General features: G+C 39.5%; 138 protein-coding genes and 1 pseudogene (2 of these 139 only partly in view). 21 read left to right on the plus strand and 118 right to left on the minus strand.

Features of this window, described 5'->3' with window-relative positions; genetic code table 11:
- From ACWODM_RS00305 to ACWODM_RS00420, 24 genes are all read right to left on the minus strand, one after another.
- Positions 1-297: the start of an Ig-like domain-containing protein gene (locus ACWODM_RS00305; RefSeq protein WP_455319358.1), read on the minus strand. 426 nt of this gene lie to the left of the window's left edge; only the first 297 of its 723 coding nucleotides appear in the window; it begins with the start codon at positions 295-297; its stop codon lies off the left edge, out of view.
- Between the two features lie 77 nt (positions 298-374).
- Entirely contained in the window at positions 375-824 is a 450-nt protein-coding gene (locus ACWODM_RS00310) for a phage tail tube protein (RefSeq protein WP_455319359.1), read from the minus strand.
- A gap of 14 nt (positions 825-838) precedes the next feature.
- Entirely contained in the window at positions 839-1,207 is a 369-nt protein-coding gene (locus ACWODM_RS00315) for a hypothetical protein (protein WP_455319360.1), read from the minus strand.
- On the minus strand, positions 1,204-1,728 hold the full coding sequence (locus tag ACWODM_RS00320) for an HK97 gp10 family phage protein (RefSeq protein WP_455319361.1): 525 nt from the start codon (positions 1,726-1,728) through the stop codon (positions 1,204-1,206). Before ACWODM_RS00320 ends, ACWODM_RS00315 begins: the two co-directional genes overlap by 4 nt.
- A 25-nt stretch (positions 1,729-1,753) precedes the next feature.
- Positions 1,754-2,086 (minus strand): hypothetical protein, encoded by a 333-nt coding sequence (locus ACWODM_RS00325; protein ID WP_455319362.1) that lies wholly within the window; start codon positions 2,084-2,086, stop codon positions 1,754-1,756.
- Positions 2,083-2,415, minus strand: coding sequence for a phage head-tail connector protein (locus ACWODM_RS00330; protein ID WP_455319363.1), 333 nt, complete (start codon positions 2,413-2,415; stop codon positions 2,083-2,085). The genes ACWODM_RS00325 and ACWODM_RS00330 overlap by 4 nt, the downstream gene beginning before the upstream one ends.
- A 71-nt stretch (positions 2,416-2,486) precedes the next feature.
- Positions 2,487-3,569 carry a major capsid protein gene (locus ACWODM_RS00335; protein WP_455319364.1) on the minus strand — a complete coding sequence of 361 codons (1,083 nt, stop codon included), beginning with the start codon at positions 3,567-3,569 and terminating at the stop codon, positions 2,487-2,489.
- Positions 3,570-3,581: 12 nt separating this feature from the next.
- Positions 3,582-3,965, minus strand: coding sequence for a hypothetical protein (locus ACWODM_RS00340; RefSeq protein ID WP_455319365.1), 384 nt, complete (start codon positions 3,963-3,965; stop codon positions 3,582-3,584).
- Between the two features lie 17 nt (positions 3,966-3,982).
- Positions 3,983-4,597, minus strand: coding sequence for a DUF4355 domain-containing protein (locus ACWODM_RS00345; RefSeq protein ID WP_455319366.1), 615 nt, complete (start codon positions 4,595-4,597; stop codon positions 3,983-3,985).
- A 176-nt stretch (positions 4,598-4,773) separates the two neighbouring features.
- Complete coding sequence (locus ACWODM_RS00350; RefSeq protein WP_455319367.1) at positions 4,774-4,896, minus strand: hypothetical protein; 123 nt, start codon at positions 4,894-4,896, stop codon at positions 4,774-4,776.
- Entirely contained in the window at positions 4,896-5,078 is a 183-nt protein-coding gene (locus tag ACWODM_RS00355) for a hypothetical protein (RefSeq protein WP_455319368.1), read from the minus strand. The genes ACWODM_RS00350 and ACWODM_RS00355 overlap by 1 nt, the downstream gene beginning before the upstream one ends.
- A 49-nt stretch (positions 5,079-5,127) precedes the next feature.
- Entirely contained in the window at positions 5,128-5,343 is a 216-nt protein-coding gene (locus ACWODM_RS00360) for a hypothetical protein (RefSeq protein ID WP_455319369.1), read from the minus strand.
- Positions 5,344-5,406: 63 nt separating this feature from the next.
- Positions 5,407-5,580 carry a hypothetical protein gene (locus ACWODM_RS00365; protein WP_455319370.1) on the minus strand — a complete coding sequence of 58 codons (174 nt, stop codon included), beginning with the start codon at positions 5,578-5,580 and terminating at the stop codon, positions 5,407-5,409.
- Complete coding sequence (locus tag ACWODM_RS00370) at positions 5,577-7,256, minus strand: minor capsid protein (RefSeq protein WP_455319371.1); 1,680 nt, start codon at positions 7,254-7,256, stop codon at positions 5,577-5,579. Before ACWODM_RS00370 ends, ACWODM_RS00365 begins: the two co-directional genes overlap by 4 nt.
- Before the next feature lie 12 nt (positions 7,257-7,268).
- Entirely contained in the window at positions 7,269-7,550 is a 282-nt protein-coding gene (locus tag ACWODM_RS00375) for a hypothetical protein (RefSeq protein WP_455319372.1), read from the minus strand.
- Positions 7,547-7,840, minus strand: coding sequence for a ribosomal-processing cysteine protease Prp (locus ACWODM_RS00380; RefSeq protein ID WP_455319373.1), 294 nt, complete (start codon positions 7,838-7,840; stop codon positions 7,547-7,549). Before ACWODM_RS00380 ends, ACWODM_RS00375 begins: the two co-directional genes overlap by 4 nt.
- Positions 7,833-8,090, minus strand: a complete 258-nt coding sequence (locus ACWODM_RS00385) for a hypothetical protein (protein ID WP_455319374.1) — start codon at positions 8,088-8,090, stop codon at positions 7,833-7,835. Before ACWODM_RS00385 ends, ACWODM_RS00380 begins: the two co-directional genes overlap by 8 nt.
- Positions 8,068-9,498 (minus strand): phage portal protein, encoded by a 1,431-nt coding sequence (locus ACWODM_RS00390; RefSeq protein ID WP_455319375.1) that lies wholly within the window; start codon positions 9,496-9,498, stop codon positions 8,068-8,070. Before ACWODM_RS00390 ends, ACWODM_RS00385 begins: the two co-directional genes overlap by 23 nt.
- Positions 9,499-9,512: 14 nt before the next feature.
- On the minus strand, positions 9,513-10,805 hold the full coding sequence (locus ACWODM_RS00395) for a PBSX family phage terminase large subunit (protein ID WP_455319376.1): 1,293 nt from the start codon (positions 10,803-10,805) through the stop codon (positions 9,513-9,515).
- On the minus strand, positions 10,790-11,674 hold the full coding sequence (locus ACWODM_RS00400) for a terminase small subunit (protein ID WP_455319377.1): 885 nt from the start codon (positions 11,672-11,674) through the stop codon (positions 10,790-10,792). Before ACWODM_RS00400 ends, ACWODM_RS00395 begins: the two co-directional genes overlap by 16 nt.
- A gap of 53 nt (positions 11,675-11,727) precedes the next feature.
- Positions 11,728-11,943 (minus strand): hypothetical protein, encoded by a 216-nt coding sequence (locus ACWODM_RS00405; protein ID WP_455319378.1) that lies wholly within the window; start codon positions 11,941-11,943, stop codon positions 11,728-11,730.
- Between the two features lie 2 nt (positions 11,944-11,945).
- Positions 11,946-12,161: a hypothetical protein gene (locus tag ACWODM_RS00410; protein WP_455319379.1), complete on the minus strand. Its 216-nt coding sequence runs from the start codon at positions 12,159-12,161 to the stop codon at positions 11,946-11,948.
- Positions 12,162-12,251: 90 nt separating this feature from the next.
- Positions 12,252-12,509 carry a hypothetical protein gene (locus ACWODM_RS00415; RefSeq protein ID WP_455319380.1) on the minus strand — a complete coding sequence of 86 codons (258 nt, stop codon included), beginning with the start codon at positions 12,507-12,509 and terminating at the stop codon, positions 12,252-12,254.
- Positions 12,510-12,522: 13 nt separating this feature from the next.
- On the minus strand, positions 12,523-12,738 hold the full coding sequence (locus ACWODM_RS00420; RefSeq protein WP_455319381.1) for a hypothetical protein: 216 nt from the start codon (positions 12,736-12,738) through the stop codon (positions 12,523-12,525).
- 154 nt (positions 12,739-12,892) lie between these two features.
- Here ACWODM_RS00420 and ACWODM_RS00425 point away from each other — a divergent pair, with 154 nt between their 5' ends.
- Positions 12,893-13,126, plus strand: a complete 234-nt coding sequence (locus ACWODM_RS00425; protein WP_455319382.1) for a hypothetical protein — start codon at positions 12,893-12,895, stop codon at positions 13,124-13,126.
- 152 nt (positions 13,127-13,278) lie between these two features.
- On the opposite strand, the gene ACWODM_RS00430 is transcribed toward ACWODM_RS00425, so the two are convergent.
- From ACWODM_RS00430 to ACWODM_RS00605, 36 genes are all read right to left on the minus strand, one after another.
- Complete coding sequence (locus ACWODM_RS00430; protein ID WP_455319383.1) at positions 13,279-13,494, minus strand: hypothetical protein; 216 nt, start codon at positions 13,492-13,494, stop codon at positions 13,279-13,281.
- Between the two features lie 902 nt (positions 13,495-14,396).
- Positions 14,397-14,819, minus strand: a complete 423-nt coding sequence (locus ACWODM_RS00435) for a hypothetical protein (protein ID WP_455319384.1) — start codon at positions 14,817-14,819, stop codon at positions 14,397-14,399.
- 12 nt (positions 14,820-14,831) lie between these two features.
- Positions 14,832-15,020 carry a hypothetical protein gene (locus ACWODM_RS00440; protein ID WP_455319385.1) on the minus strand — a complete coding sequence of 63 codons (189 nt, stop codon included), beginning with the start codon at positions 15,018-15,020 and terminating at the stop codon, positions 14,832-14,834.
- Position 15,021: 1 nt separating this feature from the next.
- Positions 15,022-15,165, minus strand: a complete 144-nt coding sequence (locus ACWODM_RS00445) for a hypothetical protein (protein ID WP_455319386.1) — start codon at positions 15,163-15,165, stop codon at positions 15,022-15,024.
- Position 15,166: 1 nt separating this feature from the next.
- The gene (locus tag ACWODM_RS00450) at positions 15,167-15,457 is read right to left on the minus strand and encodes a hypothetical protein (RefSeq protein ID WP_455319387.1); all 291 of its coding nucleotides are present in this window, start codon (positions 15,455-15,457) and stop codon (positions 15,167-15,169) included.
- A gap of 45 nt (positions 15,458-15,502) precedes the next feature.
- Entirely contained in the window at positions 15,503-15,910 is a 408-nt protein-coding gene (locus tag ACWODM_RS00455; protein WP_455319388.1) for a YopX family protein, read from the minus strand.
- The gene (locus tag ACWODM_RS00460) at positions 15,907-16,119 is read right to left on the minus strand and encodes a hypothetical protein (protein ID WP_455319389.1); all 213 of its coding nucleotides are present in this window, start codon (positions 16,117-16,119) and stop codon (positions 15,907-15,909) included. Before ACWODM_RS00460 ends, ACWODM_RS00455 begins: the two co-directional genes overlap by 4 nt.
- Positions 16,119-16,478 (minus strand): hypothetical protein, encoded by a 360-nt coding sequence (locus ACWODM_RS00465; protein WP_455319390.1) that lies wholly within the window; start codon positions 16,476-16,478, stop codon positions 16,119-16,121. The genes ACWODM_RS00460 and ACWODM_RS00465 overlap by 1 nt, the downstream gene beginning before the upstream one ends.
- A 39-nt stretch (positions 16,479-16,517) precedes the next feature.
- Positions 16,518-16,796 carry a hypothetical protein gene (locus tag ACWODM_RS00470; protein ID WP_455319391.1) on the minus strand — a complete coding sequence of 93 codons (279 nt, stop codon included), beginning with the start codon at positions 16,794-16,796 and terminating at the stop codon, positions 16,518-16,520.
- On the minus strand, positions 16,796-17,164 hold the full coding sequence (locus ACWODM_RS00475) for a hypothetical protein (RefSeq protein WP_455319392.1): 369 nt from the start codon (positions 17,162-17,164) through the stop codon (positions 16,796-16,798). The genes ACWODM_RS00470 and ACWODM_RS00475 overlap by 1 nt, the downstream gene beginning before the upstream one ends.
- 17 nt (positions 17,165-17,181) lie before the next feature.
- Positions 17,182-17,514 (minus strand): hypothetical protein, encoded by a 333-nt coding sequence (locus tag ACWODM_RS00480; RefSeq protein WP_455319393.1) that lies wholly within the window; start codon positions 17,512-17,514, stop codon positions 17,182-17,184.
- Positions 17,515-17,516: 2 nt separating this feature from the next.
- A complete protein-coding gene (locus ACWODM_RS00485) occupies positions 17,517-17,708 on the minus strand; it encodes a hypothetical protein (protein WP_455319394.1) in 192 nt (63 codons plus the stop codon).
- Positions 17,705-17,944, minus strand: coding sequence for a hypothetical protein (locus tag ACWODM_RS00490; protein ID WP_455319395.1), 240 nt, complete (start codon positions 17,942-17,944; stop codon positions 17,705-17,707). Before ACWODM_RS00490 ends, ACWODM_RS00485 begins: the two co-directional genes overlap by 4 nt.
- Before the next feature lie 4 nt (positions 17,945-17,948).
- Positions 17,949-18,134, minus strand: a complete 186-nt coding sequence (locus ACWODM_RS00495) for a hypothetical protein (RefSeq protein WP_455319396.1) — start codon at positions 18,132-18,134, stop codon at positions 17,949-17,951.
- On the minus strand, positions 18,127-18,513 hold the full coding sequence (locus ACWODM_RS00500) for a hypothetical protein (RefSeq protein ID WP_455319397.1): 387 nt from the start codon (positions 18,511-18,513) through the stop codon (positions 18,127-18,129). The genes ACWODM_RS00495 and ACWODM_RS00500 overlap by 8 nt, the downstream gene beginning before the upstream one ends.
- A gap of 4 nt (positions 18,514-18,517) precedes the next feature.
- Entirely contained in the window at positions 18,518-19,885 is a 1,368-nt protein-coding gene (locus ACWODM_RS00505; RefSeq protein WP_455319398.1) for a helicase-related protein, read from the minus strand.
- Positions 19,885-20,772 carry a DNA-methyltransferase gene (locus ACWODM_RS00510; protein ID WP_455319399.1) on the minus strand — a complete coding sequence of 296 codons (888 nt, stop codon included), beginning with the start codon at positions 20,770-20,772 and terminating at the stop codon, positions 19,885-19,887. The genes ACWODM_RS00505 and ACWODM_RS00510 overlap by 1 nt, the downstream gene beginning before the upstream one ends.
- Positions 20,741-21,001, minus strand: coding sequence for a LexA family protein (locus ACWODM_RS00515; protein ID WP_455319400.1), 261 nt, complete (start codon positions 20,999-21,001; stop codon positions 20,741-20,743). Before ACWODM_RS00515 ends, ACWODM_RS00510 begins: the two co-directional genes overlap by 32 nt.
- Positions 20,998-21,360, minus strand: a complete 363-nt coding sequence (locus ACWODM_RS00520; protein ID WP_455319401.1) for a RusA family crossover junction endodeoxyribonuclease — start codon at positions 21,358-21,360, stop codon at positions 20,998-21,000. Before ACWODM_RS00520 ends, ACWODM_RS00515 begins: the two co-directional genes overlap by 4 nt.
- 15 nt (positions 21,361-21,375) lie before the next feature.
- Entirely contained in the window at positions 21,376-21,666 is a 291-nt protein-coding gene (locus ACWODM_RS00525; RefSeq protein ID WP_455319402.1) for a hypothetical protein, read from the minus strand.
- On the minus strand, positions 21,659-22,573 hold the full coding sequence (locus tag ACWODM_RS00530; RefSeq protein ID WP_455319403.1) for a phage replisome organizer N-terminal domain-containing protein: 915 nt from the start codon (positions 22,571-22,573) through the stop codon (positions 21,659-21,661). The genes ACWODM_RS00525 and ACWODM_RS00530 overlap by 8 nt, the downstream gene beginning before the upstream one ends.
- 4 nt (positions 22,574-22,577) lie before the next feature.
- Positions 22,578-23,174 (minus strand): DUF1642 domain-containing protein, encoded by a 597-nt coding sequence (locus tag ACWODM_RS00535; RefSeq protein WP_455319404.1) that lies wholly within the window; start codon positions 23,172-23,174, stop codon positions 22,578-22,580.
- Positions 23,175-23,184: 10 nt separating this feature from the next.
- Positions 23,185-23,352 (minus strand): hypothetical protein, encoded by a 168-nt coding sequence (locus ACWODM_RS00540; RefSeq protein WP_455319405.1) that lies wholly within the window; start codon positions 23,350-23,352, stop codon positions 23,185-23,187.
- 11 nt (positions 23,353-23,363) lie between these two features.
- Complete coding sequence (locus ACWODM_RS00545; protein WP_455319406.1) at positions 23,364-23,981, minus strand: hypothetical protein; 618 nt, start codon at positions 23,979-23,981, stop codon at positions 23,364-23,366.
- Positions 23,981-24,721: a putative HNHc nuclease gene (locus ACWODM_RS00550; protein WP_455319407.1), complete on the minus strand. Its 741-nt coding sequence runs from the start codon at positions 24,719-24,721 to the stop codon at positions 23,981-23,983. Before ACWODM_RS00550 ends, ACWODM_RS00545 begins: the two co-directional genes overlap by 1 nt.
- Positions 24,722-24,726: 5 nt before the next feature.
- Positions 24,727-25,530: a PD-(D/E)XK nuclease-like domain-containing protein gene (locus ACWODM_RS00555; RefSeq protein ID WP_455319408.1), complete on the minus strand. Its 804-nt coding sequence runs from the start codon at positions 25,528-25,530 to the stop codon at positions 24,727-24,729.
- Complete coding sequence (gene bet / locus ACWODM_RS00560; protein WP_455319409.1) at positions 25,502-26,323, minus strand: phage recombination protein Bet; 822 nt, start codon at positions 26,321-26,323, stop codon at positions 25,502-25,504. The genes ACWODM_RS00555 and bet overlap by 29 nt, the downstream gene beginning before the upstream one ends.
- Positions 26,323-27,324 (minus strand): DUF1351 domain-containing protein, encoded by a 1,002-nt coding sequence (locus ACWODM_RS00565; RefSeq protein WP_455319410.1) that lies wholly within the window; start codon positions 27,322-27,324, stop codon positions 26,323-26,325. Before ACWODM_RS00565 ends, bet begins: the two co-directional genes overlap by 1 nt.
- On the minus strand, positions 27,309-27,638 hold the full coding sequence (locus ACWODM_RS00570; RefSeq protein WP_455319411.1) for a hypothetical protein: 330 nt from the start codon (positions 27,636-27,638) through the stop codon (positions 27,309-27,311). Before ACWODM_RS00570 ends, ACWODM_RS00565 begins: the two co-directional genes overlap by 16 nt.
- Before the next feature lie 2 nt (positions 27,639-27,640).
- Positions 27,641-27,973, minus strand: a complete 333-nt coding sequence (locus ACWODM_RS00575) for a hypothetical protein (protein ID WP_455319412.1) — start codon at positions 27,971-27,973, stop codon at positions 27,641-27,643.
- Between the two features lie 16 nt (positions 27,974-27,989).
- Entirely contained in the window at positions 27,990-28,199 is a 210-nt protein-coding gene (locus tag ACWODM_RS00580; RefSeq protein ID WP_455319413.1) for a hypothetical protein, read from the minus strand.
- A complete protein-coding gene (locus tag ACWODM_RS00585; protein ID WP_455319414.1) occupies positions 28,193-28,432 on the minus strand; it encodes a hypothetical protein in 240 nt (79 codons plus the stop codon). Before ACWODM_RS00585 ends, ACWODM_RS00580 begins: the two co-directional genes overlap by 7 nt.
- Positions 28,429-28,656, minus strand: coding sequence for a hypothetical protein (locus tag ACWODM_RS00590; RefSeq protein WP_455319415.1), 228 nt, complete (start codon positions 28,654-28,656; stop codon positions 28,429-28,431). Before ACWODM_RS00590 ends, ACWODM_RS00585 begins: the two co-directional genes overlap by 4 nt.
- Positions 28,634-28,930, minus strand: a complete 297-nt coding sequence (locus ACWODM_RS00595; RefSeq protein ID WP_455319416.1) for a hypothetical protein — start codon at positions 28,928-28,930, stop codon at positions 28,634-28,636. Before ACWODM_RS00595 ends, ACWODM_RS00590 begins: the two co-directional genes overlap by 23 nt.
- 18 nt (positions 28,931-28,948) lie before the next feature.
- Positions 28,949-29,707, minus strand: coding sequence for an antA/AntB antirepressor family protein (locus ACWODM_RS00600; protein WP_455319417.1), 759 nt, complete (start codon positions 29,705-29,707; stop codon positions 28,949-28,951).
- A complete protein-coding gene (locus tag ACWODM_RS00605; RefSeq protein ID WP_455319418.1) occupies positions 29,704-30,276 on the minus strand; it encodes a hypothetical protein in 573 nt (190 codons plus the stop codon). The genes ACWODM_RS00600 and ACWODM_RS00605 overlap by 4 nt, the downstream gene beginning before the upstream one ends.
- Positions 30,277-30,327: 51 nt before the next feature.
- On the opposite strand from ACWODM_RS00605, the gene ACWODM_RS00610 reads away from it, so the two are divergent.
- A complete protein-coding gene (locus ACWODM_RS00610) occupies positions 30,328-30,678 on the plus strand; it encodes a hypothetical protein (RefSeq protein ID WP_455319419.1) in 351 nt (116 codons plus the stop codon).
- Positions 30,679-30,932: 254 nt separating this feature from the next.
- Here the strand turns inward: ACWODM_RS00610 and ACWODM_RS00615 are convergent, their stop codons facing one another.
- Positions 30,933-31,136 carry a helix-turn-helix domain-containing protein gene (locus tag ACWODM_RS00615; RefSeq protein WP_455319420.1) on the minus strand — a complete coding sequence of 68 codons (204 nt, stop codon included), beginning with the start codon at positions 31,134-31,136 and terminating at the stop codon, positions 30,933-30,935.
- 275 nt (positions 31,137-31,411) lie between these two features.
- Between ACWODM_RS00615 and ACWODM_RS00620 the strand changes: the two genes are divergently transcribed.
- Genes ACWODM_RS00620 through ACWODM_RS00635 form a run of 4 tightly spaced genes read left to right on the plus strand, consistent with a single transcriptional unit; the run spans position 31,412 to position 34,017 of the window.
- The gene (locus ACWODM_RS00620) at positions 31,412-31,828 is read left to right on the plus strand and encodes a helix-turn-helix domain-containing protein (protein ID WP_455319421.1); all 417 of its coding nucleotides are present in this window, start codon (positions 31,412-31,414) and stop codon (positions 31,826-31,828) included.
- A gap of 12 nt (positions 31,829-31,840) precedes the next feature.
- Positions 31,841-32,266 (plus strand): ImmA/IrrE family metallo-endopeptidase, encoded by a 426-nt coding sequence (locus tag ACWODM_RS00625; RefSeq protein ID WP_455319422.1) that lies wholly within the window; start codon positions 31,841-31,843, stop codon positions 32,264-32,266.
- A gap of 47 nt (positions 32,267-32,313) precedes the next feature.
- Positions 32,314-32,961 (plus strand): SHOCT domain-containing protein, encoded by a 648-nt coding sequence (locus ACWODM_RS00630; RefSeq protein WP_455319423.1) that lies wholly within the window; start codon positions 32,314-32,316, stop codon positions 32,959-32,961.
- 57 nt (positions 32,962-33,018) lie between these two features.
- A complete protein-coding gene (locus tag ACWODM_RS00635; RefSeq protein ID WP_455319424.1) occupies positions 33,019-34,017 on the plus strand; it encodes a hypothetical protein in 999 nt (332 codons plus the stop codon).
- Here ACWODM_RS00635 and ACWODM_RS00640 read toward each other — a convergent pair.
- The gene (locus ACWODM_RS00640; RefSeq protein WP_455319425.1) at positions 33,984-34,190 is read right to left on the minus strand and encodes a hypothetical protein; all 207 of its coding nucleotides are present in this window, start codon (positions 34,188-34,190) and stop codon (positions 33,984-33,986) included. The genes ACWODM_RS00635 and ACWODM_RS00640 overlap by 34 nt on opposite strands.
- 268 nt (positions 34,191-34,458) lie before the next feature.
- On the opposite strand from ACWODM_RS00640, the gene ACWODM_RS00645 reads away from it, so the two are divergent.
- Entirely contained in the window at positions 34,459-35,625 is a 1,167-nt protein-coding gene (locus ACWODM_RS00645) for a tyrosine-type recombinase/integrase (RefSeq protein ID WP_455319426.1), read from the plus strand.
- Positions 35,626-36,004: 379 nt separating this feature from the next.
- Positions 36,005-36,544: a DUF2179 domain-containing protein gene (locus ACWODM_RS00650; protein ID WP_455319427.1), complete on the plus strand. Its 540-nt coding sequence runs from the start codon at positions 36,005-36,007 to the stop codon at positions 36,542-36,544.
- 44 nt (positions 36,545-36,588) lie between these two features.
- On the opposite strand, the gene ACWODM_RS00655 is transcribed toward ACWODM_RS00650, so the two are convergent.
- The 6 genes from ACWODM_RS00655 to ACWODM_RS00680 form a co-directional block, all read right to left on the minus strand.
- The gene (locus tag ACWODM_RS00655) at positions 36,589-36,975 is read right to left on the minus strand and encodes a LapA family protein (protein WP_455319428.1); all 387 of its coding nucleotides are present in this window, start codon (positions 36,973-36,975) and stop codon (positions 36,589-36,591) included.
- Between the two features lie 213 nt (positions 36,976-37,188).
- Positions 37,189-37,977 carry an SDR family NAD(P)-dependent oxidoreductase gene (locus ACWODM_RS00660; protein ID WP_455319429.1) on the minus strand — a complete coding sequence of 263 codons (789 nt, stop codon included), beginning with the start codon at positions 37,975-37,977 and terminating at the stop codon, positions 37,189-37,191.
- 11 nt (positions 37,978-37,988) lie between these two features.
- Positions 37,989-38,918 carry a ribonuclease Z gene (gene rnz, locus ACWODM_RS00665; RefSeq protein ID WP_455319430.1) on the minus strand — a complete coding sequence of 310 codons (930 nt, stop codon included), beginning with the start codon at positions 38,916-38,918 and terminating at the stop codon, positions 37,989-37,991.
- Positions 38,919-39,110: 192 nt separating this feature from the next.
- Positions 39,111-40,424: a GTPase ObgE gene (gene obgE / locus ACWODM_RS00670; protein ID WP_455319431.1), complete on the minus strand. Its 1,314-nt coding sequence runs from the start codon at positions 40,422-40,424 to the stop codon at positions 39,111-39,113.
- Positions 40,425-40,534: 110 nt separating this feature from the next.
- A complete protein-coding gene (locus tag ACWODM_RS00675) occupies positions 40,535-41,464 on the minus strand; it encodes an alpha/beta hydrolase (RefSeq protein ID WP_455319432.1) in 930 nt (309 codons plus the stop codon).
- Between the two features lie 111 nt (positions 41,465-41,575).
- Positions 41,576-42,667, minus strand: coding sequence for a DUF871 domain-containing protein (locus ACWODM_RS00680; protein WP_455319433.1), 1,092 nt, complete (start codon positions 42,665-42,667; stop codon positions 41,576-41,578).
- A gap of 176 nt (positions 42,668-42,843) precedes the next feature.
- On the opposite strand from ACWODM_RS00680, the gene ACWODM_RS00685 reads away from it, so the two are divergent.
- Entirely contained in the window at positions 42,844-43,593 is a 750-nt protein-coding gene (locus tag ACWODM_RS00685) for a peptidylprolyl isomerase (RefSeq protein ID WP_455319434.1), read from the plus strand.
- A 50-nt stretch (positions 43,594-43,643) separates the two neighbouring features.
- Here the strand turns inward: ACWODM_RS00685 and fabZ are convergent, their stop codons facing one another.
- On the minus strand, positions 43,644-44,087 hold the full coding sequence (gene fabZ, locus ACWODM_RS00690; protein ID WP_455319435.1) for a 3-hydroxyacyl-ACP dehydratase FabZ: 444 nt from the start codon (positions 44,085-44,087) through the stop codon (positions 43,644-43,646).
- A gap of 208 nt (positions 44,088-44,295) precedes the next feature.
- On the opposite strand from fabZ, the gene fabI reads away from it, so the two are divergent.
- Both fabI and ACWODM_RS00700 read left to right on the plus strand, forming a co-directional pair.
- A complete protein-coding gene (gene fabI / locus ACWODM_RS00695) occupies positions 44,296-45,051 on the plus strand; it encodes an enoyl-ACP reductase FabI (RefSeq protein ID WP_455319436.1) in 756 nt (251 codons plus the stop codon).
- An 85-nt stretch (positions 45,052-45,136) separates the two neighbouring features.
- Positions 45,137-46,048 (plus strand): mechanosensitive ion channel family protein, encoded by a 912-nt coding sequence (locus ACWODM_RS00700; RefSeq protein WP_455319437.1) that lies wholly within the window; start codon positions 45,137-45,139, stop codon positions 46,046-46,048.
- 49 nt (positions 46,049-46,097) lie between these two features.
- Here ACWODM_RS00700 and cbpB read toward each other — a convergent pair whose 3' ends face one another.
- The 8 genes from cbpB to ACWODM_RS00740 form a co-directional block, all read right to left on the minus strand.
- Positions 46,098-46,583 (minus strand): cyclic-di-AMP-binding protein CbpB, encoded by a 486-nt coding sequence (gene cbpB, locus ACWODM_RS00705; RefSeq protein WP_455319438.1) that lies wholly within the window; start codon positions 46,581-46,583, stop codon positions 46,098-46,100.
- 80 nt (positions 46,584-46,663) lie between these two features.
- The gene (locus tag ACWODM_RS00710) at positions 46,664-47,194 is read right to left on the minus strand and encodes a metallophosphoesterase (protein ID WP_455319439.1); all 531 of its coding nucleotides are present in this window, start codon (positions 47,192-47,194) and stop codon (positions 46,664-46,666) included.
- A 1-nt stretch (position 47,195) separates the two neighbouring features.
- Positions 47,196-48,545: a ribonuclease PH gene (rph, locus tag ACWODM_RS00715; RefSeq protein ID WP_455319440.1), complete on the minus strand. Its 1,350-nt coding sequence runs from the start codon at positions 48,543-48,545 to the stop codon at positions 47,196-47,198.
- A complete protein-coding gene (gene racE, locus ACWODM_RS00720) occupies positions 48,503-49,360 on the minus strand; it encodes a glutamate racemase (protein WP_455319441.1) in 858 nt (285 codons plus the stop codon). The genes rph and racE overlap by 43 nt, the downstream gene beginning before the upstream one ends.
- Before the next feature lie 273 nt (positions 49,361-49,633).
- Positions 49,634-50,290, minus strand: a complete 657-nt coding sequence (locus tag ACWODM_RS00725) for an amino acid ABC transporter permease (protein WP_455319442.1) — start codon at positions 50,288-50,290, stop codon at positions 49,634-49,636.
- Between the two features lie 12 nt (positions 50,291-50,302).
- Positions 50,303-50,950, minus strand: a complete 648-nt coding sequence (locus ACWODM_RS00730) for an amino acid ABC transporter permease (RefSeq protein WP_455319443.1) — start codon at positions 50,948-50,950, stop codon at positions 50,303-50,305.
- Positions 50,951-50,962: 12 nt separating this feature from the next.
- On the minus strand, positions 50,963-51,775 hold the full coding sequence (locus ACWODM_RS00735) for a transporter substrate-binding domain-containing protein (RefSeq protein WP_455319444.1): 813 nt from the start codon (positions 51,773-51,775) through the stop codon (positions 50,963-50,965).
- An 11-nt stretch (positions 51,776-51,786) separates the two neighbouring features.
- Positions 51,787-52,524: an amino acid ABC transporter ATP-binding protein gene (locus ACWODM_RS00740; protein WP_455319445.1), complete on the minus strand. Its 738-nt coding sequence runs from the start codon at positions 52,522-52,524 to the stop codon at positions 51,787-51,789.
- A 418-nt stretch (positions 52,525-52,942) separates the two neighbouring features.
- On the opposite strand from ACWODM_RS00740, the gene trpS reads away from it, so the two are divergent.
- Positions 52,943-53,953, plus strand: a complete 1,011-nt coding sequence (trpS, locus tag ACWODM_RS00745) for a tryptophan--tRNA ligase (protein ID WP_455319703.1) — start codon at positions 52,943-52,945, stop codon at positions 53,951-53,953.
- 41 nt (positions 53,954-53,994) lie between these two features.
- Here the strand turns inward: trpS and melA are convergent, their stop codons facing one another.
- The 14 genes from melA to lepB form a co-directional block, all read right to left on the minus strand.
- Complete coding sequence (gene melA / locus ACWODM_RS00750) at positions 53,995-55,305, minus strand: alpha-galactosidase (RefSeq protein WP_455319446.1); 1,311 nt, start codon at positions 55,303-55,305, stop codon at positions 53,995-53,997.
- Positions 55,306-55,395: 90 nt separating this feature from the next.
- Positions 55,396-56,226 (minus strand): AraC family transcriptional regulator, encoded by an 831-nt coding sequence (locus ACWODM_RS00755; protein WP_455319447.1) that lies wholly within the window; start codon positions 56,224-56,226, stop codon positions 55,396-55,398.
- 73 nt (positions 56,227-56,299) lie between these two features.
- The gene (locus ACWODM_RS00760) at positions 56,300-57,064 is read right to left on the minus strand and encodes an ABC transporter permease (RefSeq protein WP_455319448.1); all 765 of its coding nucleotides are present in this window, start codon (positions 57,062-57,064) and stop codon (positions 56,300-56,302) included.
- Positions 57,061-57,969, minus strand: coding sequence for an ATP-binding cassette domain-containing protein (locus ACWODM_RS00765; RefSeq protein ID WP_455319449.1), 909 nt, complete (start codon positions 57,967-57,969; stop codon positions 57,061-57,063). Before ACWODM_RS00765 ends, ACWODM_RS00760 begins: the two co-directional genes overlap by 4 nt.
- Complete coding sequence (locus tag ACWODM_RS00770) at positions 57,969-58,178, minus strand: PLD nuclease N-terminal domain-containing protein (protein WP_455319450.1); 210 nt, start codon at positions 58,176-58,178, stop codon at positions 57,969-57,971. Before ACWODM_RS00770 ends, ACWODM_RS00765 begins: the two co-directional genes overlap by 1 nt.
- A 7-nt stretch (positions 58,179-58,185) precedes the next feature.
- On the minus strand, positions 58,186-59,295 hold the full coding sequence (locus tag ACWODM_RS00775) for a helix-turn-helix domain-containing protein (RefSeq protein WP_455319451.1): 1,110 nt from the start codon (positions 59,293-59,295) through the stop codon (positions 58,186-58,188).
- A gap of 225 nt (positions 59,296-59,520) precedes the next feature.
- The gene (locus tag ACWODM_RS00780) at positions 59,521-60,060 is read right to left on the minus strand and encodes a ClbS/DfsB family four-helix bundle protein (protein WP_455319452.1); all 540 of its coding nucleotides are present in this window, start codon (positions 60,058-60,060) and stop codon (positions 59,521-59,523) included.
- A 184-nt stretch (positions 60,061-60,244) separates the two neighbouring features.
- Complete coding sequence (locus tag ACWODM_RS00785) at positions 60,245-61,141, minus strand: helix-turn-helix transcriptional regulator (RefSeq protein ID WP_455319453.1); 897 nt, start codon at positions 61,139-61,141, stop codon at positions 60,245-60,247.
- A 305-nt stretch (positions 61,142-61,446) separates the two neighbouring features.
- Entirely contained in the window at positions 61,447-63,867 is a 2,421-nt protein-coding gene (gene pheT, locus ACWODM_RS00790) for a phenylalanine--tRNA ligase subunit beta (RefSeq protein ID WP_455319454.1), read from the minus strand.
- Positions 63,868-63,872: 5 nt separating this feature from the next.
- Positions 63,873-64,916 carry a phenylalanine--tRNA ligase subunit alpha gene (pheS, locus tag ACWODM_RS00795; RefSeq protein ID WP_455319455.1) on the minus strand — a complete coding sequence of 348 codons (1,044 nt, stop codon included), beginning with the start codon at positions 64,914-64,916 and terminating at the stop codon, positions 63,873-63,875.
- A 574-nt stretch (positions 64,917-65,490) separates the two neighbouring features.
- Entirely contained in the window at positions 65,491-65,811 is a 321-nt protein-coding gene (locus tag ACWODM_RS00800) for a winged helix-turn-helix transcriptional regulator (RefSeq protein WP_455319704.1), read from the minus strand.
- Between the two features lie 66 nt (positions 65,812-65,877).
- Complete coding sequence (gene addA / locus ACWODM_RS00805) at positions 65,878-69,552, minus strand: helicase-exonuclease AddAB subunit AddA (protein ID WP_455319456.1); 3,675 nt, start codon at positions 69,550-69,552, stop codon at positions 65,878-65,880.
- A complete protein-coding gene (locus tag ACWODM_RS00810; protein ID WP_455319457.1) occupies positions 69,545-73,099 on the minus strand; it encodes a PD-(D/E)XK nuclease family protein in 3,555 nt (1,184 codons plus the stop codon). The genes addA and ACWODM_RS00810 overlap by 8 nt, the downstream gene beginning before the upstream one ends.
- Positions 73,100-73,149: 50 nt before the next feature.
- Positions 73,150-73,680 (minus strand): signal peptidase I, encoded by a 531-nt coding sequence (lepB, locus tag ACWODM_RS00815; protein ID WP_455319458.1) that lies wholly within the window; start codon positions 73,678-73,680, stop codon positions 73,150-73,152.
- 190 nt (positions 73,681-73,870) lie between these two features.
- On the opposite strand from lepB, the gene ACWODM_RS00820 reads away from it, so the two are divergent.
- Complete coding sequence (locus ACWODM_RS00820; protein WP_455319459.1) at positions 73,871-74,467, plus strand: nitroreductase family protein; 597 nt, start codon at positions 73,871-73,873, stop codon at positions 74,465-74,467.
- Positions 74,468-74,554: 87 nt separating this feature from the next.
- On the opposite strand, the gene ACWODM_RS00825 is transcribed toward ACWODM_RS00820, so the two are convergent.
- The gene (locus ACWODM_RS00825; protein ID WP_455319460.1) at positions 74,555-75,046 is read right to left on the minus strand and encodes a hypothetical protein; all 492 of its coding nucleotides are present in this window, start codon (positions 75,044-75,046) and stop codon (positions 74,555-74,557) included.
- A 149-nt stretch (positions 75,047-75,195) separates the two neighbouring features.
- Here ACWODM_RS00825 and ACWODM_RS00830 point away from each other — a divergent pair, with 149 nt between their 5' ends.
- The 5 genes from ACWODM_RS00830 to ACWODM_RS00850 all read left to right on the plus strand — a co-directional run bounded on the left by ACWODM_RS00830 (position 75,196) and on the right by ACWODM_RS00850 (position 79,451).
- A complete protein-coding gene (locus ACWODM_RS00830; RefSeq protein ID WP_455319461.1) occupies positions 75,196-75,723 on the plus strand; it encodes an HdeD family acid-resistance protein in 528 nt (175 codons plus the stop codon).
- Positions 75,724-75,807: 84 nt separating this feature from the next.
- The gene (locus ACWODM_RS00835) at positions 75,808-76,251 is read left to right on the plus strand and encodes a hypothetical protein (protein ID WP_455319462.1); all 444 of its coding nucleotides are present in this window, start codon (positions 75,808-75,810) and stop codon (positions 76,249-76,251) included.
- Between the two features lie 207 nt (positions 76,252-76,458).
- On the plus strand, positions 76,459-77,799 hold the full coding sequence (gene rsxC, locus ACWODM_RS00840; protein WP_455319463.1) for an electron transport complex subunit RsxC: 1,341 nt from the start codon (positions 76,459-76,461) through the stop codon (positions 77,797-77,799).
- Positions 77,792-78,865, plus strand: a complete 1,074-nt coding sequence (locus ACWODM_RS00845; protein WP_455319464.1) for an RnfABCDGE type electron transport complex subunit D — start codon at positions 77,792-77,794, stop codon at positions 78,863-78,865. The genes rsxC and ACWODM_RS00845 overlap by 8 nt, the downstream gene beginning before the upstream one ends.
- Positions 78,866-78,878: 13 nt before the next feature.
- Positions 78,879-79,451, plus strand: a complete 573-nt coding sequence (locus ACWODM_RS00850; protein WP_455319465.1) for a hypothetical protein — start codon at positions 78,879-78,881, stop codon at positions 79,449-79,451.
- A gap of 56 nt (positions 79,452-79,507) precedes the next feature.
- Here ACWODM_RS00850 and ACWODM_RS00855 read toward each other — a convergent pair whose 3' ends face one another.
- The 7 genes from ACWODM_RS00855 to cdaA form a co-directional block, all read right to left on the minus strand.
- Positions 79,508-80,131, minus strand: a complete 624-nt coding sequence (locus tag ACWODM_RS00855; RefSeq protein WP_455319466.1) for a hypothetical protein — start codon at positions 80,129-80,131, stop codon at positions 79,508-79,510.
- A 143-nt stretch (positions 80,132-80,274) separates the two neighbouring features.
- Positions 80,275-82,413, minus strand: a complete 2,139-nt coding sequence (locus tag ACWODM_RS00860) for a transglutaminase-like domain-containing protein (protein ID WP_455319467.1) — start codon at positions 82,411-82,413, stop codon at positions 80,275-80,277.
- Entirely contained in the window at positions 82,410-83,426 is a 1,017-nt protein-coding gene (locus ACWODM_RS00865; protein WP_455319468.1) for a DUF58 domain-containing protein, read from the minus strand. Before ACWODM_RS00865 ends, ACWODM_RS00860 begins: the two co-directional genes overlap by 4 nt.
- A 4-nt stretch (positions 83,427-83,430) precedes the next feature.
- Positions 83,431-84,363: an AAA family ATPase gene (locus ACWODM_RS00870; RefSeq protein WP_455319469.1), complete on the minus strand. Its 933-nt coding sequence runs from the start codon at positions 84,361-84,363 to the stop codon at positions 83,431-83,433.
- A 115-nt stretch (positions 84,364-84,478) separates the two neighbouring features.
- Positions 84,479-85,831 carry a phosphoglucosamine mutase gene (gene glmM, locus ACWODM_RS00875; RefSeq protein WP_455319470.1) on the minus strand — a complete coding sequence of 451 codons (1,353 nt, stop codon included), beginning with the start codon at positions 85,829-85,831 and terminating at the stop codon, positions 84,479-84,481.
- A gap of 15 nt (positions 85,832-85,846) precedes the next feature.
- Entirely contained in the window at positions 85,847-86,953 is a 1,107-nt protein-coding gene (locus ACWODM_RS00880; protein ID WP_455319471.1) for a CdaR family protein, read from the minus strand.
- On the minus strand, positions 86,953-87,843 hold the full coding sequence (gene cdaA / locus ACWODM_RS00885) for a diadenylate cyclase CdaA (RefSeq protein ID WP_455319705.1): 891 nt from the start codon (positions 87,841-87,843) through the stop codon (positions 86,953-86,955). The genes ACWODM_RS00880 and cdaA overlap by 1 nt, the downstream gene beginning before the upstream one ends.
- A gap of 198 nt (positions 87,844-88,041) precedes the next feature.
- Here cdaA and ACWODM_RS00890 point away from each other — a divergent pair, with 198 nt between their 5' ends.
- Entirely contained in the window at positions 88,042-88,554 is a 513-nt protein-coding gene (locus ACWODM_RS00890) for a thioredoxin domain-containing protein (RefSeq protein WP_455319472.1), read from the plus strand.
- Between the two features lie 168 nt (positions 88,555-88,722).
- Here the strand turns inward: ACWODM_RS00890 and whiA are convergent, their stop codons facing one another.
- The 5 genes from whiA to uvrB form a co-directional block, all read right to left on the minus strand.
- On the minus strand, positions 88,723-89,664 hold the full coding sequence (gene whiA, locus ACWODM_RS00895; protein WP_455319473.1) for a DNA-binding protein WhiA: 942 nt from the start codon (positions 89,662-89,664) through the stop codon (positions 88,723-88,725).
- 18 nt (positions 89,665-89,682) lie between these two features.
- Entirely contained in the window at positions 89,683-90,687 is a 1,005-nt protein-coding gene (locus ACWODM_RS00900; protein WP_455319474.1) for a gluconeogenesis factor YvcK family protein, read from the minus strand.
- The gene (gene rapZ / locus ACWODM_RS00905; RefSeq protein ID WP_455319475.1) at positions 90,684-91,568 is read right to left on the minus strand and encodes an RNase adapter RapZ; all 885 of its coding nucleotides are present in this window, start codon (positions 91,566-91,568) and stop codon (positions 90,684-90,686) included. Before rapZ ends, ACWODM_RS00900 begins: the two co-directional genes overlap by 4 nt.
- 215 nt (positions 91,569-91,783) lie before the next feature.
- Positions 91,784-94,615, minus strand: a complete 2,832-nt coding sequence (gene uvrA, locus ACWODM_RS00910; RefSeq protein WP_455319476.1) for an excinuclease ABC subunit UvrA — start codon at positions 94,613-94,615, stop codon at positions 91,784-91,786.
- A 17-nt stretch (positions 94,616-94,632) separates the two neighbouring features.
- A complete protein-coding gene (gene uvrB, locus ACWODM_RS00915) occupies positions 94,633-96,618 on the minus strand; it encodes an excinuclease ABC subunit UvrB (RefSeq protein WP_455319477.1) in 1,986 nt (661 codons plus the stop codon).
- Between the two features lie 258 nt (positions 96,619-96,876).
- Here uvrB and ACWODM_RS00920 point away from each other — a divergent pair.
- Both ACWODM_RS00920 and ACWODM_RS00925 read left to right on the plus strand, forming a co-directional pair.
- Positions 96,877-99,027, plus strand: a pseudogene (locus ACWODM_RS00920) (amino acid ABC transporter substrate-binding protein/permease).
- Between the two features lies 1 nt (position 99,028).
- On the plus strand, positions 99,029-99,766 hold the full coding sequence (locus ACWODM_RS00925) for an amino acid ABC transporter ATP-binding protein (RefSeq protein ID WP_455319478.1): 738 nt from the start codon (positions 99,029-99,031) through the stop codon (positions 99,764-99,766).
- Between the two features lie 241 nt (positions 99,767-100,007).
- On the opposite strand, the gene ACWODM_RS00930 is transcribed toward ACWODM_RS00925, so the two are convergent.
- The 14 genes from ACWODM_RS00930 to ACWODM_RS00995 all read right to left on the minus strand — a co-directional run.
- On the minus strand, positions 100,008-101,207 hold the full coding sequence (locus ACWODM_RS00930; protein WP_455319479.1) for an ABC transporter permease: 1,200 nt from the start codon (positions 101,205-101,207) through the stop codon (positions 100,008-100,010).
- A complete protein-coding gene (locus ACWODM_RS00935; protein ID WP_455319480.1) occupies positions 101,204-101,887 on the minus strand; it encodes an ABC transporter ATP-binding protein in 684 nt (227 codons plus the stop codon). The genes ACWODM_RS00930 and ACWODM_RS00935 overlap by 4 nt, the downstream gene beginning before the upstream one ends.
- The gene (locus tag ACWODM_RS00940; RefSeq protein WP_455319481.1) at positions 101,888-103,099 is read right to left on the minus strand and encodes an efflux RND transporter periplasmic adaptor subunit; all 1,212 of its coding nucleotides are present in this window, start codon (positions 103,097-103,099) and stop codon (positions 101,888-101,890) included.
- Positions 103,099-103,593 carry a hypothetical protein gene (locus ACWODM_RS00945; RefSeq protein WP_455319482.1) on the minus strand — a complete coding sequence of 165 codons (495 nt, stop codon included), beginning with the start codon at positions 103,591-103,593 and terminating at the stop codon, positions 103,099-103,101. Before ACWODM_RS00945 ends, ACWODM_RS00940 begins: the two co-directional genes overlap by 1 nt.
- A 79-nt stretch (positions 103,594-103,672) precedes the next feature.
- Positions 103,673-104,320, minus strand: a complete 648-nt coding sequence (locus tag ACWODM_RS00950; protein ID WP_455319483.1) for an ABC-2 transporter permease — start codon at positions 104,318-104,320, stop codon at positions 103,673-103,675.
- Complete coding sequence (locus ACWODM_RS00955; protein ID WP_455319484.1) at positions 104,317-105,168, minus strand: ATP-binding cassette domain-containing protein; 852 nt, start codon at positions 105,166-105,168, stop codon at positions 104,317-104,319. The genes ACWODM_RS00950 and ACWODM_RS00955 overlap by 4 nt, the downstream gene beginning before the upstream one ends.
- Positions 105,169-105,546, minus strand: a complete 378-nt coding sequence (locus ACWODM_RS00960; RefSeq protein WP_455319485.1) for a GntR family transcriptional regulator — start codon at positions 105,544-105,546, stop codon at positions 105,169-105,171. It abuts the gene before it with no gap.
- A 46-nt stretch (positions 105,547-105,592) separates the two neighbouring features.
- The gene (locus ACWODM_RS00965; protein WP_455319486.1) at positions 105,593-106,411 is read right to left on the minus strand and encodes a hypothetical protein; all 819 of its coding nucleotides are present in this window, start codon (positions 106,409-106,411) and stop codon (positions 105,593-105,595) included.
- Positions 106,408-106,746 (minus strand): PadR family transcriptional regulator, encoded by a 339-nt coding sequence (locus ACWODM_RS00970; RefSeq protein ID WP_455319487.1) that lies wholly within the window; start codon positions 106,744-106,746, stop codon positions 106,408-106,410. The genes ACWODM_RS00965 and ACWODM_RS00970 overlap by 4 nt, the downstream gene beginning before the upstream one ends.
- A gap of 120 nt (positions 106,747-106,866) precedes the next feature.
- On the minus strand, positions 106,867-108,030 hold the full coding sequence (dnaJ, locus tag ACWODM_RS00975) for a molecular chaperone DnaJ (RefSeq protein ID WP_455319488.1): 1,164 nt from the start codon (positions 108,028-108,030) through the stop codon (positions 106,867-106,869).
- A gap of 188 nt (positions 108,031-108,218) precedes the next feature.
- Positions 108,219-110,042 (minus strand): molecular chaperone DnaK, encoded by a 1,824-nt coding sequence (dnaK, locus tag ACWODM_RS00980; protein WP_455319489.1) that lies wholly within the window; start codon positions 110,040-110,042, stop codon positions 108,219-108,221.
- Positions 110,043-110,091: 49 nt separating this feature from the next.
- Complete coding sequence (gene grpE, locus ACWODM_RS00985; RefSeq protein ID WP_455319490.1) at positions 110,092-110,619, minus strand: nucleotide exchange factor GrpE; 528 nt, start codon at positions 110,617-110,619, stop codon at positions 110,092-110,094.
- A gap of 42 nt (positions 110,620-110,661) precedes the next feature.
- A complete protein-coding gene (gene hrcA, locus ACWODM_RS00990) occupies positions 110,662-111,702 on the minus strand; it encodes a heat-inducible transcriptional repressor HrcA (RefSeq protein ID WP_455319491.1) in 1,041 nt (346 codons plus the stop codon).
- Between the two features lie 150 nt (positions 111,703-111,852).
- On the minus strand, positions 111,853-112,768 hold the 3' portion of the coding sequence (locus ACWODM_RS00995) for a cation:proton antiporter (RefSeq protein WP_455319492.1). Its footprint extends 284 nt past the window's final position; 916 of the gene's 1,200 nt are visible here — the last part of the coding sequence; its start codon lies off the right edge, out of view; it ends in the stop codon at positions 111,853-111,855.

Here is a 112,768-nt window from a genome sequence, read left to right on the forward strand (position 1 = left end):
AGAATACGTGACAGCTTTATTTGTAGCGTTACTTGGTGCAACTGTGGCTGTTAAAGTCTCTGTAGAGCCAATAACAATGCTTGTGCTAGTTTTGTTAAGAGTTACTCCACTTGGTACGATAAGCAGTGTCCTGAACGCCTCTAAGGGTGTCATGTCAGATACGAAGTCACCCTGTACCCAAGCCACTTGATACTCGCCCTCCGGAATTTGAGTATTCGGGTTGAGGTTGTCTAGCTCAACTCGTGCACCCTCTCCTTCGACAATTTTTGTTCCATTTTTGAAAATCGATAAATTCAATCTGTTCACCTCTTTCTTATTCGGCGGTTATGACCGCCCCGCTTGTCGTTGGTGTTATAACGATATTGCGGGGAGCATTAGGGAGCGGGTGTTACTTCTGGTGCTGTATTCGGCACTAGCACGATTGTGTAAATCAATGCGGCATTGACTTCAATCCCGTTCAATCGAGTTGAAATTTCGCCTTTAAATTCAACTTTCAATCCATCTGGATAAGCGATCACCCAATCCAACGGATCACCAGCTTCTTCCAACGCTAAGATTTTTGCGTATTCATCACTTTCGTAAATCGCTTCAAACTCAAGATTTTCAGTATCTTGAATCCCTTTGATGTATTCACGGCGTTCTGATTTCAAGTGAGTTACATCTAGACGCTCTGGATCAGAGCCAATTTGTGGAATCGTGCGGATTTTTGCAACTTCTACTGTAGTTTGATCTTGCTTGTAGGACAATGTCGCTCCTTTCGAAGCTAAAGCAAAGGTTTGCAAATCCATTTTTAATTTATCTTGGTGCAAAGTAATGTTGTACATAAAAGTACCTCCTATTATTTTTGATAAACAAAATGGGTATCGTTATCGACGATGCCCCGATATTCGAGAATCTTTCTCGATAAATCGGCGACATTTGCATCGGTATCGTTACCCACAAAGCCTATACTTTTAAATTTTTCATCAATTTTAGTGACGATCGAAGTTAAATCTCCCGCTTTGTCATCATCGTATATTTCAACCGTAATGATCCAAGCGGATTGGATTTCTCGTTTGTGCGCATCTTTGAAATGAGTTGTTCTTTTTGTTCTGTAAATCGCCATCGGAAACTTGCTCCACGAATCCGGATAATCAGAGAGGACTAACTTTAGTTCATTGATGCCTTGTAGAATTTCCCATGTTTCTAGTTGCATATCATAAATCATTTAAGCCCCTCCTTCATATACCGATTCAGCGTTTCTTTGAAAATGCCCGGTGCTTCTTTGCTCGCATCTTTCAGTGCGGGATATAGCCACGGACTAGCTGGTTGTCCTCGTGTCATGTAGAAATCAACTTCCTTGATAGAGACCGTCAGCATGCCATACAGCAAACTCAAGTCTCTGTCCACATAACTTGTTGGGAAAAACCACCGAGTTTGACGATAACTAAGAACAATACCCGGTGGTAAGTCTTTGGGAGACTCTTGACCGACGGGACCCGTCCCAAATTCTTTGAAAAACGCTTGTTTCTTGTCCGACCAAACCCTACCCACAACATTTCCGCTGACATCCTCGGCGACTTCCGTTTTAATACTCTGTGCAAGCTCGCCTGTCGGATGCTTGGATTGACTTTGGACATTTTGAACCGCATAGATTTGAGTGAGATCAACCACATCGCTAGTCGCGTCGATCGCCGCTTCTTTTGCAATTTTAGGTATCTGTTTCAACTTTCTACGCAGTCGGTTCATTCCCCTGATTTCAACGCCCATCACATCACAACCTTTCTAGGACAACATTTGTATGTTGAGAATAGGTTTTGATTGACGAGATATAAAAATCAGGCTTTTCATCTTCCGACACATAAACACAGACACCATCAAGTTCGTTCTGACCCTCGATGATGTCTGTTCCGATGTATTTACATGCCTTGACGGTAGAAAGCTTGTTACCGTAGATTTGAGCCATTACAAGCCCTTCTGCTGGTTGGATAGTCATTCTGATCGGCTTAGGTTCGATATACTCAATCTTTTCCCCGCCTTTGGGAACAATAGTGACTTGTCGCTTTTTTAGGATGACTTCTTGTGTATCTTTTTTCGTCAGTCTCATAAGCTTGTCACACTCCCTAGACGGTACTTGTTGAGCATCGTTCTAAGGTGTTTCGGCATCCCGGTTTCGAAGTTACGAGTAACACCGCCCTCGGAACGGCTTTCCTCGCCTTCGTTGCCTTCCTGATTCGAACGAATAACAAACAAGTCCTTGACTGCTTTCGCCATGTTTCCCTCAAGGGTTTCACGGTTGCAATAGTCAAGGACTTCTGCTAGACAGTCTTCTAAATCATCAGCAAGTATTTGTTTTTCTGTTTCATCGGTAATGTCAAACTTACGAGCTAGCTGTTCTTGTAGCTTATCCAATGCGTCTTTATTGGTCTTGTTCATCACAATCCCCCTATTCCGCTGTAATAATCGCCCCTGTTGTTGTAGGAGTTACTACAACGTTTTGGGGAGCATTAGGGTTGAGCGACAGTGTCGATGATACCAACTAAATCAATACCTTCAAAAGTTGGCAATGAATTCATTGTCACTTTCGTTTCAACTTGAACAGGGTCAGCTTTTTGCATAGTTGTTACCGCAACACCAGTATCAACTACCGCTACATTTGCAACGTTGCTATTCATTAGATCAGATTCTTCTGGTGTAGTTGCAAACACAGTTTGACCAATAGTACCAGCTGGCAACAGAGAAAAGCGATTGTCCGTAATGAATTTGGTAGAAGCTCCCTCTGAATCTTGGTACATTTTATCGTAAATAACGACTGTCAAACCTAATTCGGTAGAAATGTAACTCAATACTTGATTACGCCCAATAATCGCTTTAGGAAGCGCTGGAGAAACAATAGAATCACGTACAGTCTTGTTTGCAATGATATGTTTGAACGTTGCTAAATTTGTCACCGCACGAGTTGGACGTTCGCCTGTTTCTAGCTCGATTTTATCCATCAAATCAGTAATATCTTGAATTGGATCAGCATTTTCATGATCAGACCAAGAAACCTTAGCAGTCGCTTTGTTCCCTTCCTTGAAACCGTAATCCAATTCGTATTCTTGACCATTACCTTTGATAGTGGCTGTACCTGTCATTAGTAATTGCATCCGCAAGATTTCACGAGTAACACGAGCCGCTTCAATCAATTTGGCGTTGTCATCAAAGATTTTGTTTAAAACAGCATCGATCATTTGTTGATTACCACTAGCAATAACCAAATTCAATTGTTGACGTAAGTTTTCATCAATGTATAGAGATTCTTTAAAGAAACCTAATTTAGTGATAACTTTGTCGAATTCAGCACGTTCACGTGGAATTGCTGGCGCATCTACTCCAGATGGTTTCAAGAACTTAGGCGCTCCAATTCCGCCTTTAACCCAACGAATTTCTGTTCCTAACTGTTTATCTGCTGGGAATAATTCTTCACCTAAATAAGGTGCTTTGTATTTAGGACTTTCTGTCCAATAAGACGCTGTTTCTTGTGCAGTCACTAATTCAAAAATTGAAGTAGAAAACAACTGCAATCCCATTTTTAAATATTTGTTCATGTTCTGTCCTCCTTATTTATTGCGTTTAGCAAATGTCACTTTGCCATCTAACGCTTCCTTTGCTTCATCAGTAACAGTTACATCTGGAATACGGAACTCGTTCACGAATCCAAAAATCAATACCGTACCGTTTGCTGTTCCGCCTGTAACATCTACCTCGTGCATAAGCACTCCTTGAGCGTTTTCGTCATTAGAAACGACCAATACCGCTTGTTCGCTGGCCAAAAAGTCAGCACTACCACCAACTGGCGTACCTGCTGGAATTAATTTGCGACCATTGCTATTCGCGGTCACTCCTGTATCTCCGATTTGAGCGCCTAATGATTCGAACAAACTAGCATTCAATAGAATCTGTTTAGTCGCTGTTCCTTTTGTTACTACTTGACCCATTTTCATATGTTTTTACCTCCTGTTTATTTAAAGAAATTACTTTCTTTAGTTTCTTGTGCATGTTGTTGTGCCAAACGTTTGCCGATTGAGCCTTTTTCTGGTTTACCATTGCCACCACCTGAACCCGCTGGAATATCAACCGATGATTTGAGACGTTCATTTACGCCAGCTTCTACCGCACTACGAAATGCTGTTTCGATAGCTTCGATTGATTTCTTGCAGTCATCGGCATTAGTCGTTACCACAGCCCCGATCAATTCTTTTGGAAGTTCACGAGTAGCAAGTTCTTCTAAAGCTGTCAAACGTAGCTCACGGCTTGTTAAATCCGCTTCACGTTTCGCTTCGGCTTCCGACTGTTTGCGTGCTTCTTCTTCCTTGCGTTCTGCTTCTGACATTTGAGCCATGCGCTGACCTTCTGTAAGGGCTTCTTGGCGTTCTTTTTCTGCTTGCTCTTTCCATTTGGCATGAGCAGTTTCTAAAGCTTTAGCAGTTCGTTTATCAATCATAGAATCAAGTTCTGCTTGACTGCCAAACGTGATCGGTTGATCTGAACCGCCTTCCCCACCATCGCCACCATCTCCGGTGAATAGTTGCAAGTTTAATTTTAGTTTTTCATCGCATAATTTTGTAAATTTCATGTTCATTCTCCTTACCCCATACACCCCAAAATTGAGCATAAAAATAATGCTCCATGAACGTTTTTCAACCCACACACAGCACCTTTAAAACATTTTTTATTCAATTATGACACGTACACGATTTATTAGTTACTTAGCTTTTAACGCCTTCAAAGTATTGGGCAAAATAAAAAGACTTAGTAAATGCCTAAATCTTCTGCTTCATAGTATTCTTCATCCAAATCCTCATCATCAACGACAAATTCATCCATTGTTACACCTCTTTCGTGAGTGGTTAGCAAATAATAGTTGCAAGCCACTAATCTGCTGATAATGCATATCCAGCAATTTTGCCCAAATCAAACATTGCATCACGTTTCGTTTGAGTAGCTACGCCAAAATAATCAAAAGTGATTACTTCGCCATCATCTTTAAAGTTATTCACATTTTGGAATCTTAACGTACTACCGTTTACAAGAAATATAATTAAATCTTTATCCATATTTTTCACCCTTTCGATTGGTCAGTTCGCTTTTTGCACAAACCACTATTTAACGCACTAGCTGCGAGATAGTTAGATCAGCCGTCCTTTCCGCTCTATGAGCTTTGAAATATTCCCATTCTCTTTGTTGGGAGCGGTAAAGCAACTCTATACTATCAGGTGGTTTTTTCTGCCTTTCCAGTTGTCGGATAGCTTCGAGTTGTAAGTTTCTAGGCATATCCTTAAAGAATCTTTCGGCATCACACGGTTTTCTGCGGTTTTCCATGATGTTCAACTCCTTTATTTTTAAGTACAAAAATAGCGCACAGCTTTTGTTTAGCCATGCGCCTTATTTTGATTTCTGAATTACTTTTTCGATATCATCAATAGTTACATCAATGATTCCCCACTCTTGTTCTTCTGTGCTAGCGTCCACCATGAAATGAGTGTCATCAAATTTTTCGATCACAGTTGCTTCACGTCCGTCTTTAAGGGTGACACCGTCATATTCTTTTATTGTCATTTTTTGACCTCCTTTATCATGATAGTAGACATCTTAGTTTCATTCCCTTTGACAAACCAACCGACAACGAAATTATATGGTTTTCCTTTGTTGTTATACATAATCATTTTTTGTTCATATGAATTACCGTAGCCGTTATTGCCCCTATCTCTTGCGGGATAAGATAAACTACGTTTCAGTATTTCATCTTTGAATTCCTGATAGTTGTCTTTTCCATACCCAAAACTACTAGAAATAAGCTTGCCTTTAGGATAACCAGATTTACTTGATTCGTTAAATAGATATTCGGTAAACTTTCTATCATCGATCGTCGCCACATCCGCATTAGGTAAAGCAAGCTCTGGATTTCTTTCAAGCCTGACTCTTCGCTGATAGTCTAATTTAGTTAGTTGCCAATCTCTACCGTTATTATACTTGATATTTTGATAATCATCCAACGATTCAGGTGCATCTTTACCGACAACGTCTTTTAATCGCTTGTAGTCTTTGTTGTCTCTACTCAAATGTTTGATCTTTTTCTTTTGGGTTTCAATTTCTTCATGAGAATATCTTTCAAGCAGTGCATTCATCCAATCGTTGTAGTTTTGATCACGTTTCATGATAAATGTACCGCCTCCGATAGGATCCCTGACCGTCCTTTGTCCGATAGTCGATCGATAACCATAGTAAGCCACGGCAATGGATCTGCAATGCGGATGACCGGGAGGAAAGTTGACTCCGACTTCTGCATCTGCGACTTTATGAACTTTTCCATCCCATTTCCGACAAATAGACGAGGTTCTAAGGTCAAGGACTGCTACAATCATATATTTTTCAACGCCACGATCTTTCCACGCTTTGAGCTTCGCTTGGTTAGATACATAGTTAGCTTCTGTCCGAATAAGCCTATTCGCAACAAATATAGACGTTTCAAACTCTTTGGCGATCGTGCGCGCCATATCCTGGTTGCTCATGCCCGTCATTGCCTCAACGGTAAACAACTCTTCTAACCTCTTAGCAAGAGTATCAGTATCTTTCCAAATGCGTTTGGAATAATTCGAACCTTTCCAATGAGTTTCTAGGATGTTCTTCGTTTCCTTGGTTGATAACTCCTTAAACTCATGTCCGTTGTGCTTTTTATCTTGATTCCAAACCTCGATAGGGACGTTACCAGACCTTCTAGCACGGTTCCAACTCTCAACGGCTATGCCTTTGTCTTCGAGTCGCTGAATTACATCCTCAGCGACCGCATTTCTATAGCTTTTATGGATTTCTTCAATGTAGAAGTCCGTTTGCTCTTTGTACTCAACGTCTGCCACTTGCTTAGCAACTAGCCACGACTTAGCTCTTAAATCTTCTAGGCGCGTGATCCGATGCTTGTAAGCTAGAATATTCAACTGTTTCTGCGCTTGTTCTGCAATCTCTGGCGTGTCAATGGACTTCGCTAACCTTTGATATTCGAGTACCTCACTAGGGCTTACAGCTACGTTTAGCGCCCTTTTGAGTTCTTCCTCGGTTGAATTGGTTGTAAGTCGAGCGCGAGAAAAAAGCTTGTTTACTTCGTCGGTCAGATACTTTTGAGCCTGCAAATAAGCTTTCGCTATTTTTGATTGTACTGGATCAATGCCACGTTGCATGTATTCCTCTTGGTCAACGTTTCGCATTTGCCAGTAGGGTAGCTTTTTCTTCTTGGCCATCTAATCACGACCTTAAATATTTAATTCTGCGTAGCCATTTCGGTATTTTGATTCAGATAATACTCTATCTACTTTTTTGAGAGCTTCCTCAGCATAGAATATCGCTCGACCAGTGTCATCCATGCTTTCGACTTCAATTCTAATAACTTGATTCGGCATTAAATAATGAATAGTATTACCGACTTCCAATGTCATGCCTTTTGAAACACTCCCCAAAATTTCTTTGAGCTGTTCCTCTGTCGTAGCAAAACATATTTTTCCGCCATCAGTTGTAATGATCGTTACTTCTTTCATTCTACTACCTCCACTCTACAATAATCGGGGTATTCTTTCGCAATATCTGATAAACCATCAAATAAGACTTGCAAACAGACATCTTCTTTAACGCTTGAATCTAAAACAAAATACCCGCCATCACGTTCGAACGTTCGCCCGAATGATAGCAAGGTATTGGTTACTGTGATAAACAAAGAAGAAACGCCAGCACATACTATATCATTGCCAACTTCGGCATAGTTTGCATGCCCTTCTACGTTGTACCAGTAAAATTTATCGTTTTGTTTCTTGAAGGTTGCTTTAATCATCAAAAGACACCTCGACTTTAACCATCTTTTTAGCTGTGTAATTCATTAGCCATCTAAGATAAAGAATCATCAACAAGCAAACAATCAACATAGTAACATGCAACCAATGGAAAGCAATTATCATTGATAGAATGCTATAAACGATACAAAATACCAATCCTATAATAATTCCAGCCATCGTTGATAAACCTAAAAGATTCTTATTACTTTCTATTCTTCTTTTAAGTTCATTCTTCATTTCCTTGTTCATTTTCATCATCCTCATTCTCTTCTAAATCGCTATGACTTCTATCAGCTTGTAACCCTAGCAGTTTTGCTTGTCGTTCGATATTTTCCTCTTGTTGCTCCCTTAACATCTCAAGCAGTTCTTGCGGATTGTCAACATCATCCAACCAGCCTAGACTAACTAACAACGGTACAAACTCTTGTGAGTCTCTGATTTGATCTATAACGTCTTTACGGTCAAACGGTAGGTTAATCTTAAAGCGCACGTTTACACGGTCTGTGTCCACTTTTTGACCCTTTACGGTTAAGATATTGCCAATCAGTCGCAAACGTTTGATAACACCATCCTCAAAGTAAGATGTTTTAACTGATAACGCTAAAAGCAAGCCTAATAGTTTGAACTTCATCGCTTGGCCACTCTGTGTTCCTGCAAAGTTTTCATCGTTTAAATTCGGCACGTAGGTAGTCTTATGAAAGTCATCAAGGATGGAATCAGCTAACACTTGTATTTGTGTTTCGTCAAAGGTCTTAGTGACATATTCGACCTTAGCGCCTTCTTCTCCACCTTGAGACGGTGCTTGTAAGATAATGCTACCATTCATTGTTTTTGGTTTTTTATCTGGCAAAGTAAAGCCATATAGAACCATCATCGCTTTTACAAAGTTTTGCTTATCTTTGATCCGATCAGTCTGTAATAGATTGTAACCGTCAATTTGCGATAAGTTTTGCTCGTAGTCGCCTTGTTTTTCTTCATTGTTTCTAAATTCGACTACTGGCACATCGCCAAAGAAATGCTCTTTCGTTTTCGGCGTTTCCATCAATTGACCTGGCTCAAGTTTCTTATTTTTAGATTTGTAAGTGATTTGATGGTTTTTAGTGTAAACAGTAATCTCCCAATATTCAGTGCGTGTAAGGTCTTGTTTCTTTCTAGGTCTAACCGCAAACAATGGCGTACGCTCTACGGTGTCATCTACAACTAGAAACATCCCTCTAGGATCGATCCATGCAACCTTGGGATAGGTTTCATCTGTTTTTTCGTCAACAGCTAAATAATGCAATTCTAAGCCTTGCCCCATCGCTGACAATCCTTTTTCAAGCTCTATGTCATGCTTGGCTATCTTCATTTTTGCGAGGGCATCAGTTAAAACAGTTATATCCTCGCCTTTTGGTACGGTATATGATAAAGGATTTCCGACAGAAAAGCCTGTCATCAAGTCCGTTACATACTTAGCGAGATTGACATAGATTTCATCTAGTTCATGAGGTGTTTTAGATGCTTCCTTGCCTTCCTTGTGTGGTTTGCCGTCATAGTAATCAAATAGCATCTGCAGGCGTGGCAGTTCTTTCTCATGTTCCTCGATACAATAATTGATTACATCAAAGCTAGGGTTGCGAATATCACCCGCTAGCTCTCTATCTATTGCAATTGCCATTTTCAGCCTCCTTTCTATGTCATCCAATCTGGTTTCTCCGCAACTGTAGCCACTGGACTTTTAGCGATAATCGTATACACGAAATATCTAACAGCATCCATTGCGTGATCGTGTTCTTTTACAGGTTTATCCTCGCCACGATTCGCAGCTTTTTCATCCCAGATATACGAACTAAATTCTTTCAGTGTGTTTTTACAAGTTGGGCTAAATAATATTTTTTCTTGATTTAACAGCGTGCCAACGAATCTTATACCGTCTGCCACATCGTTCTTTGCTTTATTAACCTCTAACCCTCGCTTGCGAACCTCTGCGATAAAAGAAGCTGCGGAAGGGTCAATAATGATTTGTTTTATTTTGGTACTGCCGATAAACTTTTGCAGATCGTCAGCATATTCTTTGTCAGTCTTTTGTTTTCCTTTTTCTCGCCCGGAATAATAATATTCTTTTGTGCAGTACCAAATATCATTTTTCCCTTTTTGCCACAAAAGAAAAACGGTCGCGTTCTGCGTACCGTAATCGACTGATATATAATTTTGATTGGGTAAAAGGTCGGTTAGTTGATTGTAAACATGTTTCAACTGATCGAACATGTCGTAAATAATCCCCTCGGCAACCGTCCATAAGCCCAAAATATAGCGCTGATAGAAAACTCCTGTATACATGCTTCTGTATCTGACTTTTATCTTATCGGACAAGCTCAAATTGTCATCCATCGTAAAATGTAAGTAAACTATATTCTTTTCTTTTACTTTTTGGATCCAATTGACATAAAACCAATGATAAGGACCGTCAGGGTTACAGTTAAACCAAAACTTAGATCCTTCTTCCGAGCAACGCCCAGTTGCTTGATTGACAAAACTTTCTGGCATAAGGGCGACTTCATCAAAAAACATTCCTGCAAGTGTGATCCCTTGTATAAGGTCTTGGGATCGTTCGTCTTTCCCGCCGAATACATAGAAGTAATTCGTTTTATTTTTCCTACTAACTTCCAGCATGTTATCCGCTCTATGGTCTTTGATACGATAACCACGAGCTACGAGCATCAATTTGAGCCAAAATAAAACGTTACGGCGAAACGATCCAATCGTTTTCCCAGCCATCCCTAGGTTTTTGTTATCAAACGTAGCCATCGCCCATAAAACGAATGATAAGGACATAGAAAGAGTTTTACCGCTACGAATAGCACCGTCTGCAATAATGCCATCTTTTTCTTTTACAGCACTTTTTGCAGTCCACCAAGTCAAAACTTGCTTTTGCTTTTTGCTAAATGGTTTAAATTTGAAAACTGTTTTTATTCGTCTGGCCATAGTTCCGCCCCCTCTGATTCGAGAGCCTCAATAAAGCCGTCATCTTCTATTATTTCGCCATCGTCATGATCAACCGTTTTAGCTATCTGTGCTTTGATTTGAGCGTTTCTTAACTCGTCGCCGCCTAAATACCTAAACAGCATATCAAGCGCCTTCTGTTTATCGTACAGCTTCACAGATACGCCATCCTTGCCTTTCTTAACTTCTTGGATAAGCGAACCATCGACTTCATCGGAACTTTTGAGATGAACATAAGAGTATTTCACTTCGCCAGTTGTTTTCACGATCGGCATACCGTTTTCATCGACTTCATCCGTGATCAAAGGTTTTTCAAGTTCGTAAACTTCTTTTTCTGTTCCAAACTCTGTAAAGTCGGTTATCTCTGCAAAAGCTTGCTTGGCGTACTCTGCTATGATGTCTTTGATCGTCACATAGCTATCTCTTTGCAACTCTGCTTTGATCCGATTGAGTTCTTTCTTTACATTAGGGTTTCTAAGCAATCTCGAGCCCTCAACCATCGCTGTATTATACTTACAATCAAATACAGATAGATAAGCTTTTGTAGCATTAAAACGATGCTCAAAATACATCAAGCAAAAGAGTTTCTGCTTTTCTGTTAGATCGTCATTATCTATAACCATCTTAGGCGTTTCGCTCTCTGCAACGCTACGTGTAACGCTACGCTCTTTCTTTGCAACGCTACGTTTCACCGTTTCGGTTTCTTTGCCTATTAGCTCATCCCATTTATAGCGAGACTTCCAACCTCTGACCGTTCCGGGTGATGCGCCGACTTCTTGAGCGATCTCAACGAGTGGTTTCTCTCCGTTACTGTCTTTATATAGATTAAATGCTAACTCTCGCTTTTCCACATCAGCGCCACCACCTTTCTATCTATGTACGCAAAAAAAGAAGCTCGGTACAATCACCAAACTTCTATCTCTGTTTTATCTTCGTTTTGTTCTAACTTAACCGCATATGCCTTTAGCAAGCGATCACGATCATCTGCTTTAAACTCCGCTAGCGCTCGTAGGTCATTGGGTGTCAATCTATTGCCATCTAGGATATATCCAAAGACAGCTAAACATTTATCTAAGTAATCTTCTTGCGAGTTTGAGACTGATTTTAAACTTTTACTCATACCTATCGCACCTCGGCTTCCTGGATCATTTTCTTTCCACCTTGACCGATAAGACGGATCGCGTGCCATTCGCTAGTAAAGATTTCACGTTCTCTAAAGTCGTATTCCTCTGTTTCTAGCCATTTTTCAGCATCTTCCGTAGTTTCGAATTTAACTACTCTATGCTCCCAAGCTCCGAATTGATACTTGCTACTTACTCCAATAATTTGTTTTGCCATGTTAATCTCTCCCAATCGTTTTTATTTTGTGTTATGATTGGGATAGGTTGACCGTCCAAAGTTTAACCTATCCCGAATCACTGACTTTTGTTAGTGGTTCTTTTTTTCTGCTCTTAGCAAGTCTATATCTCTTTTCAGATAAACGATCTCACCGCCTGCAGTTACTTCAATCAATCCTCTTTCACAGGCTACTTCTATAGCAACTCCTAAGTAGGCTAGCTGTATATCTGTTAGATCTTCTTTGCTATCTAATACCTCAACTTGTAAAAATAAATCTAAGTCTAACAATTTATGCAAATCTTTTTTTATTTTTTGTTGCAATAGTGTATTTTCATATACTTGGTTCATTTTCTCCATCCCCTTAAACTAATTCAAAATCAAATAGTTGCGTGTCGCCTAAGTCTTGGTAGCAGTTGTAATCGTATGTGAAGCTCCCTAGTTCTGTTTCTGCTACTAAGTCAATGCCATCTTCTTTTACGCTTAGAATACGTTTGAAAGGTACTCTGTCTTCTGCTTCGATCTCTGGGTTGCTGATTTGATTTTCTAAAAATCTTTTGAATTGATCTAATAAGTTCATTTTCTTTTCCTTCTTTCTTTTGTCTATCTCTTGTTTACATTCATAGTATATAATTATATACATATAATGTCAACAGTAAAACGAAGAAAAGTTGAACATTTATATAATTATATGTATAATATGTTTATAAACGTTGAAAGAGAGGGGTTTTACTATGGAAATAAATATAAAAAGTTTGGATGAGTTACAAGAATTTATGAAAAATAACCTACTAAAGAAGCAAGATGCCATGAAAGTTACCAATCAATCCGCCCAGGCATTTACCAACGCAGAACGAGCAGGGATGTTCAAGCCTTTTTACGAGACTGACGGGACAACGTCAAGCAAAGTTAAATTGTATCTGCGATCAGATATAGAAGAGTACGCCGATAACAAACGCAAAATATAATACTTCCCTTTCAAGCCGCCTATTAAGGCGGCTATTTTTTTACTATGTAAAGCAACCCATTACAAATGATTTTTAAAAGGGGTGATATCTTACGTCTGCCGCTGACTTAATGGGTTGCTATGCTGATCTAAGGACTTGCACCTTATGGGCACTTAATAGCCGACAGCTTTAATGGCACGTATTAATGCGCCTTGGATGTGTTTGTCGTTAATGGATCCATTGCCTAGATAAATCAATTTGCATGCCTTAATGGCGCTTATATCCGCTTCCACCGTTAATGCAAATAAGATATATCTAGCTTTTACTAGCTTAATGGCGATCCTTCTGTTTTTAGGACACTTATTACTAACTGTTAGATACCAATACATAACGACACCGCCTTAATGACAATAAAAATAGGACTACCCATGGCAAGGTAGCCCTACAAAAAGAGAGAAAAACGATAGGAATGAGTTCGAAAACTCAAAACTGATAAATTTTAGGCTTTTCTTCCTGCTTCCACTATTTTTGAAATTATTAGGTTACATACCCGAGAAGGCTGAATCATCAGGAGCTACCCGACAACTTCTTCTTGCTTTTAATGTATGGTCGAGGTCGACGCCCCACAACTTTCACTCGAACATTCAGCATCTTTTAAATGTTTGTCATCTGTCGACATAGCTATCCAAAATGTTTGCTGACGAATTAAGCTACTCGTGCCAAGGTCTTTCGTTAAACGCCTATTTCTAGGTTTCTCGTCAAAGCGATTCTTTTGAGTTTTCCAAGGTCTACCAGGTTTCTCACGCCTCCGCCTAACTTGGATTCTTTCACATCTGCGACGTCTATTATCTCGCCCGAAAGTCTTGCACCTTATTTCTGCATAGTTTCCACACGATACTTTGCGCTTTTTCCCTTTTAGGAAAAGCCTTATCCCTATCTCTAGGTTATGGCATTTTAATATAAAAGTATCCCTTTATACTAAAATCACGACTTACTACCGCATCGTCCTAGCACGCTGTTCACACGTTCTGCACTAGGTTTAAAAATTTATTCAGTTTTCAGTTTTCGAACACCAAAATTAATAGCGGTTTTTGTCTTTCAACGTGTAACCGCCAAACACTAAATCATCACTCAATCACTGTCAGATGACTGAATGGCACAAAGAAGAGTAAAGAATATTGTGAGTAATCTTACTCCGTAGCATGAAAAGCTCACACCGATTTGATAATACTATGTTATCACTGTTTTACCCCTCAAAACGGTACAGTTTAACCCTATGAAATGGTACAAACTACCATCCCAACCGTTGGGCGATTAAATCAACTATCTTTCTTTCGATTTTTCGGCAACCATCTTCGGTGTAACCGTCAATGTTTTCAGCGATTGCCACCCATGACATTGGCTCTTTGGAAAAGTATTTCAATTCGATAATCTTCTGTGCCTCGTCACTACTTCTTGCTAGCACGTCTGCAATGACCTTAATGGCTAACGAACGAAACTTAATTTGTTCATGACTTGCTAGCTTAATGGCTTTTTCTTCCGCCTCAAACACTGGTTTTGACGATTTGCCACCGCCAACATTTTCATCATCTTCCTGAAAAGGATAGAGTATCATTTGGCGTAAATCGCTGTTTTCTTTTTTTAACTCATTGTAATTTGCTAGTAAATCTCTTACGTGCTGTCTTGCTTTGTTGCTAATTCTTACATTTGCCAAATCGGAATCCCCCTATTTACTTTGGTTTGTTATAGCCGTTAGCCATACGCCTGTTAATATTGTGCTAGTCATTTCATTCAAGCCATTATCTCTTAATGTGTTGAAATAATCAGCGTGCATTTTTGCCATCTGCTGAACACCGACATCTATTTCTTCTTGGTCTCTGATTGCTTGCTCTGCTTGTTTAATAGGTTCATTCATTCTAATCCTCCCCGATAGTCCCAATCAGCGCCAACCCCTGAATCGTTTCAGCTGCTTTTATCGCTTGTTCTTTGGTGTCAGCATAGATATATACGACTTGTGCTCTGCCTTTTGTGTCAATATATTTAACTTTGAACGTCTTCATTTCACACCTCTAATTCATTCGCAAAGGCTTTTTGCACATCTGACAGCGCCTTGCGATAATCTTTGATCGTTTGTATCTCTGTATCGCCACCGAGCGTATGATGCTTCTGGATACCTTTGAGCGCCATTTCTAAACTGGCATACCATCCAACTGTTGATACAGCTTCTAGTTCGTTTCCGTCTTTGTCTTTTACCATGATGATTTGTTCTTTATCATCACGCCTTACTTTGCTAACCGTCACTTGGTTTGTGTCGCTAGTTATGCGATAATCCAACACTTTCATATTCAGCATTTGTTTCTCCTTCCAACTGTTAAGGATTGCTTAACTGTTCGTTTATTAAACTTCCAACAATTCTGGGTTATCCCAAACATTGCCAATGACAACATAATCGTAATTAACATCTTGAACCATTAATGACAATCCGTTACTTTCGCCGGAAAGAGAAGAATCTGGAATATCGAATGCTGGATAATTATCGCCACACCATTTCACTTCGACGATTTCTGATTCATTCCATTCGTCATGGTCTATTTTCAAATAGTCACCAGCGAATATTTCCTCACATTCATCATCTTTTAAGCCGGTTGATTGCATTAACTCATATTTCCCATTTAAAAGTTCAATATCATCTAAACAAATCACTATTGGAAAATCTGGGTCTTTAACGAAAAACCCGATTATCTCGTTCACATCTCGCATGATTTTCTGTTGAATATCCCATGCTCTGTATTTTGGCAATTTCATTCTGATTCCTCCTTAGACATAGCCATCCAAGTTCCAATCAATGCGCTAAATCCATTTCGAGTAAACTCCAACTCCATAGTTTGTTGCTTTTTGTTTCTAGTTGGTAAACATTTTGTTATCAGTTTAAAATTTCCGTTATCTAATTTTTCAACGCTAATTGATTTTTCAATATAACCTACCTCTGTCAATGCTACATTCTCCATTTTCATCACTCTTCCTCCTGTTCACAAAAGACTTGACCTAATTCATCTTCGATTACACGCATTCTTTGTTCTACTTCTTTTATCAACCATGTGGTTAGTTCTGCATTGGTTAAATCCATTCCTAAATCTTTCGAAAGATTCACTTTATAAATCAGCGACGACCTCGATATTTCGTTCTCAAGTCTTGCTGGCGTGGAAATCACCATTTCATCACAATTTTTAAAGCTGTTTGTTTTTATTTCTGAATAACCAGTTGGTTCTTTATTATCAAATTTCAAAGCTTGCAAGAAATTTTCACATTCCCTATATTGCCTTGTCAGTAGTTCGTAATACCTAGCTCTCTCCTCATACTTCTTGAATTCCATCGCTCTTCCTCGCTTTCTGCTATTTCGTCGGATTACTGACTAAATTACCTGTGCAAGCCCATCATATGAACCATCTTCGTTTCCCCAAACCTCGATTTGAAAAATAGCACCATTTTCTAACTTTTGTTTTAATTTGTAATATCCATCATAAATATCTTCAACTTCTTCAATGTCATTTATTGCATAAATTTTTTTGTACTCAAGGTTATTTTGTTTTAGGTAATCAACATAGTGGGTGCCCCACGCTTCGTCTAAAAATTTTGTATAGGCATGAGATAACGAATTCGCATAAAATTCTTTGTCTTCATAGTTAAACATCACTCTTCCCCCTGTTCAAACGCCCATTTAGAAAATAATTCTAGGACATGCTCTTGCTGATTATCTGTCAATTTTTGTTTGATAAATCCCCAACGTTTAGATGCTACATTCTCGATTGCTCCGAACGCTGTAGTAAACGGTCTGTTTTCTTTGTAATAATCTTTCAACCACTCCAGTACAATCCGCTGATTCTCGTTGAGGGTTGGTTGTTCACCCTTTAGACTTCGCAAATCTTCGATAAGCATTTCTAAATACGCCATACGTCTCCGCTTGTTGTCCTCAACAACTGGAAAATCAGTTCCCAGTGAATCATTTAAAGCAACGTATTCCATTTGTCGTTTATAAATCAATCTGTTTAATTCACTCACTTACTCCACTCTCCTATTTAAAATTGCTTACCACCATGCTTGTACGGACGGCTTTTGTTAAACTCGTGTTTCTGTTCAATGATTTCTTGCAGATCGATTCCGTAACGTTCGCACATATCCATGATTCTGATCACAACATCCGCCAATTCAGACGGCACACCTTCGAGTTTTCCATTTTCCCCCAAGTAAGTTTCGTTTAGTTCGTGACCATTCCGAGACTCTTCCAGTGCTTCTGAAAGCTCCGAATGACATAAGGCAATTAATGTGCCGAATTCTCGTTCTTGCTCCCACCACCCGTGATTTACTGCGTTTTCGTGTACCTCTGCTTGTAATTGTTTAATTGTTTTCATCTTCATTCTCCTAACTGGACTTTATTAATCGTGAATACTGTTTCCGTATCGCCTTGTAGTTCATCTGCTAGTGCTTCTATTCCGTCAAATCCACGATCTAAAACTTCCTCGAATCGTTCATCTTCTCCGTGTAAGATACCGTTTAAAATCATCGCTAAATCATCAGCTGCAATTTGTATTCTTGTCGTTTTCACTCTCTCACTCCCTTTAATAATTCGACCGTTGATACTCCAAAGATATATGCCAATTTTTGCAACGTCCGTATGGTGATATTTCGTTTTCCGTCCATCAGATCGTAAAAATATTCCAAATTCGAACTTTTGATCAGCTCAAACGTAATCGCCGTTGCTGACTTTCCACTTGATTCAAATAATCTTCTAACGTTTGCGCCCACAACCTCGGCAATTGGTGCTTCTCCGTCAGGAATCATACCCTCACGCCTTTCTGTAACCTAAGCCAACTAAATTATCAATTGCTGTGTACAACGTCTCTCTGTACGCCATAATGTGCTGTCTGCCATCGAGGATTTTTTCTAAGTCTCTGGAATCCACGAACCGATAAGTCAACATTTCCTCGTCAGCGACAATCGCCCGATCATAACTCTTGTAAACTTTAATCATGGTCTCCCTCCAACACTGGTATCTTTTTGTCCTCGTCAGTAAATGTCATCTTGGACAAGTTCTGTTCCTTAATATCGTATCTTCGTACACGGTTTGCTCTGACCCATTCGCCAAAACGTGCAGTCCCCACGCCTAATGCTTTTCTGATGTCTCTCACGAGATAGCCATTTTGCAACATGTACAAGTAATTTTTTCGTGTCAATTTATCAAAGTCCAATTTTGGCAACGGCTTAGAGTCAGCGATCGAATCACTGCCGATCACCTCTGATAGCTTCTGGACCTTTTGAACCGCCTGTTGATCGTCTCGCCAATTTTCTTCGAGCGTCATTGCAAAGATCACACGTCTTGCTTGCCTTTTTTGATACTTCGTATAACTCATTTCTTCACCACCCAAATCTAATCATTTCTTGTTGAGGTCTATATTCTTTCGTTTCAATGGTTTTGTCATCCAATTCCGCCATCAAATACTTATTCATGACCTTTTGCATATTCCGTGACATTTCGTCATGTTGTTCTTGTTTACGTTGAATGTTTTTCAGTACGTTTTCTTCTGATTCCGATACAATCACATAGACATTGACAATCTCTGTTTGGCCAAACCGATAACAGCGTCTGACCGCTTGATAAAACATCTCAAAACTATCGGACAATCCGCAGAAAATCATGTTGTGGCAAGATTGGAAATTCATCCCCCACCCTGCAATCGAGGGTTTACTGATAAGTCTTTTCACTTCATTCTTAGCAAATCCGTTCAACGCTTTCTCTTTCTTTTCTGGCTTATCAGCACCTCTGACCTCCACGCCATCATCAATCGCTTTTCCTAAAGATTCTGATTCGTTATTGAAGTCGCACCACACAAGAAACTGTTCCTGTGGCTTCTGATTGATGATTTCAACCGTTTTATCTACTCGTTTGACTAAACTATCTTTTCTTGCCTTTCTACGCTCTGTGAGTGTTTCAGCAAGCGTTGGGAGTAATTCTCCGATTTCTGTTTTTGATTCGACTGTGATTGTTTTGATATTTAAACCAGGCAAATCGTAACCTGTATCGTCATAGCCTAAATCGCTAGGCTTTTTGATAAACATCGCCCAAGTGGCTATCCATTCGTAAAATTTTGCTTCACTATGTCCTTTCAATCGCCAACCGATACCACTTGTAATATCATTGATGAAAAATTCGGATAACATTTCACTTCTACGCTTCACACCTAAAAATTCTGCTGTCGTTCCAATTTCTGTAAAATCATTCGGACTAGGTGTAGCGGTACAACATAATTTGTAAGGTGTATCTGCGAATCGTTCGATTAAATCGTTGGTTGTTTTACCCGTGAAAGATTTCAAAATAGAACTTTCATCAAGGACAATTCCAACGAATTTACTTGTATCGAATTTATCCAATCTGTCGTAGTTCGTGATATTCAATCCGTTGATTACTTCTGATTGATCGCGCACATATTTAACAGGAATGTTGTATTTCGTTTCGCCATCATCTGCCGTTTGTCTGGCAACCGCCAAAGGGGCTAGAATCAACACTGGTAGTTTCGTATGCTTATGGACTTCATCTGCCCAACTTAGTTGCATAATTGACTTACCAAGTCCAGTATCGGCAAATATTGCTGACCTACCTTTTCTTAAACCCCATCTCACTAATGCCTTTTGAAAGGGAAACAGCATAGGATTCACTGTTTCCACTTCAAAGCCTTGTTTGTTACTTCGATATTGCTTTTGTTTTAGAAAATCTATATATTCCATTAGTCCAACCCCTCGAATAAATCTACTTCTTGCGGTTTTTCTTCTGCGTACTCGCAATTTTTCACTGCTTGCTGGTAATAGGATTCTTTTAATTCAATCCCAACACCTTTTCGCTCCATAAGCAATGCTTGATACACTTCTGAACCAATTCCCATGAAAGGTGTAAAAACTACATCACCCTCATTGCTCCAAAGTTTCACGCAACGCTCAATCAAATCCAGTTGCAACGGTGAAATGTGTTTCTCATCTTTCTCCGCCCGTGCCGATTGTTTTTGAAGTGTGTTGGATTGTTTAATATCCATCCACACTGGGCTTGCGTATTGTTGCCACAGATCAACTGGGAAACTTTCATTCGTGTTCGTAATATGTTCCGTATTTTCGCCTTGGTTGCGGAATGTTATAATATAATCGGCTATTCCTTGACGTGACATGCTACTGTCTTTTTTGATTTGTTTATGCAACAACCCTAGTGCCTTTGTTCGCTGCATAGCCACTACTGGGTCTTTCCAGATTGAGACTCTGGAATGGTAAATAAATCCCTTGTCTTGGAATAGCTTTATAATTTGACCAGGAAAATCTTTCAAACCGATAAAACCATCTTTGTACTTGCTTGTTGGTAAATCCATACAATGCACACTCACTAAGCGCCCTGGTTTAATTGTCCTTGCCAACTCTTCCACGATAATTCCGAATTGGTAGAAAAATTCATCTTCGCCACGGTTATTTGATAAATCCCGTAAACTATCCGAATACGTGTATAAATCAATGAACGGTGGACTGAAAATAGAATAGTCCAACGAATTATCGGGCAAACCTTTCATGATTTCGCAACTATCGCCGTTGTATAACGTGAAGTTACTCCCTTGATGTTGGTTCAATACTTTCATTGAGTAGCTCCTTTCCTTTTTCTGTCACTGTTAGAGTTCGTGGTGATTTTTCGACAAAATCAACCAATCCATCATTTTTCATTCGCTTTAGCAATTGGTTCATGGTTGATGTGCTTTGAATTTTCTCATTCCACATCACTTCACGAGTCGTAGGTTGATAACCTCGCTTTTGGTAATGAGTAAGTATAAAACGAATGATCGATTTTCTTCTTGTTAAGTTACGTTTCATCCCAACTCCTCCAACTCAATTTCTATTCGAGGATTCTCTTTGTCCACCTCAAACGATTCAACATACCCAGCTATCTCGTTCCAACCATCATTTTTTAGCAATCCACTTTGAATCATGCCATCTTGGATGAATTTCTTCGCAAACATGATATTGTCTAAATCCTTACGCTTGTTCTTGCAAACCCACGTAATATGCAACTTGATTGGCAATTTTAGTTTCTTAGTACGGATCGGCATAAAAGCAACGGCGCATTTATCTGTCTGCCGTTTCTTAATCTTCGCTGCTTTGAAACGGTTTGTTCGTTCGGCGTTAATATAAGTGTTCAAGTCTGTTAATTCGCCTTGTATGATTACTTTCACGTTTTAACCCCCTTCTTAGCTCGCTGATACAGTTCTTGTGCTTCTGACCATAAATTCATCTGTCGTGACATTCAAGTAGCTGAAATCGACGTTAAAATGGTTCTTAGGTACTCTGTCTGTAATCAGCAACATATAGCGGTAATCAAACATGAAACATCTAAAGGCTAATTCCGCTGTTGCTGTAGTCGTTTCATTCATCTTGATCAAGTCTTGGGCGTATTGGTGAGCTTTCTCAACATAGCTTTGCTCATTTGGGCTTAACAACGAATAGATCAGTACCACTGGCTTTGTATAATCTTTAGTCACTATCCGTCTCTCCTTTGCTCGCTTGGTATTCCGCCATAGCTTTCTGCATGCGTGCCATCATTTCGGGATCTTCTTTCTCAACGTACGGTTCGTTGTACCTTTCGGGAACAACTTCTTTGCGAATTGGTTGTCGTTGTGGCTTTTTCTGGCGTTGCTTAAAGTCATTGTCTGCTTTGACTGCTTTTTCTAACGTGTCAATATTTGCCAATTTCCAATTTTCGAATATTCGATTGATGTACGGTTTCAGTGCGCCTAATTCTTTCCCGTAGTCGTACGAAGTTTGAATAGCGAAGCAAACCATTTCTCGTGGCCATTCTTTCATCCAACCAGAAAGAGCCGATTGCAAAATGCCAGTAGGGAATTTGCCATAGAGATTTTGAATCAATTCTGCTGGGTAGACTGATGGTTGTTGTCCTTCTTCTACATCTTTCTCTATCTCTTTTCTCTTATCTCTATTCTCTATCTCTATACTCTTAGTTGCATCGTGTTGCAGTGGTGTTGCATCTGTGTTGCAATGCAACACTTTCGGCTCTTTTTTGTTCGCTCTGCTCCTTCTGGAACGTTCTGTACTATAGGCTTCTGATCCCACCATTTCAGGAACTCTGTTCAAGAAATATTCGTCATCCTCAACGATTTCTAGCAAACCTTTAGACTGTAGAAACTGCAATGTGATAGATACATTTTCTGTTTCCTCATCCAAATCAAGCGCTATTTCATCGATGAAATCATTTCCTACCGATTCAAAATAAAGCAATCCATTATTTTCAAGGCTTCGGAGCAACATTTTTAAATAGATGATCGTGTATGTGTCGCCACCAGCGATCCGTCGTAACATTTTTATTTCTTTTTGTTCAAAAAAATCATTTTTTAATTTTAGCCAGTAGTAACGTTTTTTATTTCCAGTCACGCTATCACTCCTCTACAGGTACAGCGAAAGCCCAGAAACGTTCATCAATCGTCTTAATTTGCGATTCGGTTAGTTTAATTTTCCAATTTCCGAAAGCATTCCCATCGTATGAAATACGTGTTTCATCGCTGGTCACATTATGAATAAGATAAACAAAAGCTGTTTTAAGTTCTGCACTCTCTGCACTCTCTTCATTCCATTCAAACATCGGTATTTTCACTCTGTACAAGGGTTCTTCGACTTCATAGCCGTAAAATATTGCATCAATTGCTAACTCTTGATTCTTTCTCACCCACACACCTAGTTTAGATTCATAATCTACTTCCTCGTGATTAGCATTTTCGAAATGACGACCAAAACCTTTCTGAGATAACTTCCAAAGAGCAAATCGTCTGGCACTTCCTGGTCTGCTGTATTTTTCTTTAATTTCCTGATACCATTCATCGAATTCTTTTGGCGCAACGATTTTCGGCTGTTCTTGCGGTTCATCTAATTGTTCTGCAAGCTCAATAGCTATGCTATATGCATGCTTTGTTGGAAATACATGTTCGAAGGTTTTTCTGCGATATTCCAATTTTTCGATTAATTGTTCTTTATTCATTTTTATCCTCCTAATTCGCACGTAACCAGTAAGTTTTACCGTCATCTGCTAACACAGCCACATGAGGTTGATCGAAATGATCATATTTAATTTCGTTGTCAATTTGTTTGATTTTTAAAGCTTTCCCATACCAAAAGAATGTTTCACCAACTGAATATCCTGCTTTTGTTAATGTCATAGTTTCTCCTCCTAATTCATTCGAACTGGCGTGACAATAAACTGATACTTGCCCTCTTGTATTTCACATAAAGCAGGTACAACTGGGGAATTATCAAGATGAATCGTCACATCATCCACTTCATAGCGGTTCTTCGCATCTAACATGAAATTAACCATTCGTAGCAATACATCTGCTGAAAATCCAATTTTCATTGGCTCATCGGTGTAACTACAAGCAACATCGATCACAATAGGGATTTCAGAATTTTGATGATTGTTCGTCATTTTTAAGTGGTTCTCACTAAGTTCGATTTCTACCACGTTTGAGAAACTACCTTCTTTTAGTGCGGTGATGATTCTTTTTAGAACTCCCAAACTAACAACCAATTTATTTGTCTTGCCTTTTCTGTCAAAATGCCTATCAGTGTTTGGATAAGCACGTTCCGTTTCAAATTCCATGGTGAAAATGTTTTGTAAAATCGGTTGTTTGATTTCTAAATTGTGAAAGTCTTTGATTTTCAACATCACATGTGAATCTGTCGCTCGTAGACTCCCGTCCGTATGGTATTGAACGCATTGCAATACTGGTCTTGAATCGCATTTATAAACAATTTTCTTTAAGTGTTGATATAATTTGTTTTTTTGCATTAGATACTCCTCAATTCTTCTAATTTCATTTCTATTGCCTTTTCGTACAATTCTTCTGTTTCGTATTTTTCATCGAACCTTAGCAACTGTGCATTTGAAGTAATGCCTATCTTTATCAATGCCTCTCTATCGAGGAATACTGGCTTCACATCATAGTCTTTTAAGAATCGTATTTCTCCTAACATATGAGCAATTACATGATGTTTCCAACACAAGCTAGCAAATGGAAATTTCCTATGATCAACATTATTTCTTGCTCGATTACCAACCGCAGTTACGTGATGGATTTGAGCATGTGGTTTACCGCAAACGCTGCACTTTCGATACTTGCAACTGAAATAGAAAAAACTGTTATTTTCTAGCAAGTATTCATATCGTTTTTTTAGTGGTACTCCCTCACGAATAATCAACTCAATCAAAAAATCTAACCATTGGTTCATATCATCTTTTGTCGCTAATGTGTGGTTAAAATCCTCTTGCCTTTCAGAGTCGTACAGAAACTTCAAATCATGCTCTATAAGTATTGGTACATCTGAATACCAATCAGCAATGTCTTTGATTAGAACGTGCGAGAGGGCGTTCTGTTTTATCGTCTTTGGGTCATTATCCAAAAATTTCATTTGAACAAAATTCTCTTTCCCTCTCGCAAGCATTTTTAAATATTCTTCGTTCACTTCATCGTTAAGTTCGATCGTTATTTTATTGTCTTTGTGTTGAATGATTTTACCTAGTTGAAACATACGAATCACTCTTCCGTGTTGCTTAGTTCCGATACTTTCATATGCCCTCGGCAGTATTCGCATTTACCGCAATAATTAGGAGCAACTTCTCCGTTTTTAACTTGGATGATTCGTGGCAAGACTTTTTCTAATTCCGCCAACTCTACTTCCAAAAACCAATCATCAAGCTGGTACACTTTCACGCTAGGCGGTTCCTGTTTTGATACACCAGCGATAACCGGCGTGAATGTTCTGCCGTATTTAATTTCAAGTAGCTTGGCGTACAACGCCATTTGCAAGTAGTAACCAAAATCAACTACCCATGAGACACGTTTGTTATAAACCGTGCTCCAAACTTTCTTTTCAAGATCAGCACTCGTTTTAATATCTACGAAATAATCATTTTCAAGGTTTAGACAGTCGATTTTCGCTTTCCATTCAACGCCTAAGTATTCTTCTTGAACAATTACCTCTTTCTCGCCGTGATATAGGTTCGTGAAGAACTCTTGAGCTTCTAGCGCTTGAATCATATCCTCGGCAACTTGGAACGCCTTGAGTAAGCTGTGAGGGCTTCGTTTTGAGTACATCCTGTCTTTGTTCTCTTGTTTGAATTTCTCGTGTGCTTCCGGGCTTTCAAATTTTGAATGTACATAATTTCCGACTAGTAAGGCAACTGGGTCCGAACTAGGCTCCCAGTCGTCCTTGAGCCTTGCCATCGCTTGTGCTTCACATTCTTTAAATCGTTTTATTTGTGAGTTGGACATGTATTGCCAATCTGATTCATTGGTATAATAATTTTCATCAGAAAGGACTATCTCCTCTTGAATCATCCGATCTCTCCTCTCTATCAAAATTTAGTGTTTCTTGGACCGCTTCTTCTTTCGTTTTGTTGTATTCGGCAACTGCATCATTTTCAAAAGGTTCAACAAACGGATCAGCATTTTCAAATGGTTCTGCTTGTTTGATAGTTCTTCCTTGCGTTGAATTAGCGATTGATTCCAACTGATTGATTTTTTCACTCTTTACTGGTTCTTCTTGAACATTAGAAGGAACTGGATTGCTATCATCTTCTGTGTACATCGCACCTAAATAATCAGGGAATGCTTCACGTAGTGCGTTTACAATAGCTACCTTCCGGATCATGTTTTGTGGCATAGTTTTCCAGGTCGCTCGACCTTTACTGAATTCTCCAAAATCAACAACAACTTTTATTCTTCGTTCACGATCTTTGCGGTGCACTTTCGCCCATCCGCCGATTAAAATATCGTCTTTGAGTTTTACTGATCCTTCGATTTCAACTAATTCATCCTTGCGTTGCACAACGATGCCCGCTTCAAAACCATCATATTCAGGATGACTTTCAGCACGCTTCATAAACGCTTCTTTTGAAACGATAATTTCGGCTGGTTTTTCTCCTTGGAACTTGACCAAAAACGCTTCTTTCAAAAATGGGTTCAAATGTTGGAAACGACATAGATTTAAGAACAGAACAACTTCTTGATCAGAAACATTTCCACCACCACTTACTAAATATTGCTTGATCATATTTCCGCTAAGTTTGACTTCTTCGCCATTCACATCAAAAGTGACAGGTTTTGTCATTAATTCATTTTCACTAGCCATTATTTATCCACCCTTTTAAATTTAATATTGTGATCCTTCATGTATTGATTTAAGCCAAACAGCGCTTCTTTTTCGCCTTCGATTTCTAAAACAAACTTCATGATTTCTGATTCCGTTGGTACAGTTTCTTTTTCGATTGGAACACTTTCTTGTTGTTCCACTTGCGCCTTATAGTCACGCTCTGCTTGTTCTGCTAGTATTTGTTGTTTCGCTTGCCGTTTAGCCACTCGTGCAGCTTCTTTAGATCGGGGAATCCCTTGTTGCATTTGACGTTCGGCTTTAGCTTTTTCGTCTTCCAATCGTTTGCGTTCAGCGTTTTCTTCCGCTTTCTTCTTACGCTCGATCGCTTGCTTGATGGTTTCGATAATTTCAGTTGATGAAATACCTTTATCGATCATGACGACATAAGGAGTTGGATCCATATCAACCATTTCAGCAAATTGCTGAACAGTCGCTTTTTCATTCGTTATTCGTTGCTTTTCATCAACAATGCCTTGAATTTCTGCTCGAATTGCTTTAGTAACCTTCAATACGAGTTTTCCTTTAGGTGTGAATGAACCACTGTTTAACCATGAGTTATCAAAAGATATTTCTTCTGGATCGATTTCATTCTTTTCGCATTCTTGTTCGATAAATTCTTGAACAGTTTTCAAGCGAATTTCTTTTTGTTCAGTTTCATAGCTAGTTAGTTTGCCATTGATCGAGTCAGAAACTTCTTTGATTCTATTCTTGTAACCGTTCATTGTTTTTTCGAAGATATTTAACGGTTCATTGAATTTATTTTTAACAGCGATTCTAGCTTCATCAATCTGCTTAGCGCTCTTGTTTAAGTCGGCACGAGCTTCTTTCGCTTCTTTGATGTTGTCATCAGAGAAGACCATGTTCTCGTAGGTTTTTGCAGTGTTTTCTACCAATTGAGCCAATTTATCTTCATTCAGAATTTTGATCTCACTAGGCTTGTAATCTACATCAAACTTCAATTCTGCTAATTCGTTTGCCATTCCATCAAATCCTCTCTTCTAAAAATTTCCATACCCCAATAAAGCGAGCGATCCTTTTCATTCAACAAATCAAGCAATGTTTCATCGGTTGCTAGATAGGTGTTTAAGAAATCATCAACCATCACGTTTCCGCTAATTTGAGTACCGATGTTTTTCTTGTATTTCACTTGATAAACGATTTCGTCATTTTCGATAGGGTTGTCTTGCCAATCTAATAAAATTGGTTTAGCATCTTCTTTAGTTCGTTCGTTGATATTTGGCATTACATGACTTTCTGTGTCTTGGAGCACGCTGTCGTAATTATCCCAAGTCATAGCTACACTTCCTTTCGATACTTCACGCCATCAATCACAATGAAATCACCTTGTTTTTTGATCTTTTCTGGAAAATATTCAGCATATTCCTCCGTTGTTAACAAGGTAAAAAGACAGTATTTGCCAATACACAAACTGGCTTTAAATGGGTAATCGCTGTCTTCTACGCTGTCCACTACCAATTCGCTTTTTTCTAATCCTTTGATTTTAAATAAATTTTCGTCCTTCATTTGAAATAAATTCCCACCAGTTCCGATAATTCCGAACTTTTCGGATTCCATTCGAGCTTCATACCATTTATCGAGTTTTTGAATCAACTTTTCTTTATCAATCATTTGTGGTATTCTCCTTTTATAGATATATTTGTTTGCGACTAATCTTCTTGGTGGGAGTTAGTCGTTTTTGTGCTGTTTCCCAGGGGTTATACCCTAATCGCAAGACGACCCGTTTATGGCATTCTTCGATTTCTTGCTCGACTTTCGTCTGTTCAACTTCACGATAAATTTCTCGCCAATCGAGTGTTTCACATTGATGTTGCAGGATTTCCACCCTATTTACCATGTCTCCTCCATGAAGCGTTTAAACTTCTCATCACGCATGAATGCTTGTTCTGCTTCGATTGCAGCGATTTGTGATTCGATACGCTCTTTTTCTCGATCTTCTGCTTTGTGAAGTGTTTCCATCATTGCGAACAGTGCGCTGATCATGACTACGCCTACTCCTAAAGACCAATCGATCGATGAAACTGCAACGATAAGTAGTAAAACCCCTGTCACTAATAAAGTGTTTTTCATGTCAAAACTCCTATCTGTCTGATCATTCTGTTTTTGTATTGCAACTCTTGGTACTGCTTTAGTTCAAGTCGCGCTTGTTCTTTTTGTCGTTCGGATAAATCGGGATTGTTCACTTGCTCGTGTAGATCACGAATCTTCTGTTTGATTAATCCGTCAATTTTGAGCTGTTCGTTAAAGGTATAGTTCATATGCTTGCCCGCATTATTTAGCCTTTCTTTTGTCATTTTTCAACTTCCAACGTCTTACTTTGTTAATGTCAAATCTCAATTCACCACCAACCATTGGCTCTGATTCTAGCCCTTGTTTTCGCCATTCTCGAAAGGTTGAAACACAAACACCCATTCTTTTGGCGCACTCTTTTTGGTTGAACAATATTTGATTCATTTCTCGAAAATTTTTGTCTTGCTCCAACTCTTTCTTTATTTCCTCTTTGATCGACGGTAGGATAATTTGAAGCTGTACCGCCACTTCTTCTGCTACTAATTGTTCAAATTTCATAGGAAGAACCTCTTTCCCTTAAAATTCGTCATTCCATACTTTGTACTTGACTGCAAATTCTTTGACGATCGCTAAGTAAATCTCCAATAATCGTTTATCACTTTCGATGACATCTAGTTTATTTGTTTTATCTCGTTTAGATTTAGAAACACCTTCGCCAGCCATCCGATCACGTAAATTTGATAACCTTCTGCCTAAATCAGCTTTTGCACGTCTATCAACTTCTGTGTATATTGCGTTTTGAATTTCACGATAGGCTTCTGGATCTCCACCAACTTTGTTTGCCATTTTCCGAATAAGCTTCTTAGAATCATTTCTCCAGTCGGTAGAATTCAATGCTACAATTTCGGAAATGTTGTCGACTTTCGTTTCAAGTTTCTTAGTTGCTAATTCTTGACTAGCCACCGATTGAAAAATCCGTTGGAACATTTGTAATTCTGGACTTAGGTTAGAAATATCCAATTGTTGCTTGTACTCTTTTTCCACTTGAACGAAATACTGTCTAGCTTGTTTCCCTTTTTCCGTTCGTTGAATCATTGAAACTTCTTTTGCCATATCTAAACTCACCGCATGATTCACTTTCGGTCTACCACCAAAAGGTTTATCGGATTTTTCCGATAAAGTAGAAAAATCAACATTTTCAGTAAATCCATAGCCAATCATCCGCTTGAACCAATCCGTGTAGTTGTCCTTGACTTCTAAAAATTCATGAAGCTCTCTGCCACTTACTAGCCGTTCGTTATTTTCATTCGTGGTTACTTTAATCAGCTCATTCATTTAGATTCCTCCAACTCCGCTATTGAAATAAAAAGAATGTTCTCAGGTAATTTAGTTGTAGCTCTTTTTCCAATAGCTATTCCTTTTTCGCAACCATAAAAATCCATATATCTTTCTAATTGATTTCGAGCTTTTAAATTAAAATCACGAAGTTTAATCTCAACTGGTATTTCTTTTCTTCCGATTCTTACCCACATGTCAGGGATGTGTTTCGGATGATTCTTATGATTAATAACCTCGCAACCACTTATAAAGCTTGAAATTTTTTCTTTTGCTAAATTATGAATGTCGAATTCAGTAAATGTTTTAGAATCAAAATTCCTTAAAACGATTTCTCTCACTGATTGTTGAAGGAAACCGACTTTATCTGTCGGAGCAATATCCCGTGCTAAATCAATAGTCGCTAGCAATGTATTTAAATCATCGGATGTGTAAGATGCCTTGCACACAAATTCCAATAAATCTATATAATCAAAATGTTTGTCATTGATTTTTATGAATTTTTCTCCATTTTTTTGCGTTTGAATCGTCACTGCTTGTTTATCTTTCATGATTACTAAATTGTTCATTTTATCTTTCCTTTCTTTGATATAATTGTTAAAAAACAGGTGGTGCTTATTTTGATTACTAGCAAAGGCAGAAAATTACTAAAGATTATCATTAAAGCTTGCGACAACCAGTGTTCAACAATCGATTATCAATATTTATTAGATGAGCTTACATATGGAAAGATGTCAGAATCAGACATCCATATAGCTTTATCAGATTTACACTATGACAAATTGATTTATTTCAGGATTACTCCCGAACACGACATACCAATAGATATAACCTTAAAATATGAAGGTCTGCGTTATTTCGACTGGAAATGGGAAAAAGCAAAAGACTTTTTGTTAAAAAATATTCTCGTTCCTTCGGTAGTCGCTTTTTTCACTACGTTAATAACTATTTGGATAGATTCATTTAAGTAAAAGCTAGAGTGGTTAGAACCGATACAATTATGGAAATTACTATCGAAAGTACGTAACTCGAAGTTTCTTTTGCATGATTATCTGAAGAGTATCCATATCGTTCATCTAACCGCTTTTTAGCTTCCTCGTATTTTGGGTCATTTTTCAGATTAGATTTCATTACTCAAACCTCCATTAATTTTTGAAACTCCCCACAAGAGCAATTGCTGAAAGAAACATAGCTAGGATGGTTAACCATAAATCTTTATCTTTTTTCATTTAGTAGTCTCCTCTGGAATATATTCAGTCAAATCAATATCCAACAAATCTTCCATTTGTTTCAAACGATCAACCGTAGTTCTTGTTCCTTTCAGCAAATCTTGTAGATAACCCATCGAGATTTCCATTCGTCTGGCTAACTCTCGCTGACTCCACCCCTTTTTAATAAGAGCGATTTTTACTTCATTTTTTAATGGCATATTTCCACTTCCTTTCCTATTTAGACGATATTCTAAATTTATTTGCTTTTCCTATTGACAAAAAGAGCCAATATGCTAATATGTAAGCATAAGAAATACAGCACACAAAAGAGTGAACTTTATCTGTCGTCTGGGGAGACTAATATTTAAAGATTGTGCTTTTTGTATGCTGTAAATATCTTGCTTACAAACATAGTATAAAGGCATATATTCTAATTGTCAACACATATTTAGATTTTTTGCTCTTTTTATTTTGTGAGCTCTTGGAGGACAATATGAGCATAGTAGAAAGAATAAAAGAACTGACTACAGAAAAGAGTATGTCTGTAGCGGAACTAGAAAGAACTTTGGGCTTAGGAAATAGTTCTGTACGTCGTTGGGATGAAAGAACTCCCGGTGTTGACAAGCTTCAGAAAGTAGCTGATTACTTCGATGTTTCAACTGATTACTTATTAGGACGGACTAATAAAAGAAAATATTATGAGTTGAACGAAAAAGATAAACGAGATATCGGATTAGAAGCAGATAGACTTCTTGAAGGATTGCAAAGTGGAGCGGAAACCAGTTTCTACGGAGAACCTATGACAGAAGAAGAAAAAATTCAAATGCGTACAATTTTAGAATTAGGATTGCAAATGAACAAAGAAAAGGCTAAGAAGAAATTCACGCCGAAAAAATATCGTAACGATTAGTAGGTGTCTTATATGTATACAGACGAGGAGGCAATTTTAGAAGCTGAAAAATTAATAAAGCTTCACGAAACAGTTGATCCATACAAAATAGCCAAGTTTTGCGATTACGATGTGATTGAAATGGAGTTAACCGAAAGCACCTGGGGTCAGATGGTTCGGTCAAACAGGTGTTGTACTATCTTTATTGATATTAACCTACCTGAAAATATAAAAAAGTTTGTGTTAGCTCATGAACTTGGTCATTGTAGGTTGCATAAAGGACACAGCACTCCTTTTTACAGAAATATCGAAAATACTACTATTTCTAAAAAAGAAGCTCAAGCTAATATTTTCGCACTATCTTTATTAACTTCAAATATTGATGGCAAAACTCAAATGACAAACTTTGAAATATTAAATTTTCTTGGTTTGCCTTATGATTTTGAAAGATTTCTATAAAATACCTTTGTCAGCGCTATGATGCTGCATCGGAAAGGAGATATATTATGGCGGTAATTAACAAATTGAACATCCAAGTTAAAAGTGGTAGAGAAAAGATAGGTATCAACTTTATGGGGCTTGGTGTAATGTTCCAAGAAGACGATGGAAAAGTCTTTTTTAACAAAAAGGAACCCATTTATTTTGATTTTATGGGATATGAATTTAATGGTCCTGTTTATCACGATGTTACAGAATCTACTGAAAATAAAAAAGGGAAAAATAAGAATAATACCAAGACCAAAGAAAAAGGCAAATTTGGAATGGGCGGACTTGCTTTAGGGGTTGCTACTGGCGGTCTTAGTATGGCTGTTGGCGTTGGTAGGAAGAAAACTAAAGTAAAGGGCAAAGAGCGCGGCAGCTTTACAGAAAACACTTTTGCTAATTCAACGACCAAGCAAGTTGAAGTCTCTTCAACCGCTATCCTTAATTTCAAGGATTCAAGTGGGACTAAATTCTCCGTTATGATCGTTTGCGATTCAACTTTAGAAGCGAATTTAAGAAACTTCAAAATTGTTGAAGAAGTAGAAACAAAAGAATTGGTTGACAGTTCAAAATCAATCGTCGATCAATTGAGAGAATATAAGGATCTTCTTGATTTAGAAATAATTACACAAGAAGAATTTGAAACGAAAAAAGCTCAGTTATTGAAATGAAACCAACCTAAAATTTGGCAAATTAACTAATAATTGAAAAGGTGTTGTGTAGATAATATGGATAGAGATTTAACAGAAAATATGTCGTTAGTTGAAATTGAAGAAGAAATTTTAAAAATTGAAAGTGAGGTAATTGGATCTTTTGCCCGTTTCTGGGATAAGAGAAATGAAATCGATATTTTAGAAAGTAACGCACAAGTTATTTTAAGATTTGCAAAACTTAACTATGAGTACCATCTAGCAATTTTAGATCCTGATGAATCAGATGAAGAATTATTCTTTTGGAAAAATAATTGTTTGAAAGTCTGGTGTGTTGGTGTCAATAGTAAATCAGCCGGAAGACGAGATACCTTGCTTTTTGCGACTATCAGTGATGAGAATGAGATTGTTGTTATAGACGGAATAAATGAAACTTCATCACCAAAGTTTTTAAGATCAGATACACCAGAAAAAATCAAGTTTTTAATTGATGAAAAAGTAATACCAGATGTAAAATCTTCTATTGTAAAAAATTCTGCGAATGGTCATACTACTATTAGAGGTTGGGTTCAACAGTTGTTAGAAAACGAATCGAAAAGTATTGAAAAGTTGGCTACCTCTTCAACAGAATTATTCGATTTCAATAAAGCGACTATTCGAGCTAAGAAATATAAATTTTCGGAAATGTTAGAAACCATTGACAATGAACAGTTCACAATAGAATTTGATGAATGTCTTTATGCTTATAATCGTGAAAAGTGGTTTGTTTGTGCTGCGGGACTAGGTGGTGTTTTAGAACATTTACTATACTTAATTTTAGAAAAAAATAAGATGATGGATAAGGATTTTCCTGATGATCCTACAGCGAAAATTTATACAGAATATTTAAGCAGACGCCCAATAAAATTAAAAAAAAGAGAGCGTACACACATACGCACCCTTTTCTTAACTCGCAATTCAATTTCTCATTTTAATCACGGTTTCACCTCTAAAGATCAATGCAGCCATCTTATGAACGGCATAAGAGATATATTTGAAAATTATTATCTCAAAGAATTTACAACAGAGAGTAAATGATTAATTTGCTTTACTTTAGTAGGACCAAAAGAATCATAGGAGATATATCCATCTACATACTCGAATGGTATTTCTTCGTCATCATAATCAACATCTCTTAGTTGCGGATGTAAATCATAATATTCTGAAATTAAATCTTGAATTAAATCGTAGTCTTTTTCAGTAAATTTCATTTTCCTCACCTCAATTGGTTGAGTTTAGTTCCATCCAATTGTATCACGTAATAACTAAAAAAACACGCCCCTCTTACTTTGGCGAGCTAGAAGGCGTGCGGATCTTAAAACAAACCTAACATAGGCTAGGCTTATTTGCTGTACCTTATTTTAACAAACTACTCATTTAGTTGCAACCTCTCCTACTGGCGAAGCGGTTCGATTCCGCAAGGTAGAATAGCCTTTTGATACTTTTTGTATGCTTGCCCGCAAAAGAAAGGTGTTCATTATGGCAAAGATAAAAAAATATACTAAGAAAGATGGTTCTACAGCGTATGAGTTTTGCGTTTATCTAGGTGTGAATCCAAAGAACGGAAAACCTAGAAAGACCACTCGTAGAGGGTTCAAAACAAAAAAAGATGCCAACTTAGCGCTAGCTAGAATAATGACAGGAGATGATAAACCGCAGACTAAGGGTAAAACCACGAAGAAGTACATTACTTTTAAAGATATTTACGATCTATGGATCGAAACGTATGTTTACACGGTGAAAGAGACCACTTTTGCGAAAGTTAAAGGTTACTTTTCAAACCATATCCTACCTGATATGGGACAAATGGTAGTTAAAAACATAACATTCGTTGATTGCCAGAAGGTTATTAATGAATGGTATGAAAAAAGCACCGTTTACAAATCGTACAAATCTTACGCTGGAAAGATTTTCAAACATGCTATAAAAATGGAAATCATTTCAGAAAATCCTATGGATCTAGTAGATGTTCCTAAAGCCAAAAAAAGGAAGAAAAAAGACACAGACCTCTATTACTCTCAATCAGAATTAAACGAATTTTTGACCTGGATACGCAACAATCAGTGTGAGAGAAACTACATGGCGATCAGGATTTTGGCCTTCACAGGTATTAGACGAGGCGAGTTAGCCGGTTTAATGTGGGAAGATGTTGATTTTGAAAAATCTACCCTTTCGATAAATAAGTCTGTTGTTAGATTAGGCAATCAGCAAAAATTATCCGATACGAAAACAAACTCATCTAAAAGAGTGATTTCTTTAGATCAAGAAACTTTGTATCTATTAAAAAGGTGGAAATTAAACCAAAAGAAAGAATTGTTGTCAAAAGGACTTATAGTAAAAAAAGACACTGAACAATCGATTGTCTCCACAACAACATCCAATGGACTTATCTATCCAGAATTTTGCAGAGAGATCATGAAAAGATACCCAAATAACAAGCTGTCTCCTCATGGATTGAGACACACACATGCTACTCTATTGTTGCAAAGTGGTGTACACATCAAAGATGTGCAGTTTAGGTTGGGTCACGCTAACGTCACTACCACACTCAACATTTACGGTCATCACAGTAAAGACGATAAACACATCGTAGATAACTTATCAGATAAATTAATTGGGAGTCAATTTGGTAGTCAAATGCAATAAACTCTTGAAAACACTAGGAAATCAACACTACTCCTAACTAAGTTAGTTTACCATAAAACAAAGGGAAAACAAACGGTTGCGAACATGAAAGCTTTTCTCAAAGGACTCTATTCCTCACTATTTACAGTCTTATTTTGTATAGCAACGCTTGGCTGTCACTAGGGTTTACTTAAGGATTTCTTTATATCATGAGTAGACTATCCTGTTCTTTTAAACAGCATGAAGCAACCAGATTGTGACGTTAGTATGTAGCGAAGCGTTTGCATTCAAAAATCGATTGCGAATAGTATCCTTTCTCCTAAAATGTATGGTACACTTACTATCATTATTTCTTAGAAAAATGAAGCTAGCTATTCTGGTCATTGAAGGAGGACAAAAAATGGATCTAAAAATGTTGCTAATGATTTTTTTCATCAATTTTATCTATGTCACACTGAGTACGATTCGCTTGTTGCTGACAATGAAGGGCTACCGACTGATTGCGCCTGTTGTCAGCATGTTTGAAATCATCATCTATGTATTAGGTTTGTCTTTGGTTTTAGACAGTTTGGACAATCCTGTCAACCTGATCGTTTACGCTTTGGGGTTCGCTATCGGTATCGGCTTCGGTATCAGGATAGAAGACCGTATGGCGTTAGGCTATACGATGGTAACAGCGATTTTGCCTAGTACTTCAAAGGAAGAAGACACCCTACCAGCGACCTTGCGCGCAGAAGGCTATGGTGTAACTGTTTCTTATGGTGAAGGTCTGGAAGGTCCTCGCCTGATGTTAGAGATCCTGTCCCCTAGAAATAAAGAAAAACAGCTCTATCAGACGATCCACTCTGTGGAGAGCCGTGCCTTCATTATTAGTTACGAACCCAAACATATCTCTGGAGGCTTTTGGACGAAAAAAGTACGTAAAAGAATGGGAAAATAAAAACAAGCCCGCTCGATCTATGATGAGCGGACTTGTTTTTTCTTTTACTCCTGCCAATCAGCAGCTTGCTCTGGCTGAGTTTCGGCTGGATAAACAGTATGAACGGCTTCCAATTCGGCTGTTTTGTTATTGTATTCTCGTTCCAGTTCTTCTTTCTTGTCAGCCACTCTTTTGTCGATCTCGTTATCGAGTTCCTCTTTTTGCTTCTGAAGATGCTTGATCTCCCGACGTTGCTGCCAGATCGTTCCCGTGGTCACTAAAACAATAATGATCGCTCCGATAAAGGCTGAACCGATCACGACAACGATAAGCGGTGCTGAGATCTCAGAGAAACCAAAGTTAATATTGACTGTCATGGTATTCATCACTGCAAAAATAACAATCAGTAATGTTAAAACCAACCCTAAAATAATTCGCCACTGATTTTTCATTTTGATCACTCCTCGTATTTTTTATGAAGGAAAATGTTCGTTTGATTCTCTTTACGCATACCATTCCGCTAGCTTAGAGTTTCTAGTGCTACTTCGTTTTAGCGTATTTAAATTTTCAAAAAGCGAAAATTTAAGTTTGATTCTCTCCACGCATACCATCCTACTAGCTTGGAGTTCCTAGTAAGTAGGACTGGCAAAGTGGAACTGCTAGTTCTATTTTTTGTTGAACAATCCCCCAGCCAAATAATCACCGATATGAGGAAACAGTTGATAAAATCGGGCGGCCACTTCCATCATGATCGGGCGATTGATCTCGCGTTTCGGATGAAGCATTTTTTTCACGATCTGCTGTGCCAGTTTTTCAGCATCAAGAATCAAACCGTCGACATTTTCTAAGTAGCTGCCAGAAGGATCTGCTTTATCAAAAAACTCGGTTTTGATCGGTCCTGGATTTACTGTGGTTACGTAAATATCAAAGGGCTTTAATTCTAATCTCAAGGCATTGGAAAAACCTATAACTGCAAATTTTGTTGCTGAGTACACAGTGGATTTCGGAGTAGCCATTTTCCCAGCCATCGAAGCTACATTGATGATATGTCCCGATTGCTGTTCAAGCATTTCGATCGCAATTCTTTGAGTCAACAGCATCATTCCCAATACATTGACCTCAAACATATTGCGAGCGGTCTCCATATCAAAAGAAACAAAGTTTTCAAAATGTCCAAAGCCTGCATCGTTGACTAAAACATCCACAGCTCCAACTTCTTGTTCAAGCTTTTCCATCAAGCTATCAATGCTTTTAGGATTTGCTACATCCACTTGAAAAGCATAGGCTTCTTTCTGGCTCAACTCCATACAACGTTCCTTGACCTGACCGATCAAATGGATTCGACGGGCACAAACCACCACGATCGCTCCTTGTTCTGCTGCTTCATAACAAATTTGTTCTCCTAGTCCTGTGGATCCACCGGTTACAAGAACGACTTTATTTTCTAATTTCATTTTTCTGCCTCCTATTCTTCAAAGTGTATCGGTAATACATAAAAATCTTTGGCCACTCGAACCTGTGGAAAGATCTCTTCTGCTTCTGCGCGTAAATCAAGGACATCCTTTGCTAAATAACGTGCACTGATATGAGTCAGAATCAATTGCTTGACCTGAGCTTCTTTAGCAACTTTGGCCGCCTGTTGAGTAGTCGAATGGTAGTAAGTTCGAGCCATTTTTTCCTCATCTTTTTTGAAGGTACTTTCATGAACGAGGACATCTGCATCTCTTGCAAGCTCCACTGAATGACTGTGGTAGCGTGTGTCTCCCAAAATAGTCACGATCCGACCTTTTTTTGGTTGTCCGACAAATTGTCTGCCGTCGACTTCTCTCCCATCTGGTAGCGTTACAGTATCCCCACGTTTGATCTGACCATAGATAGGTCCCGGTTGAATGCCCAAAGCAGAAAGCTCTTCCACTTTCAACTCTCCCTGATGGTCGGCCTCAACGACTCGATAGCCATAACTGTCGATCCCATGATCTAGCTTCTTACAGGATACTTCAAACTGCTTGTCCTTAAAAAGGATGCCTTCTTGATCGATCTCAATAAATTTAAGCGGATAGCTCAAACGCGTTCGTGATATTTTTAGTGCCGTCCGAATGAATTCTTCTGTACCAGTAGGTCCGTAAATTTCTAATGGTTCTGTTCCTCCCTGAAAAGAACGGCTGCTGATCAAGCCAGGCAAACCAAAAATATGATCTCCATGCAGATGTGTAAGAAAGATTTTCTCTATTTTTCTTGGACGAATCGTTGTATGTAAAATCTGCATTTGGGTCCCTTCCCCGCAGTCAAACAACCAGACGGCATTTCGTTCGTCCAATAATTTTAAAGCAATACTTGTCACGTTTCGATGTTTGGCAGGGACTCCAGCACCCGTTCCTAAAAATTCTAATTCCATAGTTCTCCTTACTTTCTCTCTAAATTCTTCTTTATTCTAACTGAACCGCTCTTGAGTCATTCTTTCGATCAGGCGAATGTAAGAAGACGAGACGATTTGTTCTTATCTTGATTGTATCAATATTCGGTCCATTTGGAAATGAATTACCTTCTAAAAAAAGAAACCGACAGCATGCTGTCAGTTCCCTTCATTTTATTCAACAAATTCAAATTCAAATTTACCGATGCGAACGATATCGCCGTCTTTGGCTCCTCTTGCTCGAAGTGCTTCGTCCACGCCCATTCCGCGTAATTGACGAGCAAAACGCATCACTGTTTCATCGTGTTCGAAATTAGTCATTTCGAACAATTTCTCCAGTTTTTCACCCGACAAGACCCATGTTGTATCTGGATCACGATTGATCTCAAAGTCAGGCTTATCTGAAACAAAGCCGTATTGAACCACTTCTTCTTCGATTTCTTCTTCGTACAATGGAAACTCTGGTGTGATCTCCAGTAAGTCAGCTGTCGCACTCAACAATGTGTCCAAACCTTGGCGAGTAACTCCTGAAATTGGGAAAATTGGCATTGGATCAGCAAATTCATCTGTTTGCTCCTTCGCCAGATCTTCTTTGAATTTTTTCAGATTTTCTTCTGCATCCGGCATGTCCATCTTGTTAGCTACGATGATCTGTGGACGTTCCAACAAACGCAAGTTGTGGGAACTCAATTCATTATTGATCGCTAGGTAATCTTCGTAAGGATCGCGTCCTTCCATTCCGCTCATATCGATCACATGCAAAATAACACGTGTCCGTTCAATATGGCGTAAGAACTGAGTACCCAGTCCAACCCCCTGTGAAGCTCCTTCAATCAGACCTGGCAAATCTGCCACAGCAAAGCTGCGGTCGTCTTTCGTGCTGACCATCCCTAGATTCGGTACTAAAGTGGTAAAGTGATAGGCACCGATTTTAGGTCTTGCAGAAGAAATAACTGACAACAAGGTTGATTTCCCTACAGATGGAAAACCTACCAAACCTACATCTGCTAACACTTTTAATTCTAATTCGATCTTACGTTCTTGCCCTGGCTCACCATTTTCTGCGATTTCAGGTGCTGGGTTGCGAGGAGAAGCAAAACGGATATTTCCACGTCCTCCACGTCCTCCGCGAGCAACGACCAATGTCTGACCCTGCTCTATCAAGTCTCCTAAAAGAGCCCCAGTTTCTGCATCACGAACCGTTGTCCCTTCAGGAACCTTTACTAGCAGGTCTTCAGAACCTCTACCGTGCATTCCTTTACTCATCCCATTTTCGCCAACTTGTGCTTTAAAATGACGATTAAATCGAAAATCCATCAATGTGCGTAGTCCTTCATCCACCACGAGAACGACATTTCCTCCACGACCACCATCGCCGCCAGCAGGTCCACCATCTGGAACATATTTCTCTCTTCTAAATGCAACCATTCCGTCGCCGCCTTTACCAGCCTTTACGTCAATAGTTACTTGATCTAAAAACATGGACATTTACTTGTGTCCTCCATTCTATTTACTAAACTAATCCTTTGTGTCAAAGCCTTTTTCATTGTACCTACCAAACAGCTATTTGTCTATCTTTTCGTTATGTTTCTGTGGATTCATTGATATTTTTCTAAAAAAGTTTCTATTTTTTCTTTGTATTGCTGTTTATCTACAGAAAAACTTTTGGCATGACCGGCATTTGGAACGATCCAGCGTTCTTTAGATGCCGTAGTTGCCTGATAGACCTTGTCCAACATGGAAAAAGGAACGAATTTGTCTGCCTCTCCATGAATGAACAAAATCGGTCGAGTATTTTTTGCCAACTGTTTGACTGCATCTCCTTCACCAAAAAAGTAACCTGCACGTAGTTTCGTAATTAAGCTAGTCATTGGGATCAAAGGAAAGGCCGGCAAACGAAACATATCCTTCAGTTGATAGGCTAACTCATCATTGATCGAGGAATAGCCACAATCCTCCACGATCGAAACCACATTGTCTGGTAATTCTTCACCACTGACCATCATGACTGTGGCAGCTCCCATACTCAAACCATAGAGAGTGATTTTTTCCTCTGGACCATTATGGGCTAACACCTGGTCGATCCATTGAAGGTAATCTTTACGTTCATGCCAACCAAAACCAATATAGTGTCCTTCGCTTTCTCCGTGTCCTCTCGCATCTGGAACTAAGACATTGTAGCCCCAGTCATGATACATTTTTGCATACTCGCTCATCGTTTCTGCATTCCCCATGTAGCCATGGCCGACAATCGCTGTTCGATGATTGTTTTGATTTGCTGGCAGATATATTGCGGATAACTTCAGTCCATCGTCAGACTCCAGCTGCCACCGACTTCGATTTTCTTCATTCGTATACCAGTCAGTAGCTTCTTGTTCCTCCACGATGTCTGTACCTGGTGTATCCTTTGCTAAAAAATCTTTTTCTGATGGTACGACAGCATATTGATAAAAATAATTTCCTGCCCAGATCAATCCCACAATACTCACTAAAACAAGTCCTAATAAAATGCGCATCACTAGTTTCATACCTTCCTTACACGATCCTTTCTACACAACAAGTATAAAGAAAAAAGCATTTTTCAACAATCTTTTTGAATAAAAAATCTCTCATACTAAATGTACGAGAGATTGGGTTGATTATTTTACTTCCACCAGCTTAAAGTTGGACCATGGTTTTAAGAAATTGAGCAAGAAAGCCTCATCTTCTGAAATATGACCGACAACATTGACCCGTCCGTCATTTTTCATTTCTTTCAAGGCAATTTGTGTTTCCCCTTTGTACTGACCATAGCCTTCATTGTCGATCAAAACATCCCCACGCAGGATATCACGGGTGGTGTGAGGGGGGAATTCTTTGTCCTTATAGTAAACACGGGTCATGGTTGAACGAAGGATGTATTCAGAGCGGTCGCCGCGATAGCTGTGCAAGTTGTCAAATAGACAAACCCGTTCATTTGCTGTGATCTCTTCTTCAACCACCACTTTTAAGGTTGGATAAGCAGCAAAGAACGCTTCTGACATGGCCTTTAGCTCTGCTTCTGAAGCATAAGCATTCCCCACCAAAATATCATCGATCAAACCCGTCAGCATCAGATGCTTGACTTGTGTGCCAATCTCTAACTCACGATGATCCTCCAAAGAACACAGCCCATCCTGAGTCGGCCAAGGACCGAATGTCGCATCGTGGGAATTGACAAAGGCCATCGTGTTCAAATTGTATTGACGGAACTGCTCGGAACAGCGAACAAAATGATCGTAGCCCAAGCCAGAATAGCGATGAGGGTAAAAATTATGAGAGCCTAGTAAATTTTCTGTATTCGGTGAATAAGACATAATATTGTCAACATAGCTTGTTCCCGTACTCATATTGATCTCAATTTTAAGATTATAAGGATTACGAGTCATTTGCGCTTCCTCTGAACCAGTAAAACCAATATCTAGACGAACACCGTAAGCACCCATCTCATCAAAAAACGATAAATCGTCGTAAGAGATCCCTAATTGTTCAAATAAAGATGGATTGATATCCACCATCACTTCCATATCCAAGCTATTGGCATAAGCAACGACTTCTTTGAATTCTGCTAATACTTTTTCTTTGTCGTCTTCGATTTGCAGTAAGCTTGTAAATACTCGCTTAAATCCATACTTGTGTGCCAAATCTAAGTAGGCCTTGTCCTTTTCAAATGTGGAACGCTCTGGATAAATCGAAATTCCTAATTTTCCCATTGTAAAAAAATCCTCCTAGAAATAAAAAACAAATTTTGTATCCTCTTTCATTATAATTGATCTAGACCAAAAAGACAATTGCTTTTTTTGTCGAATATTTTTATCAATAAAACTAGGAAAAGAAAATGTTCTTTGATATGATAAATAAGACGTTTATCAAGAAAGGAATTCGCTTTATGAAAAAGAAAAAAATCAGCTTATTTTTTACTGCGGTTGCCAGTATGCTACTACTTTCAGCTTGCAGCACTTCAGAAACCCAGGAAAGTACCTCTACTTCTTCCTCAACCAGCGAGAGCTCTGTTGATCTGAGTACGATCGAATTGCCTCAGCTAGATAGCGAAGTAAAAGAAAATGAATCTTTAGTGGAAATCGTCACTACCGAAGGAACAGTCACAGTCAAATTGTTTCCAGAGTACGCACCCAAGGCGGTAGAAAACTTTATGACCCATGCGAAAGATGGCTACTATGATGGACTAGTCTTTCATCGAGTGATCGAAGACTTTATGATCCAGGGCGGTGATCCTCAAGGAAACGGTAGTGGCGGCGAAAGTATTTGGGGTGAAGGGTTTGAAGTCGAGATCTCTCCACACCTTTACCATATTCGTGGTGCACTAGCGATGGCTCGTTCAACAGCTTTAGACAGCCAAGGCAGTCAGTTCTTCATTGTTCAAAACAATCAGGATGCTTCAAAGGATCTGGCAATCCAATTTACACCTGAACAAATCATTGAAGCTTATAAAGATGGTGGTTATCCTTCTTTAGATGGTAACTACACGGTCTTTGGCCAAGTGATTGAAGGCATGGACGTCGTTGATCAGATCGCAACTGCTGAGAAAACCGACGAAGCAGACGCTTCTGGTTCTTATTCGATCCCTCTGGAACCAGTGAAAATCGAAACGATCCATGTTCTACAAGAAGCAAAATAGCAAAAAAAGAGACGTTGGAATCAGCATTTTCCAACGTCTCTTTTTAATCCTTATTGTTTTTGCTCGCCAACGATGAATGTGAACTCGCATTCCGCAGCTTTCTTGCCATCTACCGTTGCCACAGCATCAGCAGTACCTACAGAGCCTTTGACTTTCGTAATCTCAAAGGACAATTTGATCGTATCTCCAGGAACGACCTTTTGGCGGAATTTCGCTTTGTTGATTCCACCGATATAAGCGGTACGTCCTAAAAATTCTTCTGATTTTAAGATCAAGATTGATCCTGCCTGTGCCAAAGTTTCTAAAATCAAAGCTCCTGGCATTACCGGATTTCCAGGAAAATGTCCTTGGAAAAAATCTTCATTGATGGTTACATTTTTAGTGGCAATAATTTTTTTGCCGGGTTCAATCGAATCTACATAGTCTATATAAATAATCGGATAACGGTTGGGAATCAAATCCATTACTTCTACTTCAGTCAACAATTTTTTCATTTTTGTTCCTCTTTTCATCATTTTCGAAATTTTCTTTTACTTTGATTATCAAAGTATCATATTTTTGATAATTTAGCAACTTTAGAATTAATTCAGTAAATTTAGTTTGACAATCAAACAATTTTGTCTAATAATAGATAATCATGGTAGTGTGCCATGATTCAAAATTGAATGAACTTATTCAGATATTTATTTAAGGAGTGGAACTATGAGTTTTTTAACTGGAAAAAAAATTGTCGTAATGGGCGTAGCTAATAAACGTAGTATTGCTTGGGGTTGTGCCAAAGCTCTACGAGACCAAGGGGCAGAAGTTATTTACACTTATCAAAATGAACGTATGAGAAAGCCTTTAGAGAGATTACTAGAGGGAGACGAATTTTTAGTTGAAATGGATGTAGCTACAGATGCCAGCATCGAAAAAGCCTTTGAAGAAATTAAAGAGTACGCTGGGGAAATCCATGGTGTCGTTCATGCAGTGGCCTATGCAAACAAAGAAGATTTACAAGGTGGCGTTACAGAAATTTCTCGTGAAGGTTATGCCTTGGCGCAAGATATTAGTAGTTATTCACTAATTGCTGTAACAAAGTATGCAAAACCAATTTTAGCGGACAATAGCGGAGTAGTGACCTTAACTTATTTAGGTGCAGAACGTGCCGTTCCTAACTACAACATGATGGGCATTGCGAAAGCTGCTCTCGAATCAGCCGTTCGTTATCTAGCAGCGGAGTTATCTCCACAAAAAATTCGTGTGAATGCTGTCTCAGCAGGAGCTATTAAAACGCTAGCTGTAACTGGTGTGAAAGATCACCAAAAACTTATCCAATTATCTGAGGATCGCACTCCTGATCATATTGGTGTAACCATTGAAGAAGTTGGAAATGCGGTAGCCTTTTTAATTAGTCCACTATCAGCTGGAATCATCGGCGAAACTATTTTCGTAGACAAAGGTGTTCATTTATCTTAATTTTTCTTTTATACGCAGTACAATTGATTTCCTTTTTTTCAATCCCTTGCTACAATAAGGGTCAGAAAATGTTGGAGGGATCATCATGAATTTTCTTTTAGGAACAGTTGGGACGGTAGATTCGTCAGAGATCAATATCATTGAGCCGGCTGCCGAGCAATTCAATGCGGTTCAACGCTGGTGGAACAGTCTGGACTGGGAAGCTATTACAGGTTTGGTGATACAAAAAGGATTGACGATTTTCTTCATTGTCCTTTTGTTTGCTTTTCTTTCCCGATTAGCCAGTTTTTTAGTTGATCGAGGATTTAAATCTTATGGAAAGAAAAAAAATAATGAGATACGCATGGGAACATTGCGAACGTTGATTCGTAATGTCATCCAGTACACACTAGGATTCTTTTTTCTCTATTCGATCTTGTCGACCGTGGGGATTCCTGTAGGCTCACTCTTAGCTGGGGCTGGGATCGCTGGTCTGGCTGTTGGTCTTGGTGCCCAAGGCTTTATGAATGATATTATTACTGGTTTTTTTATCATTACAGAGCAGCAGATCGATGTGGGGGATTATATTCAATTGACCAACTTAACGATTGAAGGGACAGTCACTTCTGTTGGTTTACGTACACTTCAGCTGAAGTCATCCGACGGGACGGTACATTACATCCCCAATCGAAACATTACGACAATCAGTAATACTTCCCGCGCAGATATGCGGGTACTTGTCGATGTTCGAATCGATCCGACAGAGGGTCTTGATGGCATACGTCAGGCTGTCGAACGTGCCAATGAATGGATCGTCAAAGAGTACACAGAAGCCATCCAAACACCTCCTGTTGTCTTTGGACTTGTTGATTTGGGAAATAGCAATTATGTGATTCGAACAACGATGTATGTAAGCAACGGACGTCAGTTAAAAATCCAGGAAGATTTGTTGGCTGCTTCAATTCACGAACTTTCTGAAGCAGGCTATACGATTCCCAAAACACCTGTTTTGATTTGAATCTAATAAAAAATGTCGAGAATGCAGTTGCCTGCTTCTCGACATTTTTTTAACTAATTTTTATTGCGTCCTCTTTCGGCGTCACTACGTATCTTTTTTCCAGTTCATGCACCAAATGATTGACTGATTTTAATAGTTCTTTTCTTGTCACGATCCCTTGAAAAATGTTTTCTTCATCTACAACAGGCAAAAAGGAACCATTGACTAATAAATGAAGCAGATCCTCCAGCTCGCCATTCGGATGAATCGATGAGACATTTACTTCCATAACATCTGCCACTGTCAATCCATCCAATAAACTCGTATCAAAGCCAGTCAGTCCCATCATTTTATCAATAATATTTGCTAGACTAATCAATCCTACTAAATGGTCTTCAAAATCTAAAACCGGGATTTTAGCATAACCTACTTTTGACAAAACCAGCAAGGCGTGCTCCAATGGATGACTATATAAAACAGTTGCTACATTTTCAGCGGATACCAGAAAATTTTCCTGATTTTCCATCAATAAAGCCTCTGTATACTTACCAATCAATTGTATACCTCCATTTCACATTTACACTACCTTCCTATTCTACCTTAAAATAGAAAAAGAAAGCAGAGAAATCGCTTTCTTTATAAATTTCTAATAACTTTTTTTTTAAATACAAAGGCCAACTCTGGCACCGGCTGAAAATCTCGACTATAATACTGAACGTAATAAGCATCTGGCTGGCTGTCTATGATCGCATAACTTTTTATCTGGATCGGTCCCCGCGGTTGCGAGATACTTCCCGGATTCAAAAATAGGCGTGATCCAACTTTCTCACAGCCGATTTGATGTGTATGGCCAAACAATACGATACTTGCATTGGCTGCCTGTGCTTCCAAGCCCAATTGAGTAATACCAAAACGTACATCCGATAAATGACCGTGGGTAACGTAAATCCGGTCTTCCCCAGTGTCTATCACCCGATTTTTTTTGTATTTGCTATCATAGTCACAGTTTCCAGTTACGACATAAGCCTGTTCCCATAATTCATCATCCCCAGGCAGTTCGGAGTCTCCACAATGGATGATGTAATCAACTTTTCCCTGATAATGTGCAAAAAGATCTACTAGAACTTGACGATCTCCATGATTGTCACTAACAACTAAATATTTCAAATCAGACGCCTCCTTCTAGCCAAACTTGCCATTGATCACGTAGCTTTTCAATCGCTTGTCCACGATGACTGTGCTTGTTTTTCTCTTCGCTCGAGATCTCAGCAGCGGTTGTATCTGTTCCATCTACAATAAATAAAGAGTCATAGCCAAAGCCATTTTCACCTCTTGGGATACGTGCAATTCGACCTGGCCATTCGGCTTCCACGACTAGACTTTGCTTTTTAGGAGCGGCAAAAACCAATGTACAGTGAAATTGGGCAGTTCTCTCTTCATCAGGAGTATCTGTCAATTCATAAAGTAATTTAGCATTATTGGCTGCATCACTTTTCTGCTCTCCTGCAAAACGCGCAGAATAAATTCCCGGCATGCCTCCCAATGCATCCACCTTCAAACCTGAATCATCTGCCAATACTGGACATTGCAAAATGTTGGCGATCGTTTCAGCTTTCAAACGGGCATTTTCTTCAAATGTTCGTCCAGTCTCAGCTACATCCGGTAATTCAGGGAAATCCTTCAATGTTTTGACTTTATAACCAGCTTCACCAAACATTTCAGCAAATTCTTTGGCTTTTCCAAGGTTCCCCGTCGCGATCATGATTGTTTTATCCGACAATTGTTTCAGATTCTCTTTTTTTACATAGAGAACATCCTTTTGTCGTAAAATGAGTTCCTCTATCGCAACTTTTCCATAAACAAGCATTTCATTCAATTGCTCACCGTCGAAGGTCGCCCCTTCGCCTGTTCCTTGGATCTCGACAAAACGTCCAGATTCAGTCATGACCAGGTTCATATCGACTTGAGCGGCACTGTCCTCTTCATAATCCAAATCAACTGCACAGCTGCCATCTGGCAAGATACCGACACTGATTGCTGCAAGGTGCTCCTTGATTGGATCTTCCTTCAGCAAATGACTCTGTAACAGTTTGTTAACTGCTAGACGTAAAGCAACGAATGCTCCGGTGATACTGGCTGTTCGTGTCCCACCATCGGCTTGAACCACGTCACAATCAACAACGATACTGCGTTCACCCAATTTTTCCAAATCCACGACCGCTCGTAGAGATCGACCGATCAAACGTTGGATCTCCATCGTACGCCCTGTTAATTTTCCTTTGGAGCTTTCACGTCGATTTCGGGTGTTCGTCGCGCGAGGCAGCATACTGTATTCTGCAGTTACCCAGCCTCTCCCTGTGTTTCTTAAAAACGGTGGTACTGATTCCTCGACTGTTGCAGAACAAATGACTTCTGTATCGCCAAATGAAACAACAACTGAACCTTCTGGATGTTTATAAACATGTGTGTTGATTTTTACTGATCGTAAGTTATGTGTTTTTCTACCATCGTGTCGCATGATTGGCTTCCTCCTAATTCAATATGCTTCGAGTAAACAGGCAGTGCTGCCAGCCACTCTTTAGCGATCCCGTCAAACATTACTGTTGAGCCAGTGGTGTAAAATGAATAGTCTGCCTTTGATAATGTATCTGTATTGGCAATATCAAAATAATCCAGCAGCATACTGACTTCACCAATCGTTTCAGCGCCGGAATCGATCAGTTTGACATTTTGTCCCATGACATTCTGAATGATTGGACGCAATAAGGGATAGTGTGTACATCCCAAAATCAATGTATCGATCTTTTTGTTTTTTAAAGGCAGTAGTGTTTCAGCAACGATTTTTTTCGCTACTGATGATTGAAACTGATTGCTTTCAACGATCGGTACGAATTTGGGGCAAGCCAAACTCGTTACAGCTGCTTCAGGTACTTTTGTAATGATCGCCTGTTTGTATGAACCGCTTTTCACCGTTCCAGCTGTTCCAATGACTCCAATCTGAAGATTCTTGGTTGACTTTACAGCTGCTCTGGTTCCCGGTAAAATAACCCCTACTACCGGAATAACCAATTGTTTTTTGATTTCATCTAATGCCACTGCTGTCGCCGTATTACAAGCGATCACAAGCATCTTGATATTTTTTCTTAATAAAAACCGGGTCATCTCCCAAGTATATTCAATTACTTGTTTTGCTGGACGCGGTCCATAGGGGCAACGAGCAGTATCTCCCAGATAAATAATGTTTTCGTTAGGGAGTTGTTTGATTGCTTCCTTGACGACCGTCAATCCACCTACACCGGAATCAATAAAGCCGATAGGTTGCTTATTTGTCATTCTTTTCCATCCTTTGTTTCTCTTAGACATACCTGTTTCCTTATTTTGTACTTTTTTATCTTTTTTTTCAAGTGTTCCTTCCTATAATCAGTCAAAAACCAATTTTCTGTAGCTTTTTATCATCGATTTTTTTAAAGAACCGTCTCACTACACAAGGAAGTTTAGCTCTATGTATCCTGAAGACCAAGAATCAAACGAGTTCGATCCGTTAAAAAAAGAAAAAGGCCCAGAAGTCAGAATGAATCCAGCTTCTGGGCAGTCTATTCTATTCAATCAATATTTGTAACGTTTTGTTTCCAAATAATTTGAAAGCAATGACAAGATATAACAAATAGCAAAGTAGCTGATGGTCATCGCTGCGAACATTGGAATCACATAGTTGGTGTTCTGACCATAAATGATTCGTGAGTGATGTGTCAATTCAGGAAGTGAAATGATCACTGCCAGTGAAGTATCCTTCACCAAAGAGATCAACTGACTGACGATTGCTGGAATCATCGAACGGAAAGCCTGAGGCAATACGATCGTCCACATAGTCTCAACGTAAGACAGTCCAGTTGAAAGCCCAGCCTCCATTTGGCCTTTTGGAACAGCATTTAGACCCGCACGGAAAATTTCTGACAACATGGCGGATTCAAAAATCGTCAATGCGACTACTGCTGACCAAAAAATATTGAAACGAATCCCTATTTGCGGTAAAGCAAAATAGGTGAAGAAAATAATCAAGAGCAGTGGTAAATTACGAATCACATCGACAAGAATCCCCAGAATTTTTGAAAAAATTGGGATATCTGCAAAACGCAAAGTTCCTACCAAACCACCAATCAAAAAACTAAATACAATAGACAGTACGGAAACCGCAACGGTAATCTGTAAGCCATCTAGTAAAAATCGCAAATTTGCGAGTGAAAATGCACCAATAAAATCCATTGTTGTCTCCTCCTATCCTCGAATTGCCCAGCGTTTTTCTAAATATGCCATAGCGTAAGACAATGGCAAAGTCAAAACCAAATAGAAAATGCCGACGATAATATATGTCTCAAAAGTAATAAATGTGGCATTCGCAACCAAATCACCCTGATACATCAGATCTAGTCCTGCAACCATCGCTAAAATGGAAGAATTCTTGATCAAATTGATAAACTGTCCTCCCAATGGCGGAATGACGATCTTAAAGGCTTGTGGCAGAACGATGAAGCGCATCGTTTCACCATAACTAAAGCCAGAAGACAGACCTGCTTCCATTTGACCCTTGGGTACTGTTTGAATACCCGAACGGACAGTCTCCGCAATAAAAGCTGATGTATAGATCGTTAAGCCAATCGTACCTGCTTGAAAGCCGTCAAAAGGCAATCCGTATAAAGGTAAGACTACATAAAAAAACATAACAATGATCAGTAACGGAACATTTCTAAAGAACTCTACATATCCTTTAGCCAATCCTTTGACTAATTTATTTTCAGAAAGCTGAAAAATCGCCATCAATGTTCCAATGATCAAACTAAAAATCAGTGCCAAGACACTAGAAAGGATCGTATACTTAAATCCTTCAAAAAACAAACCTGCATTTGCTTGAAACAACTCAATCATCGAATCCCCTCCTTAATCCACTTTTCCACTATCATCATCTGGGAACCATTTATCAAAAATCTCGTCATAAGTCCCATCTTCATGCATTTCTCTTAAAGCCGCATTCACTGCATCAAGAAAGTTTTCCTGTCCTTTATTGATCGCAATCCCATACGGCTCTTCTGTGAACGTACCACCAACTAATTCATAGTTAGAGTTTTCACTTGCCATCCCCAACAAAATCGCATTATCCGTTGTCATGGCATCTCCTTGTCCCGCCTGTAAAGCAGTAAAGGCTTCCGCATAGTTTTCCAACTCAAGAATTCTCGCATTCGGAGAGGCTTCTCGAATGTTGACAGCAGAAGTAGAACCCTTGACAACCAGTGCAGTAGTTGTTTCATCTAAATCTTCGACACTCGTGATTGGACTACCTTTTTCAACTAAAAGTGACTGTCCGGCATCAAAATATACTTCTGAAAAATCAACTTGTTCTTTCCGTTCTTCAGTGATCGTCATCGTGGCGATGATCGCATCGATGTTTCCGTTTTTCAACAGCGGGATCCGCGTTTTTGAAGTTACTTCAACAAAAGTCGCGCGTCCATCTCGTCCAAGGAGCTTTTCTGTGATGGCCTTGGCGATATCGATATCGAAGCCCTTGACTTCTCTTGATGGAATATCCATCAGTCCGAACAAGCGCGTATCGTTTTTCACTCCCCAAATAATTTCATTCGAGCTTTTGCTTGTTTCCAAAATATCCAAGTCTGCAACATTATTGGTTTTACATCCAGTTAAACCAATAAATGCCAATACTAGGACAAGATAGGAAAAAAAAGTTTTTTTACGCATAGTTTTTCCTCCTAATGATTGATTACTTTACTAATAAACTGTTGGGCACGTTCCTCTTTCGGATTCTCAAAGAATTCTTTGACATTGCGACTGTCTTCCAAGACCTGACCTTCCGCCATAAAAATGACCCGATCCGCTACTTCTCTGGCAAAGCCCATTTCATGAGTCACAACGATCATTGACATGCCCTCATGTGCGATCTTTTTCATTACATCTAGAACATCCCCGATCATTTCCGGATCCAGGGCTGAAGTTGGTTCGTCAAACAACAGCATCTCCGGACGCATCGCCAAACCACGAGCGATCGCAACACGTTGCTGCTGCCCACCGGAAAGCATGGAAGGATAGGAATCTTTTTTGTCTAACATTCCTACTCTATCTAAAATCTGTTCTGCATTTTTGACTGCTTCGGTGTCATTTTCTTTTAAAACTTTGATCGGTGCCAGCGTAATATTTTCTAACACAGTTTTATTAGGATATAAATTGAAGTGCTGGAAAACCATTCCAATATTTTTGCGAATCTCCGTCAGCTTTGTCTCCTTGCTACGAATATCCTTATCATTGACCAGTAGCTGTCCTGAACTAATCGTTTCCAGTCCATTGATGGTACGCAGCATCGTACTCTTCCCAGAGCCTGAGGGTCCAATAATTACAACGACTTCACCTTTTTCAAATTCCAAGTTAATATTTTTCAACGCATGAAATTTCCCGTAGTATTTTTCAACGTTCTTAAATTCAATCATTGACATTGCTTCACGCTCCTGTTCTTCTTTTATGAGACGATTTTAATAATGGGCTACTGAATATTATAAACTTGCAATTTCAAATTTGTAAAGTTTTTTATAAAAATAGCCATTAAATGTGAAAATTCCGTCATTTTCTAACATTAGTATGTTAATTATGAGCTGTTCTAATTTATAGGCTCTTCCTCCTAGCAATGCTTTATCTAAGAAGGTTTCACTCAAAATCAGTCGTGAATCCGCCCAAATTGATCTCACGATTGTCAAAATCAACCTTCGTAGTGTAGTGAAGCCGTTTGATCTTAGAAGCACCTAAAATTGTAAGCTGTTCTTGAAAATATTCTAGAGGATTCCCTTCAAATCATTGTTTATTTACCCAAAAAAAGGTAAGATTGCTTATAGACTATTAAACAAAGAAAAGGTGAAGATTTTGAATACTATTCTTACAGGCGATCGCCCAACAGGTAAATTACATCTTGGTCATTATGTCGGTTCATTGAGAACACGTGTTGACATGCAAAATGATCCTAACAATAAACTCTATGTAATGGTTGCTGATGTTCAGGCACTAACAGATAACGCAAAAACACCAGAAAAAGTATCCGCAAATGTTTTAGAAGTAGCACTAGACTATTTGGCTGTGGGATTGGACCCAGCCAAAACGACCTTTTTTATCCAGTCACAGATTCCGCAGATTGCAGAACTGACGATGTTCTATTTAAATTTAGTCAGTGTAGCTCGTGTCCGTCGTAACCCAACAGTCAAATCAGAGATTGAACAGAAAAATTTCGGTGAAAGTCTTCCAACAGGTTTCTTTATCTACCCTGTCTCACAAGCAGCAGACATCACCGCCTTCAAAGCGGACCTCGTTCCCGTTGGCGATGACCAAAAACCAATGCTGGAACAAACACAAGAGATCGTTCATAGCTTCAACTCGACTTACAGTGAAGTTCTGGTTCAACCGAAAGGAGTCTTCCCGCCAAAAGGTATGGGACGTCTACCAGGTACTGACGGAAATGGCAAAATGAGCAAGTCTCTTGGAAATGGGATTTATCTAGCTGATTCTGCGGATGTTGTGCAAAAGAAAGTCATGAGCATGTATACCGATCCAAATCATATTCATGTGTCTGATCCGGGTCAAGTGGAAGGCAACATGGTCTTTACTTATTTGGATGTTTTCGGCAAAGACAAAGAATATATCGAAGAGCTAAAAGAACACTATCGTCGTGGAGGATTAGGCGATGTGAAGATCAAGCGTTACTTGATCGATGTCCTTGAAGAGGAGTTGGCTCCGATCCGCGCTCGTCGAGAAGCCTTTGCTCAAGATCCAGCAGCAGTTATGGACATGCTGCGTAAAGGCAGTGAGGAAGCTGAAAAAGTAGCCGCACAAACCTTATCAGAGGTAAAATCAGCCATGGGGATCAATTATTTTAACTAAGCAAAAAAAGGAAACGGCTCGACAGTCGTTTCCTTTTTTGATTACTTGTATTCTGGTAAATAGTCTCCATGGGCTTCGATCAGTTCATCGACCATCGCTTTGATATCTTTGATCGAAAGCTCTGAATTCGTGTGAGGATCCAACAAGGCTGCTTGATAGATTTTTTCTCTATCCAATGTGATCGCTGCTTCGACTGTCAGTTCCTGCACATTGATATTCGTGCGATTCAATGCCGCCAACTGAGTCGGCAGATCGCCAACATAGGTTGGTTGCACACCGTTTTTATCAACCAAACAAGGTACCTCTACACAACTGTCTTCTGGTAGATTGGTGATCAGACCTTTGTTCAACACATTACCGGCAATCACAGTCGGATTCCCAGTTGTGATCGCATCCATGATGTAAGAAGCATATTCACGACTTCTAGTATGCTCCAAAGAACCATTGTGGACAATCTCGTCTCTTTGCTTTTCCCAATCCTCGATTTGATTGACACATCTTCTCAAATACTCATCCAACGGAATCTGTAACTCATCGATCAATTCTGGATAGTTCTTCTTAATGAAATACGGATGATACTCGGCATTGTGTTCACTTGATTCCGTGACATAATAACCAAAGTGTTCCATTAATTCAAAGCGGACCGAGTCGTCGTGAGGATGAGCGATCTGTGACGCGTATTCACGAATCTTCGGATAGAAGTCTTCGCCATTTTGATTGATTTCCAGCAACCACGCCATATGATTGATCCCGGCGATTTTCCACTGAAATTCATCTAAATCGTATTTTTCTTTGATGCCCAAATGTTCAAACAGCTCTGGCACACACACTTGAACACTATGGCACAAACCGACTGTTTTGATTTTGGTCGCCTTCAGCATTCCCATCGTCAGGATCGCCATTGGATTGGTATAATTCAGCAGCCAAGCATCTGGACAGACCTCTTCCATTTCCTTAGCGAATTCAAACATGACCGGTAGTGTTCTCAGCCCTCTAAAAATCCCACCAATGCCCAGTGAATCACCAATTGTTTGCTGCAAGCCATATTTTTTGGGAATCTCAAAGTCGATCACCGTACTTGGCTTGTAGCCACCTACTTGAATCGCGTTGATCACAAAATCAGCATCCCTCAACGCTTCTTTTCGATCGTCAAATGACTGGATCGTCGCGCGATTACTATTCGAATTTTTATTGATCGTTTTCAGCATCAGCTCAGACTCATTCAGACGCTTTTTGTCAATATCATACAAAGCAATCTCGGCGTGTTGAAGACTTGGGGTCAACATAGCATCTCCTAGAACATTTTTCGCAAAAATCGTGCTTCCTGCACCAATAAAACAAATTTTGACCATTGTTATGCTCCTTTATCGTTTTGATGCTTTCAGTATACGCTATTTTGATTGAAAACGAAGAGCTTCAGTTTAGTTGCAGGGTACAGTATTTTAGTTTTTTTCTTTGTATTCTGTTGGAGAACAATGGAATCTTTTTTTAAAGGCTCTCGAAAAAGAATGGCGATTTTGATAACCGACAGCATTAGAGATCTCTTCGACTATCAAATCAGTCGTGATCAGCAGTAAACTGGCTTTATTCATGCGATACAAATTCAGATAATCTGCTGCGGTCAGTCCCAGCTCTTCCTTGATCAGCTGACTGAAATAAGCAGGATGCAGAAATAGAGAACGAGAGATCTCTTCGATCGACAAGTCTTCACGATAATAATTGTTTTCGACATACAATAAAAACGATTCCCGATATTTCTTTTTTCGGTTCCCTGAGATGTTTTTCAGTGTTGGCTTGGCTGCTACCTTGAAAGAGGCAAAGAGCGCATAGAAATTCGCCTGATTGACTAATTTCTGACTGTCATCAAAAAAATCAGCCTTCATAAATGCTAAGAGCTTTTCCTCAAATGAAGTATCTGCTATCGTTCCGATGTGATCCTCCTTCGAAAAACCATTTAAAGCTAAGAGTTCTTCTACTTTTGATCCAGAAAATCCGATCCAGTAGTACTCCCAAGGTTCCTCTTCATCTGCCTGATAAGTAATCAGTTCATTGGGACGTATCAGAAAAAAGTCTCCGCTACTTAATGGATACGTCCTTTGACCTATCCTATATTGTCCTTTTCCGCTTGCAATAAAATGAAGCAAATAATTTTCTCTTAACGAGGGGCCAAAACGATGGCCACTTTCACATTTTTCATAGCCAATATTAAAACAATACAACTCTGAAAAATAGTCTTCTTTAAAAAAGATGTCTTTAAAATTTTCTTCACTCATTGGTTTCCTCCCGCAGCTTTCATCTCTCTCATCTTATGCCATCGAAAACCGTTTTGTAAAGACAAACATGTTCTTACAGCTTCTTCCTTTTGAAAACGGCAATGGTCAACAAGAGCATCAAAAGACTGGCAATCAAAGTCAGGCTAACGGCAGGAAAGTAATCTGAAAATGCCCGATCTCCTTGGACAAGCGCTACATTGACCGAGATCAATGAAATTGGATTCCAATAAGCTAATTTTTCAAATAGATTGATCAGGTAAAGCACAACAACCACGATTATCGTTACAATCATCGAGCTGTAATTGCTGTTCATTATCGTAGACATCAACAAGGTCGCTGCTAATAAAAACAAGCCAAACAACCAGAATGCTACTACTCCTTGAAAAATATCCGGACTTTTCCCATCAGAAAAATAATAGCTTGTATAAGCTAATGTCACAAGAAACGACAAAATCAGGACAGATGTCCATTGAATGATCATTAAGCAATATTTGCTCACAATAATCGTTTCCCGTTTCAATCCTTTGGTAACCAGCGGGATCAAAGTCCCTTGATTGACTTCACGATTGACGATGCCGCTAAACAAAATCATCATCAAATAGATACCTATCTGTGATAAATTTTGATAAAACTGCGACCATGAGTCAAGCGAGGTTGGTTCATCGATTGGCAATGGCCACTCACTATCAAAAGATATTCTTAGAATCTCAGGTGTCAATTTTGCAAGCAAAGGACTCATAATACCCAAGATAGCAAACACTAGCCAAAGAATCAGCATTTTTCTTGTTCGCCAAAATTCTATAAATTCTTTCTTTGTGAAAGCATACAATATTTTCATGCAATCACCTCCAAATAGATATCTTCTAGTGAAGGTTCTTTTTGTTTAAAAGAAAGCGGAACGATAGCTAAGGTCGCCAAGAGCTCGAACACCACTCTGGCACTTGTCTTGTCATTTAGTTGAAAGCTAACCAAGAGCTGTTCTTCCTCAATCTCCACTGACTCATGAGTCCATTTATTTAGAAACAATTGTTTGTCTTCGATTGTTTCGAAGGCGATTTGCACTTGTTTTTTCTTATATTTTTGCTTCAGTTCTTTGATTGACGCTGTCGTCACCATTTTTCCCTGATCCAAGATCCCAATATAGTCACAGATTTGTTCGACGTCATTCAGAATATGCGTCGAAAAAACGACTGTCGTTTCTTTTCTGAGAGAATCTAACAGATCCAGCAATTCTCGGCGACCATTCGGATCTAATGCTGAGGTTGGTTCATCGCAGATCAATAATTTAGGCTTGTTCAACAAAGCTTGTGCGATACCTAAACGTTGTTTCATCCCACGGGAAAATCCACTGATTGCAGTCTTGTTCTCTTGTAGATTGACTAGCTCCAGCAGCTCATCGACCCGTTTTTTCCGCTGAATCTTGTCTATGCCTGTGATCTCTGCACAAAGCATCAAGTATTCCTTGGCTTTCATATAACCATAAAATTCTGGTACATCAGGTAGATAGCCGGTATGTCGATTGGTCCGATTTTCTCCAAAACGAACCGCTTCTCCCAAGAGCTTGATCTCTCCTTGATCAACCGTCTCCAATCCTAGAATCATTTTCATCGTAGTCGTCTTTCCTGCGCCATTTTTTCCAACAAAACCAAAAATGCTGCCTTCTGGTACTGAAAAGGTTAAGGAATCTAAGACTTTTTTGCCATTGAATGATTTACTGACATCCTTGATTTCTAAAATAGCCATCAGTCTTCTCCTTTTCCGATCGTAAAGTATAGAATCGGTCCAAAAAGCTGAAGAAAGACAACAACGATTAACCATAAGATTCGATTGCCAAAACGATAGTTGGGATGTTTTAAAATATGGACAGCTGCCACTAGCATTAAAATCAATTGTAAAAGAATCAATGGTACAAAAAATGGTAGATATTCAATAAAAATTTCGGTATTATTCATTTTTACTTCACTCCTTGTTTGTCATTTTTCGAAGAATTTGTTGCATCTGCTTTTCTTGTTGGTAAGGCTTCAGCGCTGGATGTTCCAATACCAGTTCTGTAAAATCCTGTTTGATCAAGTTGGCTTCTCGAGGGGCTTGATTACCTAGATCTAATTTCTCGATCCAATCCTCCACTCGATCAAAATAATCGTCTCCATGAAGCTTCACGGGAAACTCGGTCTTCTGCAAGGATTCTGCAAAAATATCCAGTATCTCAAATAGTCGTTCTTCTTTTTTCATCACAGCAAAGCCTACTGCAGCTGAAGTCAAAAAATTCAACCAATTGATTGGATGCAGCTTTTCCAAGCAAAAGATTCGTCCAAAGCTCAAGCCTCTTGCTACCGTTTCCTCAAACAGCGTGGGTTGATGAATGATCAACTGCAGATAGTTTGTCAACGAGCTACTCAATACCACGACATATTGAAAAATACCACTCTGGGAAACACTGATCGCTGATTCAATGTCACCTTTTTGCTGGTAGGCTCCAGCAATTAAGATTTCAGGAGGTAAAAGTGCAGAGGTCTGTTCCCCTAGTATCGCAATCACTTCTTCTGACTCGCCTAACAGCAACGAACAGTAAGCGGCCATTTTCAGTGCGTGATCCATCATTTTTGAATCGTTGCCATGATGAATCACCCGTTCAAAAAGTTCTTTTGCCTTTGAAATATAGTGCTTCATTTCTTCTTGATCGTTCGCTCCAGATAACGAATCTGCATGATTGATCAAGAAGACACCTATTTGCAAAATAAATGGATGACAGGAATAATACCTTTTCAATAAACTTTGGATCGACTGCCAAGTATCTTCACTTGATTTTTGCAATGAGACTTGTAAAGACCGATAAATATTTTGAATTTCCTTGGTTGATAATTGCGACTGATAGCTGACTAATTCATCAATACTCAGATCAAAATAAGCAGCAAGTAGCGGCAGCAAAGAGATATCCGGATAGGATTGACTATTTTCCCACTTAGAAACCGAGGCCTTTGTCACTCCGATAAAATCTGCTAACTCTTGCTGTGTGATCTTTTTCTTTTTTCTTTCTTCCACCAATACTTCCCCAATATTTAACAGCATTCCATCTCCTCCTTTTCCTTTATTTTATCGGACTGCTTCCCACTCTTCAATGGAGTAGCTGTTAACTACCGACACTCATAGTCAACTGTAGGGAAACAAAAAAACAACTCTCTATCAAAAAAGAGTTGTTAGCCAATGTCATAGTCAATATTTCTTCTAAACTGATCAAGCTATCGCCATAGAGACGAACATCATATTAGATTGTTTGATCAAAGAGTATCTCGCTTATTTCCCGCAGTGTTTCTTATGCGCTCTGATTTTTTTCATAGCCCAAACATAATGACTTGCAGTAGCACTCACAAAATATGATCCTAGAGTGCTTCCACCCACCCATTGATAAACACCTTTAGAAAACAGTTCTTCATTTGAAAAGGTTTCAGCTAACTGCATAACTTTAGCATGAGACTCTTCATAGTTCCTCTTTGCATCGATTAATGATGTGTCTTGATGCTTTTTCCAGAACTCTATATTCATATCTCCATAAGTTCTCCAATTATAAGGTGCCGGAATAAACGGTTTACTTTCTCCAGACATATTTACCTGAATCCAATGAAGCAACAACTGATGCCATTCATAGAGGTGGATGAGAACATCTCGAAGATTTTTATCCCGCTTCCAATGAGCCTCTTTCTTTTTGTCATCTTCTGTAAAGTCAAATGGCGTTGACAATTCTTTCTCTGACAACTCAGAGATAAGCTTCCTTAGTTTCTCGTAATTGCTAGTTGCTGCGATTATCAAATCTGATTTTGTTGTTGGTCTGCCCATGTTAATTATCCTCCTTGATCCTTATGGTAAAAGTAACGTGATTTTCCAGCGCTTGATTATCAGAAAAACCCATTCAGGGTATTACAGGCCTCATCCACTGCCATAGTTGTACTACCATGAACTGCTTCAAGCATTTCTTCTATTTTACAAATGAAATATATCATGTAAACACTGACACCCTATGTCAAGGTTTATTTTTTTCATAAATATTTTTTGCTTCATTAGACAAAACTTCACGCAAATAGGCGGGCTCTATTACCTCTACATTAGACCCAAAGGAAAGCAGATATCCAATCAGCCATGAGTCCTCCGGCATAAAGGCTGCGGCGATTAAATCACCATTTTTCTGCACGGTCACTTCATTGTCATTAAACTCATCATAAATACGGTAGGACATTTCTTTTGGAAAACGAAGAACAATTTTGTTATAGGTATTCTGTTTAGTATCTTTCTGATCAGGAAAATCAACAGGAACAAAATCTTCCTCTAAAAGTTCACATTCTATAATTCGATTTATTTTGAAAAAGCGGAAATCATTTTTGTCTGTGCAATAGGATTTAAGATACCATTCTTTTGATTTATATAGGAGCTTGAGTGGGTGAATTTTTCTTGTTGTTCTTTTGAAATAAGAACTTACATAAACAATAACTACGATTTTGTGATTGATCGTTGCCTTTTTTAATAGTTCAAACTTAGCATTATCCTGCATCTTACTTCCCCAACGCCCAAAATCTACTTCAAGCCAATTTTCTGAATGTGTGTTAAAAAGCGCAGATAGCTTTGTTAATAGTTCACTTTGAGGCGTATTGTCAACAACGGATAGACTCTGTAAGGCAGTTAGAATTTCTTGTTTCTCCTTATCGGAAAAGAAAACTTTTTCTAATACATAATTATCAAGAATTTGTATCCCTCCATTTCTGCCTGTTGTCACATAAATAGGAATACCAGCACTACTAATTACATCTATGTCACGGTAAATTGTTCTAACAGAAACCTCGAATTTACTCGCCAATTCCGAGGCAGTAACATGCCCTTTTTGCAAAATGTAATAAACAATCTTAAACAATCTATTTTCTTTCAAGTAATCATCTCCTTGTATCACTATTATAGTATATTCACCTTGACCTCCTGTGTCGAGCTTTTGATGAAACTGTACGTTGTACAACTAGATACGATTGGAATCATCATAATTCCAAAAAATAATAAACAGGAAGTAATAATGGCGTAAGGAAGTGACAACAGAAAAACAAGAATAGACTGCATGATTTTGTTTTATCGAGATTACACAACGCGGTTTTGACTTGGTCATTTTTTCGCATATGACACTTGTAAAATTAGTGCAAAGCAAAAACCATCTTGAGCAACTACACTCAAGATGGTTTGGTATTATCGAATCACTGCTTCAAATGTTTCAGTCAATGCTTTCGTCACTTTATTCATCGCACGATTGATCTCTTCGTCTGTCAAAGTTGCTTCCTGATTGACAAAGGTCAAGCTATACGCCAATGATTTGTAGCCTGGTTCAATATTCTTGCCTTGATACACATCAAAAATTTCAATGTTCGTCAAGAATTTACCGGCAGCTTTTTGGATTTCCTGTACGATCGCCTGATTGGAGATTTCTTCTTTCAATAGCAAGGCAATATCGCGTGAAACTGCTGGGAATTTAGAAACAGGTTCATAGATTAATTTTCCTGCATCATTTGCAAGCATCGCTTCCAGGTTCAGCTCTGCGACATAGGTCTCAGGAATGTCATAGGCTTTTGCCACAGATGGATGGACTTGTCCGACAAAACCAATTTTTTGTTCATTCAGATAGATCTCCGCAGTTCTTCCCGGATGCATTTCTTTCATTTCGCTGGTTTTTTCATAGGAAATCAATGTATCCAGTGACAACATAGTAAATAAGTTGTCTAAAACACCTTTGGCATGATAGAAATCAACTTTTTCACCTTTCCCTTGCCAATCTCTGGTTGACCATTCACCTGAAAGAGCAAAGGCCAAATGATTTTCTTCGATCGGTAAAACAGCAGCTTCCTCTTCATTTTTATAGAAGACACGACCAATCTCATACAGTGCTAGTTGCGTATTTTTACGAGCAACATTATAGGCTATATCATCCAACAGTCCACTGATCAGATTCAAACGTAAGACCGCACGATCTTCTGTCATTGGCCAGTCTAAACGTGTCGGTTCGCTGTCCTTCATGACAAACTGAAGAGATTTTTCTTCTGTGGTCAAAGCATAACTAATTGCTTCACTCAATCCGTTCCCTTCCAGCATACTGCGAACTTTACGCGTTAAGCGTTGTTCACGTGTCAACGTGCCTGCTACGGTCTCGCCACTTGGTAAGGTTGAAGGCAGGTTATTGTAACCATAGATCCGAGCAACTTCTTCAATAATATCTGCCTCGATCGAAATATCCCAGCGACGAGGAGGAATCGTGATCACATAGTAACCATCATTTTCACTGTAAGAAAAACCGAGTGCATCAAAGATTCCATCGACATCATATGTTGTCAAAAGCGTTCCTAAATAATCATTGATACGAGCTAAACTTATTTCTACGTCTACATCTTTGGCAGTAAATTCAGAGCCTCTAACTGTCCCTGATAGTACCTCACCACCTGCCAACTCAGCGATCATTGCTGCAGCAACTTCGCAGGCTTGATCGACAGTGGCTTTGTTGATGCCTTTTTCAAAACGAGAAGAAGATTCACTGCGCAAGTTGAATTGTTTGGCAGTACGGCGAATTGACAATGGATCGAACAAGGCTGCTTCCAAAGCAACTGTCGTAGTTGTTTCAACGATTTCAGAATCCAAGCCGCCCATCACACCTGCCAAAGCAACTGGAATTTCTCCATTGGTAATCACGATGTTTTCTTCAGAAAGTACACGGGTCACACCATCTAAAGTCACCAATTCTTCTTTGTTTTTTCCTCTGCGGACAAGGATCTCTTGACTTCCTAATTTGTCGTAATCAAAGGCATGCAATGGTTGTCCGAATAGTAGCAGAATATAATTTGTAACATCAACTACATTATTGATTGGACGAATTCCGGCATTCATCAACAGATTTTGCAGCCACTGTGGGCTTGGTGCGATGGTTACATTTTCAATCACACGAATTTGATACGAAGGCGAATCTGTTTCGTCTGCTACACGTACATTGATTTTTTCACTTGCTGAGCGATCAACTTCTACTAAAGATGCATCATCAAACTCCGGACGTTGATCATAGATCGCTCCCACTTCATAAGCCACACCGCGCATGCTTAAAGCATCGGCTCTGTTAGGGGTGATCGATAGCTCAATGATCGAATCATCCATGTCTAAGTAAGAAAAGACCGGTTCTCCAGGTACTGCATCCTGTGGCAAGTACTGAATGCCTTCTGAATATTCTTTAGGGATCACGCTGTCTGAGTAGCCGATTTCTTGAAGAGAACAGATCATCCCATTAGATACTTGACCTCGCATCTTGCCCTTTTTAATTTTTACATTACCGGTAATACGAGAATTCGGCAGTGCAACGATCACTTTGATCCCTGCCTTGACATTCGGTGCACCACAAACGATCTGTGACAATTCTTCTTCTCCGATATTTACTTGGCAAATATGCAGATGATCAGAATCAGGATGATCCACACATTCCACTACTTCACCAACAACGATTTTTTTCAACCCTTCTTCAGGAACTTCAACACCCTCTACTTCGATTCCAGTTACAGACATTTTATCTGCTAATTCCTGTGGTGAAACACTGGATAAATCAAGATATTTATTTAACCATTTATATGATACTAACATTTATTTTATTCCCCCTTGAACTGACGAATGAATCGCGTATCGTTTTGATAGAAATTACGAATATCATTGACACCGTAGCGCAGCATCGCAATTCGATCTGGTCCTAATCCAAAAGCAAAGCCTGAGTATTTCTCTGAATCGATACCAGACATTTCCAATACGTTCGGATGCACCATTCCCGCACCCAAAATCTCGATCCAACCAGTCTGTTTACATACATTACAGCCCGCTCCACCGCATTTAAAACAGCTGACATCCACTTCTACAGAAGGCTCTGTAAACGGGAAGTAGCTTGGACGTAAGCGGATCTCACGCTCTGCACCAAACATTTTTTGCATCAATGCTTCCAATGTACCTTTTAAATCACCCATCGTCACATGCTCATCCACGACTAGACCTTCGATTTGATGGAATTGGTGACTGTGAGTGGCATCGTCCGTATCACGACGGAAAACTTTCCCAGGAGAAACCATTCGTAGTGGACCTTGACTGAAATCATGTTTTTCCATTGTTCGTGCTTGAACAGGTGATGTATGTGTACGAACCAATACTTCATCTGTAATATAGAAAGTATCTTGCATATCGCGGGCTGGATGATCTTTCGGTAGATTCATTCTTTCGAAGTTATAATGATCTTGTTCGACTTCATAGCCTTCAATCACTTGATAACCCATTCCGACAAAAATATCTTCAATCTCTTCCATGATTTGCGTTAGTACATGGCGAGTTCCTTGTGCCATTTGTTTTCCCGGAAGCGTGACATCAATACTTTCCTCAGCCAGAGCTTTGTTCATTGCTGCTGTTTCCAGCTCTGATTTTTTTTCTTCGATTTTTTGAGTCAGTGCATCACGAATCTCGTTTGCAAAGCTCCCGATCTTTGGACGTTCTTCTGCAGAAAGATCTTTCATTCCCCGTAATACTTCTGTGATTGGTCCTTTTTTACCCAGTGTTTCCACACGGATTTGATTCAACAAGTTTAAATCTTCTGCTGCGTTGATCTTTGTGATCGTTTCAGCCTGCAATGCTTCCAGTTTTTCCTGTAAAGACATTTTGTTGCCTCCTTTATAAATTTGACTATTGCTTATAGTTGATTGTAAAGATTGGATAAGAATCAGTCACTCGTGTCTGGTTAGAATAATTCTGATAGGATTGTTCATCACTTCACTTCGTTCCGATCTCATCAAGCTCTAGGCGGTAAACCGCCAAGTTCTTGAAGGATCTACTCTCAGTTCCCTTTGGTCACTGAATCGTAGTGATTCGGATGAAAGACACTACGCTCCCTACGGTCGCCTAGTACTGTTCATCATCTACTCTCAGTTCCCTTTGGTCACTGAATCGTAGTGATTCACAGCAAAAAGACCTCGTCCCTTGATAAAGGAACGAGGTCTCGTGTTACCATCCTAATTCGCGTTATGTTTTACGCGCACTTAATTATTTAACGATAATAGTTTACCGACTTGAAGGTTCAAGCAAGCTCCGGAAGTGAATTTCATTTTTAGAATACAGTCATTGCTTTCAGTCTATGGCAAATCTCCCTGGTCTGTTTCATCCAAATTACTTGTTTCCATCTTCGCTTTTTTTATATCCAATTGATTGATAGTTTACTAGAAATCGTGACAGAAATCAACTACATTCTTCTTCGGTTACCCAGTCATGACTCCAATTTTTCACAGATTCCAATGCTTCGTTCAAAGCCACGCCTTTTTCGGTCAACTGATACAGGCTGTCGATTTTTTCTACGATTCCCTCACGTTCAAGTTCCTTCAAACGTTCAGTCAATACGCGATCACTTAACATTGGAATTTTCTTGGCAAGATCCACAAATCTCTGTTCGCGTTCTTGAAGCAACACATCAATGATCAAACCGTTCCACTTTTTCCCCAAAATAGAAAAGGCTTTTTCAAATTTAGGGCAAAGCGTATAGTTTGTTTTTTTAGTCTCCATCATTGGCACTCACCTCTTCACAACGTATTATAACATAATTCCACTGTTTTATACTGCTTACAGAACTTAGGAGTGGAACAGAGGGATGATTTTTTTCCCTTTTAATAATACTAGATACGTTTCTGTCACCGGCTTACTTAACGCTTGTTCCAATGCTTCTTTATACAATCGCAACTGTCCCTGATACTGATTTACTAAATGCTGCTCACTGTTTTCACCATGGATAGCATCTGTTTTGAAATCATACAAAACGAGATGATCTTCAAACTCGATATATCCGTCAATGATCCCGTGAACCAGTAGTTCAGCGCCCTCTTCATCAAAATCCAAAAAGACATTTTGAGCATCCTTCAGCATTGAAAATGGTTGCTCTCTGCGTACATTCTTTGCATGGATAATCGTTGCTTCTCCTAATTCAGTTTGGTAGAACCAGGCAATTGCTTCCAAATCGATTTTTTCAGCAATTTTTTCATCTAAATAGTGACGCTCTACCAGTTCAGCAAGTTTTTCTTGAATACTCTCGAGTGTTGGGATCTGGGTCAGTGGTAAAAGCTGCAGCAAAGTATGGGTGGCCGTTCCAACAACTGTTGCATCTATTGTTTCTTTTTCCAAAAATTTTGGCTTTGCTAATGAATCGGACACATAGCGGAAATGCTGTTTTTGATTTTGCTCCAAGGTACTTTCCCAAGCCAGTTTGGTGATTTCTTGTTCATCTGGATCATTGTATACCCGTTTCATTTCAGAAACCGATTGATAACTGGTAGTCAAGGTCGCTTTTTTTAAAGGATAATCAAATGACAATCGCTTCTGAAAAGCGGTCATCACTGCTTCTTCAGCAACAGCAAGAGGTTCTTCTGATTCTGCGCTAGCTGTGTTCCCTTGCATAGCTTCAGCGATTTGTGCCTGGTTCCACCAGTGAATCTTGAATTTTGCATCATTCTGGATTTTCAAGGCTGAATCAGAGGCTTCCGGATAGACTTGTTGCATGTCCGAATGTCGAACAAGTGTCAGTCCGATCCAGTTCATTAGTGTACCTTTGCCGCTCAAACGCAAGGCTGGATCTAGAATCAGCTGTTCCTGAGCTAACCCTCGCTGCCAATTTTTAAACGCTTCTTCTTTGGTCTTATAGGAACCCACTAGATACAGCTTTTGCTCCGCACGTGTAAAGGCTACGTATAATTTTCGCATTTCTTCTGAAAGTGCTTTTTGAATTCGAACTTGTTTGATCGCCTGATAAGGTAGCGTGTCGAAACGAATTCGCTCCTCATCGATCAGCTGGATTCCTGCACCTAAGCGTTCCTCAAAAATATAACGTGGATGAAAATCCTGATAGTTGAATTGCTTCGTCGTATCTAGCAAGAAAACAATTGGAAATTCTAACCCCTTACTAGCATGCACTGTCATGACCCGAACAGCATCTTCGGCTGATACTGCTAATGGCTCCGCTAGATCTTTGTCTTTTTCCTGCATTTTTTCAATAAAGCGAATAAACTGGTACAAGCCTCTAAAACTGCTCTTTTCATAAGCTTCTGCCCGACTTGCCAATGCTAAAAGATTGGCATAACGCTGGCGACCTGAAGGCAGACCGATCACGTAATCTAAATAAGCAGTTTTTTCATAAATAGACCAAATCAAGCCAGTCAAAGATTGACGTCGAGCAAGCTCACGCCAGCTTACCAGTTGTTCGTTAAATTTCCGTAAACGTTCTGCCAATTCATTTTCTTTGGTGAGATATTGCTGGAGTGCCTCAAAATAATCACCATTTTTTTTCACCAGTCTGATTTCTGCCAGCTCTTGTTCATTCAAGCCAACGATCGGTGAGCGTAACACAGCCGTTAGAGGAATGTCCTGCAAAGGATTGTCGATAATTTGTAATAGAGCAATCATCGTCTGGATCTCTGTCGCTTGAAAATAATTTTGAGCATCGTTTACTTCCAGCGGAATATCAAATTTTTTGAAGACATCCATGATTACTAAATTGTTTTTCCTGGTTGGCGTCAGCAAAACGATGTCCTTATAAGTAACTGGTCGTTCCGCTTTCAATTTTTTATCATAGATCTGAAATTGGTCATTGATCAACTCTTGGATTTTCAAGGCTGTCATGTGTAGTTCGCCTTCTGTTTTATCATCAACTAAGGAAGGATCATCCTCTGCTTCTTTTTCAAAGAGCAATAATTCTGTATGGAATTGATCACTCTCAGGAAAATTCGGGAACCCCGGGATCAACTTAGCAGCCTCATCATACGGAATCTGTCCCACCTCTTCATCCATCAACTGTTCAAAAACCAGATTGGTAAACTGCAGGACTTCTTTGCGGGAACGGAAATTTTCCGCTAAAACGATGCGCCGTCCGCCATGCTCTTTTTCAAAAGCCAAATATTTGTCAATAAACAAAGTAGGATCGGCCAAACGAAAGGCATAGATCGACTGCTTGACATCACCGACCATAAATAGATTACCCTTGCTGTCGTCTGGTTCTCGCAGCCAATACAAAATCGCTTCTTGAAGGCGATTGACATCCTGGTATTCATCAACCAAGACTTCCTCAAATTTCTCACGGTAGTAGGTAGCAGCCTCACTGCCGGTACCTGAGCCTTGAAGAATCTCTAGCGTGAAATGCTCAAGGTCGTTGAAATCCAATAAGCCTTTCTCAAGCTTCCTCTTTTGAAAGCCCTGCATAAAATCCAAAGTTAATCGTCCCATCTCTTCAACAATTGGGCGAGCCTTCTCCATCAATTCCAGCATGTCATCTGGTGAATAGGCAAAATAACCTTTCACAGCTTCTACCAATTCTTTGGCTGCCTGACGGTAAGGTTTGACCGCTTCAGAAAGCTCTTTTTGTTCTGCTTTACGAAAAGCCGGATATCGACCAAAATTCAAGCCTTCAAGCTGAGCATAAGCTGTCTCCAGCTGATCCTCTTCAAAATAAGTCAATAGTCGCTGCGCCTGTTCCAGCTCATTAGCTGTTAACACAGCTGCTTTTTCAATGCTAGGATCGAGTTGTGCATGTTGCTGAGCGATCTCCAGACGCTGGACAGCAGCCTTTAACGTATTGATGATCATTGGTTTCAATTGCTGAAGATACAAGGAATTTGCTTCAAGTCCTTCAGATGTTTGATAATTTTCGGCTAGCTGCACCAACCACTGCTCAGGATTCGGATTGGCACGGGCAAAAGTGTACAATGACATGATCATTGCAGTCACACCTTCATCCGATCGATCGCTGGAAAAATTTTCTGCCAGCTGATAAAAGGCTTCATCCTGTGCTTCGTAACGACTGTCACGTAGTTCTTCCCAAACCTCCTCTTTTAAGAGTAGACTCTCGGTTTCGTCCGTTAACATTCGAAAAACTGGATCCAAATCGATCAAAAAATAATAACGGCGAATCACTGTCAAACAAAACGCGTGTAGGGTAGAAATATGGGCTAATGGCAACAAAGTCAGTTGCTTTGTAAAGTGATTTCGACGCTCTTCATCACCTTCTTTGTTAACCGCATCCTGGAGCGACTGTTGAATCCGTTCTTTCATTTCTCTGGCAGCTGCTTCGGTAAAGGTCACGATCAACAGCTCATCAATGTTGCTGCCGCTTTTTAACTTTTCGATCACCCGACGAACCAGAACTGTCGTCTTTCCTGAACCAGCTGAAGCTGAGATCAGCAAGTTATCTCCTTTGTCAAAAATCGACTGCCATTGCCGATCGGTAAATGTTTCGTTTTGTGGTTTTAAAGGGATATTAATCATTTTCTTCCTCCCTCATTCGTTCAATGATTTCTTCTTTGGATAGATTTTCCATACGATGGTAGTTGTTTTCCTGTAGCATCACATCAAAATTACAAATGCTTCGGAAGGGACAGAACTGACACGCACGTTTTTTGTCTTTTAGCTTATAGGAAGGATTCAAGGCAATCTCTCCAGACAAGATCCGATTTCCACCGTCCTTCATTTTTTTGCGATTGTGATGCATCAGGTGCTGGATCTCTTCTTCTGTATAAAATTTGCCCTTGCTTTGCGAGACTTTTTGTAGTTGTTCATTCTTATCTTTTCTGATCGGAAAAATCGTTGAATTTTTAGATTTTTCTAAACTGTTATCATATACAGGAAATAAAGAGGCATCGTCTACAAAAAGACCATCATACTTGTATTGTTTGATACGCTCCTCTTCCGTCGCTTTTTGATCATCCATGATTGGATTGTGCACATGTAAGTAATAGGCTCCTGCAATTTTGGCGTTCTTGCTGCCAATCAGCTCGACAGCATCACTCAATGCGACATCCAGATAAGTCACCAGCTGCATCGCTAGTCCGTAATAGGCTTCCGTCAAGTCGAACTCTCGTCTACTAGATTTATAGTCGATCACAGAGATCCAAGGTTGACCATCGATCATTGCTGTATCCACTCGATCGATTTTTCCACGCAGATGCAGCTTGCCCCCAGAATCTAGCGGCAGCTCCAATCCAGTGATCCCTTTTTTACCAGCAATCTGTCCAAACAACACTTCTGTTTGAACAGGGGAAAGCTGTGTTTTTTCACCTTGTTTTCTTAAAGCCCATGTCACTCGCTGAATGGTCTTTCCTAATTGATAGCGAATAAAATTCATTCGTGCCGAGCGGTTGAGCAGATCATAGCGCACGTCGCCAAATATCCTTTGCAATACCTGCTCGACAAAATCTATCCGCTCAGTGTCTGACAGTGAGGTGAGAGAAATATTTTGTTCAATCAGCAGTGTCAGAAATTGATCCAGTGCATCATGGAAAAATTCTCCGGTCACCGCAGGATTCAGACCATAGATCTCACGTTCCTTCAATCTCAAACCATAATTAGCAAAATACTTGTATTCACATTGATAAAAGGTCTCCATGCGAGAGATCGAGCTGTAAATATCCTGCCCGTACAAGTCGATCGCTGTCTCTTTATCCAATGAAACAGGTGTATTCAAGTAAGTTTGACTACTGAATACCTGTTCAGATAATCCACTAAAAGACGAGGCTCGCAACTGCTGTTCTAGCCAGCGCCAGCTTGCCGAAAGAAAGGTTTTTTCTTCTTTTGCTTGTCGGTGCAAGGTGTTCAGCTGCCGAACCAAACTGCGATAGCTGCCCACATGATGCTCGGGAGTACTTGCCAATGTTAAACCTTGTCGACTCTGCAATTCGACAGTCGTCGAATTTAGCAAGCGAACCAAATAAGGTGAACATTTAATATTTTGTTTCGTATCATCGTTCGCTGCATAGCTCAGATACAATTTTTCAGAAGCTGAAAGCCAAACATTGTAGGCAACAAAGGGTTCATTTCTTAATACTTCGCCCACTCGATCACCTAAATATTGATTTTCCTCCAGTAACTGATTCAACTGCTCCCGTTCTTCACTAGAAAGCAATGTCTTATTTTCAACTTTTCTTGGAAAGGTCGTTTCATCCAAACCGATTGCAAAAGTAATCTTGGCTTGAAGTGGACGTGCTAGATCTAAGGGGTTGACTTTTACTTGATCGATTGCAGTCGGGATTTTCCCAAAGGTCAGATTTTCTAAGCCACTGGACAAGATTTCCTCAAACAATTCGAAGTCAAAGGGATCCTCCCCATAGATCTCAACAAATTCATCCAAAAGATCCATCAATGCCGACCATGTTTGTTCATGGTTCCGGGCTTCCTCCAGATTTCCTCGCGCTACTTCTTGATCACGCCAGCAAACCAGCTGTTCCTCGATGCCCTGATCGATTAGAAAACGATAAAATAATTGCAGCGCTTCCTGTGTCGTTTTCACCTGACGGATCTCCTTGAAAAAGGCAGCAATGTCCCGACGAAAAGCTCGTCGGACCAAGTTGGTCTGTTCCTCGACAGAAATCGTGTCTTCTAGTTGATTTTCTTCAAAATTGTATTCGATCAGGGTCCAATCTTTTTCACGCAGCCAGTCGTTTCCTTGAAACTGATGGGACAGCGCCTTATTTTCAGTGATATCTACTAGATGACGAAACTCATCGCGTGCATCACGCCAATTTTTCTCCTCTTTACATTCACGAGGGATGTAAAGCTCGGTTCTAAGAAAACGAAAAACATCTGACAAACGATAATGATATCTTCTCAAGGCAAAAAATGCATGGATAAATTCTACCAAAGGATGCTGTTCCATCTTTCGATCTTCATCTAAGTAATATGGAATTTCCAATTCATCAAAAATAACCGGCAGTAGCGAATAATACACCTCCGGATTCAACGTCAATAGCTGAATATCTCGATAACGGATCGGCTGATCACTTGCAATCGAATCAGAAACCAACTGGCGAATCTCTACGGCAATCTGTCTTAACTCTTCTTCTGGTGTCTCGGCTTTCCAGATCTCTAAAAAATCGCCTATCTCCGTCTGTAAGTGGGCAGTGCCATGATTGTTCCAGCTACGTTCAAGTGAAAGATACCCTTCAGAGACCTTCGTCAGTACAGGTGCTTTTTTATCGAACATCACAGGAACCTTCACTGAACGGGCAAAGTTCTTCAGTTGAACGTACGTCTGCTTAGCTTCAAAAAACAAATCAAACGGATCCATTTTTTCCGTGATCGTATCTAAGTACAGGTCCACACACAATTGACTTTTTTGCATGAGAATTTGCAGCAGCGCCTGTTCCTGTGCAGAAAAACTGGAAAAGCCGCTAACAATAAACAAACACTGCTTCAAATCAGGCAAAACATCCCCTGCTGAAAAGTCCTCTGTCTGTGTCAAGTAGTTCGTCAGCATTGGTATTGGTTGTTCTATTTCCAATTGACGCAGAAGCAGTTCCTTTTCATAGGCTGCAAAAATCAACTGAATCTCTTTCATCTTTAGTTGGAAATCTTTGGTCTTATTGGTTTCTGATTCAAGATCAAAGGGGACCTCTCCTAGCTGGATATTTCCTAACTGCAATTCTTTATATAATTCAATCAACTGGGCAATAAAGCCTTTTTTTCTGATTTCTCCACGAAAAATCAACAGATCCTCTGCGATAGCCTCCAAAACTTTGCGCATGATCATCGCCGAGCCAACATCAGAGATCGTTGAACCTCCCGATTGCCCAGTCCGTTGAAGAAAATACCAAGCTAGACGATTAAAACTATAGACTTGCCCGCGAATCGAGGTGAAATCAAGCTGTTGGTTTTGTTTTTTTAAGTCCGAAAGAATTTCTTGCTCTCGTTCAAATTTATTGTAGTTGGGCACTAGAAAGAAAACTTCTTGTCGAGGCTCTGCCAACCATTCAGAAGCAATTTGAATCGTTTCTTTTTGATGATCTCTTTGTCCATCACCTGTCACAAATTGCAAGCTCACGTCAATTCCCTCCTCTGTCGTTTCTTATTTATTTAGTATAACAAAAGTAGTCAGTCATTACCGACAAGTTTGATTTTATTCAATGGCCAAAAAACCAAGGTTGCCTTTCCTTGAATATCCTCTTCACGGATCAAACCGATTGAACGGCTGTCCTTGGAAATTCTTCGATTATCTCCCAGAACAAAATACTGACCCTCGGGAATCGTATCGATAACAAAATCCTTTGTGAATTCTCGACCATCTAACAGTTCTGCCTTGAATTGTTCTATATAAGGCTCTGAGTATGACTGTCCATTGATATACAACTGATCTTCCTGAAATTCAATACTATCTCCCGGCAAACCAATGATTCGTTTGACATATTTTTGTTCGGGATCTTCCGGCGAAGGAAAAATAATGATATCGAAACGTTCTACCGATCCTTGCTTCCACACAAAGACTCGTTGACGATTCACAAGTGTTGGCGCCATTGAGTCTCCTTTGACGATAACGGGTAAAACAAAAAAAGCCTGTATCACAAAAAGACAGCTCATAAAAATACCCAAAATAAATAGCTTTGTTAACCAAGTGTGTTTTTTCATCTTTTTCCTCTCCACTCTATCTGCTAGTTTACCACAGGAGAGCTGGAAAATTTTTTCTCTTTTTGGCTTTTAAAAAAAAGCTAAACTCTACAAAAAAAACGCTTGGTTTTCTTGAGCATAATATTTTACTAACTTTTAGTAAGAGTTTATACTAGCTCTTGTAATTAAAAAAATTAAAGGTGGAATTTACATGTCAAACTTTTTAGATGCAATCAAAAACCGTCGTTCAATCTATGCATTGGGTCGCAACGTTTCTTTACCAGAAACAGAAATCGAAAACTTAGTCAAGGATGCTGTAAAAGCCAGTCCTAGTGCCTTCAACGCACAATCTACACGTGCAGTTCTTTTATTCGGCGATGCACATGAAAAATTATGGGACCTGACAGAGGCTGCTTTAAAACCATTAACACCGGCTGAAGCATTTGAAGGAACCCAACAAAAATTAGCTGGTTTTAAAGCCGGTTACGGAACAGTTCTTTTTCTTTATAACGAAGACACAGTTAAAAATCTGCAAGAACAATTTGCCCTTTATGCAGACAACTTCCCTGTCTGGGCAGAACAATCAAACGGAATTGCTACTGCAAACACTTGGTCGACTTTATCTGAAGCAGGATTAGGAGCTAATCTACAACACTACAATCCAATCATCGATGATGCTGTAGCCAAAGAGTGGAACATTCCTGGCAATTGGAAACTTCGTTCTCAATTAGTCTTTGGTTCAAAAGAAGCTGAAGCAGCAGAAAAAGATTTCCTTTCTGACGAAGAACGCTTCCGTACATTCAAATAGAATAAGTAGAGACTGGATAAAATTAAAGCACTTCACGAAATCTGTTTTCTAACAGATTTCGTGAAGTGCTTTTTATCCAATCTTTTTCTAGTTTTTATGACTAGACTGATTGACGATCACATCGATTGGTGTTCCTTCTTTTAGGTTCGAAGACAAAAAATTGACGATTTCTTCGATAGGTTCACTGAATTTCATCAAAGGTCCTCGCAATCCGCGTCTGAAAAAATTCAACTTAACGACTTTTTCTTTTGTATCGTGGAACAAAACGACCCGATCCACTTCAAAAAACTTGATTCCTCGATTATCCAAGGACTGCAAAACAAAACGATTCTCAGCTATTCCTCGGACATTGAATAAGTAGCTTAACAGCAACAAAGCACCAAAAACCCCACGAATCTTATCTTCCAAGGTCTCAGCAAAGATATAGAAGCTTGCCATCACTACAGCCCCGATGATTGGTACAACAATCGAAAAGGGAGATTTTCGCATCGCGACAAAAACGAGTTCCTGTCTCAATAAAATCAAATATATATATAAAATAATTGTAAATAATATGAAAACGATAGTTAATCCGTTCATTTTGCCTCTCCTTACTTCCTTCTTTGCTAACAGTGTAACAGAAGGACCTGTTCGCTACAAAACGATTTCTTCTTTTTATGACAAATAATTTTCTATTTATTGATAAATTCGATAAAATAAAAGTAATCAAAGAAAAAGAGGTGAAAAACATGAATAAAATCATTCAACAGTTTCAGCAATATGCTGTTTTGCGAAGCATTATCTATATAATTGCTGGTATTCTGGTCATCTTTTATCCTCAGCAATTTACTAAAGGTATCGTCTATTTGATTGCTGGTTATGTAGCAATTCTTGGATTGATGAATCTTTTTTCTACCTATCGCTTGAAGAAAGAAACGGGCTATTACGGTTTTGAAATGATCATTGGTGTCCTATTGTTGATTGCAGCGATCGCAATCCTTGCTTTGGCTAGACCGTTGCTGACTATCTTGACTGTCTTTCTAGGCATTTTAATCGCTCTAAACGGCTGTCTACGAATTGCTCAGGGTTTCAATCTGAAAAAAATGGATCAGTCCTATCTAGGCTGGCTCTTTTACGGTGCTTTGCTGATTGGTGGAGGCTTACTTTTAATGTTCAATGCGATCGCTAGTATCATGACACTCTTTGGCAGTCTGTTGATTTTTATGGGGATCTCAGAAATCGTTGGCTATTTCCAAATCAAGAGAAATCTGAATTAGTATTATTTTTCACTAATCTAGTAGTAATTCTTTAAAAAATAGCGTATATTTAGCTTACTATTCAAAATCACAGGAGGTTCTTTTATGCGTAAATCAACTCAAAAACAACCAGATCCAAATGATGTTCCTGTGATTTTTTCCTATGATCAAAATGGTCAGCTCACTGGTAAGCTCTCGATCAACGAATGGAGAAAACAAAAACAAGAAGCGCAATTGCTTGAAGAAGTAGAGATCAAACTATACCGAGAAGCAATTACTTACTACAGTGACAATGACCTTAGCAAGGCTGAAGATATCTTGCGTCACTTGATTGCTCGTACAGCATATACACGCTATGAGTATGTTGAACGCTTAGCAAATATTTATCGCAAGCAAAAACGCTTCTCCATTGAGAAAGAATTATTACTAACTGCCCGTAAAAATAGTTTGTCTCTTGATTTTTCTGAAGGCATTCTTCGTAGAATCAACAAACGTCTTCAAAAAATCGAAGAAAAAATGTCTTTGAACGGCTCTCCTATTTTTATCTGAATTTAAAAGAAACGAAGCGATCCTTTTAGTTATTGGATCGCTTTTTCTTTCTTTTGATAACTAAAACAAATTGACTCATCGATTATTCTAAAATACGATCTTTCGAGCCATTCATAAACAAATTAAATATATTAGTTTATTTTGGGAAGCGTTTCATGTTAAACTTTATTTAAGTACCATATAAATTTTTCCGTTAGGAGGGAGACGATGAAAAAGAAACTGATTGGCGGGATCTCACTAAGTCCCCCGCTTAAAGCACTTAAAGAGAAACTGAAAATTCATCAACAGGAGGTGCATTCATTTGAACCGAACATGGTCTTTATTCCACTGGTTCAGCATATTGGTACGCCAGCAGAGCCTATCGTAGCCATTGGCGATCAGGTCAAACAGGGACAGGTCATTGCAGAAACAGATGCCTTTGTCTCCGCTAAAATACATGCCAGTGTCTCTGGAAAAGTTCTGGATATCACGGACTGGCCAGATGCCGGTAATCAAACCACTCAAGCAATTATTATTGAAAATGACTTCAATTACGCGAACGATTTTCGTTCCACCTCTTTCGCTTGGCAACAAGCTGACAATTCTTTTATCAAACAGAAAATCCAACAAGCAGGTATCGCAGGTAAAGGAGGTGCCACATTTCCAACTCATGTTAAGTTTGCAATTAAAGACTCACAATCCATCGATACATTAGTCTTAAATGGCTCTGAATGTGAGCCTTTTTTAAGAAGTGATGCTTTACTTATGCAAAACAACGCTGAAAAAATCATTGAAGGAGCGCGAATCGCTCGTAAGCTATTGAACGATCCAGCGATCGTGATTAGTATTGAGGACGACAAACCTTTGTCCATTGCAGCTATGAAAGAAGCAGCATCTCCTTATTCCTTTATTCGAGTGGAAGAAGTTCCCACTGTCTATCCAGTAGGTGGAGAAAAACAACTGGTCGAGCTTTTATTGGATCGTGAGGTTCCTATTGGAAAACTGACAGCCGATGTTGGTGTTGTCTTGATGAATGTCGCGACAACCTTTGCTCTTTATGAAGCGGTCTGTTGGGATAAACCTTTGATCGATCGCTACACCACCGTTACTGGTGACGTTGGTGAGCCTCAGGTCGTGCGTAGCCCGATCGGTACTTTAGCTGGTGAACTGATCGATTTTGCCGGAAGATTCCAAGGAGCACCGAGCAAAGTGATCATGGGAGGACCAATGATGGGTCGAACCGTCAATACGTTAAGAGTCCCCACAACCAAATCTACCAATGGTATTCTAGTTTTCAATGAAGAGAATGACTGGCTCTTTACCGAAAACCCATGCATTCGCTGTAACAAATGTGTAGAAGCCTGTCCGATGCGTTTGATGCCAATGAGTATTGATCAGTATTTCAGAGCTGGAGATTTTGATAAATGCGAAGAATTATTAGCTGATGCCTGTATCAATTGTGGTGCCTGTACCTTTGTCTGCCCTGCTCGCAGAAATCTAGCAGCCACGATCAGCGATGCAAAAAACAAAGTGATTGCTTTGAAAAAGGAGGCGGCTCAGCATGCGTGATTACTACAAGGAAGCTGAAAGTGAACAGCTTTTTCAACAATCACAAAAACTTCCTAAAACACAACCCAATCCTCACATAAGGACAGATACCGAAACTCGATCGATCATGCTGATGGTGATTTTAGCTTTACTGCCAGCTCTCTTGTTCTCTGGCTACCTATTTGGTCCAGTAGTTTATCGTAACTATCTTTTGGCAGCATTGACTGGAGTAACACTTGAATACCTCTGGTTCAAAATGATTCGGCGAGAGTATCAGCTAGACGGTAGTAGTATCGTTACAGGTCTTTTATTAGCGATGAATTTGCCGCCTTCCGCACCGTGGTATTTCCCTGTTGTAGGAACTGCCTTTGCAATCATTGTCGTCAAGGAATTTTTTGGTGGTCTAGGCTATAATTTTATCAACCCTGCTCTGGGAGGACGAGCTTTTCTAGTAGCTCTGTTCTATAGTCAAATGTTTTTGATCAGCTGGCCTGATCCACCTTTCGGCAAAATCCCACCTGAGATTGTTTCAAACGCTACTGCTTCCGATGTTGTCTCCGGTGCGACACCACTTGCTGTGATGAGAATTGGTGAAACTTTATCGCTTTCAGAGTTATCAGACGCCTTCTTCGGATTTGTCGGCGGAAGAGCTGGTGAAACAAGTGCCTTTCTGCTCCTGCTTGGTGGCTTGTTCTTAGTCTATAAAAAAATCATTTCACCACGAATCCCTCTGATTATTTTAGGTACGATCGGATTATTTGCCTTTATCTTGGGACCGGAAGGACTTTTTACCGGCTCTTGGCAAAATGTGATCGGACATATGATCAGTGGTGGCGCGATACTGGGTGCGATTTTTATGGCAACCGATTATGCATCAACACCAGCAACTAAAGCCGGTGAGAATCTGTTTGCCGTAGGGGTAGGTCTTCTAGTCGTTGTTTTTCGTTTCTTCGGTTTGACAAATGAAGGTATGAGCTACGCTATTTTGATCATGAACTGCTTCACTCCGGCCATTGACCGCTTATTGCGTTTACGTGTATTGGGAGAAGAAAAAACCAGTCCCTTCAACCTAAAAATCAATTCTTAAAGGAGGTTTCTGTATGATAATCGCTCATCGTCTGATTTTTTTCATAGCTGTGCTGTTGACCTACTACAGTTGTGAAAAATATCCGTCAACCATTCAAAACAAAGGTCCTTTGATCATCAAAAGAGTGGGCTATATCAGCCTGCTGATTGGTCTCAGTTACGTTATCAGCGGACTTCTTTTTGAATTTTTAATGCTTTCAGGTATTCAATACGGCAATCAAATGGTGACCAATCTTTTGACTGCGGGTATTTGTAGCTTATTGATCGTTACGCCGCTAAGCTTCTTGGCTCCTCAATCGGCAACCTTTATTACAGCTGATCTAAGAAAAATGATGCTGTCTGTTCAACTACTGCTAAGTCTCTCGACGTTCACTTTTATTGAATCCGACTCATTGATCAAGGAATTGCTCGTCTATGCTGGAATGTATTTCTTTTTCACAGTCGCCTTTGCAGGAACAAAGGATCGAATTAGTATTGCTCCAATTCCGACTTTTATCAAGGGATTGCCGCTAGATTTATTGACTCTTTTCTTATTTTTACTCAGCTTTTCCTTTCTTGATGGTGTTTTTTTCGATCAATTATTCTAAAAAAAGCAGACAAAATTCTTAATTTAAAGAACTTTGTCTGCTTTTTTATGTTTGTTTTAACCTAAGAAACGCCCGATTATTGGGAGTCCTAGCCTTTTCACAATCGATGTTTGTGGAGTAACCTGATAAACGGTCCCCTGATTATTGGCGTACGATTCATGATTCATCAAATATTCCATGATCGTTCCCTGATAAACGATTTGTGGATCCAGGGTCTGGATCAGATCCGCAGGTGTTACCAAGTAACAGGGCTTATCAAAGGTCCCCATCTCACATTCCTCTAAAATATATGCTAGAAACTGAGAACAAAAAAAGGCATTCTCTCGTTCCCAATTTTGATGCAAAGCAATACCAATCAATCCAATAAGATTGTAACGGTACTTCGATTTTTCCAGCTCAAATTCGCTCAGCTTGGTCTGCAGTAATTCGTACTGTTCATCGGTCACATCAAAGCGAAAGACCTGACATTTAGCACGTAAAAAGAAATCTTGATATAAATTTTCTTTGACGAAGCCACCATCAAAAGGATTGGTTACTTTTTTTCTACCAAAGCTGTAGACGTTATCTAATTGCTGATCCAAGGCAATCGATGAGTGATTATAATTTTTTCTTGTAAATAATTTGATACATTTAGTTAAAACAGTCCCCGTGTCTGTTAATAGAATATATGTACTTTTCATTTTACTTTTCTCCTTCTTGCACCATCCAGTATCAGTATTATAGCACATAAAAGGCTCGTCTTACGCTTTTTATCATAGGACTTGAGACTGATTTTTATACAAATACAGCGAATAAATTCTAAAAATTTACTCGCTGTTCTTATTTATGGCTTCCATTTACTCAATTTGAGTGCCAGAGATTTCATAAGGTCTTCTCTGTTTTTTTTAATCCTTGACTGACTATAGAGTCCCTTTTCATAGACTTTGGTCACTACTATAAACTCATTGGACAAAAAAGGCAATGCTCGTTCGGCCTCTTCAGCATACTGGCTCAACGGCTGATTTTCAGGACGTGGTACTTGCTTTTCGATTTTTTTCAGTAGCAATGGATATATGGTCACAATGGGCTGCTTGCTAGTTTTCAAAAGAAAAAGAATAGCTAGATAGAAAGACCATCGCCAAAACAAGATTCCTGTTACCAAAAGCATCAAAAATCCTATTTTTGAACCATGATTCCTCATGAAACCTTGCATACTGTTCCATAGATCGCGGAAAAAACTGTCGGTCGAGTTTTCTTCAGTTGTGGTTACTTCTTCAGTAGCTTCCGAATTACTGGTTGTCTGAGTCTCCTCTTCAGATTCTAATGAAGCTTCTGTTTCTTCGGGAATATCCTCCACTTCTTGATTCAATGGTTGCGAAAAGGTCGGTGTTGGTTCGAAAGGCAACCAGCCAAAGCCTTCAAAAAACACTTCCACCCATGAGTGTGCGTCAGAATTGCGGACAGTATATATCTGATTCTCCCCTTCGTTCGCTACAGAGCCAGGAGTAAATCCTTTGACCCAACGTGCAGGGATTCCGAGCGTTCGCAATAAAACCACCATTGATGAGGAAAAGTTATCACAATATCCTACTTGAGAATCGAATAAAAAATGTTCCACATAGTCTTGATCGTCAGGGGTCAAATGGGCATCCATCTTGGAATAACGAAATGTCCCGGAAAGTTTCAAATAGCTTTCAACCGCAGTGACCTGCTCTAAAAGCGTCTCCTCATCGTCTGTTATCTCTAATGCAAGCTCTTTGACCGCCTCCGACAAAGTACCTGGCAGCTGCAAGTAATCAACCTCTTCATTTGGCTGTGAAACTGTTAGCTCTGCCAAATCTGATAGCTCATAATCCCATGGAAGCCATTGAATTTCCGTCTGAGAACGACTTTGCCGATCTGCATAATCGATCCGGCCATTCTCACTAGATACATGAAAGTCTGAAGCTCCTGATACATTTTGGATTGCTAAGTTTCCATACGGAACAGGCAAATATTCTCCTGGATATTGAAAATCAAGTGTGATCAGCTCCTGCTCACCAAAGTCTCCTTGATAGTTATTTTCTGACAAATACAAGGTTCGATTTTCCTGTAACTCTACCGACGCGGTATAACTAGAAGAATTGATCCAGCCTTTTCCTGTATAGTGACCCTTGCTTTCCACACGCCAATAGTGACCGGTCCTTTGCTGAGCCTCGAACAAAATCTGATGATCGTCCAATAAAGGACCGCCTAACGAGTCATCATTTTCACTAAATCCAGTCCTCGAAAAAGGTTGAATTCCAGATTTTTGACGCTCGAAATAATGATAAAAACCAGCTTGATTCAACTTGGTTCGGACATCTGCACTTACTTCTAGCAATTTATCTTCCGCGTATTGTCTTGGTAAATACAAAGCACCGCTGAATAAAAGCAGCAACAGTACCCCTCCGTAAAGCATCAAACGATCTCCCTTTTTTTTCCGTGACAACAATCGCAGGAACAGGGCGTTACAAATAACAAAGACAATTGTCCAACTCAAATCGAGATCATTGTAGGTTGCCATCAATAGTAGATAGCCGACATTGATCACTGTACTCAACAAAAAACGACTATATTCAATCTGAAGTTCAATCAGCAATGTAATCAGAGAGATGACGACGACCAATGCAAGTTCAATAGGGATGAAGGCAACTTCTCCATTCAAAAACATCGCTATTCGGTCTTGAACTGTCGCTGTAAACAAACTAAACCAGCCCAACGAAAAATCCTGATTCAAAGGTACAAAAGCATAAATGATTCTTGCTGCCGTGAGTACAAATACAGGGAGCTTAAGCAATCGGTATGGAATCAATCCAGCAATCAGACACAAAGCAGCAATACTTGCCAAATTTTTTACTGGATGAGTGATTTGATAAATCTCTAAAAATTGAGAGAATACGAGTAAGAACGTCAGCAGAGAAAAAAGCATCGGCAAGGATTTCTGTTGGATTCGCTGAATCATTTTCTCACCTCTTCTAGCTTCGTCATAAGATTCTCGTAAGTGTATACTTTGACTTGCTGCCTGCGCTGCAGTCGCTGGATTTCAAGATTTAAAGAGTCACATGACTCTGGCGTAAATACAAACAATGTTTTGCCAGACACCTCTGGCAATTGAACGTCCGCTTCCAATGGCTGAATTTTAGCATAGTCCTTGTACGAAGGCGCCGTGGCTGACACTTGCTCACCTAAAAGAATCACAGGAATCTTTTTTCTATGCAAATATTCCTGCATGCCATAAAACAGACTCAACATCTCTTCAAAATAATTGCTTTTCTTTCCATAAAAAAGCAAGGCGATCTCGGCGTCCTGATACAGTTGATATTCTCGAAGAATCGTTTCCTGTTGCCTACTGGACAACTTCCAATCGATTTGCTTGATTGCATCTCCAGGTCGATACGGTCGATAATTACTAATAGAAAAACTATGTTCCCCAAAAGTCGTTTGCCGCATCGCTCTTTCCAGTAACCTAGCAAGTTGCGAAGACTGTTTGTGTTTTTCAGGCAAGGCAAAATAGTCGGTCACGATCTTCATTTTTCGACTTTTTTGTAACCAATCAAATAAATCTCCTGATATAGCTGTTACTTGGCTTTCTTTAACGTGCCCTCTTTGGCTGGGTAGCCATTCACCTGACACTCGCTTTTTTCTTCCATCATAAAAAAGCAACTCCACTGAAAGGTCAGGTATCTGACTATTCAATTTTAGTTTGCTAAAACCTAGGAGGTAGCGTTTTTTCTTTTTCAAAGAAAATTCAACCAATTTTGGCTGACCAACCGAAGTCAAAACTGTTTGCTCACTTGCCAAAACAACTCTCTTTAAGGAACCCGTCAGACTAATGATTTCACTCAATAAAAATAAAGTCGCCAACATCCACAAGGTGCAGCCAGTATTGTTCGTAAAAATAATCGCATAGGCTGAAATCAACAGATACAAACAGAGTATCAACAACCCTTGCAACCACTGTTTGAGCCTTCTCATTGAATTACCTCCTAACGGGCACTGGTACACGTTCGACAATCTGTTGCAAAATTGAAGACAGCTCTTCTTCATCGCCTCTATTTTTCAATTGCATTCGATGACCAAAAACAGGCGGTAAAATCTTTTGAAGATCCTCTGGCGTGATGTACTGTCTGCCTTCTGTCAACGCATAGGCTTTGGCCCCCTGAATAAAGGCGACACCACCACGAGGACTGACACCCAATGCCACACCATTATGATTCCGACTGGCTTGAACCAGCTGTAAGGCATATTTTGCTACGTGCTCATGGACAAAGACATCGTTTACCATTTCTTTTAGTTCATCGACTTCCTTTTCTGAGATGATTTTTTGTACTTGTTCCTCAGTACCTTTCCTTCCCATCATTAAAGACAATTCATCTTCAAATGCTGGATAGCCAATTTTCAAACGAAATAAAAATCGATCCAGTTGAGCTTCTGGTAATGGATAGGTTCCTTCATATTCGACTGGATTTTGAGTGGCTAATACGAAAAAATGTGGTGACAACTGATAGGTCGTATTGTCGATCGTCACTCTTCCTTCCGACATTGCTTCCAAAAGTGCCGCTTGCGTTCGTGGTGTCGTACGGTTGATCTCATCTGCCAATAAAACCGTTGTAAAAATCGGTCCTTTACGAAATTCAAATTGATTTGTTTGCTTGTCAAAAATAGAAACCCCTAAAATATCACTAGGTAGCAGATCCGGGGTAAACTGGACTCTTGAAAAACTGCTTTGAATTGTTTGGGATAGTGTTTTGATCATCAGTGTTTTCCCCACGCCTGGAATATCCTCGAATAAGACATGTCCACCTGCCAAAAGAGCAGCAACCGTCATTTGGATAACCTCTCGTTTTCCAAGAATTACTTTTTGCACTTCATCTATCAATTTAGGGATTCGATCTAAATAGGCTTCCTTCATTTCAACGCTCCTAACTATACAATCCAATTATTCTTATCATCATACGATAACTACTCTTATTTTTCTAATAAAAAAAGAGAGAATCTAGAACTAAATTCTCTCTTTTTACTCTTTCTTAAAGACCGATCTCCTCGCGCACGACCTCTGAGATCTTGTCGACATAATAATTGACCTTCTCATCGGTTGGTGCTTCAGCCATCACTCGTAGCAACGGTTCTGTACCTGAAGGACGAACTAAAATACGCCCTTGACCATTCATTTCCGCTTCAGCTTCTTCGATCACTTTTTTGATTGCGGGTACTTCCATTGCGCCATATTTATTAGAAACACGGATATTAACTAGCTTTTGAGGATAGATTTTCACTTCCGCTGCTAACTCTGAAAGTTTTTTACCTGTTTGCTTCATAATATTTAGTAGTTGGATTCCTGACAACATGCCATCCCCGGTCGTATTGAAATCAAGAAAGACCATATGCCCCGATTGTTCACCACCAAAATTGTAATCGTTCTTGCGCATTTCCTCCACAACATAACGATCCCCAACTTGAGTAATCACATCTTGCAAGCCGATCTCTTCCACTGCTTTATGGAAGCCTAAATTACTCATGACCGTCGTTACAATCGTTTCTTTTTTCAATCGTTTATTTTTAGCCAAATGCTTTGCACAAATATACATGATCTTATCACCATCTACAATTTGACCAAGCTCATCGACTGCAATGATTCGATCGCCATCACCATCAAAGGCCAGACCAGCATCCGCTCCTTTTTCAACAACTAATTCTGCCAGCTTCTCCGGATGAGTAGAACCCACACCATCATTGATGTTGAGTCCATCTGGTGAAGTGCCCATTGTATAAAAATCTGTTTCTAGATCGGCAAACAAACGATTTACAGATGGGACAGTAGCCCCGTTTGCTGCATCGATGCAGACAGTTAAACCAGAAAGATCCCCAGAGATTGTTTGCTGTAGAAATTCTGAATATTTCAGCAGACCTTCTGGAAACTCTTCAACACTTCCCAAGCCTTCTGCGGAAGGACGAGGTAAAGTATCCTCTTTAGCATCCAATAAAGCTTCAATCTCAGCTTCTTGCTCATCAACCAACTTAAAACCATCATTACCAAAAAATTTAATCCCATTGTCTTGCGCTGGATTATGCGATGCAGAGATCATTACACCAGCACTTGCTTTTTGAATACGTGTCAGATAAGCAACACCCGGCGTCGAAATTACACCCAATTGAAAAACTTCTATTCCAACTGACAGTAAACCTGAAATCAGGGCACTCTCCAATAATTGTCCGGAAATTCGTGTATCTCTTCCTACAAGGACACGAGGTCTTCTTCCCTCAGTCTCATGCTGACTCAATACATATCCGCCACAACGACCTAATTTAAAAGCTAATTCTGGTGTCAGTTCTTTGTTTGCTTCCCCTCTAACACCATCTGTTCCAAAATATTTTCCCATGATTACTTTCCTCTCTTATTCCGCATCATTTTCTTCATTTACAGAAGATTCTATGGTCTCTTCGGTTGTTTCTTCGGTTTCTTCACTGGATTCCGGTGTCTCTTCTCCTACCGTTTGTTCCGAAGTTGAAGGAGTTGTCGACTCATCATCTTCACTTTGTTCCTCTGTTGTTTCAATCAGCACCGGATTGATAGTCACTGTGACTTGTTTTGGATCAATCGCGATCCCATCCGCCACAGGAATGTCGATTTCTCTTGTTGTAGGTTCCGTAACGTTGGTCACGTCTACATTGATACCAATACTGTCCAGTACATTCAATAGATGCTGTGATCCAGAGATCGTCGCATAGGTCTGACTGAGTTGAATCTCAAAGTAGGAGACATTGTTTGGTACGATACCCGTTTGACTGACATAAAGACCGATGTCCTTCTCCGGAGCAGAAACATCCATTTGTACCTGAATCGTTTCTGGTTCGATCACAGCCCGAAGAATCTCCCCTGACTCATTCACTGCATAGACCGGAACTTCTTCTTCTCGATCGCCGTCGACTTCCTGTAAGGAACTAAGATCAGCAACAACTTTGGTGATTTCCTTTACCGTTTGATCACCCGTTGTCACTGAGACCCTTTCAGGGTTCGCCACTATTCTATCTAAACGAAAACCATCTTGCAAATTTTCTTCAGAAAATTCTGTTTCTACCTGAAATGTTTGGGTCACTTTCTTTTCTATCGTTACTGTAAAAATCGTTGGCTCGACTGTTGCAGAAACACTGTTACTGATGTCTTCGATCTGTAAAGGAACATCGTGTGTTCCCTCACCCAGATTACTTAAGTCTGCTACGACACGAAAATTGCGGGTCTCTTCGCTGGTTTCAGCACTCAATTGTACCCGATTGACACTTTTTAGTGTCACAGTAACTGTCGGTTGATAGCCCTGAATAAAAAATTCATCCGTATCATAGATGGGTTGAACAGGCACTTCAGCCAAAGTTTCTTCAAATTCATTCGCTGTAAGCAAACTACCTTGTAAAGTAGAATTGTTGGCATTGAAAAACAAGACAAAACTGAACAATAAGGCCAACAAAGCATACAGAATATTACTTCTTCTTTGCTTGTTAAACATTATTTGCCTCCTTTAGTCAGCTTATTCATTTCATCTATAAACGTCTGAAGAAAATTCTTTTTCTCTTTGACTTTTTCTTCTGGAACAAATGCGTCACGAAGCATCGTCAAATACTCCTCCTGATTGAGGTCTGGATATAGATGGTTATTGATGGTTAGACTGACATCTCCAGTTTCTTCAGAAACAATAATCGTCAACGCATCGCTGACTTCAGATATTCCCACAGCCGCACGATGCCGAGTCCCATATTCTTTTGGGATCAGCAAACTGTCTGAAAGTGGCAAATAAGCACAGGAAACAGCGACTTTGCCATCACGTATAATTACTGCCCCATCATGCAAAGGTGTGTTGGGAATGAAAATATTGATCAGAAGTTCTCCAGTGATGTCTGCATCTAAAGGAATCCCTGTCTCAATATATTCATCTAGTCCTGTATTTCTTTGAATGGTGATCAAGGCACCGATTTTTCGTTTGGACATGTATTGAATGGCTTTGTCAAAGGCTTTGACCATCTCTTCATCTTGGTTCTTCTCATTCTTTGTTGGAGTAAAAAAGGTCGTTCTTCCCAAATGTTCCAGTCCTCGTCGAATCTCCGGCTGGAAAATCACGATCGCAGCGATCACCCCATAAGTAATCACCTGATCCATCAGCCAGGAAAGGGTATGTAAGCCAATCAACTCTGCGACAAAGCGAATTCCGATAAATACCGCAACCCCCTTAAAGAGTTGAATGGCTTTCGTACCCCTTACCAACTGGATCAATTTATAAACTAAATACCAGACAACAATAATATCTAAAACATTTATTAAAAAAGGAAGGGAAAAAATATCCACGGATAATAGTTGTCCCCAATAATCTAAATTAAATAATTCACCTACGTTAATATTCATCATTAACAGCCTCTCTGTATTTTAAGACTTTCTCTCCTTATTAGTATATCATAGCTCTTTTATGATTTTCACAAAAAAAGAACTGTCTTTGAAATTTTTCAAGAAACTATACATTTTTCTGCTCTGAGCAAACAAAGCTAACGGTTGGCTTTCCTACCCAATTCCGTTACACTATAACTAAATGAGGAGGGAAACAGAATGGATATTTCAGTTATCAAAGCAGAAAATACAAACAAAAAAGTTGGTATTCCAATTGGTGAGAAGGCACCCAAAGAAATTTTAGAATTCATGAACCTTCGCTGTCCTTACTGTAAAAAATGGTTTGAAGAGTCGAAGGATATTTTACTTCAGGCTGTAGCAGAAAACAAAGTACAGCGGCTCATTAAACTGGTAGACAAGGATAAAGAATCTTTACAGCGAGGCAATGTCATGCACCGTTTCGTTGTAACCGATGATCCCGAACAGGCGTTGACGGAGATGACTAAAATCTTTGAAACACAAGATCAATGGGGAAATCTTTCATTAGAAGAAGTCGCTACTTTTGCAAAAGAGAAGCTACACTTGTCTGAGCATGATCATTTAGACTATGCCAGCAAATTAGTCGAAGAAGCAGAGCAAGCCAATATCCGCTTTGTCCCAACAGTGATCATTGACAATCATATTTTTGATGAAAGCATCGACGAAGACCTTCTGAAAAATTATCTGGCATAGAAAAAAGGGGTTGTGACATAAGTAAAAGCAAAACAAAAATATCCGAACAAAATAGAATAAATTTCGCCAAACTTAGGTGAATTTGCGACGAGGCCCAACTGGACCGTAGGAGCAATCTTCTATTGTTCGGATATTTTACTGTTAAACGACTTATGTCACAGGCCCTTTTTACGCCTCTTTCAAATTCTCTCGCAAGCGATCTGCGAATTCGTTGATTTTTCGAATACGATGATTAATGCCTGACTTGGAAATCATGCCAGACGGAATCATTTCTCCAAGCTCCTTCAAGCTTACCTCAGGATGCTCCAAACGAAGTTCTGCGATTTCTTGCAGTTTTTCTGGCAAGGATTGCAGTCCTACTCGATCTTCAATAAACTGAATATTCTCTATTTGTTTAGATGCTGCGTCAATTGTTTTATTCATATTGGCCGTCTCACAATTGACTAAACGATTCACTGAATTTCGCATATCTCGAACGATTCGAACGTCTTCAAATTTCAGCATAGAATTCGTCGCTCCGATCAGTGTCAAAAAGTCAGCGATATGTTCAGCACCTTTTAAATAAGAGATATAACCATTGCGTCTCGCTAGTGTCCGAGCATTCAGGTCATAATAATTGAGCATGTCACAAATATTTTGATTGTGCTCCTCATAGACTGAATAAATCTCCAAATGGTAGCGACTGGTTTCAGGATTATTGATCGAACCTGACGCCATAAAAGCCCCTCTTAAATAGGAACGCATTTTTTGAGCATTTCCAATGATTTCATCAGAAACTTGACTATGGAACATCAAGCCGTCCATAATTCCCAGATCATCTAACACAGTCCTTGTTTCTTGTTTTAAACGAACAATATAGACATTATTTTTCTTCAATTTCATTTTCCGACGAACTAATAGCTCACTTCTAACATCATAGTGATCTTTGAGTAAAGAATAGATCCGACGCGCGATCGCAGCATTTTCTGTCTGTATATTTAAAACGATTTGCTGATTTGAAAGGCTGATCGATCCATTCATACGAATGAGTGCCGCCAATTCTGCTTTGGCATGTTCCCGATGTACTTCCAAACCAGTCAGCTCTTTTTTTACTTCTGCTGCAAAAGACATCTCCTCTCCTCCTCCTACTTATTTTATTTTTGCTCCATAAACAATTCGTAACAGCTCGTCCACTACTTTTTCTCCATCATGGAAAACACCTTTGTCCCGCAACTCCAAAAAGTCTGCCGAAACGACCCGACAGCCTTCTTCTCTCAAGCCGGCAAAATCGTACTTGACTTGTACCAGATATTCATCGTAGGTTTCAAAATCCATGTAACCATCTGGAACGGTCTCCGTATTGACTAATACTGTATCAATAAATTTTTGTTTTAGATGTTCATGCAGTACTCGAACATGCTCAGCATCAGAAAAATGTTCGGTCTCTCCCTTTTGAGTCATGATGTTACAAATATATACGGTCTCTGCATCTGTTTCGAGTAAAGCTTGGCCAATCTCACTGATCATCAAATTTGGTAAAATACTAGTGAACAAGCTACCTGGACCTAAAACGATCATATCGGCTTCTAAAATGGAGGAAACCACTTTACGAGCAGCTTTTGGTTCATCATCGTTAGCCAAGTTGCGAACATACACATGGTCGATCGTTTTCCGATCCAAAGCTATTTTGGATTCTCCCACCGCTGTTGTCCCGTCCTTGAATACAGCATGTAAAACCAGTGGCTCATCCGAAGATGGATAGACCTTACCATCTACATGCATCATTTTAGACAATAATTGAACTGCTTCATAGGTACTACCGTGCATTTCCGACATACCGGCAATGATCAGGTTTCCCAATGCGTGATTCGCTAAAAATTTGTCTTCCTTTTTAAAACGATACTGGAAAATATCTGAATACAACTTCGGCATATCCGATAATGCTACAAGGACGTTGCGCAAATCGCCAGGAGGAGCCATTGAAGTGACAGAATCTCGCAATTGACCACTGCTGCCACCATCATCGGCAACAGTCACCACTGCAGTAATATCTACCCCCTGATTTCGTAAACTTTTTAAAATAACGGGCAACCCGGTCCCGCCGCCTAAAACCACGACTTTAGGTTTTCTGATTCGATACGTTTTCATCTTCATGAGCGATTTACCGTTTCTTTGCGCTTGTCTTTATCACGGTGGGTGATATTCACCTTATACTCTTCTTTTAACGCTTTACCGATACGTTCAGATAAAGCGACCGAGCGATGCTGTCCGCCAGTACAGCCGATAGCAATCGTCAAGCTACTTTTCCCTTCATTTACATAACCGGGCATAATGGTTTGCAATAAGCCTAGGAATTGCTGATAAAAAGCTTCCGTCTCTTTAAAAGACATGACATATTCATACACAGGCTGATCCATTCCAGTCTGTGGACGCAGCTCACTGACATAATGTGGGTTCGGTAAAAAACGCACATCCATAACAATGTCAGCATCAATCGGTAACCCATATTTGAATCCAAAGGACAATATTTGGATTCTAAAACCCGTCTCGTAGGAGCTGCGAAACTCTTCATTGATTCGCTCTCTCAATTGTCGGGGAGTCAAATTCGTTGTATTGATCACAATCGAGGCCTTTGTTTTCAGGTCTTCCAAAATCGCACGTTCTTTTCGAATTCCTTCTGTGACCAAACCATCCATTGCCAGTGGGTGGGCACGTCTCGTTTCTTTGTAACGTGACACGAGCTCACTATCGGATGCATCAAGAAACAACACTCGGGTATTGATAAATGAGGTGTTTTCAATATTACTCAGCATACTTTGAATTTCTTCAAAAAATGATCGAGAACGTAAGTCAACAACTAAAGCGATTTTTGTTACTTTGCCAGATTCCTTGATTAGTTCCCAAAATTTAGGAACTAAACTTGGTGGCATATTATCGATACAGAAATACCCCATATCTTCAAAACTTTGGATAGCCACAGTTTTTCCTGCGCCACTCATTCCTGTAATCACAACTAATTCTAAATTCTCACTCATATCTTGCGCTCCTCTCATTACTTCTATTCAGTCAATTATATCATTCCGGGCGTATCATTGCGAATCTTTTATCAAAACATAAGAAAAAAGCAATCAAGATTTTTCTCCCGACCGCTTCTTTCTTTGAACGGATAGAACTTATAGGCAAATGGTCAAATTTACAAACTTTTTGCCTAATTTGATTCTATCTGACTCCAGTCCTTCTTACAAGCCTTTTATTTTTTAGTCACTTCAAGAACCTTTTTTAAATACTTGCCTGTATAACTTTCATTGACTGCTGCGATTTCTTCCGGTGTCCCAGTTGCCAGAATCGTTCCACCGCCATCGCCACCTTCTGGTCCTAGATCAATCACATGATCAGCTGATTTGATCACATCCAGATTGTGCTCAATCACTAAAACCGTATTGCCAGCATCCGCTAACCGATCTAGTACCTTCAGCAAACGAGCGATATCGTCAGAATGTAAACCTGTTGTTGGCTCATCCAATACATAAAAGCTCTTACCATTGGATTTTTTATGGAGTTCGCTGGCTAACTTCATTCGCTGCGCTTCTCCTCCTGAAAGTGTTGTAGCTGGTTGCCCTAATGTGACATAACCCAAGCCAACATCGACGATCGTCTGTAGCTTCCGGTTGATTTTCGGGATATGTTTGAAAAACTCAACCGCGTCTTCGACAGTCATATCCAGGATCTCAGAAATATTTTTCCCTTTGTAATGAACTTCCAATGTTTCTGAATTATACCTTTTACCATGACAAACTTCACAAGGAACATAAACATCTGGTAAAAAGTGCATTTCAATCTTGATGATTCCGTCACCTTTACAAGCCTCGCAGCGTCCGCCTTTGACATTAAAACTAAAACGTCCTTTTTTATAGCCGCGAATTTTTGCTTCATTGGTTTGAGCAAATAAATCGCGAATATCATCAAAAACACTGGTGTACGTCGCTGGGTTACTTCTTGGTGTACGACCGATCGGACTTTGATCAATATCGATAATTTTTTCAATCGATTCATAACCCGTGATTTTTTTGAATTTTCCTGGCTTATTGGAATTGCGATTGATTTTTTGTGCCAGAGATTTTTTCAGAATCTCATTGACTAGTGTTGATTTCCCAGAACCCGACACGCCTGTCACTGCTATGAATTGACCTAAAGGAAACTTCGCTGTAACATTTTTTAAATTGTTTTCTGTAGCACCAGTGATCGTAATTGCTTGACCGTTGCCCTTACGGCGTTCTTTTGGTACGGGTATCACTCGCTCGCCTGATAAGTACTGTCCAGTCAATGAAGCTGGATTCTTCGCGACTTCCTCGGGTGTCCCAGCAGCCACGATTTCTCCGCCAGCATGTCCTGCTCCTGGTCCGACATCGATCAAGTAGTCTGCCGCACGCATCGTATCTTCATCATGTTCGACGACGATCAGCGTGTTGCCAAGATCCCGCATTTTTCTTAATGACTGTAGCAAACGATCATTGTCTCGCTGGTGCAAACCGATCGATGGTTCATCCAGAATATACAAGACACCAGATAAATTGGAGCCTATTTGTGTCGCTAAACGGATACGCTGTGCTTCTCCACCAGACAAGGTCCCTGCTGAACGACTGAGAGTCAGATAGTCCAGCCCTACATTTTGTAAAAAGCTCAAGCGATCGTCGATTTCTTTGACAATCGGACGAGCAATCATCGATTCTTGTTCTGATAACTCCAAGCCCTCAACGAAAGGAATCGCCTTGTTGATCGCTAGTTCACTAATTTCACCAATGTGTTTGTGATTGACTTTGACAGAGAGTGCCTGAGGATTCAAACGATAGCCTTTACAAGCTCGACACGTCAGCTCCGTCATGTACAAACGCATTTGCTCTCTGGTAAAATCACTGTTCGTCTCGTGATAACGCCGTTTGATATTGGTAAGAATCCCTTCAAAAGGAACTTCTACATCACGAATACCGCCAAAATCATTTTCATAGTGAAAATGGAACAATTCTCCCTTCGAACCATTCAAGACAAGATCCTTGTCTTCTTCTGACAACTCCTCAAAAGGGATATCCATGTCAATATTGAATTCCTGACAGGCTTGTTCTAACATTTGTGGGTAATACTGAGAACTGATTGGATTCCATGGGATCAATGCACCCTCCCGCAGTGTTTTGGTGGTATCAGGAACAACTAGATCAATATCGACCTCCAATTTGATCCCTAAACCATCACACTCTGCACAAGCTCCAAACGGGGCATTAAAAGAAAAGAGCCGGGGTTCCAACTCACCTACAGTGAATCCGCAATAAGGGCAAGAATAGTGTTCGCTAAATAGCAGTTCCTCTTGACCAATCACATCAACGATTGCATAGCCCTCTGCCAGACGTAGTGCCGCTTCAAAGGAATCAAACAAACGAGAGCGAATCCCCTCTTTGACTACGATTCGGTCAACGATGATCGCAATCTCATGCTTCTTATTTTTTTCCAGCTCTGGTGCATCGGAGATATCATAGACTTCCCCATCCACACGAACTCTGACATAACCTTCTCGCTGAATCATTTCAAAGACACGTTTATGCTGCCCTTTTTTTTGGGTGACCACAGGTGCCAGAATTTGGATACGACTGCGTTCAGGCAGTTCCAAAACTTGATCAACCATTTGTTCAACGGACTGACTAGTGATTTCGATATTGTCGTTAGGACAGATTGGATGACCGATTCTCGCATAAAGCAAACGTAAATAATCGTTGATTTCGGTTACCGTTCCGACGGTGGATCGTGGATTTTTACTTGTTGTCTTTTGGTCGATCGAGATCGCCGGACTTAGTCCATCGATACTATCGACATCTGGTTTGTCCATTTGTCCTAAAAACTGACGAGCATAAGCCGATAAGCTTTCTACATACCGTCTTTGTCCTTCAGCGTATAGCGTATCAAACGCCAAAGAGCTTTTTCCTGAACCCGATAACCCCGTGACGACCACTAGCTGATCACGAGGGATCGTCACATCTATATTTTTTAAATTATGAGCACGTGCACCACGGATCACGATTTTATCATTTGCCATGTTTCTCCTCCTGTTTCCTATGCTTTCAACTCTAATATTGTATCACGCAATGTTGCAGCTTTCTCAAAATCAAGTGCTTTTGCAGCTTCTCTCATTTCATTTTCAAGCTTGAGCAACAGGATCTCTTTCTCTTCTTTTGACAGCTCCTCATAAGAAGTTGTTTCGTAGTCTGCGACTTCTTCCGCTACCTTCGAAATGGAGATCAGATCACGAATCTCTTTAATGATTGTTTTTGGTACGATCCCATGTTCCAGATTATATTGCTCTTGGATGCTTCTACGACGAGCAGTTTCATCGATCGCCCGTTGCATTGAATCAGTCATTTTATCTGCATACATGATGACTTGACCTTCCGAATTACGTGCAGCACGACCGATCGTTTGTACCAATGAACGTTCGCTTCTCAGGAAGCCTTCCTTGTCGGCATCTAAAATTGCAACTAGCGACACTTCCGGAACGTCCAAACCTTCACGAAGCAGGTTGATCCCTACCAACACGTCGAATTCTCCCAAACGAAGATCTCGAATGATCTCTGTCCGTTCCAAGGTTTTGATATCACTATGAAGATATTTGACTTTGATCCCCAGTTCTTTGAAATAATCTGTCAAATCTTCCGACATTTTTTTCGTGAGTGTTGTAACGAAGACCCGCTCATTTTTATCCACTCGGTCATTGATTTCACCGACCAGATCATCGATTTGCCCCATGATCGGACGAACATTGATCACTGGATCCAATAAACCGGTTGGTCGAATGATCTGCTGAATGACGGTTTCTGTCTGTTCATGCTCATAAGGACCTGGTGTTGCAGAAACATAAATGATCTGATTGACTTTGCCTTCAAATTCTTCCAGACGCAAGGGGCGGTTGTCCAAGGCAGATGGCAAACGGAAACCATAGTCCACTAACATTTGCTTACGCGCACGGTCACCATTATACATCCCACGGATCTGCGGCATCGTCACATGCGATTCATCAATCACGATCAAGTAGTCTTCTGGAAAGAAATCAAGAAGTGTATAAGGGGGCTCTCCCTCTTTCCGACCGTCCATGTGTCTTGAATAGTTTTCGATCCCGGAAGTGTAACCCATCTCTCTAAGCATCTCGATATCATAATTCGTACGCTGCTCCAGACGTTGAGCTTCCAACAGTTGGTTGTTCTCACGCAAAACTGACAAACGCTGGTCTAATTCCTGTTGGATCGATTGGATCGCATATTCTAAATGATCACCATCCGTCATAAAGTGAGTTGCTGGAAAGATCGAAACATATTCTGTTTCCATTAAAATCTCGCCGGTCAAGGCATCGACTTCACGAATTCGTTCGATCTCATCACCAAAAAATTCGATCCGTAAAGCTCGCTCATCTCGAGAAGCCGGAAAAATCTCTACGACATCTCCTCTAACACGAAAACGTCCTCGTTGAAAATCAATATCATTGCGTTCAAATTGAATGTCCACCAGTCTGCGCAGCAATTCATCGCGACTGATTTCCATTTCCGGTCGTAAAGAAACCATGCTCTTTTGATATTCCATCGGCGAACCTAAACCAAAGATACAAGAAACGGATGCTACAACAATCACATCATTACGTTCAAGCAACGCACTCGTCGCAGAATGTCGCAGTTTGTCGATCTCATCATTGATACTTGAATCCTTTTCGATATAAGTATCACTGGAAGGAACGTATGCCTCAGGTTGGTAATAATCATAATAACTAACGAAATATTCTACCGCATTATTCGGGAAAAACTCTTTGAACTCTCCATACAGCTGACCAGCCAATGTCTTATTGTGGGCAATGATCAGTGTCGCTTTATTGACGTTTTGAATCACATTTGAAATTGTATAGGTTTTACCAGTTCCTGTTGCTCCTAGTAAAATTTGAGCTTTTTTTTGATCCAGCACGCCTTCTGTCAGCTTTTGGATAGCTTCTGGTTGATCACCAGCAGGCTGATATTTTGATACCAATTCAAATCGATGAGAAGTATCTCGTTCTATCATAGAGGGTCCCTTCTTTCTTTATTACTTTGTTAAGTCATCTCATTTGATACTGCTCTTCTATTTTATCACAGCGAACATACTTTCGCTATTTTTTAACTTCGCTTTTATTTTTAGCTTTCAAAACACCTATGTCATGTTTCCTAACACATTTTGAAAATTTTTTAAGTTTTTTTGAACAAATTGTGACTATTTTCTTGCTTAGACTAAAAACTATGATATATAATTTAATAATATTTGAAAAATTAGGAGGAATTAGAAATGAAAAGAAAAACTGTTATTGTTTCTTTTTTATCATTATTGATGTTATTATTTCTTTTCTCTGGCAAGCCAGCCTTTGCCGTAGAAAAAACATATCAAATCGGAACGGATACTACCTTTGCTCCATTTGAATTTCGTGATGAAAATAATGAGTATGTTGGTATTGATATTGATTTACTCAAAGCGATCGCAGAAGATCAAGGCTTTGAATTTGAGTTACGTCCATTAGGATTTGACTCTTCGATCCAAGGAGTGTAGTCAAATCAGTTGGACGGCATGATTGCCGGGATGAGTATTACAGAGGAACGCCAACAAAGTTTTGATTTCTCAGAACCTTACTTTGACAGCGGAATCCAAATGGCCGTTAAAGCGGACAACGACGAGATTACTTCTCTAGAAGATTTAGAAGGAAAAACAGTTGGTGCCAAAATCTCTACCGAGAGTGCCACCTTCTTAGAAAACAACAAAGACCAATACGGTTTTGATATCCGTAATTATGATGATGCAACAGGTTTATACGGAGCAACTAAAAATGGAACACTTGATGCGATCTTCGATGATTTCCCTGTTTTAGGCTATGCCATTAACCAAGGGGAAGAATTAAAATTGATCGGTGAACCTCAACAAGGAAATTCTTACGGGTTTGCTGTCAAAAAAGATCAAAATCCAGAACTATTGGAAATGTTCAATACAGGTTTACAAAAATTAAAAGATTCTGGCGAATACGAAGAGATCGTTGCTCGCTATGTCTCTTCTGGTGACGAACAGGAAGCAGAAGAAATGAAACAGGTTGAACCTGTGAAAGATCTTTACATTATTGCAAGTGACTCTGCTTTTGCTCCTTTTGAATTCCAAGATGAAACCAACACTTATGTAGGAATCGATGTCGACTTGATCAACCGTGCAGCGGAAATGCAAGGTTTCAATATCCAAATGAACCACATTGGTTTTTCTGGTGCTGTTCAAGCCGTTGAAGGAAATCAGGCTGACGGCATGATCGCCGGTATGACGATCACCGATCAACGAAGAGAAAGTTTTGATTTCTCCACCCCTTACTTCCAAAGTGGGATTCAGTTGGCAGTACAAGCTGGCAATACTGATATTACGGCTTATGAAGACTTAGACGGTAAAACAGTTGGTGCCAAAGTGGGTACCGAAAGTGCTGATTTCCTGGAAGATCACAAAGAAGAATACAACTACGATGTTAGATACTACGATGCAGCAGATCAACTTTACGATGCCGTCCGCGTTGGTGCCATCGATGCAATGATGGATGATTACCCTGTCATTGGTTATGCGATTGCTCAAGGGCAAGAGCTAGAAACACCAATCGAACGTGAATCTGGTGGAGAATATGGATTCGCCGTTAAAAAAGGCCAAAACCCAGAATTAGTTGAAATGTTTAATGAAGCTTTAGCTGAAATGCAACGTACAGGAGAATACGATGAAATCCTTGATCGTTATATCCAAGATGGACAAGCACCAACAAGAAGTGTCGATGAATCAACTCTTTCAGGCTTGATTGGTAACAACTATAAGATTCTATTATCAGGACTGCAAAGAACGATCATTTTAGCACTTGTTTCCTTCGGTCTAGCATTGATCGTTGGGGTGATCGTTGGATTATTCAGCGTTTCACCTTTCAAAGCATTACGAGTATTCGCTTCAATATATGTTGATGTTATTCGTGGGATTCCAATGATGGTTCTGGCATTCTTCATCTTCTTCGGCTTGTCAGATGCCATCGGCTTTACAATTCCTGATTTCACAGCCGGCGTGATTACCTTGACGCTCAACGCGAGTGCCTATATTGCCGAGATCGTTCGTGGCGGGATCAACGCTGTGCCGACCGGACAGATGGAAGCCGCCCGAAGTTTGGGGATGACTTATGGACGTACGATGCAAAAAATTATTTTGCCACAAGCTATCAAGATCATGATCCCATCATTCGTCAATCAGTTTGTCATTTCATTGAAGGATACAACCATCATCTCGGTTATCGGGGTCGTAGAGCTATTGCAAACTGGACGAATCATCGTTGCAAGAACGCTACAAACAACGAACGTTTATTTGATTATCGCTATCATGTACTTGATCGTTATCACAGCTTTGACTAAGCTGGCAAAAGTTTTAGAAAAGAGGGTGAAATAAGATGAAAGAAAAAATTCTTGTCGAAAAACTTGTAAAAAAATTCGGTGAACACACCGTTTTGAATGACATCAATACTTCTGTCAAAGATGGCGATGTTGTTTGTATCATCGGCCCTTCAGGTTCTGGGAAATCGACATTTCTACGTTGTCTGAACCGTTTAGAAGAACCAACCAGCGGTGATATCATCATCGATGGTGCACATTTAACAGACAAAAATACAAATATCAATCAAATCCGTCAACATATCGGTATGGTTTTCCAACACTTCAATTTGTTCCCTCATCTTTCGGTTTTGGAAAACATCACACTGGCACCGACAGATTTAAAGAACTTAAGCAAAAAAGAAGCTGAAGAAAAAGCAGTGGGTCTTTTAGAGACAGTTGGTTTGGCAGACAAAAAAGATGTTTATCCAGAAAGTTTGTCAGGTGGTCAAAAACAGCGTGTCGCGATTGCTAGAGCATTGGCGATGAATCCAGATATCATGTTGTTTGATGAACCTACTTCAGCTCTCGATCCAGAAATGGTTGGAGACGTACTGAATGTTATGAAAAAATTAGCCAAAGAAGGAATGACGATGGTGATCGTTACCCACGAAATGGGCTTCGCAAAAGAAGTAGCCAACCGTGTAATGTTCATTGATGACGGAAATTTCCTAGAAGATGGCACACCCGATGAGGTCTTTGGAAACCCTCAACACGAGCGTACAAAAGACTTCCTAGACAAAGTATTGAATATCTAAATTTTAAAAGGTTCCATTCAGAAACAAATCTGAATGGAACCTTTTTTAGTTCTTATCTCTTTCCTCTTCTACCAATCACCTTCAGCATAAAAAGCCTCCCTAATGTTGTACGCAAAAAAAGGTGTTCCTACTAATTAATTTCTTAGTAACAACACCAACTATTAGAGACTCCTCTCTTAGCTCTTCTATAGCTACTTCAAGAGACTCCTGTCTTCATCGCCCAATAGACAAACTAGAAGAACTATCTAAGTATCTCAATCAAATCTTTTTTGGCCGCTTCTGACGCAGGCATCACAGAAAATATTATTCCAATCCCACTAGAAACGCCTACTGCCAAGATAATTGTGAACCAGTCGACTGAGACAGAAACATCGATCAAGGAACCAATAAAATAGGCGAAACCAATGCCGATCACATAGCCAATCAGCCCTCCTACTAGAGTCAGCGTTACTCCTTCCAGCAAAAACTGAAGACGAATAGAACGCTGAGTTGCCCCCAAGGTTCGACGAATTCCAATTTCTTTCGTTCGCTCAGAGACAGAGATATACATCATATTCATCACGCCTACCCCTGCAATGACCAAAGAAATACCTGCCACACAAGAAATGAAGACCGTGATCGTTCCTAAAATCTGGCTAATGCCATCAGTCAGCAGTGCTGTATCGAATACTACATAATCACCAAAATCCTTCATGCTTCCTTTTTCTCTCAGAACATCGATGACATCAGTAATCACCGTTGCAGGTGTTGTCCCTTCTTCTAATGTAACAACTAGCATTGAACTAGTTTCTTCTGAGGTAAAATAGCGCATAAATATTTTTTCAGGAAGTTCGATGTTGGTTTTAGGCATCGAAAACATACTTTCGATCTCACGACCTTGATAAATACCAACAATTTGAAAGAGATGGCCTTCAACTTCAATTCCTCGATCCAAAGCTTTTTCAATTGTTCCGTATAACTGCTCAGCAGTGATTGAGTCTATGACTGCCACATTGTTGCCCGTTTCATTGTCAAAGGTCGTCAGTCCCCGACCAAGTAATAATTCTTTGGAAGTTTCCTTGACTAAAGAGAGTTGTTTGTTTTCTTTCTTATCATCAATATAAATTTCTTTATAGATATAATCCGTATTCTGCTGCGGGAAATCAACAGACTCTACACCTTCCAAAGGCTGAATGATTGAGCGATCTATCTCAGAAAAAAAAGCAATATTATTGTTGTACAGTGTCTCATTATTTGGTGTGAAGCTCACTTGAATCTCCACTTGCTCACCGTCACTGCTGTTTAAATTTTGGATCGTATCTTTTTCAAATCCACGACCAATCGCAAGAATCGTAATCACTGCCGCAATCCCAATAATGATCCCAAACATTGTCAACAGGCTTCGTTTACGATTTTTGAATACCGATCGAATAGAGGTACGCCAATTAACATAAATTTTCATTGACTCAACTCCCTGTCCTCAATGATTTTACCATCCCGAATTTGAATCAACCTTGAACAATAGGGAATATTTTCAGGATCATGAGTCACCAAAATGATCGTTGCCTGACTTTTCCGATTCAGCTCAACAAACAATTTCATGATTTCTTCCGAGGTTTGAGTATCGAGCGCCCCTGTAGGTTCATCTGCAATAATAAATTTAGGATTATTGATAATCGCTCGAGCGATCGCGACTCGTTGCTGCTGCCCACCAGAAAGTTGTTTAGGGTATTTGTCTGATTTACCTATCAAACCAACCAGCTCCAACATATCCATCACTTTCTTTTTCGTTTGATGAAAACCATAGCCACTGTATAACAAAGGCAACTCCACATTTTCAAATACTGTATTATTTTCAATCAGGCTGAAATTTTGAAAAACAAAGCCCACTGTTTGATTTCTCACTTTTGATAGAGCGTCGTCCGACCAGTCAGTAAAAGCATGCCCTTCAAATAAATACTCCCCTTCAAAAGACTTGTCGATAAATCCAAGTAGGTTGATCAAAGTGGACTTCCCGGAACCAGAGGGCCCCATGATGGCAACCATTTCTCCTTCATCAATATGCAAATCTACATCTTGCAGGACGTGTAATGTTTCTTCTTCATTTTGGTAGTATTTATTGATTTTTTTTAAATCGATCATCTACTCCACCGTCACTTCCTGCCCATCTGAAAGCTGATCATCTGGATTTTCGATTATTTTCTGCCCTTCTTCTAAGCCCTCTTTTAGGATGAAAAGACCATCCTTTTCTTCAAGCTCTACCAAGGTTTTTCGGACCTTCCCTCCTTCAACAACAAAAACATAGTGCTCGTCCTCCGTTGATATAAAAGATTGTTCAGGAATTCGAAATTCATCTATTGGCAAAACAATTTGACAATTATAGCCATATTGCAAGTTCTCGGCAGGCTTCACTTTAAATGTATAGGTTGCAATGGTTGACTGCGTCGCATTTCCCATCGCTTCAGAATTATCTGGCAAGGGATTGATTTCAGTAATGCTTCCTTTCATTTCCGAGTCATTATGCAACAATCGAATCGTTACAGAGCTAGATTCTTTTAACCGACTATAATCGTATTCTGTTGCCTTAGCTTCAATAATCGTTTCTTTACTGATGATACTGACTACTGGTACAGCAGGATTGGTTTTCCCCTGTTGATTGACGATGGCAACGCCTCCTGTTTGACTCAAAATATTTGTAGTCACCTTATTTTCAGTATTTTCGATGGAAGTGTCCGCGTTATTTAAATCAAGATATGCCGCATCAAGTGTTTGTTGAGCCTGTAAAATCTGGGTTTCTTGATTAGAAAGAGCCTCTTTGTACTGCTCGATCTTTGCTTGCTCCTCTTGCTGGATCACTTGTCCCTCAGGTGTCGCTTCATCCGCATTTTTATAGTTACTGTTAGCAGTATCCAGTTTGTCTTGGAATTCTTGTTTTTTCACGTAAGCATTGTCAAGATTTTGCTGCGCACTATTGACTTCCAAACTTAACTTTTCTCTTGTTTGTTGCTGTTCAGTTACTTGTTCTTGAACCGTTTGATTGTCATAGGATAATAGTTTGGTTTCCTGCTCTATTTCCTGACCATTCTCCACCAAAATTTTAGAAATTTCTCCCTTTGACTGATCATAATAAAATTCCTCGGTTCGTTCCGCAGCTACCGTGCCTTTGAAAATCAAGGGACTCGCTTTTTGTATGGTTAGAACTTGGTAGCGCTGATTCTCGTCAGCATTTTTTTGTGTCTGACTATAAATCAAAGCCAAGACGATTGCCAGCAATCCGATAACACCGGCAACAATACTTAGACGGATCTGCTGTTTTTTTGTGAGTCGCTTTTTTCTTGTCTTTTCTTTAGCCATTAGTGTTCCTCAACATCCGCTTTAAACAAATGAATCAGTGCTAAAATTGCTGGTAGGAACAACAGTAACTGAAAACCAATCGTAAACGTTCTTAGAAGAATCGTAACATTTTCAAATCCAGACATATCAATATTGGGAGTAAACAGTAAAGAATATAAAATTCCGATAACTCCCCATCCTAGATAAACGTAATAAACTATTTTTGATGCTGCTTTGCCCTGCTTCAATTTTTTACTTGCAAAAACCAACAACACTACAACCACCAGTGAAATCACTAGATCAATCAAAGTATAAACTTTCGTCTGTAAACTGTTGGCTTGATCCAAAAGCTGCTGTGCTTGTGAACCCATCAATTCTTCTGTATAAATACTTGGATCAGGGTTCAGATTTGCTGGCAAACTGATCAATGAAAAGATTAATCCAATCGTACATAACACCAGCAGAACTGTATTCCAAGTTTTAGCTTTTTTTAAATGTCTCATTTGTTTCTGCATATTCCGCACTCCATTTCATTTAATTTCAACAAGTTCATAAAATCACAAGAACCTCTTCAAATCTGATGATTTTCTTGTCTTAATCTATTATCTTTTGACTAATCATTCCAGAGATCCACAATAGGATCAATGCGAAGACCATCAAAACAGCTGATAGCTGGGTAGCTGTCAATGTTGCGATAAACTGGGAGCCCTGCCACTGTGTCAATTGATGAAACACCTTCGTTTTTTCAATCAGAAAACCAGCAGCTAAGAAACCACCAATCATACTCATCATAACTATTTTCGCCTGTTCAGTATTAAATTTTAGATATAAAGGAATCACGATAGCACCATATAAACATGCCAAGAGAAAAGAAACTGCCATAAAAAAGAGCATTCGCTCTGCTGATATGACAAAACCTTGATCGATCTGAAACATAATCAAAGACAAGATGACTGACAACAGGCTAGCCACTACAGCTGCAGCTAAAATAAGCAATTCCTTTTGTAAAACATAGTGTCCTTTTTTGATTGGCAAGGAAAAAATATACGTGAATCCGCGATTTTCCTGATCGTAGAAAATTGTTGCAGTTGCTAAAGAAACTAAGCAAAAGCCAAGCATCAAAAACATAAATTCAACTGAGCGATTGGCATAACTATTAAAAAGAACAATACCCATAAAAAGCAAATATGTCTTATACTGTTTCATTAAAATTAATAAATCCTTTGTCCATAGTCCCTTCATACCTTTTCTCCTTCCATGACCATCAATAAAATTTGATCCAACTCCGGTTTTTCGACCACCAGCTGTGGATAGTTTTCCTGATAAAAAATTCGTTGATTGGTCAACAACTCATAGCCATAAAATGTCGGCTTTCGATAAAGAATAAAATCTTCGGGCAATGAACCGATCGTCTCTTTTTCAACTTTTAATACACCATAAGTATCCAGCAAGACATCCGTCTCTTCATGCAAAAGAATTTTCCCTTGCTTTAAATAATAAACTTCATCGCAAAGCTTTTCTAGATCGCTGGAAATATGAGAACTAATCAAAATAGAACATTTTGGATTTTCTTCTAGATAGTCCTGCAACATTCCCATGATCTGATAACGTGCGCTGACATCCAAGCCACTCGTTGGTTCATCCAAGATCAAAATGTCAGCTTGATGTGACAAGGCAGACAATACTTTCAACTTGGCCAACATACCGGTCGAAAACTCTTTGATCATCTGTTTTTCAGGAAGCTGCAACTGACGACATTTTGATAAAAAATAATTAGAATCATGTTCTGGATAAAATGTTTTAAGAAGCTGATCAATATTTCTAACCGTATATAGACCATTGAAAAAAGCATCTGACAAAACAGTGCCGATTTTCTCTTTTTTCTCAACAGACAATTGTTCTACTGCCACTCCATCAATCAAAATCCTTCCCGACTGCACCGGAATAATTCCAAGTAACATCTTAAAGATCGTTGTTTTCCCGGCTCCATTTTCACCAATTATTCCTGTGATCATTCCTTCTTTGATTTCCATTGTACAATTCAATTCAAACATTGAATACACGACTCGAACATCTTGAAATGAAATCATTTACTCTTCCTCCTTCATCAACATTTGCATCAACTCCAGTAATTCTTCCTTTGAAATACCTGAATTTTGTGCTCTTTGTAGGAGAGATTCTAACTCAAGCTGTATTTGATACAACAATTCTTCTTTTACTATGCTTGAATTGACTGGCAGTACATAACTACCTTTTCCATGAATTGTAGCAATGAATCCCTCCTGCTCCAGGAAATCATAGGATTTTTTTACGGTCAATGCGCTTATTTTCAACTCTTTTGCAAGTGAACGTACAGAAGGCAGCGGATCATTTTCTTTTATTTTTTCATTTAAGATCAGTGATTTGATCTGATCAACAATTTGCTCATAGATTGGCACCATCGAATGGTTTTGAATAATAATTTTCAAGGTCGCTCCCCCTTGATAAACAGTGTATAACAGTATTAAACAGTTGTCAATTTCTTTTCATTTTTTTATTAAGAATATAGATGTAACCATATTGTACTAGAATCGCTGCCAACAAAAAAATCACAGTGAATACTCTACCATTCGAACTGTTCATCCAAAGCTGAACACCAGGGATTCTCGTTAGGATACCTACTATAACAGACGTGCTTACTACAGGAAGAAATGGCAACCATGCTTGTTTTTCTTCTTCTCGAAGGAAGAAAAAAGCTAGTATCGCCAACATAATTAAAATACTTACAATGCCAACAAAGCCGTCCAGATAAATTCTGAGGGAAGTATTCACCACTAAGCTCATCCCGATCCCTAGAACAATCCCCAAGCCAAATAAACAAGGAAACAGCCATTTCCCTATTTTTCCTGAAACTGAATACATGCTCTTTCCTAAAAGCCAAACAACGACAAAGGCAAAAACAACTGCATATAGACCCATAATTCCCAATTTTCCAAGATCCAGTCCCTCTCCAGGAAGAATCAGTTGAGACAACACAGAAATACTTGCATAGACACCAAATGCATACAAGGCTAGCATCAAAACATCTTTGAGACTATACGAGATTTGTTTCAATAATTCATCAGCAGTTTCTTTTGGTTCATGACCAAAATACTCTTCTGCCGAAATATTTTTATTTTGAGCAACTAAAATATCCTGCAAAATCTCTAGCAAGACTTCTTCTACTTTATTTGCCTCTTTCATTAATGAATGTGTTCGCACGTATACGAGCAATTTTTCATAATATTCTTTGTTGTCAGTATTCAATTGCTCCTGTAATTCACGGTTTTGATCAATCATTCTCTTTGTTTTCATTTGTCATTCTCCTTTTGCAACAAATATTCGACACTGTTTTTCAATAAGGACCATTCTTCGACAAAGGTCTCTTTTTCTACCATTCCTTGTTCAGTCAACTGATAATATTTTCTTTTGGGACCTTCTGGAGACGGTACTGACTTCCCTTGAATCAATCCCTTTTTTTCCAAATTCAAAAGCAATGGATAGATCGTTCCTTTAGGGACATTTTTAAATCCAACATTTGCTAGTTCCACCCCTAATGTATAACCATATAAAGACTTTTTTGAAAGCAAAACTAAAATACAACCAGACAGAATCCCTTTTAACATTTGAGAAGATATTTTTGAATTCATGACTACTCCACCTACCTTGTATTACAAACTAGTATAGCATCTTCCTAACTATATTGCAATACAAACTAGCTGAAATAAAAAAGAAAGCAGCATTCCAAAGACTGGAAAACTGCTTTCTCCTTATTTTTTCTTGCCACCAAAAGCATCTTTCATTTTATCAAAGAAACCTTCCGGCTGTTGTTCTGTTGTTTGTTGCCCACTAACTTCAGCAAATTGACGTAAAGCGTCTTTTTGACTTTCGTTCAAGTTTCTAGGAGTCATAATTTTCACGGTTACTTGTTGATCACCATTGCCATTGCCTCGCAGACGAGGTGCTCCTTTGCCACGAAGTCGGAACTTAGTCGCTGTTTGAGTACCCGCAGGAATTTTCAATTTGACATCTCCATGAACAGTCGGGATATTGACTTCATCACCTAAAGCTGCTTGGACAAAATTCAACGGTAGCTCATAATAGATTTCTGCCCCGTCTCGATCAAAAATATCGCTCTCTTCTACATAGAAAACCACATATAGATCACCGTAAGGACCGCCATTCACACCTGCTTCACCTTGACCAGCTAAACGCATTTGTTGACCATTTTCAACACCGGCAGGTACATTAACTTTGACGTTATGGCTTTTCTTCTCACGTCCCGTACCATGACAAGTCTCACAGACATCTTTGATTTCTTTTCCTGTTCCACGACACACATCACAAGTTTGACGACTCATGACACGACCAAGTGGTGTTTGTCGTTCCACATTGATCGTTCCAGAACCATGACATTTATGACAAGTTTCTGGTTGTGTTCCTGCTTTGGCACCATTTCCGCCACAAGTGTGACAGGTTTCGTCCCGCTTGTACTGCACATTTTTTTCTGCGCCGAAAATTGCTTCCTCAAATGTTAGATTGACAGAATATTGTAAATCGTCTCCTTGACGTGGCGCATTCGGATTTACCGTACGACCGCCACCACCAAAGAAGGATTCAAAAATGTCTTCAAAACCGCCAAATCCACCAGCACTTGAGAATCCACCACCACCGAAACCGCCAAATCCACCAGCGCCTCCATAGTTTGGATCTGTACCTGCATGACCATATTGATCATAGGCAGCACGTTTTTGTGGATCACTTAAAACTTCATAAGCTTCCGATACTTCTTTGAATTTTACTTCTGCATCTTCTTCTTTATTAATGTCTGGATGGTATTTTTTGGAAAGCTTCCGATACGCTTTTTTTATCTCGTCGTCCGAAGCCCCTTTTTGCAAACCTAAGACTTCGTAATAATCACGTTTTGTTGCCATTGGCTTCCCTCCATTTATCTTACTTTTACAGTCTTTCGTATTTTATCATAAAACTGAACGAAGAAACATCTTTTTGAATGATTACTTGTAAAAAGGAAGCAAATTTCTTCATTTCAATCCGACTACTTCCCTTTAAACAGTAGAAAAAGCCAAAGTGGATGACTTTGGCTTTTTCACAAATAACGAGATTAGTCGTTATCTACTTCTTCAAAATCTGCATCAACTACATCGTCCGCGCCACCTTGAGCAGCGTTTGGATCTTGTTCGGCTTGTTGTTGAGCGGCTTGTTCATACAATTTAACTGTTAAGTTTTGTACGATTTCATTCAAAGCATCCCGTTTTGTTTTCATTTCTTCGATGTTATTTGCTTCAACTGCAGCTTTTAATTCATCGCGAGCATCTTCAGCTTTTTTCACTTCATCTGCGTCCACTTTGCCTTCTAGTTCTTTCAATGTTTTATCTACAGTGAACAACAAGGCATCCACATCGTTACGCAAATCAACTTCTTCTTTACGAACTTTATCTGCTTCAGCATTTGCTTCGGCATCTTTCACCATACGTTCGATTTCATCATCTGATAGACCTGAAGAAGATTTGATTGTAATGGTTTGTTCTTTTTGAGTGCCTAAATCTTTGGCAGATACATTAACAATACCGTTTTTATCGATATCGAAGGTTACTTCGATTTGAGGGATTCCACGTGGTGCTGGTGGAATATCCGTTAATTGGAATCTTCCAAGCGTTTTATTGTCTGTAGCCATTGGTCGTTCACCTTGCAAGACATGGATATCTACTGCTGGCTGGTTGTCAGCGGCTGTTGAGAACACTTGAGATTTACTTGTTGGGATCGTTGTATTACGATCAATCAATTTCGTAAAGACACTACCCATTGTTTCAATACCTAATGAAAGTGGTGTTACATCAAGTAATACAACATCTTTTACATCCCCAGTGATTACGCCACCTTGGATTGCAGCACCCATCGCTACTACTTCATCCGGATTCACTGATTTGTTTGGTTCTTTGCCAGTTTCTTTACGAACAGCATCTACAACTGCAGGAATACGTGTTGAACCACCGACAAGAATCACTTCATCGATTTCAGATTGAGAAACTCCTGCATCTTTTAAAGCTTGGCGCAATGGTACTTTTGTACGTTCCACTAAGTCAGCAGTCAATTCATCAAATTTCGCACGAGTCAAAGTCATTTCCAAGTGCAATGGTCCAGCTTCTCCAGCAGTGATAAATGGTAAGCTGATTTGTGTGCTAGTTACACCAGACAAATCTTTTTTCGCTTTTTCTGCAGCGTCTTTCAAACGTTGTACAGCCATTTTATCTTTGCTTAGATCAATACCGTTTTCTTTCTTGAATTCAGCAACCATATGATCGATGATTTTGTTATCAAAGTCATCTCCACCTAGGTTGTTGTCTCCAGCTGTTGACAATACGTCAAATACACCGTCACCTAATTCAAGGATCGATACGTCAAAAGTACCACCACCAAGGTCAAATACTAAAACTTTTTCATCTTTGTCTGTTTTATCTAAACCATAAGCTAAAGCTGCAGCAGTTGGTTCGTTCACGATACGTTCTACTTCTAAACCAGCGATTTTACCAGCATCTTTGGTTGCTTGACGTTGAGAGTCATTGAAATAAGCAGGAACTGTGATCACCGCTTTTTCTACTGGTTCACCTAAATAATCTTCTGCAAATCCTTTGATGTATTGCAGGATCATTGCTGAAATTTCTTGTGGAGTATAAGATTTTCCATCTACATCCACTTTGTAACCATCTACGCCAATATGACGTTTGATAGAAGAAACCGTATTTGGATTTGTCACCGCTTGACGCTTAGCCACTTCACCAACTTGAATCTCACCATTTTTGAAAGAAACAACAGATGGTGTTGTACGGTTTCCTTCTGGATTTGTAATGATTTTTGCTTCGCCGCCTTCTAATACAGAAACGGCTGAGTTTGTTGTACCTAAGTCAATACCAATGATTTTGCTCATAATTAAAAATCTCCTTTGTTTATATTCATTTAAATTGAATCAACAGTAATTATTGTGCGACTACGACCATGCTTGCTCGTAAGACGCGGTCATGCAATTTGTAGCCTTTTTGTAGAACATCGACGATTGTATCTGCCGGATGTTCCTCTGAGGCAGGGACTGTTTGAACAGCCTGATGTAGATTAGGATCAAACGCTGCATCTGTCGTTGAAATCTCTTCGATTCCTTCTTCTTTCAGTGCATGACGTAAACTTTCAAGAACCATTTCTACACCTTTTTTCAAGTTAATGCTTTCTTCTTCCGTAGCTTCAGCTTGCAAGGCACGTTCCAGATTATCTATCGAAGTCAATAATTTTTTCGCTAGATCCTGTGAACGATATTTTTGAAGTGTTTCTCTTTCATTGCGGTTACGGTTCGTAATATTAGCAATTTCTGCTGAAGCACGCAAGAACTTGTCTTCCATTTCATTCAGCTGTTCCTTCAGTTCATCAACTTCAGAAACTTCCACTGTTTGTTCTTCCACTGTTTCATCTGACATCTCTTCGATTTCTTCTGAAACATTTTCTTTTTCTGACAATGGACTAACTTCCCTTCTGTTTAAAATCTTACTATTTCTTGACTAACTAAACGAATCCAAAGATCGGTAGTAATCAGCCAAGGTCAAAGCTAATTCTTGCCTAAACACATCGACCAGACCAAACATTTTTGAATACGGCATACTTGTCGGTCCCAACAATGCAATGGTTCCCTTGCCATGTCCATCAATATCATAACTAGCCTGAATCATACTCATGTTACTCAATAGGTCGTCCCCCAACTCTGAACCGATCCGAATTTGAATCGCCCCATCACGAGGAGTCAACAATTGATTGAGGTTTTCGGTATTCTTCATAAAAGAGTACATTGATTTGAACTGTTCTACATTTTGATTCTGTTCAAAATCCAGTAAGTTCATTCGTCCTCCTACAAAGATCTTATCTTCAAAAATATGATTCAACATACTGTCGAAAAGATCCAACACACCATCAGTTGTCTGAAAGTATTTGTGAAGAATCATCGGGATCTCTGTACGCAATCGATGATAGACAGTCATTAAAGGTTGACCAATCAATTTGTCATTGATGATCCGAACCATTTTTTCAAGATCTTCACTATTCAAATATTTCGGAATAGCAAAAATCTGATTTTCTACATTTCCTTTGTCTGTGACGATGATTGCAATCACCTGGCGATTATTCAAAGGAACGATCCTGAAACCAGTCAGTTTTCGTTCTTTCACATCTGGTCCAAGTGATAAGGCAGTATAACTCGTCAATGTAGATAATATATTCGCCGACTGCTGGATGATTTCATTGATTTCATGAAATTCTTTGCCAAAAGACTGGCGAATCAGAGAAATCTCCTCTCTATCTACTTGAGAAGGAGTCAACAGGTGATCCACATAATAGCGGTAACCAGTAATTGATGGCACTCGTCCTGAAGAAGAATGTGTCTTTGAGAGGAAGCCATGATCTTCAAGCGTCTTCATCTCGTTACGAATCGTTGCTGAACTTGCTTCGATACCATCCTCCATCAATTTTTTCGAGCCAACTGGCTGGCCTAAATTTGTGTAGTTTTGGATGATCAGACGCAAGATCTGTTCTTGTCTTTCTGTCAACAAATTTATCACCTCTTTATTAGCACTCCTGCGTTCTAAGTGCTAATACGATTATAAATATACCACATTCTCCTTAGATGTCAAGAGGAAACCCTCAAAAATTAGCACTCTCCATCGAAGAGTGCTAATCGAAATTCTAATGGATAAAAAATGTTAACCTTGCATCGTTTCACTTGTCGTATCTTTTGTTAACAACCGCTTGTAGGTAAAGTCCATTCCAAATGCACCCATAGGAGCTGTCAATAAGATCGAAACTACCGATACAGTCAAGATTAATTCGCCAGACGGCAAGCCCAGAGCCATTGGGACAGCTCCGATCGCCGCTTGTACCGTCGCTTTCGGGGAATAGGCGATCAAGCAAAAGAGCTTTTCTTTTTTGTTGAGATTCGTGCCGAGCAAGCTTACCCAAACCCCAGCCATACGAACGATCAAAACAAGAAGTACGACAAAAACAGCACGCCAGCCAGCAGAAAAGCCAAAAGTAATATTGACTGAAGCACCAACTAAGATAAATAAGAACATCTCACCTGGAATCCAAAGCTGATTGTAGATACGAGCAATTTTTTCGCTGTCAGAAGGCAGTAGACGGTAAATCATGATTGCCATAGTCATCACAGCAAAAATTCCTGAAAATGGCAATTGAGGAAAGCCATTTTCTACTTGAATAAAGCCCAGAGACACACTAAGCATCAAAAGGACCTGCATCACAGGCACCAGTTTAATTTTCCCAAAAATTTTTGAGAGCAGGTAACCACTGCAGCAACCAATAATCACTGCGCTTATCAAAGAAAGCGGCAGCTCAAAAAAAGCACTTGCTTGAAAGCTTCCATTTTGAGCCAATGAGAGAAAAGAGGCAAAAAGAACCAGTCCATAAATATCATCGATGGAAGCACCTGCAAGCAGTAATTGAGGAATCCCTTTTTTTGTTCCAAATTTTTCACGAATCAAGGTGACCATTCTCGGCACCACAACTGCTGGCGAAACAGCACAAAGAACAGTTCCCAAAAGGGCTGATTCCAATAGTGACAAATCTAGGAAAACAGACGCAAAAATGACAGTACCCAGTATC

It is taken from the genome of Enterococcus olivae, assembly GCF_053760925.1.

Excerpts from the sequence above, each read along its gene's own strand:
- ACWODM_RS00470 (WP_455319391.1), bottom strand. The coding sequence starts at position 16,796 with ATGTTTAACTATGAAGACAAAGAATTTTATGCGAATTCGTTATCTCAT.
- ACWODM_RS00555 (WP_455319408.1), bottom strand. The coding sequence starts at position 25,530 with ATGATTCAAGAGGAGATAGTCCTTTCTGATGAAAATTATTATACCAAT.
- ACWODM_RS00385 (WP_455319374.1), bottom strand. The coding sequence starts at position 8,090 with ATGAACAAGGAAATGAAGAATGAACTTAAAAGAAGAATAGAAAGTAAT.
- ACWODM_RS00595 (WP_455319416.1), bottom strand. The coding sequence starts at position 28,930 with ATGAAATTTGAACAATTAGTAGCAGAAGAAGTGGCGGTACAGCTTCAA.
- ACWODM_RS00365 (WP_455319370.1), bottom strand. The coding sequence starts at position 5,580 with ATGACAATAAAAGAATATGACGGTGTCACCCTTAAAGACGGACGTGAA.
- ACWODM_RS00320 (WP_455319361.1), bottom strand. The coding sequence starts at position 1,728 with ATGAACCGACTGCGTAGAAAGTTGAAACAGATACCTAAAATTGCAAAA.
- ACWODM_RS00405 (WP_455319378.1), bottom strand. The coding sequence starts at position 11,943 with ATGAGTAAAAGTTTAAAATCAGTCTCAAACTCGCAAGAAGATTACTTA.
- rnz (WP_455319430.1), bottom strand. The coding sequence starts at position 38,918 with ATGGAATTAGAATTTTTAGGAACGGGTGCTGGAGTCCCTGCCAAACAT.
- ACWODM_RS00925 (WP_455319478.1), top strand. The coding sequence starts at position 99,029 with ATGAAAGAAAAAATTCTTGTCGAAAAACTTGTAAAAAAATTCGGTGAA.
- ACWODM_RS00930 (WP_455319479.1), bottom strand. The coding sequence starts at position 101,207 with ATGAAAATTTATGTTAATTGGCGTACCTCTATTCGATCGGTATTCAAA.
- ACWODM_RS00375 (WP_455319372.1), bottom strand. The coding sequence starts at position 7,550 with ATGAAAGAAGTAACGATCATTACAACTGATGGCGGAAAAATATGTTTT.
- fabZ (WP_455319435.1), bottom strand. The coding sequence starts at position 44,087 with ATGAAAAAATTGTTGACTGAAGTAGAAGTAATGGATTTGATTCCCAAC.
- ACWODM_RS00600 (WP_455319417.1), bottom strand. The coding sequence starts at position 29,707 with ATGAATGAGCTGATTAAAGTAACCACGAATGAAAATAACGAACGGCTA.
- ACWODM_RS00510 (WP_455319399.1), bottom strand. The coding sequence starts at position 20,772 with ATGAAAGTATTGAACCAACATCAAGGGAGTAACTTCACGTTATACAAC.
- ACWODM_RS00545 (WP_455319406.1), bottom strand. The coding sequence starts at position 23,981 with ATGCAAAAAAACAAATTATATCAACACTTAAAGAAAATTGTTTATAAA.
- ACWODM_RS00730 (WP_455319443.1), bottom strand. The coding sequence starts at position 50,950 with ATGATTGAGTTGTTTCAAGCAAATGCAGGTTTGTTTTTTGAAGGATTT.
- ACWODM_RS00410 (WP_455319379.1), bottom strand. The coding sequence starts at position 12,161 with ATGGCAAAACAAATTATTGGAGTAAGTAGCAAGTATCAATTCGGAGCT.
- ACWODM_RS00835 (WP_455319462.1), top strand. The coding sequence starts at position 75,808 with ATGCGTAAATCAACTCAAAAACAACCAGATCCAAATGATGTTCCTGTG.
- ACWODM_RS00685 (WP_455319434.1), top strand. The coding sequence starts at position 42,844 with ATGAAAAAGAAAAAAATCAGCTTATTTTTTACTGCGGTTGCCAGTATG.
- rsxC (WP_455319463.1), top strand. The coding sequence starts at position 76,459 with ATGAAAAAGAAACTGATTGGCGGGATCTCACTAAGTCCCCCGCTTAAA.
- fabI (WP_455319436.1), top strand. The coding sequence starts at position 44,296 with ATGAGTTTTTTAACTGGAAAAAAAATTGTCGTAATGGGCGTAGCTAAT.
- ACWODM_RS00370 (WP_455319371.1), bottom strand. The coding sequence starts at position 7,256 with ATGGCCAAGAAGAAAAAGCTACCCTACTGGCAAATGCGAAACGTTGAC.
- ACWODM_RS00735 (WP_455319444.1), bottom strand. The coding sequence starts at position 51,775 with ATGCGTAAAAAAACTTTTTTTTCCTATCTTGTCCTAGTATTGGCATTT.
- ACWODM_RS00680 (WP_455319433.1), bottom strand. The coding sequence starts at position 42,667 with ATGGGAAAATTAGGAATTTCGATTTATCCAGAGCGTTCCACATTTGAA.
- dnaJ (WP_455319488.1), bottom strand. The coding sequence starts at position 108,030 with ATGGCAACAAAACGTGATTATTACGAAGTCTTAGGTTTGCAAAAAGGG.
- lepB (WP_455319458.1), bottom strand. The coding sequence starts at position 73,680 with ATGAAAAAACACACTTGGTTAACAAAGCTATTTATTTTGGGTATTTTT.
- ACWODM_RS00540 (WP_455319405.1), bottom strand. The coding sequence starts at position 23,352 with ATGACATTAACAAAAGCAGGATATTCAGTTGGTGAAACATTCTTTTGG.
- ACWODM_RS00565 (WP_455319410.1), bottom strand. The coding sequence starts at position 27,324 with ATGGCAAACGAATTAGCAGAATTGAAGTTTGATGTAGATTACAAGCCT.
- ACWODM_RS00430 (WP_455319383.1), bottom strand. The coding sequence starts at position 13,494 with ATGTATTGGTATCTAACAGTTAGTAATAAGTGTCCTAAAAACAGAAGG.
- ACWODM_RS00550 (WP_455319407.1), bottom strand. The coding sequence starts at position 24,721 with ATGTTTCAACTAGGTAAAATCATTCAACACAAAGACAATAAAATAACG.
- ACWODM_RS00845 (WP_455319464.1), top strand. The coding sequence starts at position 77,792 with ATGCGTGATTACTACAAGGAAGCTGAAAGTGAACAGCTTTTTCAACAA.
- ACWODM_RS00535 (WP_455319404.1), bottom strand. The coding sequence starts at position 23,174 with ATGAATAAAGAACAATTAATCGAAAAATTGGAATATCGCAGAAAAACC.
- ACWODM_RS00650 (WP_455319427.1), top strand. The coding sequence starts at position 36,005 with ATGGATCTAAAAATGTTGCTAATGATTTTTTTCATCAATTTTATCTAT.
- ACWODM_RS00760 (WP_455319448.1), bottom strand. The coding sequence starts at position 57,064 with ATGAAAATATTGTATGCTTTCACAAAGAAAGAATTTATAGAATTTTGG.
- ACWODM_RS00970 (WP_455319487.1), bottom strand. The coding sequence starts at position 106,746 with ATGAATTCAAAAATATCTTCTCAAATGTTAAAAGGGATTCTGTCTGGT.
- ACWODM_RS00630 (WP_455319423.1), top strand. The coding sequence starts at position 32,314 with ATGGCGGTAATTAACAAATTGAACATCCAAGTTAAAAGTGGTAGAGAA.
- obgE (WP_455319431.1), bottom strand. The coding sequence starts at position 40,424 with ATGTCCATGTTTTTAGATCAAGTAACTATTGACGTAAAGGCTGGTAAA.
- pheS (WP_455319455.1), bottom strand. The coding sequence starts at position 64,916 with ATGTCTTTACAGGAAAAACTGGAAGCATTGCAGGCTGAAACGATCACA.
- cdaA (WP_455319705.1), bottom strand. The coding sequence starts at position 87,843 with ATGAATATTAACGTAGGTGAATTATTTAATTTAGATTATTGGGGACAA.
- rapZ (WP_455319475.1), bottom strand. The coding sequence starts at position 91,568 with ATGAGTGAGAATTTAGAATTAGTTGTGATTACAGGAATGAGTGGCGCA.
- ACWODM_RS00330 (WP_455319363.1), bottom strand. The coding sequence starts at position 2,415 with ATGAACAAGACCAATAAAGACGCATTGGATAAGCTACAAGAACAGCTA.
- ACWODM_RS00870 (WP_455319469.1), bottom strand. The coding sequence starts at position 84,363 with ATGAAGGAAGCCTATTTAGATCGAATCCCTAAATTGATAGATGAAGTG.
- ACWODM_RS00725 (WP_455319442.1), bottom strand. The coding sequence starts at position 50,290 with ATGGATTTTATTGGTGCATTTTCACTCGCAAATTTGCGATTTTTACTA.
- ACWODM_RS00865 (WP_455319468.1), bottom strand. The coding sequence starts at position 83,426 with ATGAGAAGGCTCAAACAGTGGTTGCAAGGGTTGTTGATACTCTGTTTG.
- ACWODM_RS00495 (WP_455319396.1), bottom strand. The coding sequence starts at position 18,134 with ATGATTAAAGTTTACAAGAGTTATGATCGGGCGATTGTCGCTGACGAG.
- ACWODM_RS00740 (WP_455319445.1), bottom strand. The coding sequence starts at position 52,524 with ATGTCAATGATTGAATTTAAGAACGTTGAAAAATACTACGGGAAATTT.
- ACWODM_RS00360 (WP_455319369.1), bottom strand. The coding sequence starts at position 5,343 with ATGGAAAACCGCAGAAAACCGTGTGATGCCGAAAGATTCTTTAAGGAT.
- ACWODM_RS00390 (WP_455319375.1), bottom strand. The coding sequence starts at position 9,498 with ATGGCAATTGCAATAGATAGAGAGCTAGCGGGTGATATTCGCAACCCT.
- ACWODM_RS00955 (WP_455319484.1), bottom strand. The coding sequence starts at position 105,168 with ATGATTTCATTTCAAGATGTTCGAGTCGTGTATTCAATGTTTGAATTG.
- ACWODM_RS00850 (WP_455319465.1), top strand. The coding sequence starts at position 78,879 with ATGATAATCGCTCATCGTCTGATTTTTTTCATAGCTGTGCTGTTGACC.
- ACWODM_RS00515 (WP_455319400.1), bottom strand. The coding sequence starts at position 21,001 with ATGAAACGTAACTTAACAAGAAGAAAATCGATCATTCGTTTTATACTT.
- ACWODM_RS00830 (WP_455319461.1), top strand. The coding sequence starts at position 75,196 with ATGAATAAAATCATTCAACAGTTTCAGCAATATGCTGTTTTGCGAAGC.
- ACWODM_RS00345 (WP_455319366.1), bottom strand. The coding sequence starts at position 4,597 with ATGAAATTTACAAAATTATGCGATGAAAAACTAAAATTAAACTTGCAA.
- dnaK (WP_455319489.1), bottom strand. The coding sequence starts at position 110,042 with ATGAGCAAAATCATTGGTATTGACTTAGGTACAACAAACTCAGCCGTT.
- ACWODM_RS00940 (WP_455319481.1), bottom strand. The coding sequence starts at position 103,099 with ATGGCTAAAGAAAAGACAAGAAAAAAGCGACTCACAAAAAAACAGCAG.
- glmM (WP_455319470.1), bottom strand. The coding sequence starts at position 85,831 with ATGGGAAAATATTTTGGAACAGATGGTGTTAGAGGGGAAGCAAACAAA.
- whiA (WP_455319473.1), bottom strand. The coding sequence starts at position 89,664 with ATGTCTTTTGCAGCAGAAGTAAAAAAAGAGCTGACTGGTTTGGAAGTA.
- ACWODM_RS00480 (WP_455319393.1), bottom strand. The coding sequence starts at position 17,514 with ATGAAAACAATTAAACAATTACAAGCAGAGGTACACGAAAACGCAGTA.
- ACWODM_RS00935 (WP_455319480.1), bottom strand. The coding sequence starts at position 101,887 with ATGATCGATTTAAAAAAAATCAATAAATACTACCAAAATGAAGAAGAA.
- uvrB (WP_455319477.1), bottom strand. The coding sequence starts at position 96,618 with ATGATAGAACGAGATACTTCTCATCGATTTGAATTGGTATCAAAATAT.
- ACWODM_RS00890 (WP_455319472.1), top strand. The coding sequence starts at position 88,042 with ATGGATATTTCAGTTATCAAAGCAGAAAATACAAACAAAAAAGTTGGT.
- rph (WP_455319440.1), bottom strand. The coding sequence starts at position 48,545 with ATGCGACACGATGGTAGAAAAACACATAACTTACGATCAGTAAAAATC.
- ACWODM_RS00770 (WP_455319450.1), bottom strand. The coding sequence starts at position 58,178 with ATGAATAATACCGAAATTTTTATTGAATATCTACCATTTTTTGTACCA.
- ACWODM_RS00620 (WP_455319421.1), top strand. The coding sequence starts at position 31,412 with ATGAGCATAGTAGAAAGAATAAAAGAACTGACTACAGAAAAGAGTATG.
- ACWODM_RS00775 (WP_455319451.1), bottom strand. The coding sequence starts at position 59,295 with ATGCTGTTAAATATTGGGGAAGTATTGGTGGAAGAAAGAAAAAAGAAA.
- racE (WP_455319441.1), bottom strand. The coding sequence starts at position 49,360 with ATGACAAATAAGCAACCTATCGGCTTTATTGATTCCGGTGTAGGTGGA.
- ACWODM_RS00425 (WP_455319382.1), top strand. The coding sequence starts at position 12,893 with ATGGAAATAAATATAAAAAGTTTGGATGAGTTACAAGAATTTATGAAA.
- ACWODM_RS00625 (WP_455319422.1), top strand. The coding sequence starts at position 31,841 with ATGTATACAGACGAGGAGGCAATTTTAGAAGCTGAAAAATTAATAAAG.
- ACWODM_RS00880 (WP_455319471.1), bottom strand. The coding sequence starts at position 86,953 with ATGTTTAACAAGCAAAGAAGAAGTAATATTCTGTATGCTTTGTTGGCC.
- ACWODM_RS00415 (WP_455319380.1), bottom strand. The coding sequence starts at position 12,509 with ATGAACCAAGTATATGAAAATACACTATTGCAACAAAAAATAAAAAAA.
- pheT (WP_455319454.1), bottom strand. The coding sequence starts at position 63,867 with ATGTTAGTATCATATAAATGGTTAAATAAATATCTTGATTTATCCAGT.
- ACWODM_RS00605 (WP_455319418.1), bottom strand. The coding sequence starts at position 30,276 with ATGAACAATTTAGTAATCATGAAAGATAAACAAGCAGTGACGATTCAA.
- ACWODM_RS00465 (WP_455319390.1), bottom strand. The coding sequence starts at position 16,478 with ATGGAATTCAAGAAGTATGAGGAGAGAGCTAGGTATTACGAACTACTG.
- ACWODM_RS00580 (WP_455319413.1), bottom strand. The coding sequence starts at position 28,199 with ATGGTAAATAGGGTGGAAATCCTGCAACATCAATGTGAAACACTCGAT.
- ACWODM_RS00860 (WP_455319467.1), bottom strand. The coding sequence starts at position 82,413 with ATGATTCAGCGAATCCAACAGAAATCCTTGCCGATGCTTTTTTCTCTG.
- ACWODM_RS00645 (WP_455319426.1), top strand. The coding sequence starts at position 34,459 with ATGGCAAAGATAAAAAAATATACTAAGAAAGATGGTTCTACAGCGTAT.
- melA (WP_455319446.1), bottom strand. The coding sequence starts at position 55,305 with ATGGTCAAAATTTGTTTTATTGGTGCAGGAAGCACGATTTTTGCGAAA.
- bet (WP_455319409.1), bottom strand. The coding sequence starts at position 26,323 with ATGGCTAGTGAAAATGAATTAATGACAAAACCTGTCACTTTTGATGTG.
- ACWODM_RS00585 (WP_455319414.1), bottom strand. The coding sequence starts at position 28,432 with ATGAAAAACACTTTATTAGTGACAGGGGTTTTACTACTTATCGTTGCA.
- ACWODM_RS00965 (WP_455319486.1), bottom strand. The coding sequence starts at position 106,411 with ATGAAAACAAAGAGAATGATTGATCAAAACCGTGAATTACAGGAGCAA.
- ACWODM_RS00505 (WP_455319398.1), bottom strand. The coding sequence starts at position 19,885 with ATGGAATATATAGATTTTCTAAAACAAAAGCAATATCGAAGTAACAAA.
- ACWODM_RS00445 (WP_455319386.1), bottom strand. The coding sequence starts at position 15,165 with ATGAAGACGTTCAAAGTTAAATATATTGACACAAAAGGCAGAGCACAA.
- addA (WP_455319456.1), bottom strand. The coding sequence starts at position 69,552 with ATGATTAATATCCCTTTAAAACCACAAAACGAAACATTTACCGATCGG.
- ACWODM_RS00570 (WP_455319411.1), bottom strand. The coding sequence starts at position 27,638 with ATGACTTGGGATAATTACGACAGCGTGCTCCAAGACACAGAAAGTCAT.
- ACWODM_RS00395 (WP_455319376.1), bottom strand. The coding sequence starts at position 10,805 with ATGGCCAGACGAATAAAAACAGTTTTCAAATTTAAACCATTTAGCAAA.
- ACWODM_RS00755 (WP_455319447.1), bottom strand. The coding sequence starts at position 56,226 with ATGAGTGAAGAAAATTTTAAAGACATCTTTTTTAAAGAAGACTATTTT.
- ACWODM_RS00310 (WP_455319359.1), bottom strand. The coding sequence starts at position 824 with ATGTACAACATTACTTTGCACCAAGATAAATTAAAAATGGATTTGCAA.
- ACWODM_RS00500 (WP_455319397.1), bottom strand. The coding sequence starts at position 18,513 with ATGAGTTATACGAAGTATCAAAAAAGGCAAGCAAGACGTGTGATCTTT.
- ACWODM_RS00640 (WP_455319425.1), bottom strand. The coding sequence starts at position 34,190 with ATGAAATTTACTGAAAAAGACTACGATTTAATTCAAGATTTAATTTCA.
- ACWODM_RS00440 (WP_455319385.1), bottom strand. The coding sequence starts at position 15,020 with ATGAATGAACCTATTAAACAAGCAGAGCAAGCAATCAGAGACCAAGAA.
- ACWODM_RS00950 (WP_455319483.1), bottom strand. The coding sequence starts at position 104,320 with ATGAAGGGACTATGGACAAAGGATTTATTAATTTTAATGAAACAGTAT.
- ACWODM_RS00460 (WP_455319389.1), bottom strand. The coding sequence starts at position 16,119 with ATGAAAATGGAGAATGTAGCATTGACAGAGGTAGGTTATATTGAAAAA.
- ACWODM_RS00820 (WP_455319459.1), top strand. The coding sequence starts at position 73,871 with ATGTCAAACTTTTTAGATGCAATCAAAAACCGTCGTTCAATCTATGCA.
- ACWODM_RS00660 (WP_455319429.1), bottom strand. The coding sequence starts at position 37,977 with ATGAAATTAGAAAATAAAGTCGTTCTTGTAACCGGTGGATCCACAGGA.
- uvrA (WP_455319476.1), bottom strand. The coding sequence starts at position 94,615 with ATGGCAAATGATAAAATCGTGATCCGTGGTGCACGTGCTCATAATTTA.
- ACWODM_RS00635 (WP_455319424.1), top strand. The coding sequence starts at position 33,019 with ATGGATAGAGATTTAACAGAAAATATGTCGTTAGTTGAAATTGAAGAA.
- ACWODM_RS00765 (WP_455319449.1), bottom strand. The coding sequence starts at position 57,969 with ATGGCTATTTTAGAAATCAAGGATGTCAGTAAATCATTCAATGGCAAA.
- ACWODM_RS00855 (WP_455319466.1), bottom strand. The coding sequence starts at position 80,131 with ATGAAAAGTACATATATTCTATTAACAGACACGGGGACTGTTTTAACT.
- ACWODM_RS00900 (WP_455319474.1), bottom strand. The coding sequence starts at position 90,687 with ATGAAGATGAAAACGTATCGAATCAGAAAACCTAAAGTCGTGGTTTTA.
- ACWODM_RS00655 (WP_455319428.1), bottom strand. The coding sequence starts at position 36,975 with ATGAAAAATCAGTGGCGAATTATTTTAGGGTTGGTTTTAACATTACTG.
- ACWODM_RS00945 (WP_455319482.1), bottom strand. The coding sequence starts at position 103,593 with ATGCAGAAACAAATGAGACATTTAAAAAAAGCTAAAACTTGGAATACA.
- ACWODM_RS00420 (WP_455319381.1), bottom strand. The coding sequence starts at position 12,738 with ATGAACTTATTAGATCAATTCAAAAGATTTTTAGAAAATCAAATCAGC.
- ACWODM_RS00615 (WP_455319420.1), bottom strand. The coding sequence starts at position 31,136 with ATGCCATTAAAAAATGAAGTAAAAATCGCTCTTATTAAAAAGGGGTGG.
- ACWODM_RS00590 (WP_455319415.1), bottom strand. The coding sequence starts at position 28,656 with ATGACAAAAGAAAGGCTAAATAATGCGGGCAAGCATATGAACTATACC.
- ACWODM_RS00800 (WP_455319704.1), bottom strand. The coding sequence starts at position 65,811 with ATGGAGACTAAAAAAACAAACTATACGCTTTGCCCTAAATTTGAAAAA.
- ACWODM_RS00455 (WP_455319388.1), bottom strand. The coding sequence starts at position 15,910 with ATGAAATTGCCAAAATACAGAGCATGGGATATTCAACAGAAAATCATG.
- ACWODM_RS00700 (WP_455319437.1), top strand. The coding sequence starts at position 45,137 with ATGAATTTTCTTTTAGGAACAGTTGGGACGGTAGATTCGTCAGAGATC.
- ACWODM_RS00380 (WP_455319373.1), bottom strand. The coding sequence starts at position 7,840 with ATGATTAAAGCAACCTTCAAGAAACAAAACGATAAATTTTACTGGTAC.
- ACWODM_RS00780 (WP_455319452.1), bottom strand. The coding sequence starts at position 60,060 with ATGGGCAGACCAACAACAAAATCAGATTTGATAATCGCAGCAACTAGC.
- ACWODM_RS00825 (WP_455319460.1), bottom strand. The coding sequence starts at position 75,046 with ATGAACGGATTAACTATCGTTTTCATATTATTTACAATTATTTTATAT.
- ACWODM_RS00315 (WP_455319360.1), bottom strand. The coding sequence starts at position 1,207 with ATGATTTATGATATGCAACTAGAAACATGGGAAATTCTACAAGGCATC.
- ACWODM_RS00450 (WP_455319387.1), bottom strand. The coding sequence starts at position 15,457 with ATGCTGAATATGAAAGTGTTGGATTATCGCATAACTAGCGACACAAAC.
- ACWODM_RS00340 (WP_455319365.1), bottom strand. The coding sequence starts at position 3,965 with ATGAAAATGGGTCAAGTAGTAACAAAAGGAACAGCGACTAAACAGATT.
- ACWODM_RS00675 (WP_455319432.1), bottom strand. The coding sequence starts at position 41,464 with ATGAAACTAGTGATGCGCATTTTATTAGGACTTGTTTTAGTGAGTATT.
- ACWODM_RS00335 (WP_455319364.1), bottom strand. The coding sequence starts at position 3,569 with ATGAACAAATATTTAAAAATGGGATTGCAGTTGTTTTCTACTTCAATT.
- ACWODM_RS00490 (WP_455319395.1), bottom strand. The coding sequence starts at position 17,944 with ATGATTCCTGACGGAGAAGCACCAATTGCCGAGGTTGTGGGCGCAAAC.
- ACWODM_RS00575 (WP_455319412.1), bottom strand. The coding sequence starts at position 27,973 with ATGATTGATAAAGAAAAGTTGATTCAAAAACTCGATAAATGGTATGAA.
- ACWODM_RS00325 (WP_455319362.1), bottom strand. The coding sequence starts at position 2,086 with ATGAGACTGACGAAAAAAGATACACAAGAAGTCATCCTAAAAAAGCGA.
- ACWODM_RS00355 (WP_455319368.1), bottom strand. The coding sequence starts at position 5,078 with ATGGATAAAGATTTAATTATATTTCTTGTAAACGGTAGTACGTTAAGA.